100 protein-coding genes, 1 tRNA gene and 1 riboswitch (2 of these 102 only partly in view) are annotated in these 115,343 nt (G+C 35.5%); of the genes, 50 read left to right on the forward strand and 51 right to left on the reverse strand.

Going from position 1 to position 115,343, the window contains the following annotated elements; genetic code table 11:
• The 7 genes from GS03_RS04830 to GS03_RS04860 form a co-directional block, all read right to left on the reverse strand.
• On the reverse strand, nt 1-2,037 hold the 5' portion of the coding sequence (locus tag GS03_RS04830) for a peptidylprolyl isomerase (RefSeq protein WP_136151436.1). It extends 72 nt beyond the left edge of the window; the window shows 2,037 of its 2,109 coding nt (coding positions 1-2,037); the start codon lies at nt 2,035-2,037; its stop codon lies off the left edge, out of view.
• 108 nt (nt 2,038-2,145) lie between these two features.
• Entirely contained in the window at nt 2,146-3,405 is a 1,260-nt protein-coding gene (locus tag GS03_RS04835) for a hemolysin family protein (RefSeq protein ID WP_136151437.1), read from the reverse strand.
• A 3-nt stretch (nt 3,406-3,408) separates the two neighbouring features.
• The gene (locus GS03_RS04840; protein ID WP_136151438.1) at nt 3,409-3,600 is read right to left on the reverse strand and encodes a hypothetical protein; all 192 of its coding nucleotides are present in this window, start codon (nt 3,598-3,600) and stop codon (nt 3,409-3,411) included.
• Nucleotides 3,601-3,605: 5 nt separating this feature from the next.
• On the reverse strand, nt 3,606-4,157 hold the full coding sequence (gene lptC / locus GS03_RS04845; protein ID WP_246034179.1) for an LPS export ABC transporter periplasmic protein LptC: 552 nt from the start codon (nt 4,155-4,157) through the stop codon (nt 3,606-3,608).
• Nucleotides 4,157-5,428, reverse strand: coding sequence for a tetratricopeptide repeat protein (locus GS03_RS04850; RefSeq protein WP_136151439.1), 1,272 nt, complete (start codon nt 5,426-5,428; stop codon nt 4,157-4,159). Before GS03_RS04850 ends, lptC begins: the two co-directional genes overlap by 1 nt.
• Nucleotides 5,429-5,439: 11 nt before the next feature.
• A complete protein-coding gene (locus GS03_RS04855; RefSeq protein ID WP_136151440.1) occupies nt 5,440-6,738 on the reverse strand; it encodes a hypothetical protein in 1,299 nt (432 codons plus the stop codon).
• Nucleotides 6,731-7,462, reverse strand: a complete 732-nt coding sequence (locus tag GS03_RS04860; protein ID WP_136151441.1) for a type III pantothenate kinase — start codon at nt 7,460-7,462, stop codon at nt 6,731-6,733. The genes GS03_RS04855 and GS03_RS04860 overlap by 8 nt, the downstream gene beginning before the upstream one ends.
• 99 nt (nt 7,463-7,561) lie before the next feature.
• Here GS03_RS04860 and GS03_RS04865 point away from each other — a divergent pair.
• The 6 genes from GS03_RS04865 to GS03_RS04890 all read left to right on the forward strand — a co-directional run bounded on the left by GS03_RS04865 (nt 7,562) and on the right by GS03_RS04890 (nt 15,082).
• A tRNA-Phe gene (locus tag GS03_RS04865) sits at nt 7,562-7,634 on the forward strand.
• Nucleotides 7,635-7,819: 185 nt separating this feature from the next.
• Nucleotides 7,820-9,496 (forward strand): peptide MFS transporter, encoded by a 1,677-nt coding sequence (locus tag GS03_RS04870; protein WP_136151442.1) that lies wholly within the window; start codon nt 7,820-7,822, stop codon nt 9,494-9,496.
• A 77-nt stretch (nt 9,497-9,573) separates the two neighbouring features.
• Nucleotides 9,574-11,232 carry a peptide MFS transporter gene (locus GS03_RS04875; RefSeq protein ID WP_136151443.1) on the forward strand — a complete coding sequence of 553 codons (1,659 nt, stop codon included), beginning with the start codon at nt 9,574-9,576 and terminating at the stop codon, nt 11,230-11,232.
• A gap of 2 nt (nt 11,233-11,234) precedes the next feature.
• Entirely contained in the window at nt 11,235-12,746 is a 1,512-nt protein-coding gene (locus GS03_RS04880) for a peptide MFS transporter (RefSeq protein WP_136151444.1), read from the forward strand.
• A 10-nt stretch (nt 12,747-12,756) separates the two neighbouring features.
• A complete protein-coding gene (locus GS03_RS04885) occupies nt 12,757-14,562 on the forward strand; it encodes a peptide MFS transporter (protein ID WP_136151445.1) in 1,806 nt (601 codons plus the stop codon).
• Nucleotides 14,563-14,614: 52 nt separating this feature from the next.
• Nucleotides 14,615-15,082, forward strand: a complete 468-nt coding sequence (locus GS03_RS04890) for a thioredoxin family protein (protein ID WP_136151446.1) — start codon at nt 14,615-14,617, stop codon at nt 15,080-15,082.
• 11 nt (nt 15,083-15,093) lie between these two features.
• Here the strand turns inward: GS03_RS04890 and GS03_RS04895 are convergent, their stop codons facing one another.
• The 4 genes from GS03_RS04895 to surE are packed head-to-tail and all read right to left on the reverse strand — an operon-like array spanning nt 15,094 to nt 19,741.
• Entirely contained in the window at nt 15,094-17,124 is a 2,031-nt protein-coding gene (locus GS03_RS04895; RefSeq protein ID WP_136151447.1) for a ComEC/Rec2 family competence protein, read from the reverse strand.
• Between the two features lie 39 nt (nt 17,125-17,163).
• A complete protein-coding gene (locus GS03_RS04900; protein WP_246034180.1) occupies nt 17,164-17,814 on the reverse strand; it encodes a C40 family peptidase in 651 nt (216 codons plus the stop codon).
• A 47-nt stretch (nt 17,815-17,861) separates the two neighbouring features.
• A complete protein-coding gene (gene lpxB / locus GS03_RS04905; protein WP_136151449.1) occupies nt 17,862-18,974 on the reverse strand; it encodes a lipid-A-disaccharide synthase in 1,113 nt (370 codons plus the stop codon).
• Nucleotides 18,971-19,741 carry a 5'/3'-nucleotidase SurE gene (surE, locus tag GS03_RS04910; RefSeq protein ID WP_136151450.1) on the reverse strand — a complete coding sequence of 257 codons (771 nt, stop codon included), beginning with the start codon at nt 19,739-19,741 and terminating at the stop codon, nt 18,971-18,973. Before surE ends, lpxB begins: the two co-directional genes overlap by 4 nt.
• 202 nt (nt 19,742-19,943) lie before the next feature.
• Between surE and GS03_RS04915 the strand changes: the two genes are divergently transcribed.
• A complete protein-coding gene (locus GS03_RS04915; protein WP_136151451.1) occupies nt 19,944-22,214 on the forward strand; it encodes a carboxy terminal-processing peptidase in 2,271 nt (756 codons plus the stop codon).
• 62 nt (nt 22,215-22,276) lie between these two features.
• On the opposite strand, the gene GS03_RS04920 is transcribed toward GS03_RS04915, so the two are convergent.
• The 7 genes from GS03_RS04920 to purH all read right to left on the reverse strand — a co-directional run bounded on the left by GS03_RS04920 (nt 22,277) and on the right by purH (nt 30,150).
• Entirely contained in the window at nt 22,277-22,822 is a 546-nt protein-coding gene (locus GS03_RS04920; protein WP_136151452.1) for a hypothetical protein, read from the reverse strand.
• Between the two features lie 88 nt (nt 22,823-22,910).
• Nucleotides 22,911-24,170, reverse strand: coding sequence for a rod shape-determining protein RodA (gene rodA / locus GS03_RS04925; protein WP_136151453.1), 1,260 nt, complete (start codon nt 24,168-24,170; stop codon nt 22,911-22,913).
• A 2-nt stretch (nt 24,171-24,172) separates the two neighbouring features.
• On the reverse strand, nt 24,173-26,128 hold the full coding sequence (gene mrdA, locus GS03_RS04930; RefSeq protein ID WP_136151454.1) for a penicillin-binding protein 2: 1,956 nt from the start codon (nt 26,126-26,128) through the stop codon (nt 24,173-24,175).
• Complete coding sequence (locus tag GS03_RS04935) at nt 26,125-26,631, reverse strand: rod shape-determining protein MreD (RefSeq protein ID WP_136151455.1); 507 nt, start codon at nt 26,629-26,631, stop codon at nt 26,125-26,127. Before GS03_RS04935 ends, mrdA begins: the two co-directional genes overlap by 4 nt.
• Nucleotides 26,624-27,451, reverse strand: coding sequence for a rod shape-determining protein MreC (mreC, locus tag GS03_RS04940; RefSeq protein WP_136151456.1), 828 nt, complete (start codon nt 27,449-27,451; stop codon nt 26,624-26,626). The genes GS03_RS04935 and mreC overlap by 8 nt, the downstream gene beginning before the upstream one ends.
• A gap of 57 nt (nt 27,452-27,508) precedes the next feature.
• The gene (locus GS03_RS04945; protein WP_136151457.1) at nt 27,509-28,537 is read right to left on the reverse strand and encodes a rod shape-determining protein; all 1,029 of its coding nucleotides are present in this window, start codon (nt 28,535-28,537) and stop codon (nt 27,509-27,511) included.
• 53 nt (nt 28,538-28,590) lie between these two features.
• Nucleotides 28,591-30,150 carry a bifunctional phosphoribosylaminoimidazolecarboxamide formyltransferase/IMP cyclohydrolase gene (purH, locus tag GS03_RS04950; RefSeq protein ID WP_136151458.1) on the reverse strand — a complete coding sequence of 520 codons (1,560 nt, stop codon included), beginning with the start codon at nt 30,148-30,150 and terminating at the stop codon, nt 28,591-28,593.
• A 162-nt stretch (nt 30,151-30,312) separates the two neighbouring features.
• On the opposite strand from purH, the gene GS03_RS04955 reads away from it, so the two are divergent.
• Complete coding sequence (locus tag GS03_RS04955) at nt 30,313-31,566, forward strand: ABC transporter permease (protein ID WP_136151459.1); 1,254 nt, start codon at nt 30,313-30,315, stop codon at nt 31,564-31,566.
• A 47-nt stretch (nt 31,567-31,613) separates the two neighbouring features.
• On the opposite strand, the gene accD is transcribed toward GS03_RS04955, so the two are convergent.
• The 3 genes from accD to tamL form a co-directional block, all read right to left on the reverse strand.
• Nucleotides 31,614-32,468 carry an acetyl-CoA carboxylase, carboxyltransferase subunit beta gene (accD, locus tag GS03_RS04960; RefSeq protein WP_136151460.1) on the reverse strand — a complete coding sequence of 285 codons (855 nt, stop codon included), beginning with the start codon at nt 32,466-32,468 and terminating at the stop codon, nt 31,614-31,616.
• Between the two features lie 80 nt (nt 32,469-32,548).
• The gene (gene fbaA / locus GS03_RS04965) at nt 32,549-33,616 is read right to left on the reverse strand and encodes a class II fructose-bisphosphate aldolase (RefSeq protein WP_136151461.1); all 1,068 of its coding nucleotides are present in this window, start codon (nt 33,614-33,616) and stop codon (nt 32,549-32,551) included.
• Between the two features lie 49 nt (nt 33,617-33,665).
• The gene (gene tamL / locus GS03_RS04970; protein WP_136151462.1) at nt 33,666-36,203 is read right to left on the reverse strand and encodes a translocation and assembly module lipoprotein TamL; all 2,538 of its coding nucleotides are present in this window, start codon (nt 36,201-36,203) and stop codon (nt 33,666-33,668) included.
• Nucleotides 36,204-36,240: 37 nt separating this feature from the next.
• Here tamL and GS03_RS04975 point away from each other — a divergent pair, with 37 nt between their 5' ends.
• Entirely contained in the window at nt 36,241-36,975 is a 735-nt protein-coding gene (locus GS03_RS04975) for an RNA methyltransferase (protein ID WP_136151463.1), read from the forward strand.
• Here the strand turns inward: GS03_RS04975 and porT are convergent.
• From porT to GS03_RS04995, 4 genes are read right to left on the reverse strand one after another with little or no spacing between them, the layout of a single operon-like run.
• On the reverse strand, nt 36,972-37,682 hold the full coding sequence (gene porT, locus GS03_RS04980; protein WP_136151464.1) for a type IX secretion/gliding motility protein PorT/SprT: 711 nt from the start codon (nt 37,680-37,682) through the stop codon (nt 36,972-36,974). The two genes, GS03_RS04975 and porT, sit on opposite strands and share 4 nt — an antisense overlap.
• Before the next feature lie 22 nt (nt 37,683-37,704).
• Nucleotides 37,705-38,436 carry a bifunctional demethylmenaquinone methyltransferase/2-methoxy-6-polyprenyl-1,4-benzoquinol methylase UbiE gene (ubiE, locus tag GS03_RS04985; RefSeq protein ID WP_136151465.1) on the reverse strand — a complete coding sequence of 244 codons (732 nt, stop codon included), beginning with the start codon at nt 38,434-38,436 and terminating at the stop codon, nt 37,705-37,707.
• A 56-nt stretch (nt 38,437-38,492) separates the two neighbouring features.
• Entirely contained in the window at nt 38,493-38,975 is a 483-nt protein-coding gene (locus GS03_RS04990; protein WP_136151466.1) for a dihydrofolate reductase, read from the reverse strand.
• Nucleotides 38,972-39,310: a 2TM domain-containing protein gene (locus tag GS03_RS04995; RefSeq protein WP_136151467.1), complete on the reverse strand. Its 339-nt coding sequence runs from the start codon at nt 39,308-39,310 to the stop codon at nt 38,972-38,974. Before GS03_RS04995 ends, GS03_RS04990 begins: the two co-directional genes overlap by 4 nt.
• Before the next feature lie 236 nt (nt 39,311-39,546).
• Here GS03_RS04995 and GS03_RS05000 point away from each other — a divergent pair, with 236 nt between their 5' ends.
• A complete protein-coding gene (locus GS03_RS05000) occupies nt 39,547-39,843 on the forward strand; it encodes an isoamylase early set domain-containing protein (protein ID WP_136151468.1) in 297 nt (98 codons plus the stop codon).
• A gap of 59 nt (nt 39,844-39,902) precedes the next feature.
• Here GS03_RS05000 and GS03_RS05005 read toward each other — a convergent pair whose 3' ends face one another.
• The 4 genes from GS03_RS05005 to GS03_RS05020 form a co-directional block, all read right to left on the reverse strand.
• A complete protein-coding gene (locus tag GS03_RS05005; protein ID WP_136151469.1) occupies nt 39,903-40,727 on the reverse strand; it encodes a thymidylate synthase in 825 nt (274 codons plus the stop codon).
• A gap of 139 nt (nt 40,728-40,866) precedes the next feature.
• Complete coding sequence (locus GS03_RS05010) at nt 40,867-41,493, reverse strand: bifunctional nuclease family protein (protein WP_136151470.1); 627 nt, start codon at nt 41,491-41,493, stop codon at nt 40,867-40,869.
• A gap of 183 nt (nt 41,494-41,676) precedes the next feature.
• Nucleotides 41,677-42,645: an electron transfer flavoprotein subunit alpha/FixB family protein gene (locus GS03_RS05015; protein ID WP_136151471.1), complete on the reverse strand. Its 969-nt coding sequence runs from the start codon at nt 42,643-42,645 to the stop codon at nt 41,677-41,679.
• A 16-nt stretch (nt 42,646-42,661) separates the two neighbouring features.
• On the reverse strand, nt 42,662-43,408 hold the full coding sequence (locus tag GS03_RS05020; protein WP_136151472.1) for an electron transfer flavoprotein subunit beta/FixA family protein: 747 nt from the start codon (nt 43,406-43,408) through the stop codon (nt 42,662-42,664).
• A gap of 243 nt (nt 43,409-43,651) precedes the next feature.
• Here GS03_RS05020 and GS03_RS05025 point away from each other — a divergent pair, with 243 nt between their 5' ends.
• From GS03_RS05025 to GS03_RS05035, 3 genes are all read left to right on the forward strand, one after another.
• On the forward strand, nt 43,652-44,629 hold the full coding sequence (locus tag GS03_RS05025; RefSeq protein WP_136151473.1) for a pyruvate dehydrogenase complex E1 component subunit beta: 978 nt from the start codon (nt 43,652-43,654) through the stop codon (nt 44,627-44,629).
• 62 nt (nt 44,630-44,691) lie between these two features.
• The gene (locus GS03_RS05030; RefSeq protein ID WP_136151474.1) at nt 44,692-47,178 is read left to right on the forward strand and encodes a DUF5686 and carboxypeptidase-like regulatory domain-containing protein; all 2,487 of its coding nucleotides are present in this window, start codon (nt 44,692-44,694) and stop codon (nt 47,176-47,178) included.
• A gap of 1 nt (nt 47,179) precedes the next feature.
• The gene (locus GS03_RS05035; RefSeq protein ID WP_136151475.1) at nt 47,180-47,779 is read left to right on the forward strand and encodes a DNA-3-methyladenine glycosylase family protein; all 600 of its coding nucleotides are present in this window, start codon (nt 47,180-47,182) and stop codon (nt 47,777-47,779) included.
• 2 nt (nt 47,780-47,781) lie between these two features.
• Here the strand turns inward: GS03_RS05035 and GS03_RS05040 are convergent, their stop codons facing one another.
• Nucleotides 47,782-48,501 carry a glycosyltransferase family 2 protein gene (locus GS03_RS05040; RefSeq protein ID WP_136151476.1) on the reverse strand — a complete coding sequence of 240 codons (720 nt, stop codon included), beginning with the start codon at nt 48,499-48,501 and terminating at the stop codon, nt 47,782-47,784.
• Between the two features lie 180 nt (nt 48,502-48,681).
• On the opposite strand from GS03_RS05040, the gene GS03_RS05045 reads away from it, so the two are divergent.
• The 6 genes from GS03_RS05045 (at nt 48,682) to GS03_RS05070 (ending at nt 59,201) form a co-directional block, all read left to right on the forward strand.
• Complete coding sequence (locus GS03_RS05045; protein ID WP_136151477.1) at nt 48,682-51,237, forward strand: sodium-translocating pyrophosphatase; 2,556 nt, start codon at nt 48,682-48,684, stop codon at nt 51,235-51,237.
• A gap of 379 nt (nt 51,238-51,616) precedes the next feature.
• Nucleotides 51,617-52,720, forward strand: coding sequence for a T9SS type A sorting domain-containing protein (locus tag GS03_RS05050; protein ID WP_168710267.1), 1,104 nt, complete (start codon nt 51,617-51,619; stop codon nt 52,718-52,720).
• Nucleotides 52,721-52,786: 66 nt separating this feature from the next.
• Entirely contained in the window at nt 52,787-55,054 is a 2,268-nt protein-coding gene (locus GS03_RS05055) for a glycoside hydrolase family 20 protein (RefSeq protein ID WP_136151479.1), read from the forward strand.
• 12 nt (nt 55,055-55,066) lie between these two features.
• The gene (locus GS03_RS05060) at nt 55,067-56,059 is read left to right on the forward strand and encodes an isoaspartyl peptidase/L-asparaginase family protein (protein WP_210726621.1); all 993 of its coding nucleotides are present in this window, start codon (nt 55,067-55,069) and stop codon (nt 56,057-56,059) included.
• Entirely contained in the window at nt 56,059-56,727 is a 669-nt protein-coding gene (locus tag GS03_RS05065; protein ID WP_136151481.1) for a copper homeostasis protein CutC, read from the forward strand. The genes GS03_RS05060 and GS03_RS05065 overlap by 1 nt, the downstream gene beginning before the upstream one ends.
• Nucleotides 56,727-59,201 carry a beta-mannosidase gene (locus tag GS03_RS05070; RefSeq protein WP_246034181.1) on the forward strand — a complete coding sequence of 825 codons (2,475 nt, stop codon included), beginning with the start codon at nt 56,727-56,729 and terminating at the stop codon, nt 59,199-59,201. Before GS03_RS05065 ends, GS03_RS05070 begins: the two co-directional genes overlap by 1 nt.
• Nucleotides 59,202-59,231: 30 nt before the next feature.
• On the opposite strand, the gene GS03_RS05075 is transcribed toward GS03_RS05070, so the two are convergent.
• The 3 genes from GS03_RS05075 to GS03_RS05085 all read right to left on the reverse strand — a co-directional run bounded on the left by GS03_RS05075 (nt 59,232) and on the right by GS03_RS05085 (nt 61,155).
• A complete protein-coding gene (locus GS03_RS05075; RefSeq protein WP_136151482.1) occupies nt 59,232-59,633 on the reverse strand; it encodes a hypothetical protein in 402 nt (133 codons plus the stop codon).
• 116 nt (nt 59,634-59,749) lie between these two features.
• Nucleotides 59,750-60,364, reverse strand: a complete 615-nt coding sequence (locus tag GS03_RS05080; protein WP_136151483.1) for a deoxynucleoside kinase — start codon at nt 60,362-60,364, stop codon at nt 59,750-59,752.
• Nucleotides 60,364-61,155, reverse strand: a complete 792-nt coding sequence (locus GS03_RS05085; protein WP_136151484.1) for a hypothetical protein — start codon at nt 61,153-61,155, stop codon at nt 60,364-60,366. Before GS03_RS05085 ends, GS03_RS05080 begins: the two co-directional genes overlap by 1 nt.
• A gap of 122 nt (nt 61,156-61,277) precedes the next feature.
• Here GS03_RS05085 and GS03_RS05090 point away from each other — a divergent pair, with 122 nt between their 5' ends.
• On the forward strand, nt 61,278-62,174 hold the full coding sequence (locus tag GS03_RS05090) for a GLPGLI family protein (protein ID WP_136151485.1): 897 nt from the start codon (nt 61,278-61,280) through the stop codon (nt 62,172-62,174).
• A gap of 24 nt (nt 62,175-62,198) precedes the next feature.
• The gene (locus GS03_RS05095) at nt 62,199-64,952 is read left to right on the forward strand and encodes a carboxypeptidase-like regulatory domain-containing protein (RefSeq protein ID WP_136151486.1); all 2,754 of its coding nucleotides are present in this window, start codon (nt 62,199-62,201) and stop codon (nt 64,950-64,952) included.
• A 153-nt stretch (nt 64,953-65,105) separates the two neighbouring features.
• Here GS03_RS05095 and GS03_RS05100 read toward each other — a convergent pair whose 3' ends face one another.
• Both GS03_RS05100 and metK read right to left on the reverse strand, forming a co-directional pair.
• Nucleotides 65,106-66,863: a DUF4153 domain-containing protein gene (locus tag GS03_RS05100; RefSeq protein ID WP_136151487.1), complete on the reverse strand. Its 1,758-nt coding sequence runs from the start codon at nt 66,861-66,863 to the stop codon at nt 65,106-65,108.
• A 118-nt stretch (nt 66,864-66,981) separates the two neighbouring features.
• Complete coding sequence (gene metK, locus GS03_RS05105) at nt 66,982-68,232, reverse strand: methionine adenosyltransferase (RefSeq protein ID WP_136151488.1); 1,251 nt, start codon at nt 68,230-68,232, stop codon at nt 66,982-66,984.
• A 675-nt stretch (nt 68,233-68,907) separates the two neighbouring features.
• Between metK and GS03_RS05110 the strand changes: the two genes are divergently transcribed.
• The 10 genes from GS03_RS05110 to GS03_RS05155 all read left to right on the forward strand — a co-directional run bounded on the left by GS03_RS05110 (nt 68,908) and on the right by GS03_RS05155 (nt 82,217).
• Nucleotides 68,908-70,104, forward strand: coding sequence for a trans-sulfuration enzyme family protein (locus GS03_RS05110; protein WP_136151489.1), 1,197 nt, complete (start codon nt 68,908-68,910; stop codon nt 70,102-70,104).
• Nucleotides 70,104-71,603 (forward strand): PLP-dependent transferase, encoded by a 1,500-nt coding sequence (locus GS03_RS05115; protein ID WP_168710268.1) that lies wholly within the window; start codon nt 70,104-70,106, stop codon nt 71,601-71,603. The genes GS03_RS05110 and GS03_RS05115 overlap by 1 nt, the downstream gene beginning before the upstream one ends.
• Nucleotides 71,604-71,716: 113 nt before the next feature.
• Complete coding sequence (locus GS03_RS05120) at nt 71,717-72,604, forward strand: DUF1684 domain-containing protein (protein ID WP_168710269.1); 888 nt, start codon at nt 71,717-71,719, stop codon at nt 72,602-72,604.
• Nucleotides 72,605-73,066: 462 nt separating this feature from the next.
• The gene (locus GS03_RS05125) at nt 73,067-74,068 is read left to right on the forward strand and encodes an alpha/beta fold hydrolase (RefSeq protein ID WP_136151492.1); all 1,002 of its coding nucleotides are present in this window, start codon (nt 73,067-73,069) and stop codon (nt 74,066-74,068) included.
• Complete coding sequence (locus tag GS03_RS05130) at nt 74,055-75,155, forward strand: homoserine dehydrogenase family protein (protein WP_136151493.1); 1,101 nt, start codon at nt 74,055-74,057, stop codon at nt 75,153-75,155. Before GS03_RS05125 ends, GS03_RS05130 begins: the two co-directional genes overlap by 14 nt.
• Before the next feature lie 121 nt (nt 75,156-75,276).
• Nucleotides 75,277-75,398, forward strand: a riboswitch (SAM riboswitch).
• Between the two features lie 228 nt (nt 75,399-75,626).
• The gene (locus GS03_RS05135; protein ID WP_136151494.1) at nt 75,627-76,619 is read left to right on the forward strand and encodes a homocysteine S-methyltransferase family protein; all 993 of its coding nucleotides are present in this window, start codon (nt 75,627-75,629) and stop codon (nt 76,617-76,619) included.
• Nucleotides 76,620-76,693: 74 nt separating this feature from the next.
• The gene (metH, locus tag GS03_RS05140) at nt 76,694-79,351 is read left to right on the forward strand and encodes a methionine synthase (protein WP_136151495.1); all 2,658 of its coding nucleotides are present in this window, start codon (nt 76,694-76,696) and stop codon (nt 79,349-79,351) included.
• A 1-nt stretch (nt 79,352) separates the two neighbouring features.
• Nucleotides 79,353-80,309, forward strand: coding sequence for a methylenetetrahydrofolate reductase [NAD(P)H] (gene metF / locus GS03_RS05145; protein WP_136151496.1), 957 nt, complete (start codon nt 79,353-79,355; stop codon nt 80,307-80,309).
• Nucleotides 80,310-80,369: 60 nt separating this feature from the next.
• Nucleotides 80,370-81,458, forward strand: coding sequence for an acyloxyacyl hydrolase (locus GS03_RS05150; RefSeq protein ID WP_136151497.1), 1,089 nt, complete (start codon nt 80,370-80,372; stop codon nt 81,456-81,458).
• A 9-nt stretch (nt 81,459-81,467) separates the two neighbouring features.
• Nucleotides 81,468-82,217 carry a head GIN domain-containing protein gene (locus GS03_RS05155; RefSeq protein WP_136151498.1) on the forward strand — a complete coding sequence of 250 codons (750 nt, stop codon included), beginning with the start codon at nt 81,468-81,470 and terminating at the stop codon, nt 82,215-82,217.
• 5 nt (nt 82,218-82,222) lie between these two features.
• Here the strand turns inward: GS03_RS05155 and gldA are convergent, their stop codons facing one another.
• Nucleotides 82,223-83,122, reverse strand: a complete 900-nt coding sequence (gene gldA / locus GS03_RS05160; RefSeq protein ID WP_136151499.1) for a gliding motility-associated ABC transporter ATP-binding subunit GldA — start codon at nt 83,120-83,122, stop codon at nt 82,223-82,225.
• 119 nt (nt 83,123-83,241) lie between these two features.
• Here gldA and GS03_RS05165 point away from each other — a divergent pair, with 119 nt between their 5' ends.
• From GS03_RS05165 to GS03_RS05245, 17 genes are all read left to right on the forward strand, one after another.
• Nucleotides 83,242-84,180, forward strand: a complete 939-nt coding sequence (locus GS03_RS05165) for a M20/M25/M40 family metallo-hydrolase (protein WP_136151500.1) — start codon at nt 83,242-83,244, stop codon at nt 84,178-84,180.
• Between the two features lie 233 nt (nt 84,181-84,413).
• Nucleotides 84,414-85,241 (forward strand): prephenate dehydratase, encoded by an 828-nt coding sequence (locus GS03_RS05170; RefSeq protein ID WP_136151501.1) that lies wholly within the window; start codon nt 84,414-84,416, stop codon nt 85,239-85,241.
• Nucleotides 85,238-86,380, forward strand: a complete 1,143-nt coding sequence (locus GS03_RS05175; RefSeq protein WP_136151502.1) for a pyridoxal phosphate-dependent aminotransferase — start codon at nt 85,238-85,240, stop codon at nt 86,378-86,380. Before GS03_RS05170 ends, GS03_RS05175 begins: the two co-directional genes overlap by 4 nt.
• Before the next feature lie 10 nt (nt 86,381-86,390).
• A complete protein-coding gene (locus GS03_RS05180; RefSeq protein WP_136151503.1) occupies nt 86,391-87,236 on the forward strand; it encodes a prephenate dehydrogenase in 846 nt (281 codons plus the stop codon).
• An 8-nt stretch (nt 87,237-87,244) separates the two neighbouring features.
• On the forward strand, nt 87,245-88,327 hold the full coding sequence (locus GS03_RS05185) for a bifunctional 3-deoxy-7-phosphoheptulonate synthase/chorismate mutase type II (RefSeq protein ID WP_136151504.1): 1,083 nt from the start codon (nt 87,245-87,247) through the stop codon (nt 88,325-88,327).
• A gap of 105 nt (nt 88,328-88,432) precedes the next feature.
• On the forward strand, nt 88,433-88,918 hold the full coding sequence (locus tag GS03_RS05190; RefSeq protein ID WP_136151505.1) for a hypothetical protein: 486 nt from the start codon (nt 88,433-88,435) through the stop codon (nt 88,916-88,918).
• 183 nt (nt 88,919-89,101) lie between these two features.
• Nucleotides 89,102-90,754: a hypothetical protein gene (locus tag GS03_RS05195; RefSeq protein WP_136151506.1), complete on the forward strand. Its 1,653-nt coding sequence runs from the start codon at nt 89,102-89,104 to the stop codon at nt 90,752-90,754.
• Between the two features lie 114 nt (nt 90,755-90,868).
• Complete coding sequence (gene rsgA / locus GS03_RS05200) at nt 90,869-91,846, forward strand: ribosome small subunit-dependent GTPase A (protein ID WP_136151507.1); 978 nt, start codon at nt 90,869-90,871, stop codon at nt 91,844-91,846.
• Nucleotides 91,847-91,902: 56 nt separating this feature from the next.
• Nucleotides 91,903-92,355 carry a D-aminoacyl-tRNA deacylase gene (gene dtd / locus GS03_RS05205; RefSeq protein ID WP_136151508.1) on the forward strand — a complete coding sequence of 151 codons (453 nt, stop codon included), beginning with the start codon at nt 91,903-91,905 and terminating at the stop codon, nt 92,353-92,355.
• Nucleotides 92,356-92,404: 49 nt separating this feature from the next.
• A complete protein-coding gene (locus GS03_RS05210) occupies nt 92,405-94,315 on the forward strand; it encodes a DUF3857 domain-containing protein (protein ID WP_136151509.1) in 1,911 nt (636 codons plus the stop codon).
• A gap of 4 nt (nt 94,316-94,319) precedes the next feature.
• Nucleotides 94,320-96,326: a DUF3857 domain-containing protein gene (locus GS03_RS05215; RefSeq protein WP_136151510.1), complete on the forward strand. Its 2,007-nt coding sequence runs from the start codon at nt 94,320-94,322 to the stop codon at nt 96,324-96,326.
• Between the two features lie 56 nt (nt 96,327-96,382).
• The gene (locus GS03_RS05220) at nt 96,383-96,709 is read left to right on the forward strand and encodes a nucleotide pyrophosphohydrolase (RefSeq protein ID WP_136151511.1); all 327 of its coding nucleotides are present in this window, start codon (nt 96,383-96,385) and stop codon (nt 96,707-96,709) included.
• Between the two features lie 2 nt (nt 96,710-96,711).
• Entirely contained in the window at nt 96,712-97,941 is a 1,230-nt protein-coding gene (locus GS03_RS05225; protein ID WP_136151512.1) for a 3-phosphoshikimate 1-carboxyvinyltransferase, read from the forward strand.
• A 172-nt stretch (nt 97,942-98,113) separates the two neighbouring features.
• Complete coding sequence (gene queA, locus GS03_RS05230) at nt 98,114-99,163, forward strand: tRNA preQ1(34) S-adenosylmethionine ribosyltransferase-isomerase QueA (protein ID WP_136151513.1); 1,050 nt, start codon at nt 98,114-98,116, stop codon at nt 99,161-99,163.
• Between the two features lie 199 nt (nt 99,164-99,362).
• Nucleotides 99,363-100,646 (forward strand): kynureninase, encoded by a 1,284-nt coding sequence (kynU, locus tag GS03_RS05235; protein WP_136151514.1) that lies wholly within the window; start codon nt 99,363-99,365, stop codon nt 100,644-100,646.
• Between the two features lie 66 nt (nt 100,647-100,712).
• Nucleotides 100,713-102,764, forward strand: a complete 2,052-nt coding sequence (locus GS03_RS05240) for a T9SS type A sorting domain-containing protein (RefSeq protein WP_136151515.1) — start codon at nt 100,713-100,715, stop codon at nt 102,762-102,764.
• Nucleotides 102,765-102,893: 129 nt separating this feature from the next.
• Nucleotides 102,894-103,982 (forward strand): agmatinase family protein, encoded by a 1,089-nt coding sequence (locus GS03_RS05245; protein ID WP_136151516.1) that lies wholly within the window; start codon nt 102,894-102,896, stop codon nt 103,980-103,982.
• 114 nt (nt 103,983-104,096) lie between these two features.
• On the opposite strand, the gene GS03_RS05250 is transcribed toward GS03_RS05245, so the two are convergent.
• The 13 genes from GS03_RS05250 to GS03_RS05310 all read right to left on the reverse strand — a co-directional run bounded on the left by GS03_RS05250 (nt 104,097) and on the right by GS03_RS05310 (nt 112,800).
• Nucleotides 104,097-104,702, reverse strand: coding sequence for a VOC family protein (locus GS03_RS05250; protein WP_210726622.1), 606 nt, complete (start codon nt 104,700-104,702; stop codon nt 104,097-104,099).
• A gap of 203 nt (nt 104,703-104,905) precedes the next feature.
• On the reverse strand, nt 104,906-105,535 hold the full coding sequence (locus GS03_RS05255; protein WP_136151517.1) for a DUF2306 domain-containing protein: 630 nt from the start codon (nt 105,533-105,535) through the stop codon (nt 104,906-104,908).
• A 227-nt stretch (nt 105,536-105,762) separates the two neighbouring features.
• The gene (locus GS03_RS05260; RefSeq protein ID WP_136151518.1) at nt 105,763-106,386 is read right to left on the reverse strand and encodes a DUF2306 domain-containing protein; all 624 of its coding nucleotides are present in this window, start codon (nt 106,384-106,386) and stop codon (nt 105,763-105,765) included.
• 168 nt (nt 106,387-106,554) lie between these two features.
• Nucleotides 106,555-106,776: a hypothetical protein gene (locus GS03_RS05265; protein WP_136151519.1), complete on the reverse strand. Its 222-nt coding sequence runs from the start codon at nt 106,774-106,776 to the stop codon at nt 106,555-106,557.
• A gap of 25 nt (nt 106,777-106,801) precedes the next feature.
• Nucleotides 106,802-107,248 carry a hypothetical protein gene (locus tag GS03_RS05270; RefSeq protein ID WP_136151520.1) on the reverse strand — a complete coding sequence of 149 codons (447 nt, stop codon included), beginning with the start codon at nt 107,246-107,248 and terminating at the stop codon, nt 106,802-106,804.
• A 153-nt stretch (nt 107,249-107,401) separates the two neighbouring features.
• Nucleotides 107,402-108,052 (reverse strand): hypothetical protein, encoded by a 651-nt coding sequence (locus GS03_RS05275; RefSeq protein ID WP_136151521.1) that lies wholly within the window; start codon nt 108,050-108,052, stop codon nt 107,402-107,404.
• A gap of 166 nt (nt 108,053-108,218) precedes the next feature.
• On the reverse strand, nt 108,219-108,662 hold the full coding sequence (locus GS03_RS05280; protein ID WP_136151522.1) for a hypothetical protein: 444 nt from the start codon (nt 108,660-108,662) through the stop codon (nt 108,219-108,221).
• Between the two features lie 166 nt (nt 108,663-108,828).
• The gene (locus GS03_RS05285; protein ID WP_136151523.1) at nt 108,829-109,290 is read right to left on the reverse strand and encodes a hypothetical protein; all 462 of its coding nucleotides are present in this window, start codon (nt 109,288-109,290) and stop codon (nt 108,829-108,831) included.
• Nucleotides 109,291-109,454: 164 nt separating this feature from the next.
• Nucleotides 109,455-110,159 (reverse strand): hypothetical protein, encoded by a 705-nt coding sequence (locus GS03_RS05290; protein WP_136151524.1) that lies wholly within the window; start codon nt 110,157-110,159, stop codon nt 109,455-109,457.
• A gap of 34 nt (nt 110,160-110,193) precedes the next feature.
• Nucleotides 110,194-110,487 (reverse strand): type II toxin-antitoxin system RelE/ParE family toxin, encoded by a 294-nt coding sequence (locus GS03_RS05295; RefSeq protein ID WP_136151525.1) that lies wholly within the window; start codon nt 110,485-110,487, stop codon nt 110,194-110,196.
• Nucleotides 110,487-110,729, reverse strand: coding sequence for a type II toxin-antitoxin system ParD family antitoxin (locus GS03_RS05300; RefSeq protein WP_136151526.1), 243 nt, complete (start codon nt 110,727-110,729; stop codon nt 110,487-110,489). Before GS03_RS05300 ends, GS03_RS05295 begins: the two co-directional genes overlap by 1 nt.
• Before the next feature lie 219 nt (nt 110,730-110,948).
• Nucleotides 110,949-111,641 carry a hypothetical protein gene (locus GS03_RS05305; protein WP_136151527.1) on the reverse strand — a complete coding sequence of 231 codons (693 nt, stop codon included), beginning with the start codon at nt 111,639-111,641 and terminating at the stop codon, nt 110,949-110,951.
• 115 nt (nt 111,642-111,756) lie between these two features.
• Nucleotides 111,757-112,800 (reverse strand): tyrosine-type recombinase/integrase, encoded by a 1,044-nt coding sequence (locus tag GS03_RS05310; protein ID WP_136151528.1) that lies wholly within the window; start codon nt 112,798-112,800, stop codon nt 111,757-111,759.
• 130 nt (nt 112,801-112,930) lie between these two features.
• On the opposite strand from GS03_RS05310, the gene GS03_RS05315 reads away from it, so the two are divergent.
• Complete coding sequence (locus tag GS03_RS05315; protein WP_136151529.1) at nt 112,931-113,341, forward strand: YMGG-like glycine zipper-containing protein; 411 nt, start codon at nt 112,931-112,933, stop codon at nt 113,339-113,341.
• 47 nt (nt 113,342-113,388) lie between these two features.
• On the opposite strand, the gene GS03_RS05320 is transcribed toward GS03_RS05315, so the two are convergent.
• Nucleotides 113,389-113,808, reverse strand: a complete 420-nt coding sequence (locus GS03_RS05320) for a DUF1801 domain-containing protein (protein WP_136151530.1) — start codon at nt 113,806-113,808, stop codon at nt 113,389-113,391.
• A complete protein-coding gene (locus GS03_RS05325; RefSeq protein ID WP_136151531.1) occupies nt 113,795-114,271 on the reverse strand; it encodes a DinB family protein in 477 nt (158 codons plus the stop codon). Before GS03_RS05325 ends, GS03_RS05320 begins: the two co-directional genes overlap by 14 nt.
• 106 nt (nt 114,272-114,377) lie before the next feature.
• Here GS03_RS05325 and GS03_RS05330 point away from each other — a divergent pair, with 106 nt between their 5' ends.
• On the forward strand, nt 114,378-115,343 hold the beginning of the coding sequence (locus GS03_RS05330) for a penicillin acylase family protein (RefSeq protein ID WP_136151532.1). It continues 1,425 nt past the right edge of the window; only the first 966 of its 2,391 coding nucleotides appear in the window; its start codon is at nt 114,378-114,380; its stop codon lies beyond the right edge, outside the window.

Genomic DNA, 115,343 nt, shown 5'->3' on the forward strand with positions numbered 1-115,343 from the left:
TCCAACAGCTTGTTGTTTTACTTTAGCAGTATAATCGTCATATTTCTTAATTGCAGGTGCTTTGGTAACCACTTTTGTAGCAATTACAAATACTCCTGAATTTCCTTGAATTGGTTTTGAAACTACACCTGCTTTAGATGTAAATGCCATTCCAACTACTTTTGGTTCAAAACCGGCACCTGGAACATTTGGACTTTCAACAGTTAAATCAACTGCGTTCATAGGAGCAACTTTATTAGAAGCCGCAATAGCTGCTAAAGAAGCACCTTTCATTTTAGCTTCGATCTTAGCTGCTTTCTTTTTGTTTTTCAATATTGGCTCAACTTGTGGTCTTGCTTCTTCAACTGACATTAATCCTTTTGGAGCAATGCTTTTTAATTTGGCAATAACATGTCCAACGTTTACGATTTCAAATCGTTTTACGCTACCAATTTTGGTGTCATCTTCAAAAGCCCATTTAACAATTTGTCTTTGATTGCTCATTGAACCAAAATTCTCATCGATTGCTTTTACTCTTACCGCAGGATTTGCAGTTAGTTTTGCTTCTTTAACTAGAGCGGCAAAATCTTTATCTGCAGCATCCATTTCAAATTTGGTTGCCTGAGTGTAGATTTTATCATTTGTAGCTTCTGACGGCTCAATTTTTTGAGCAATAGTTGCCAATTTCACGGCGTCTTGTTTATCAGTCACATTGATAATATGGTAACCGAATTCAGTTTCAGCTAAACCAATTTTTCCAACTGGGTTAGAAAAAACGAAATCTTTATATCCTTTAGCAAAACCAGTATCTCTACTAATGAATCCCATATCTCCACCGTTTTGTTGTACAGATGGATCTTCAGAAGATGTCATTGCCAACATTTGAAACATACCCGGATTTGCCACGGCCTGAGCTAATATACCTTCTGCTTTAGCTTTAGCTTGTTCTTTAGTTCTTTTCTCTTTTGGTTGCGCTCTTTCTGCGCCAACCCAACTGATTAAGATATGGCTTGATTTTACTTTTGCACCAGCTTGTCTTCCTAATGCTTTTGATATACAATAGTAGCCACTACGCATGTATGGCCCGTATATTTCGCCCGTAGGTAAGTTAAATAATTGTTCTGCAACATCAGCTGGTAAATCTTGTTTTGACACATAACTTGAGTCAAACGGAATATCAGAATTTGCATTTACAAAGTCAGCAATATCAGTTGCATATTTAAATCCTTGGATGGTATCATTTTTACCTGTTTCTTTATTGTAACGAACGCTTGGCAATAATAATGCATCAACATTTTTCTTGATTTCAGCTTCGTCAGCAGCAGATGGTTTTTCTGCAATCAAAACATAATCCAACTCACGAGATTCTTCTGATTTGAATTTTTTCTCTTTCGTTTTAATGTATGCAGTGATTTCCTCATCAGTCACTTTTACATCGCTGTCTTTTATTGAAGAAAAAGGAACCATCACAAAATCAAAGCTTACTTTGTTTGATTCTGCTTCGTATTTGAATTTTCCTTCTGTTTGAGTAGCATACATTCCACCTTTTATCAAAGAACTATAGATGTCATACTTTGCTCTTAACTCAGCATTTTTCTCCTGATCTTTCAACATTTGAATTCCGTTTGGAACTTGTTTGAAATAATCCTTAAACTTGTTTAAGTCAAATTTTCCGGCCGCATTTAAAAACATTGGGTTCTGACCAATATTTGGATCCGATTTGAATGCTTCGATAATATGTTTTTCGCCAACGCGGATTCCTAATTTTTCGAATTCAGCGTTAAGCAGCGCCACTTGTACTTCCTGATTCCAAACTTGGTTTGAAGCTTGCATCGAAGTCATATTCTGACCTTGATTTTGAGCATTTTTTTCAGTATTTGCAACCTTTATTTTGAATTCGTCAAAAGAAATATCTTTTCCATTTACACTTCCTACGTCTGTAGACACACTTTTAAAACCTTTTGTAAATACATCCTGTACAACAAAAGCCAATAAAGCAAAACCTATCGCTAATAAAAGTAAGCCCGAACGATTTCTAATTTTTGATAAAACTGCCATTTCTATTTTTGTTAATTTTTAATTCAGTTTGCGAAAATACAATTATATGTGAAATAATAATACTCACACAGTTATAATTTCATCTAATTTTTGATTTTTTTTCGGAAATTAATCCAATACGGTCATTTTTACTAATTCGATTTTCTTATTCGTCGCTTCTTCAATGACAAATAGAAAGTTACCGATAGTAATTTGAGTGCCTTTTAGCGGAATTTCTTTGGAAAAATCAACAATAAATCCACCCAAAGTTTCATACGAATCGCTCTCAGGAATATTCAATTTATAGGTTTCGTTTAAATATTCAACATCCAAACGCGTTGAAAAAACATAGTTTGAATCGTCTACTTTATCTTCAATCAATTCTTCATCAGAATCGTGTTCGTCTTCAATTTCGCCAAACAGTTCCTCGACAATATCTTCTATGGTCACTATGCCCGAAGTTCCGCCGTATTCGTCCAAAATCACTGCAATGCTTCTTCGTTTTTTGGTCAACAAATTCATAGCGTCTTTTATCAAAATTGTCTCTGGAACAAATTCTACCGAAATCATAATCGATTTGATACTTCGTGGTTTTTTGAAAAGTTCAAACGAATGAACATAACCCACAATATCATCAAGTGTGTTAATGTAAACCAGTATTTTGGAATAACCGGTTTCTATAAAAAGTTCTCTCAAATCGGTTATAGAACTGTGCAAATCAACGGCAACGAGTTCGGTTCTCGGCGTCATGATTTCCCGTGCTTTCACACCGGAAAACTCTAAAGCATTTTGAAAAATCTGAATTTCAGAATCAACGGTTTCGTGATCCTGCACGGCATTCATTTGTTCCGAAATATAATTCCCCAGTTCAACTTTGCTAAAAGACAAATTGATTTGGTCGCCTTCGGTTTTGAAAAATTTTCGCAAAACATAATCGGAAATCCAAATCAGAAATGACGAAATATAATAAAACAGTTTGTAGAAAAAATACGCCGGCAAGGCAAAGAATTTGATAAAGCTATTGGCATAGATTTGAAAAAATACTTTTGGCAAAAACTCTGATGTCATTAAAACGATAAGTGTTGAAATAGTTGTCTGCAACAATAAATTCGAAAAATCGGTGAAGTTAAATCCAAGCGTTACAAACCAGCGCATCAATAAATCGCCCATGAAAAACCCGTAAACAACCATAGCTATATTGTTGCCCACAAGCATAGTGGCAATAAATTTGGATGGTTTTTGGGTGAGTTTGGTTAGGATTTTGGAAATGAAATCGTCTTGTTTTTTTTCAATTTCAAGATAAATTTTATTGGAAGAAACAAAAGCGATTTCCATTCCAGAGAAAAAAGCGGAAAGTATCAAGCATAGAATGATTATTCCGATTTCCATGAATTAGGGTTTTTTGTTGTGCTCGTCAAATTTTTTGGCAAACTTTCTTCTAAAGAAAAACAGAAAAATACAAACAGCAGCAAATATCGCACTGATGGTAAAGCTTTCCTGTGCTTTCCATTTTACAAAAGCGTCAATTGCAAAAAGGATTCCAGCAAGTAAATAGGCGTATTGGGTAAATCTTAAATAGTTCATAGTTGTTATTCTGACTGGAGTTCTCCAGATATTTTTTGTGAGTTAACTTTTTTGAAATCTTTACTAAAATCAATTCCTTCGCCATAGGAAACTCCTTTTGGTGAAGTAAATTTAAACTTTTTTTCGGTAAAAAACCATTCGTTTTTTTGGTCGTAATACAATTGCTCTGTTTCGAGCATTTCGCCATTTTGATTGGATATTTTTACAGCATCCTGCAAATCGATGATATTAGTTGCTTTGTGTTGTACGGCATACTTGGCATCAATATAGGTTTCCTTTCCGTTTTTGTCATACAACGTTAAATGAATGCCTTTTGGGAATTCTACAAACGGAAATTCCACTGTGGCATAATCCAACATTTTCGGACTTATCAAATTGGCAGTAATTCTTCCTGAGTCGGTATATTTCAGATTAATGCCTTCTGCATCACCACTTGGTGAAAATTCGGCAAAGCCCATTTTTTGGACTTCCTTAAAATTACTTTCACAACCAATTATAAGAAAACAAAAAAGGAATGCGATAATAAATGGGACACTATTTCTAGTAGAATACATCATTATTTGGCAGGAAAAGTAATGGTTTCATTAATCCAACAACCAATGTTTAGCGATTTTCCATTCATTTTTGCTTTGGAAATTTCGTCAGCAGTTAGCGATTTGGATTCTAAATTTTTGGCTGCCTTATCAGAAGCTGACTTTAATCTTGGCTCTGTAATACCGGCTTTTTGCGCAGTTTGGATTGCTAAATAATTTACCGCTTTCTTTTCGAAATCAGTTTTGCCACAATCGTTAGCGCTGTTAGCATAAAGTTGGGACAAAAACAAATAGGCTTTTCCCATTTTTGGATCAGCAGCCAATGCTTTGTTCAGGCATTCTTTTGATTTTGGTAAATCGTTAGCTAATAAACCAGTGGCAAGCGTATAATATATTTTGGCTTTTTCTGTCGGGTTCGTTTGTAATTCCGCCGATTCGGTATAAAATTTAATTGCTTCCGGAAACTTTCTTTGTTTCATATTTCCTAGCGCCATGAAGTTTGCAGATTGCGCTGTGACTTTAATCGAATACAGTTTTTCGGCCAAAGTATTAAAGATAGGTTTGGTACTGCATTTACCGGAAAGACTAATTAACGCAGATGTAATCCAGTCGGTATTTTCCTGATTGTCAGCATAACCTTTGGTGTAAAAAGCTTCCAGGTTTTCACAGGTTGCCACGTCTTTTATCAGATTGCCAATGGCTCTTTGCGCCGTTTTATATTCTTTGCTCTCTGGTTTGGAGGCTTGTAATTGATTAATTAAGGAAGAGACCAGCGTGTATTTTTCTAAAACAGCATTGGCGGTTATTTTTTTGTCGCCGCTGTTAAATCTTTCGCAGTAGATACTGAAGTAAGTATAGATTGTGTTAGCATCCGTTACATTTTTTGATGCTTTGGCAAAACCGCTTTCTAATAAATTGAAAATTTCTTCCTTGGCTTCAATTTTATTGGTAACCAAAACCATGGCTTTATTTACTTCAAAATCCGGAGTTGAAAGAGGATAATTTTTATTGTATTGGTCGTACAATTTCAGCACCTCGCGAACCAGCTTTTCTTTTTCTTCAGCTGAAGGTGCATTGTCAATTTTGTATTGAAGAATTTGGATTCCGTCAGTATAAATGACTTCGCTTTCTTTCGGGCAATTTTTGAAAACACTGTACCAAACATCGTAGGATTCAGCAATTTTATTTGCTTTAAAAAGTTCTTGATATTCCGAAGTTTTCGAAGTACAATCAAATTTTTGAGCACTGCTGTTTGTAATAAACAAAACGCTAAGTATAAAAATAATCGCCTTCATAACTATTCGTTTTAGTCAAATTTACGTTTCACAAACCATTTATCGCTTAGTGATAAACCAACACTTATGTTGATGTAATTTTCTTCTACTAAATTATAATACTTTGTTCCTCTTTTACCTATTTCAAGTCCAATGTTTATATTAGTAAAGGTACCACTTAATGGCATTCCTAAACCAATATTTGCAGCAAAATCATTCATCGATTTATTTTGAATAACTAAACCGGTATTTTCATAACGCAATCCACCACGATACACAATTCTCTTATAATAATTAGAGTATGAATTGTAGTTTGGTATAAAAAATCCACCTAAAGTATAGCGAACAGAGTTTTCAAAAGTTGCACCTTGAATATCAGTAAAACGATTAGACATTACGCTGTTGTTTAGTAAAGTAATTTCTGCTCCAACTAACCATTTTTTCACTTCACCAAAACCTGACCCAAAAGTAAGTTTTGCCGGGAGTTTTATTTTGGTGTCTTCAACCGCTATATTTTCTCTTTCGATTACGGATACAGAACTGCTAACTTGAACAATATCTATGTTTCGGGTGTTGCCCAACGTTAATTCGGCTTCGGGTGTGTAAGCTAAACTGCTAAAGAAGGAATATTTAGCATTAACTTTTGTTTGATAGGTTATTCCTAAATCAACGTTAACACCTCGCACTTCAGAAACATTCGTTTCTCTTGAACCATATTGGAGAAGTGGTAATGTCTGGTATCGTAGATTAGAGGTTTCAATAGTTCCAAAGTTATATTGGATATCAGCTCCAATATTTATTTTCTTGGTAAGACGGTATCCAAAACCTAGAAAGACCTTATTAACACCGCCTTTACCTGTGTATTTTGAAAACTTAGCTCCTATAGTATCAATATGAGTAATACCATTAATGTCAGTAGTGCTTTTAATATCATAAATGTTTTTTTGGATTTTATATCCAATAGAAGAATAAGGAATAAGTCCAAATCCGATTCCAACTTTACTGCTAACAGGAACTCCGATAGCCAAATAATCTAAAGTCGTTCTTCGTGCTTTTGCTTCCTGAGTTTCTGTTTTGGATTTTGTATTGCCGTAAGTTCCGCCAAGAGCAAGTCCCGTTAGCTTTAAACTCGCGAAATGTGCAGGGTTTTGAATATTTATGTGAATACTGTCCGGAAAAACTGAAAGACTTCCCATGGAACGATTTTCAATAGTTCCTTTAAATTTTATATCGCCGATTCCGTAAAAAGAATAAGGGGATGATGTTCCTTCCTGTGCAAAAAGTGCGAATGAAAAAAGTAAACAGATGCTTACTATAATTTTTTTAATCATTTTGATTGTATTGAAATGTTTGGTTCAAACTTTCCAACAGGAAATTTGAATTGGCAAATATGGTATTTTTTAATCGTATAGCCAAAAATTCTGCATCACCGCCCGTTAAAATTATGATAAATTTAGCGTATTGGGTTTTGTAAAGTTCAATAAATCCATCAATTTCGGATGCAACGCCATTAATTACACCGGAATGAATAGATTCTTGAGTAGAATTTCCAATAAAACTTTCAGGATAGTTTTTAGTTAACAAAGGTAATTTAGCGGTATGTTGATGCAATGATTCATAGCGTAAACGAATTCCCGGAGAAATGGCACCACCAAGATAATTGTCATTTTCATCAATAAAATCATAGGTTATACAAGTTCCCATGTCGATCACCAAACGATTTTGATTGGGAAATTGCATAACCGCACCCGAAGCCAAAACCATACGGTCAATTCCAAGCGTAGTTGGAGTACTATATAAATTGGTAAAAGGGAATCTACTTTCGCGAGTTATAAAATGAATTTCAGCTTTGTTTTTTAAAGACAAAAACAATTCTTTTTCAACATTTCCTACCGAAGCAACGACTAATTTTTCGATTTTCGGGAACTTATTTAGGATAAAATTTGTTTCTGTCAGAAACGCCTCTTTGGTAAAAACAGAAAGTTCAACAAGTCTATTTTGTTCAAAGACAGCAGCTTTGATTCGGGTATTTCCAACATCAATGGTTAAAAGCATAACACTATTTTTGGTGCCCAAAGTTACGAATAGTTTTTTTTTAGTATTTGTTTTGGATAAATTAAAAATCGTACTATATTTGCACCCGCTACAACGCAAGGTACCTTAGCTCAGTTGGTAGAGCAATGGACTGAAAATCCATGTGTCCCTGGTTCGATTCCTGGAGGTACCACAACAAAGCCCTGATAAGAAATTATCAGGGCTTTTTGTTTTATAAAAATCTAATTTCTAAACCTATAAATTTCCAAAAATTGCATTTAACACAAAAAAGTGCTGTTAATTGTAATTTTTTCACTAAAATTGACAGTTTTTATAAAGAAAATTAAACTATTCAAAACCAATCTAAAACAATAAAAAATGAGTGAAACAGCGGTAAAAACTGGACATCCAAAAGGACTTTGGGTATTATTCGGAACAGAAATGTGGGAAAGGTTCAATTTCTATGGAATGAGAGCTATCTTAACCTTATTCCTTGTAAATTCTTTAATGATGAAAGAAGAAGATGCTTCTTTGATTTACGGAGGTTTCCTAGGACTTTGTTACTTAACACCAATGTTGGGAGGATTTATTTCTGACCGCTTCTTTGGAAATAGAAATTGTATCTTGCTTGGAGGATTAATGATGGCTGTCGGACAATTTTTATTGTTTTTTAGTGCTAGCGTTTTTGGTTCAAATATTGGTTTGGCAAATATCTTAATGTGGTCAGCATTGGGAATTATCATTTTTGGGAATGGATTTTTTAAGCCAAATATTTCTTCAATGGTGGGGAGCTTGTATCCAAAACAAGAAAAATCAAAACTGGATACTGCCTTTACCATTTTCTATATGGGAATTAATTTGGGTGCTTTCTTAGGTCAATTGATTTGTCCAATAGTTGGAGATGTTAAAGATGCTAACGGAATTAGAGATATTCACGCATTCAAATGGGGATTTTTAGCAGCATCAACGGCAATGTTAATCGGAACTGCTGTTTTCTATTTTCTTAAAAATAAATATGTAGTTACACCAGAAGGAAGGCCTCTTGGTGGTTTGCCAAAACACAATGTATCAGATGATTATGAAGAAGGAGAATCGCAAAAAGCTGTTTTTTCTCAAAAAGCGTTGATTGGAGCTGTTATTTCGTTCTTCGTTTTAGGAGCTATTTTTCACTATGTAGTTGATCAAAACTGGATATACACCGTTATCTATTCGAGTGGTATCACTTTAGCCGGATTAATTGTATCGGATAGTTCTTTGACAAAAGTAGAAAGAGATAGAATCTTTGTTATTTATATAGTAGCTTTCTTTATCATTTTCTTCTGGGCTGCCTTTGAACAAGCGGGTTCGTCTTTAACGTTTATTGCTGATAATCAAACCGACAGAAACTTCTTTGGTTACAACATGCCACCATCGATGGTACAAATCTTCAACGGTTTATTTGTTGTAGCTTTTGCAGTTCCGTTTAGTATGCTTTGGGATTATCTAAGAAGTAAAGGCAGAGAGCCAATTTCGCCGGTAAAACAAGCCGTTGGTTTGGCATTAATTGCTTTGAGTTATTTTATCATTGCATACAATGTAAAAGATTTAGGGAACAGCGGACTTTTAGCTATCAAATGGTTAATCCTTTTATATTTAATTCAAACAGCAGCAGAATTGTGTTTGTCTCCAATTGGTTTATCATTAGTTGGTAAATTATCTCCAAAACGTTTCTCTTCTTTATTATATGGAGTATTCTTTTTATCGAATGCTTCCGGATATGCATTAGCCGGAACTTTGGGTTCTATTCTTCCTGCAACCGGAGATAAATTTGTAAAAGCACAAGAATTAGGCATTGACTTACAAGCTGTTTTGGATAGAAAAGTAACACTTACTCCGGAGCAAACCCAGTTGCTTGCAGACAATCAGATTTCTGACCACAATCCTGTTTTTGCTGGTTTTGAAATTCATAACCTGTTTGAATTCTTTATGGTGTTTGTAATCCTAACCGGATTGGCAGCTGTTATTTTAATGGCATTGACTCCAAAATTGAAAAAAATGATGCATGGCGTTCGCTAGTTATCTTTAAAAATATTTTTTATATCTTTCAAACCTCCAAGGATTTCCTGGAGGTTTATTTTTTTAAATAAAAAATTATGTGGAAAACCCATCCTAAAGCGCTGCCTTATTTGTTTTTATCTGAGATGTGGGAACGCTTCGGTTACTATTTAATGATTGGAATTTTTACACTTTATCTTAAAGACGTAGAAGCCGGATTTGCAATGACCGAAAAAGAAGCTTCCGATTTGTACGGAACTTTCATCGCTTTGGTATTCTTAACGCCGTTCGTTGGTGGACTCGTCGCCGACCGTTATTTGGGTTACCGAAATTCTATTGTTTTAGGTGGAATCATGATGGGCGTTGGTTATTTTATGATGGGAATTCATAACCTCACTATGCTGTATGTCGCTATGACATTAGTGATTGTTGGTAACGGTTTTTTTAAGCCCAATATTTCAACACTTTTGGGAAATTTTTATAACGAGGAACAGTACAAAGACAAAAAAGATGAAGGCTATAACATCTTCTATATGGGAATCAATGTTGGCGCTTTTATCTGCAATTTCTTTGGAGCCGCATTGCAAATTCTTCTGGGATGGCACTTTGCGTTTATGGCAGCCGGTGTCGGAATGTTCATCGGGGTAATTGTATTCTTGTTGGGCACCAAGCATTACGGAGATAAAACAGCCAAAAAAGGAGTACAGGAAGGCGATATGCCATTTTATAAAATTGTACTTTATATTTTGGTTCCGTCGGTCATCTTCGGGATTATTGGCTGGCTGCTTAAAGGAGTGACATCTGATGCCAATCCAAATGGTTATGTTTTTGGTTCGGATAGTACAGACGCTTTTATCTTTGCCTGTATACCGATAATCTTCTTTTATGGAAGCCTGTATTTTAAAGCCAAGACAGAAGATAAAAGACCAATCGGAGCATTGCTGGCCATTTTTGCAGTAGTAATATTGTTTTGGGCGGTATTCAAATTGAACGGTTCGGCACTAACAACCTGGGCAGACCGCTATACTGACAGGGAAGTAACAGGAACTTCACAAACTGTTTTCAGCGGATTGAAATTGGCCAAGGAAGTTGAGTTTAAAAAAGATTCCATTGAACTTTATGACGATAATTTCCGTCTACAGAAAGAGAATGGAATTGTCAAAAAAGAAGTAAATTATCCTTTGTATTTTAGGAATGTTGAGCCAACTGAGAAGCCGGCTGAAGGTTCCAAAGTCTCGCTTTGGGCAACCAATTTAAGTCAATCCATCAATCCGGGTTGGGTAATCATTCTTACGCCATTAGTTGTTGCTTTTTTTACTTTTTTACGAAGCAGAAAAAAAGAACCTTCAACACCAACAAAAATTGCCTTTGGGTTATTAATTTCAGCATTATCGGTTTTGGTTATGGTAGCCGCAGTACATATTGGAAACAATGGTACAGAAAAAGTTTCGGTGTGGTGGCTGGTTGCCAATTATGGAATCATAACTATCGGGGAATTGTTCTTAAGTCCAATGGGATTGTCAGTTGTGTCTAAATTATCTCCAAAAAATATAACAGCATTAATGATGGGCGGATGGTTTTTGTCAACTTCTATCGGAAATAAATTAAGCGGCGTTTTAGCCAGTATGTGGGATACTTATGATGATAAAGCCAACTTCTTTTGGGTGAATTTTGGTTTGCTGATGTTTGCCACTTTGCTGATGTTTGCTTTGGTAAAAAATTTAAATAAAGTAATGAAAGAAAAAGGAATAAACTAAATATGGAAACAAATCAAACTTTAGAACAAATTCAGGACTTTAAAGGAAAATATCCAAAGCAACTTTGGTATTTGTTTTTCTCAGAAATGTGGGAACGTTTTTGTTTTTATGGTATGCGTGGTATGCTGGCCGTTTTTATGGTCAACGTATTGGTAATGGATGAGAAAACAGCTAATCTTCAATATGGTGCAACGCAGGCATGGGTGTATGCCTTCACATTCATCGGTGGATTATTTGCAGACAAGATTTTGGGATTGCGAAAATCACTTTTTTGGGGCGGAATACTAATGATTGTTGGTAGCGTTATATTAGCAATTGACCCTAAGAATTTCTTCTTTATTGGTATTGGTTTTACAATTGTTGGAACAGGTTTTTTTAAACCTAATATTTCTTCAATGGTTGGACAATTATATAATGATAATGACCCAAGAAGAGATGCCGGTTTTTCTTTCTTCTATATGGGAGTGAATCTTGGAGCACTTATCGGTGGATATATTTGTATTGCTGTGGCAGAAGGCTCTTTATGGCAATCGTTGGTTCCTGAAAATCTTCGTTGGAATGTTGGATTCGGATTTGCAGCAGTAGTGATGATTATAAGTTTGCTGACTTTTACACAAACACAAAAAAGTTTAGGCCCAATTGGACTTTCACCTTTAGTTAATGTTGAAAATTCTAAGAAAAAAGGTTTAGAAATTGCAACCTATATAGGTTCGCTTTTAATCATTCCGGTGATTATTATAATGGTTGCCAATACTGTTTATACCGATTATTTTATGATGATAATTGGTCCTGCATCTATACTGTATTTGTTTTATGAAATGAAGAATTTCTCGACTGTAGAAAATAAAAAGTTGTTAGCAGCATTGGTTTTTATAATTTTCTCAATTTTCTTTTGGGCATTCTTCGAACAAAGCGGCGGTTCATTAAGTTTATTCGCAGCAAATAATTTAAATAACGAAATTTTAGGGATTCAGTTGAGTCCAAATGGCGTTAATAATTCTGCCAATTCATTCTTTGTAATTGGTTTTGCTGCTTTGGTTGGATTAGTTTGGTTATGGATGGCAAAAAGAAAGATTGAGCCAAATACCGTTATCAAATTTGGATTAGCATTTATATTCCTTGCCGGTGGTTTTTGGATATTCTATTATACAAAGTTCTTTGCCGACTTAAATGGAAAAACTTCATTAGGAATTTTTACATTCGGTTGGTTTATTATCACTTTTGGAGAGTTATGTTTATCGCCAATTGGAATGAGCGCCATGACCAAATTATCACCTCAAAAAACGCAGGCAGTAATCATGGGAATGTGGTTTTTGGCTAGTGCTTACGGGCAATATTTTGCGGGATTATTAGGTGCTAATATCGCTGAGGCTTCCGAAAATTCTTCAAATCTTGAAAAACTAAATACTTATGCCGATGGTTATCAGCAACTAGCCATTTATGCTTTAATCGCCGGAGTGGTGTTATTACTAATTTCCCCGTTGGTTAAAAAACTAATGCAAGGCGTTAAATAAATCAATTTATATGAGTCAAAATTCAACAGACCAGTTTTTTAAAAGCAACGTTTTAGGGCATCCTTCAGGCTTATTCGTTTTATTTTTTACAGAAATGTGGGAGCGTTTTTCATTCTACGGAATGCGTTCTTTGCTCATTATGTTTTTTACCGCTTCATTAGCAGATGGAGGCTGGGAATGGTCAAGAGAAACTGCTTCAGCTTTGTTTGGATCTTATGTTGGTTTGGTTTATCTGTCAACCATGCTTGGAGGTTATTTTGCTGATAAAGTTATTGGTTTCCGATGGGCAGTAATACTCGGAGCGTTTCTAATGACTTTGGGTCATGCCGCAATGGCAGTTGAAACGCATTTTTCTATTTATTTAGGATTGGTATTATTGGTTTTTGGAAATGGTTTTTTCAAGCCAAATATGGTTTCCATAATTTCCGAAATGTACAAAGACAGACCTGAAAAAAAAGATGGAGCCTACACCTTATTCTATATGGGCGTTAACGCTGGAGCTTTTTTCGGAATATTATTGTGTGGTTATTTAGGTGAAAAAGTGGGCTGGGGTTATGGTTTTGGTTTGGCCGGAATCTTTATGTTTTTCGGAATGATACAGTTTTGGTTGTCTCAAAGAATCTTTGGCGATATCGGGCTAAAGCCAAATAAAGAGAGCAAAGCAAAAATTGCGGCTTCAGATGACGACAAGAGAAATCCTTTTTCTTCCTGGCAGCTGGTTGTTATTGCAGTTTCAGTTGTTTTAGGATTGCTTTGGGTAATAAACGCACCGGTTTCAAAAATATCAGGAGGTAAAATTGATGTCTTCGGATTTTTGGGAAGTAACGGAAATTCAACCGCTATTTTAACCGCTTTAGGTTTGTTTATTATTTTATTGATTTATCGTTTTACACAGTATTCTAAAATCACTCGTGAAAAGTTGATGGCCGTTACCTTTTTTGCGTTTATTGTAATTTTCTTTTGGGCCATATTTGAACAATCACCAAACAGTTTAACCATATTCGCAAAGGATTATACTAATAGGGTTTTGGAGGGAAGTTGGAGCACCACTTATTTAGTTGTCAATTCTCTTATGACAATTTTGCCTTTAGCTATAATTACCTGGTTGATGTTGAAGATGTTCAGACAAACGTTTAATAGCTATGCTGTGGCGAATATCATTTTAAGCTTAAGCTTTGTCATTATCTGGAGTATTGCCATTTGGATTTTGATTAAGGATTATTACACAGCAGGAGTTTTATCACTTTCTGACAGCACACTTGATTTATTAAAAATAGATAAAGTTGCGACGCCACTTACCGAAGTTCCGGCGACCTGGTTTTCGACTTTAAATTCACTCTTTATTATTTCCTTAGCACCATTATTTTCAAAATGGTGGGAAAGTAAATACAATCCAAGAGCTACTGTAAAATACGGAATCGGAATGTTATTTCTTGGGCTGGGAATGGCATGTGTTGCAATTGGCGCAAGCGGAATTGAACCCGGAGCAAAAACAGCATCTGTTAGTATGATTTGGTTGATTTTAGTGTATCTTTTTCATACCATGGGAGAATTGTGTATTTCACCGGTTGGGTTGTCATACGTCAGTAAATTGGTGCCTGCCAGAATGATTGCCTTTATGTTTGGCGTATGGTATTTGGCAGTTGCAATCGGAATGAAAAGCGCAGGAATTTTTGGTGAAAACATAGATAAAATTGCCGACGAACACGGATTGAGTTATTTCTTTTGGCTCTTGACAATAATTTCTGTCAGTATGGCGTTATTTTCAATATTAATGTCCCCAATTATTAAAAAATTGATGCATGGCGTCAGATAGATAACATTTATTTGGCATTCTTTTTGTTATATTTGGAAAAAAATTTTAAACAATGAAAAAAATAGCAATCACTTTATTTCTAGTCTTGGGTTCGTTAACAATACAGGCGCAAGAGGTTAAATGGCAAACTGATATGAACGAGGCGGTGAAGATTTCTAAAAAATCTAAAAAACCATTGTTTTTGTTTTTCACAGGAAGCGATTGGTGCGGATGGTGTATTCGTTTACAAAAAGAAGTTTTCAAAACACCGGAATTTGAAAAATGGGCTAAAAAGAATGTAGTACTTGTTGAGTTAGACTTTCCAAGAAAAACGGCACAAGATCCGACAATTCAAAGACAAAACGCTGAACTACAACAAACTTTTGCAGTTCAGGGTTATCCAACAGTTTGGATTGTAAAGGCAAGCAAAAAAGACGGAAAAATTAATCTTGAAAAATTAGGAAGTACCGGTTATCTTGCTGGTGGACCAACTACTTGGTTAGCTAATGCAGATCAAATCCTGGGCAACAAGAAATCATAATTCCAATTGGATTAAATCTTATAGAATCCCTTTTCATTAGTAATATGAAAAGGGATTTTTTCTTTTCTGCATGTTGCTTCCCAAAGCCTGATATAGCTTTTAAAGTTTGACCCGTCAACAACAATTTCTTTGGGTTTACATGTTTTAAGCAAGCGTTGCATATTCAGTTTTGGAGATTGAATAATAACAAGAACATCTGGATAAATTCCTTTTGTATAAACACACGAACTGTCAATGATTAGCATTTTCTGCTGTTTGAAATACAGTAAATTTTGAAGTGGTTTTTTTGCTTTAGCTTCACAAAAATTCCCAACCAAATACGATTGAATAATCCAATTAGAACTCAGGTTTTCCCGAATGCTATCATTACTGTATATTGTAACAGCATTGCCAATTCTCTCAGTTATGATTGTGTTCTTTTTGCAGTTAAAAATGATTAGCTCTTCATTATTATAAGTTTCCTTTTTTTGAATAATAAAAATAATTTGCAATAGAAGAATGCTTGCAATAGCTACTGTAAGTCGTTTGAAATTAGGTCTTTTAATCCAAAGAATGATTAGAATAATTACCAAATACGAACTCCATAACATTGCTGTTGAAAACGAAATATTTTTGAAAACAAAAGCATCAAAAGAGGCAACCCAGTGAATAATACTATTAAGAAAAGCAATCAGGAACTCAATTGGTTTTGCAATAAATTCGGGAACTGTATGAAATGTAGCAATCAGAACAGCCAAAACACCAACCGCCATAATAAGACCGAGTAAAGGCAGAATAAGCAAATTGGTTACAAAAAACAATCCCGGAAATTGATGAAAATAATAAATGCTTAATGGCATAGCGCCAATTTGTGCGGCAAAAGAAACGGTGATAATGTCCCAAAAATAGTTAATGATTTTGTTTTTTGGTTCCCAAATGCTTGACAAAATTGGTTGCAACCAAAGAATAAAAAACAAAGCAAGATAACTCAGTTGAAATCCAACATCAAATAAAAACGAAGGTTTGAAAAGTAAAATCAGCAGCATTGAAACCAACAGCGTATGGTAAATGTTTACCGTTCTTCTTAAATGAATTCCAATCGCAAGAAAAGAAAACATCGTAACCGAACGGACGATTGATGGCGATAAACCAGCCAAAATGGCAAATGACCAAAGTGACAAAACAATGATAAGTAATTTCAATAATGAGCCTTTTCTCGAATTGCTAATTGGTTTCAGTAAAAAGTTAATGAACAGCAAAATAAAACCAACATGCAAACCGGAAACTGACAAAACATGAACTGCTCCGGCATATTGATAATCTTTTAAAACTTCTGGAGAAATGTCTTGCTGTTGTCCAAGAATCAATGCGTTTAGCACATTTAATTCTTCTTTTGCAATAGCGGAATGTTCTAAATTTGAAATGATGGTTTCCCTGAAATTTGAAAAACCTGCCCACAAACCCGACTCGTAATTTCCAATTTTTATTTGATTCGGTTTTGTATAAACCTGAGCATATATTTCCTGATTTTCTAGATAGTTGCCATAATCAAACAGGTTTGGATTTAATGGATTTTTGTTTTTAAAAACAAGACCGATTACCGTCAAATGACTGCCAATTTTCAGGTTCTTAGCGTCATCTTCTTTAGCAATATTGAGAATGACTTTTCCATAACTTCTATTACCGTCAAGTTCTTTAACTAAGCTTACATAGCGATTGTTTTTTTGAGTACTCTTTAGCTTATCAACCAATAGTAAATCCAGCTTGTGAGCTTTTTCATAATCGGCAATTTGATTGGTATAATGATATGGACTAGAATTTTCTTTATGGATTAGTGTTGTTAAAATTCCGACAAGAAGCGATAGCAGAAAAACAAAACTTCCGAAAAGGATTTTGTAAAAAGGTTTTTTTTGACTGTAAAGAGAAGAAATAAATAATCCAACAATGCCTAAGGTCAAACTAGCAAACACAAAATCCGTATTCAGACTTACTATCCGGCACAAAAGTATTCCAAATAGAAATCCGATAAAAATTCTCGACAAAGGGAATTGTAAGATTTTCACATCATAAATGTACGTAAAAATCTAATTCTTGCAAGAAAATTATTCTATAATTCTGTTGATTTGTTTAAAAGTTCTTTCGTAATACGATTCTTTTAAAGACGAAATAATCACACCGCTTTGGGTTGAGGAATGAATAAATTTAATTTCGTCGCCGTTTATTTCGACTATCATTCCGACATGATTTATACGTCGCTGACCGCGATTGATAAAGAAAATAAGGTCACCTTTTTTGGCTTTTTCCGGGTTAATCTGTACTCCAACTTCAGCCATTTCGTGTGAAGAGCGTGGAAGCGTAATGTCATATTTTTTGAATGTGGAATACATTAAACCGGAACAATCAAAACCCGCTGGAGTTGTTCCGCCAGCACGATAATTCACGCCTAAATTATCAGAAGCACTATTGATTAGTTGCTCTACCAAATAGTTTGAATCTTCATTTTTAATAATAATATCCGATTCGTTTTGGTCATTTATTTTTGAAGCCTGCTTTTGATTTGGAGTCGGAGTAACGTGTTTCGCTACCAATTCTCTTTTGTTTCTTTTATTTATGAGCGTATTATTTTTTGCTAAAACAGGTTCAGTATAAATCCCTTTTTTTACAGCAGCATCTTTTGAAGTTATAATGCTTGATGTTGGTTTACATGCCGTAAACAATAAAAGAATCGCTGCTATTAATAGATAATATTTCAAGAAAATAATTTTTTGCGAAGATAAAACTTTGAAGCCGATTTAAAAAACTACTTCAAATCATTTAGGATTAATTTAGCAGTTTTTTCACTAGCGCCAATGCCTCCAAGTTTAGATTCTAAATCGTCATATTTTTTCAATAACGCTTTTCTGTGGTTTTCTTCCAATAATTTAGAAAGCTCCTGCTTTAAATTTTTAGAGTTGAATTTATCCTGAATAAGCTCTGTCACCACTTCTTCATCCATTATTAAATTCACTAACGAAATATACTTTAAAGTAATAATCCTTTTGGCAATTTGATACGAAGCCCAACTTCCTTTATAGCAAACAACTTCAGGAACTTTGAATAAGGCAGTTTCCAAAGTTGCTGTTCCCGATGTTACCAAAGCAGCCTTTGCAAAACTTAGTAAATCATAGGTTTTATTCGAAATAAATTTCACATTTTTAGTTGTCAAAAATTGTTCATAGAAATGATATTCCTGACTTGGTGCACCTGCTATTACAAATTGATAATCCGGAAAATCAGTTACAATGCTCAACATAACGCTAAGCATTTTCGAGATTTCCTGTTTCCGGCTTCCGGGAAGAATGGCGATAATTGGTTTTTCGTCCAGATTGTTTTCTTTTCGAAAAGTAGCTTCATCTGTTTTAACTCGGTTATGAATGGCATCAATCAACGGATGACCAACAAACACAACCGGAAAATGATGTTTTACTTCAAAAAAATCTTTTTCAAAAGGAAGAATGACAAACAGTTTATCAAAATCTCTTTTTACGGCTTTGATTCGATTTTCTTTCCATGCCCAAATTTGAGGCGCAATATAATAATGCGTTTTGATACCTTTCAATTTTGCCCATTTGGCAATACGCATATTAAAACCCGGATAATCAATAAAAATAATCACATCAGGATTGAATTTTTCAATATCGGCTTTACAGATTTTGATGTTATTCAGAATGGTTTTCAGATTCATCACTACTTCTGCAAAACCCATAAACGCTAGTTCGCGGTAATGTTTTACTATAGTACCGCCAACATTTTGCATCAAATCGCCACCCCAAAATCTAATATCGGCAGAAGCGTCTTCTTTATAAAGTGCTTTCATTAAATTGGAACCGTGTAAATCTCCCGAAGCTTCGCCGGCAATTATATAGTACTTCATAAATTCCAAGTGTTAAGTTGGGCAATAGCATGATGTGCTGTTAAATCAAACTGCACCGGAACTATAGAAATGTAACCGTGCGCCAAAGCCCATTCATCAGTATCTTCGCCTTTATCCTGATTGACAAACTCTCCGGTTAACCAATAATAATCTTTGCCATAAGGTGTTTGTCGCTTATCAAACTTTTCCATCCAAATGGCTTTCGCCTGACGGCAAATTTTAATTCCTTTAATTTCGTTGGTTTTTAGTTTGGGGAAATTTACATTCAAAACAGTTCCTTCCGTTAGTTTTTTAGCCAAAACTTCTAAAGCAATTTTTTTGATGTAAGGTTTTATTTGTTCAAAATCGGCATTCCAATCATAATCCAATAAAGAGAAACCAATAGCGGGAATTCCTTCAATTCCGGCTTCAACAGCAGCACTCATCGTTCCGGAATAAATAACATTAATCGAAGAATTTGAACCATGATTAACACCTGACACGCATAAATCGGGTTTCTTTTTCAGGATTTCATTGACTGCCAATTTTACACAATCTACCGGTGTTCCCGAACAGCTGTATTCTGTAATAGCGGTATTTTCGCCTGAAATTTTATTCAAATATATAGTGCTGTTGATGGTAATGGCGTGTCCCATGGCGCTTTGCGGACTATCCGGAGCCACGACTATCACTTCGCCGATTTCTGCCATAACTGAAATTAAGGCCCGAATTCCAGGAGCATTTATGCCGTCATCGTTGGTAACTAAAATCGTAGGTTTGATGCTCATTTTTGAAATTATGTAACTAGCACAGTTTTTGTGCGTCTTATGTTCAGCAAAATTAAACTATTTTTAAGATTTGTATAGCTGCATTTTCATAACTTTGAACCAGTATGCTATGTAAATCAATGAGAATAACGATTTTTAACAAAAAATTATCTCGATAAGAAATTCTTGGCATTGTTTTTTGTTTACTTTAGACTAATAATTAATGATTAAAATAATTCAATTTATGAAAAGAAACTATAAAGTGCTTCTGGTAATTACGTTATTATCAGTGGCGTTATGGAGTTTTATGCCAAAAGAGAAATCTTCTGATCCTGAGAAAGATAAAATGTTGATAGAATTATTGACGTTCGTTATCGAAAAAGGACATTACCATCCGGCAGCTATAGACGATACTTTTTCAAAAGGTGTTTATAAAGATTATCTGAATGCATTAGATCCATCTAAAAGGTTCTTCATGCAATCGGATATTGATGAGTTTGCCAAATATGAAACTCAAATCGACGACCAAATCAAAAACAAAGATTTGACCTTTTTTGATTTGACTTACACGCGACTAATGCAAAGAATGGAGGAAAGTAAAGCCTATTATAAATTGGCTTTAGAAAAACCATTTGATTACAAAAAATTGGAATCAATAAATACAGATTACGAGAAATTACCATTTTGTAAAAATGCCCAGGAACTGAAAGAAAGATGGCGTTTGCAAGTGAAATTATCTACTTTGTCTTCGTTAGTTGAGAAACAAAAATTAGAAGAGGATTTAGCCAAAGATAAAAACAAAACATTAGAAGAAAAATTAAAGGATTTTAGAGCTAATCAAGGTGACAAACTTACACCAGAATCAGAAAAGAAATTCATTGCTGATTTTGAGAAAAGAAAAAATCAAGCGCCAAAAGGGTATGAGCAACTTGAAAAAGAGACAAGAGAAAGCACATTAAATTCTTTGAATGACAACTTCAGTTTTATCAAGGATTTGGATAGAGAAGATTGGTTTTCTATTTATGTAAATGCGATTTCTTCTCGTTTTGACCCGCACACATCTTATTTCGGGCCAAGTGAAAAAGAGAAATTTGATGTTAGCATGAGCGGAAAATTAGAAGGAATTGGCGCTCGTTTGCAAAAGAAAAATGATTTCACAGAAATTACAGAGTTGATTTCCGGTGGTCCGGCATGGAGAGGAAAAGAACTTGAAGCCGGAGATATCGTTCTGAAAGTAGCCCAAGCTGATGCCGAACCGGTTGATGTTGTAGGTATGCGTTTAGACGACGTTGTCAAAAAAATAAAAGGGCCAAAAGGAACTGAAGTGCGTCTAACTGTGAAAAAAACAGATGGTTCTATAAAAGTGATTACTATTATTCGTGATCAGGTTGAAATTGAAGAAACCTATGTGAAATCAAGTGTTGTAGAGAAAGATGGTTTCAAATATGGAATAATTTATTTGCCAAAGTTCTATATCGATTTTGAAGACCAAAACAGTCGTGATGCAGGAAAAGATGTTGCAATAGAAGTAGAGCGATTGAAAAAAGAAGGCGTTCAGGGAATAGTGATGGATGTTAGAGATAATGGAGGTGGTTCTTTGAAAACTGTCGTTGATATTGCAGGATTGTTTATTGAGCAAGGACCAATAGTTCAAATTCAATCAGCATCTGGGAAAAAGGAAGTGTTGTTTGACAGAGATTCGAAAGTACAGTGGGATGGTCCATTGGTGGTTATGATTAATGAATTCTCGGCTTCGGCTTCAGAGATTTTAGCAGCGGCTATTCAAGACTACAAAAGAGGCGTAATCATTGGAAGCAAGCAGTCTTATGGAAAAGGAACGGTTCAAAATGTAATTGATTTAAATCAGTTTGTTCGTGGAAGTACTTATGGAGATTTGGGCGCATTAAAAACAACTACTCAAAAATTCTACAGAATAAATGGTGGTTCTACTCAATTAGAAGGAGTGAAGAGTGATATCGCTATTCCGGACAGATATTCTTATCTGAAAATGGGAGAAAGAGATATTGACAATGCGATGCCATGGGATAAAATTGATCCGGCTGATTATAAAATTTGGGACAAACAGAACAACTTTGATTTAGCTATTGCAAAAAGCAGAGAAAGAATGAGTAACAACGCTCAAATGAAACTGATTGATGATAATGCTAAATGGTTGGATGAAAGAAATAAAGAAAACGTTTATAGTTTGAACATTGATAAATTCAAGGCTGAACAAAAAGCATTAGACGAAAAAAATAAAAAATACAAACCAATTGTTGATTACAAAAACGCGTTTGATTTTAACTCACTTCCTTATGAAGTTGAAGAAATGAATAAAGATTCTGTCCTTAAAGAGAAAAGAGACAGATGGCATGAAAGCTTGTCAAAAGATATCTATATAGAAGAAGCGATTCATATTCTAAATGATTTGCAATCTGAGAATAATAAAGGATTGACAACAAAAATTAAAAAAGATAAACTAGTAAAATCGTAAATTGATTTTATTGTTCTAAAGAAAAAGCCATCTCGTTGAAAAATGAGATGGCTTTTTTATCATTAACCTCTTAATTTGTTGAGCTCCTTTTCAGTTTTATCAAGATCTTGCTGCAATTCTTTTATTTCTATTTCCTGTTTGCTGATTTTAATGTTTTGCTTTTCGATTTCAATATCTGTTAGCTTTCCTTTTCGCTTATCTTTTGCTAATCTGGATTTCATTTTTTCAAGTCGTTCTTTTTCTTTGGTAATCTTTTCTTTTGTCTTGATGACATCCTTTTCAGCATCAGCAATTCTGTCTTGTTCTTTTTCGAAACGTCTTTGCTCTTTTTCTAATTTTCTTTGTCCTTTTTCTACAGCTTTAGCCTCTTTTTCGGCTTGTGCTTTAATTCTTTCGGCTTCTTTTTGTGTTTCTAATGTAGCTTTTTGGATTTCTAAAATTTGCTGATCCGTGAGAACCGGAGTTGTTTTTTCTTTAACAGCAGCATCAACCTGTACTTGTTTTAAAGCAATGGTATCTACGGGTTTTACAGTTGTATTAGGAGCTTCCTGAGCCATTGCCGGAACAATTTTCACAAGAAATAATAATGTAATTAGTTTTAGCTTCATAATTATAAATTTAAATGAATACTAAAGGTATGAAGAAACTATCCCTTATAAAAATGAGTTGAAATTTTTAAGCAAAACTTTAACGTAGTTACCACTCATTCACCTTATTGGCATCCATTTTTAGGAAGATAAAAAGCAAAATGGTAAAACCCCAAAGTCCGGAACCACCATAGGAAAAGAATGGAAGCGGAACTCCGATTGTTGGGAATATACCTGCCACCATAGCAATATTTACAAAAAAGTGAATAAACAATATTCCGGCAACACAATAGCCATAGACTCTACTAAACTTGGTTTTTTGCCTTTCGGCTAAATAGATAATCCGCATGATTAAACAAAGGAAAAGACCAATTACAAAAAGACAGCCCAAAAATCCCCATTCCTCACCAACTGTTGTGAAAATATAATCGGTGTGTTGTTCCGGTACGAAACCACCTTTTGTCTGAGTTCCTTCAAGATATCCTTTGCCAAACCAACCACCGGAACCAATAGCAATTTCAGATTGATTGGTATTATAACCAATACCTTTCATGTCGACTTCTTTTCCCAAAAGAATATTAAATCGGTCTCTGTGATGTTGTTTAAAAACATTGGTAAAAACATAATCCACCGAAAAAACAAAACCACTAACCATCAGAAATATCAGGGAACTCAATATCCAGTTTCTGTTTATGATTCGGCTTCTGTAGTATATAAAAAGGATTACGAATAAGGCGATTCCGATTAGTACTAAAGGTTTTAATATCAAGGCTAATACAAATAAAACTATTGCAATAAATCCGGTCCAAACATACCAGGAAGGCAATCCTTCTCTATATAAAACCAATATAAAAACACTATAAATTAAAGCACTTCCGGGATCATGTGGGACAATTAATAATATGGGTAAAAATAGAATCCCAAGTACTTGTATCTGCCGGTTCAAATCTTTTAAATTTACCTGAACATCACTTAAATACTTTGCCAAAGCCAATGCAGTTGCGGTTTTCACAAACTCAGAAGGTTGTATACCAAACGATCCAAATGAGTACCAGTTGGCCTGACCTTTTATGGTTTTTCCAAAAACAAATAGACCCGCTAATGACAATAAACCAATAACATAAATCACACTGGAAAATTTTTCATAAAACTTTCCGTCAACGGATAACACGACAAATATTAATGGAATCGTAAGGATGATAAACATAAATTGCTTACCATATATTTGAGTAAAGTCAAAAATCGAAGCTTCCTGTTCTATAGAAGACAATGAAGACGAATAGATATTCAGCCAACCCATTAACACTAAAACAATGTAGATGACAACACTTATCCAGTCCAGATTATTTGTTACACTTTGATTTTTCATTTTTAATTTCCTGATGTATCCCTTACTTTAATTTGTGGTTTTACAACTTTAACTTCCGGTTTTATTTCGAGTGGTTTTGCAGGACCATCAATTTTTGATTTAATCAAAGTATCTACAATAGGATTTGCATAATATTTATTGTATTCGCTTTGAAGACTTCCTTCTAGCATTCGTTTTTCTAAATCGGTTCTGGTAATTTTTCTTTTGATATATTTTTCAATCATCAAACTCGTAATTGGACCAGCCCAACGTGCTCCCCAATACCCATTTTCTACAAAAACAGCAATGGCAATTTTTGGATTATCCTTAGGTGCAAAAGCCACAAAAATAGAGTGATCCTGAAGTTTTACCCTTTTTCCATTAATTTTTGCAAAATTTTCAGCTGTTCCTGTTTTTCCGCAAATGTCTATTCCTTCAACATTTAAACCATGTGCTGTTCCCATATTATAAACATCAAACAATCCGCTAATCATAGGTTCGAAATATTTTCTGTCAACGGTGGTTACATGTTTCGTTGTGAATTTTTTATCAATAGCATGGCCTTTGATCTTTTTGATGATATGAGGCGTATAATAATAACCACGATTTGCAACAGTTGCAATCATATTGGCCAATTGAATAGGAGTCATTAAAACTTCCCCCTGACCGATAGCATTAGAAACAATCGTCCTACTTGACCAACCCCAACCCGGATACATTTTTTTATATGTCTTGGATGTAGGTAGATTACCTTTCTTCCCTGTTGGTAAATCATAACCCATAAATTGTCCTAAACCAAAACTCTTTAAGTGATTACTCCACACATCAACCCCTTTTGGTGGATTGTTATATTTGTCAATGGTTCTCATATATGAAGTAGAGAAGAATGTGTTGCAGGATTCATAAATTCCACGATGTAATTGTAAAGCACCACCGTGACAATGGCATTTCATAAAACGACCTGGAGCATAACTAAATCCGTGATGGCAGTTAACCGAAAAATTCTCATCAATCGCGCCTTCCTGCAAAGCAACTAATCCGGTTAGGATTTTGAATGGCGAACCGGGCGTGTATTCTGCCAACAAACCTCTATCGTATAATGGTTTTGCAATAGAGTCTTTATATAAAGTAGTATAATTTTTAGATCGCTGTCTTCCCACAAGAATTGCAGGATCATAAGACGGAGCAGTTACCAAAGCTAAAATTTCACCGGTTTTTGGTTCGATTGCTACAATTCCACCTCGTTTGTTAACCATTAATTCTTCACCATACTTTTGAAGTTCGGCATCAATACTCAAATTAATATCGCTTCCCTGAACGGCAATGGTATCAAATCTTCCTTCTTTATAGGAACCAATATCTCGGTTGTATTTATCCTTTTGAATGTATTTTACGCCTTTTACACCACGTAAAAAATCTTCGTAACTTTCTTCAACACCTTGTCTTCCAATTAAATCGCCGCTATTGTAATACTTATTTTTTTGGATGATTTTATCATTCACCTGAGTAATAAATCCAAAAACATTCGCGCCAAAAGCGACTTGATAATCTCTTAAAGCACGTTTTTGAATATAAAATCCTGTAAAATTACGCTGTACTTCTTGAAAAGCAGCATATTCTTTTTTATTCAGCTGAGATAAAAAAACTGAGGGAAGTCGTGGACTGTAAACTTTTGCTTTGGCAATTTTCTTGTCGTAGTCTTCTTTAGTGATTTTTAATAAAGAACAAAATTCATCAACGTCAATATCTTTAACGTCTTTTGGTATAACCATGATATCATACGAAGGCTGATTGGCAACTAAAAGTTTGCCATTTCTATCATAAATATAACCGCGTTCAGGATAATCATATGCTATTTTAATAGCGTTATTATCCGATTTTAATTTCAGTGTATCATCGATTACTTGTAAATAAAAAAGACGTAAGACAAGTAAAATCGTAGCAATAAAAATAATGGTGGGTAACAAAACCTTTCTCATCGCTTACTTGGCTTAATGATATAGATGATAATAATACAAGTGATAATCGTAAAAACGGTACTCAATACGGTACGGACTAAAATATCCCAAAGGAAACTTACTTTGAAAACTTCGAGAACAAACAATACAAAGTGATGCAGTACGATGGCAATAAGTAAAAATGAAAACCGTTCAGGAGTTAAAACATCATTGAGTTTAACGGTTTGATATTCGTAACTCAAACCAAATGAAAATTTAAAAATTGCGGGTCTGTAATAGGCAAGCACTAAACATGCTGCGGCATGAACGCCACCCGAATTCCAAAACATATCCATTAGTAATCCCAAGAAAAAACTAGCGACTAATAAACCGCTTTTGTTTCCGTTTACAGGATATAAAATAATGAAAAGGACATAAGGAAACGGATTGATAAAGCCAAAAAGATCAATTCTGTTGAATATCAAAATCTGTGCTGCAAGCAACAAGACAAATCGGGCAATATTTGCTAATAAGGCACTATTCATCTTTCTTGCTTTGATTTTCTAAATTGGTAATTTCTTCTGTGTCTTTATTTTTAATAATATACACATGTCCCAAATTGGTCATGTCATTGAATAGCCTGATGTCCAAAGTGTAATAGTTGGTTTCGTCGTCAATGTATACTTTGTCGATAGTTCCAATACCAATATTTTCCGGGAATATGATTGATTGGCCACCGGTTACTATGGTGTCGCCTTTACGAACTCCTGCCAATCTTGGGACATCTATCAACTGAACAAAACCTGTGCTTTTACCATTCCACACCAAAGAACCAAAGTGATTTGATTTTTTAATCTTGGCATTGATTTGAGATTTCACATTTAAAACACTGATGATAGTAGCGTAATTTTTCGAAGTCTTATCTACGATTCCAACAATTCCGGCACTGTTAATTACACCCATATTAGGTTTGATTCCCGAAGCCGCACCATTGTTAATCGTGATATAATTTTCCAGAATGCTATACGAATTGTGAATCACTTTGGAAACAACAATATCCATTTTCTTAACTCCTTTAATGGAGTCTAGCTGAGGTAATTTAGTGGTGTCTTTTTGATTGAATAGCAGCGATTTCAAACGGGCGTTTTCTTTAGCCAGTTCTTCATTTTGCTCTCTTAAGCCAAAATACTCATCAACGTTGTTTATCTTTTCGTAAATCCCGCCGGTAAAGAAATTGGCAGAGCTTATGATTTTACTTTTATGATAAGAATGCGACTGAATAGTCAACGTAAACGATAATACCAAAAGCAGCAAAAACAGTAAGCGATTACTGTTTTTAAGTACAAAATTAAATATTTGCTGCATGGTTTAGCTGTATAAATGTATAATGTAAACTGTATACTGAAAACTGAGTACTGAATACTATTTTATAAGTATGCTTCTGAATTTCGGAATGTTTTTAAGAGCCATTCCGGTTCCGCGAACAACCGCTCTTAATGGATCTTCCGCAATATATACCGGTAAATCTGTTTTTTGAGAAATACGTTTGTCTAATCCTCTTAACATCGAACCTCCACCCGCAAGATAAATACCGGTGTTGTAAATATCGGCTGCTAATTCCGGAGGTGTTTGCGATAAGGTTTCCATGATGGCATCTTCAATACGTTGTATTGATTTGTCCAATGCTTTTGAGATTTCTCTATACGATACTTCAACCTGTTTTGGTTTACCAGTCAATAAATCTCTTCCTTGAACTGACATATCTTCTGGTGGCGTTTCTAAATCATCAGTAGCCGCACCAATGGTAATTTTGATTTTCTCTGCAGTGCTTTCACCCACAAATAAATTGTGTTGCGTTCTCATGTAATACACTATATCATTCGTGAAAACGTCACCAGCAATCTTAACCGATTTATCACAAACAATTCCGCCTAAAGCGATAACTGCAATTTCAGTTGTTCCACCACCGATATCTACAATCATGTTTCCTTTTGGTTGCATAATATCGATACCAATACCAATTGCCGCTGCCATTGGTTCGTGAATAAGATAAACTTCTTTTCCGTTTACACGTTCGCAACTTTCTTTTACCGCACGCATTTCTACTTCAGTAATACCGGAAGGAATACAAACCACCATTCTAAGTGCCGGAGTAAACATTTTTTTCTTTAACGCCGGTATACTTTTGATGAACATGCTGATCATTTTTTCAGACGCATCAAAATCGGCGATAACCCCATCTTTCAACGGACGTATGGTTTTTATGTTCTCATGTGTTTTTCCCTGCATCATGTTGGCTTCTTTTCCAACAGCGATAATTTTTCCCGATATTCGGTCTCTGGCAACAATTGAGGGGCTGTCAATTACAACTTTGTCGTTGTGTATTATCAGAGTGTTTGCGGTACCAAGGTCAATTGCAATATCCTCGGTCATGAAATCAAAAAATCCCATATATTTTATTAGGGTTAATGTTTATAAAAATTTAACGCACAAAGTTAAACAAATTAATGTTTAAAATGACGTGTTCCGGTAAATACCATTGCAACTTTATTTTCGTTACAAAAATTAATACTAAGCTCGTCTTTTATCGAACCACCAGGTTGAATAACAGCAGTAATTCCAGCGTTATGAGCGATTTCAACACAATCCGGGAAAGGGAAAAAAGCATCACTTGCCATTACTGCACCATTCAAATCAAAGCCAAAAGTTGTCGCCTTTTCAATCGCTTGTTTCAACGCATCTACTCTCGAAGTCTGACCTGTTCCTGATGCTACTAATGTACTGTTTTTTGCAAATACAATCGTGTTTGATTTGGTATTTTTACAAATTTTTGATGCAAATAATAAATCGTCAATTTCCTGCTCGGTTGGAGTCGTGTTTGTAACGACTTTTAAGTCTGATTTTGCGTCAGTAATGTTGTTTCTGTCTTGTATCAATAATCCATTTAAAGCAGTTCGTACCTGACGACTTGGAAGTTCAACATCATGCTGAATTAAAATGATTCTGTTTTTCTTTTCAGATAAAACCGCAATCGCTTCGTCATCATAACTTGGCGCAATTACCACTTCACAAAAAAGTGAATTTATTTCATTAGCTGTGGCCAAATCAATTTTACCATTCGCAATCAAAACGCCACCAAAAGCCGAAGTTGGATCACCAGCCAAAGCCGCCAGATATGCATCCTTCATATTATTTCTAGTCGCCAATCCACATGCATTATTGTGTTTTAAAATGGCAAATGTTGGTTCGTTATTTTTGAATTCCAAAATCAAATTTACAGCAGCATCAACGTCTAACAGATTGTTATACGACAATTCTTTGCCATGGACTTTGGTAAACATTTTATCAAAATCGCCAAAGAAAAAACCTTTTTGATGTGGGTTTTCACCATATCTCAAAATCTGACCGTTATCAATACTGGCTTTGAAAATAGTTTCGTCTGTATTGAAATAGTTGAAAATAGCGGTATCGTAATTGGAAGAAACATGAAAGGCTTTGGTTGCCAACAATTTTCTTTGTTCCAAAGTGGTTGCTCCGTTTTGAGTTGAAATCAAATCAAATAAAATCGAATATTCATTTACTGAAGCCACGATGACAGTATCATTAAAATTCTTAGCCGCAGCACGAATCAGGGAAATACCACCAATGTCAATCTTCTCGATAATATCTTGTTCACTTGCTCCGGAAGCTACTGTTTTTTCAAACGGATATAAATCCACAATCACCAAATCAATTTGTGGTATTTCAAAATCTTTCATTTGGGCAATATCCGTTTCGTTGTCCTGACGGTTTAATATTCCACCAAAGATTTTTGGATGCAATGTTTTTACTCTTCCGCCAAGAATCTCCGGAAAAGAAGTAACTTCTTCAACAGGAACAACCGGAATTCCTAAATTGTTAATGAATTCTTCTGTTCCACCAGTGGAATAAATCGTTACGTTTTGTTCATGTAGTTTGCGAACGATCGGCTCTAATCCGTCTTTTGAAAAAACTGAAATCAGTGCCGATTGGATTAGCTTCGTTCCGTTCGGCCTTTGGCCTTGGGTGTTTTTTGTAGTGCTCATTGTGTAGTTGTGTTTAAGCCAACAAAAGTAGTTTTTTTACGGGCAAAATTCAAGCATGAAGTGTAACAATATTTTATTTTTTGACACCAATACAGCAATCTAAAAAATAGTGCGGATTTTCATTATTTTTATCGAAATTTACAACACCATAAACCAAGCTGAATGTTACTTTACTTAAGACTGCTCAAAGAAAGTTTTGCTTTTGCCATGAATGCGCTGCGCAACAATAAGCTGAGAACCATGCTTTCTTTATTGGGTGTGACGATTGGAATATTTTCTATCATTGCGGTCTTGGCTGCCGTTGATTCCTTAGACAGAAAAATCAAAGCAGACTTAAGCACTTTAGATAAAAACACGATTTATTTAACGAGTCAGTCTTTTGGTCCAACCGATGTTCCGCGTTGGAAAAGAGAGCAGTTTCCTGCTGTGAAATATGAAGAGTATCAATACCTGAAAACAGCTTTAAACGATGTTGAAAATTCTTGTTTTCAATATTTTACGGGTAGTCAGAATATTAAGTTTGAATCAAAAACCGTTTCTAATGTAAATATGGTTCCGGTTACGCATGAATTTGTGGATATCCAAAGAATGGAGTTTAAAGAAGGGCGCTTTTTTAATGAATTGGAATCTAATTCGGGAAAACAAGTAGTGGTTTTAGGGCATGATATTGCGGAACAGCTTTTTGAGAATGCTGACCCCATTGGGAAAACGGTGCGCATATACGGTAATCGCTTCACAGTTATCGGAGTTACAAAAAAGAAAGGTTCGGGAATGGATATTGGCGGTGGGGATGATACTTCGGCTTTTATTCCTTCAAATTTTCTTAGAGGTCTATACGGTGATAATAATGATAATGTATTGTGTGTTGTTGTTATAAAACCTGAGAAAGGTGCTGATATAGAAGGGTTAAAAGGAGAAATTTCACAGAAACTTCGCAGTTACAGAGGTGTAAAACAAGGAGAAATCGACAATTTCTTTATCAATATACTTTCAGGCTTTACCGATATGATTGACAGTCTTATAGGAAGTCTAAAAATAGGAGGTTGGATTATTTCCGGGTTTTCGCTTTTGGTTGGTGGTTTTGGGATTGCCAATATCATGTTTGTTTCGGTGAAAGAAAGAACCAATTTAATCGGAATTCAAAAATCATTGGGAGCCAAAAATAAATTTATACTTTTTCAGTTTCTTTTCGAAGCGATTATCCTTTGTGTTATAGGTGGAATGGTAGGCTTACTTCTGGTCTGGATAATCGCCATGATTTTAACCAAGGTATTGGATTTTGAATTTGTGCTTAGTATGGGCAATATTATTCTTGGAACAAGTTTGGCTGCCATTATTGGACTAATTGCCGGAATTCTACCTGCCGTTTCTGCTTCACGATTAGATCCTGTGGAAGCAATTAGAAGTGGGATGTAGTAATTAAAAACAATAAAAAAACCCTGAGTTAAAGCTCAGGGTTTTTATTATCTAATATTCTGATTTAAAATCAAATCGAGATATAAATTAATCTTGTCTTTCAATTCTTTTCTTGGTGTAATAAAATCAAGGAAGCCATGATCTAATACAAACTCAGCCGTTTGGAAACCATCCGGTAAATCTTTTCCGGTGGTATCACGAACAACTCTCGGTCCGGCAAAACCAATCAAAGCACCAGGCTCAGAAATGTTTACATCGCCAAGCATCGCATAAGATGCAGTTGTTCCACCTGTTGTTGGGTCAGTACATAAAGAGATGTACGGAATTTTAGCTTCGGCTAATTGTGCCAATTTTGCAGACGTTTTTGCCAATTGCATCAATGAATACGCAGCTTCCATCATACGCGCACCACCCGATTTTGAAATCATCACAAAAGGCACTTTGTTTTTGATCGAATAATCAATTCCACGGGCAATTTTTTCACCCACAACAGCACCCATTGAACCACCAATAAAGGCAAAATCCATACAGCAAACTACCAAATCTTTTCCTTTTGATTTTCCAACAGCAGTTCGAACAGCATCTTTCAATCCTGTTTTGTCGATAGCGTCTTTCAGTCGGTCTGAATATTTTTTGGTATCCACGAAATTTAGAGGATCTTTAGAGGTCATCTTAGCATCCAATTCCTTGAATTTGTTGTCATCAAATAAGATTTCAAAGTATTCTTTACTTCCAATTCTAACATGGAAATCATCTTCCGGACTTACCCAAAGATTTCTAGCCAATTCGTCCTGGTCAATAATTTTTCCCGTAGGCGATTTATACCAAAGTCCTTTTGGAACGTCTTTTTTATCTTCGGTTGCAGTGGTAATCCCTTTTTCTGTTCTTTTAAACCAAGCCATAATTTTATAGTTATGAGTTAAAAGTTATAAGTTATGAGTTAAAAGCATCAACTTATAACTCATAATTCATAACTCATAATTTACAATGTGTTAACGTTGTTCAAGTCAGCAAACGCTTCTTCTAATCTTTTGTTGAAAGTCAGTTCGCCTTCGCGTATCCATTTTCTTGGATCGTAGTGTTTTTTGTTTGGAGAATCTGCTCCGTCAGGACTTCCGATTTGTGTTTTCAAATAGTCAATATTCTTAATCATATAATCACGGATTCCTTCAGTGAAAGCAAATTGTAAATCGGTATCAATATTCATTTTGATTACACCATATGAAATTCCTTCTCTGATTTCTTCAAGCGTAGAACCTGAACCACCATGGAAAACAAAATCAACCGGATTGTGACCTGTGTTGAATTTATTTTGGACATAATCCTGAGAATTTTTCAAAATCTTCGGAGTAAGTTTTACGTTTCCTGGTTTGTAAACGCCATGAACATTTCCGAAAGCTGCCGCGATAGTAAATCTAGGCGAAACTTTCATCAACTCTTCATAAGCATAAGCTACTTCTTCAGGTTGCGTGTATAATTTTGAGCTGTCAACATCTGAATTGTCAACACCATCTTCTTCACCACCTGTTATTCCAAGTTCGATTTCCAACGTCATTCCCATTTTGCTCATTCTTGCCAAATAGGTTTTACAGATTTCGATATTTTCTTCGATAGGTTCTTCCGACAAATCAATCATGTGGGAAGAATATAATGGTTTTCCGGTTTCGGCAAAATGCTTTTCAGAAGCATCTAACAAACCATCAATCCAAGGCAATAATTTTTTAGCGCAATGATCTGTATGAAGAATCACCGTAGCACCATAAGCTTCTGCCAAAGTATGAATGTGTTTTGCCCCTGCAATTCCACCTGCAATGGCTGCTTTTTCGCCTACATTTGAAAGCCCTTTCCCTGCATTATAAGCGGCACCACCATTAGAAAATTGAATAATAACCGGAGCATTTAATTTTGCAGCAGTTTCCAAAACACCGTTAATTGTACTTGAACCAATTACGTTTACTGCCGGAAGTGCAAATCCTTTTTCTTTTGCGTAAGCAAAAATTGCCTGAACTTCATCTCCTGTTGCTACTCCTGGTTTTATATTGTGAGCCATTGTTTGTGTCGTTTTTAAGTTAAGTCTACAAAAATAATAATTTCTAATTTTAGAAAGGATAATTTATTCCAATATTTAAAACGGATTTGTCAAAACGCATTTCTTTCAACCATTTTTCACCTTCCGGATTAGCTGGATTGTAAGTTTTGAAACCCAAATCTATTCGCACTATAAAGAAATTGAAGTCATATCTAAATCCGAAACCGGAACCAACCGCAATGTTTTCCAAAGATTCTAAACCTGAAAAAATAGCGTCCGGATTAGTGGCAATATCACTTATATTCCAAATATTTCCGGAATCAACAAACAAAGCGCCATTTAACTTTTGGAAAATATTGAAACGAAATTCTGTACTAAACAGTAGTTTCATGTTGGCTTCATTAAAATCATTAATCGAACCCGTTTTCCCCGGACCTAAACCATACGACTGCCAGGCACGAATATCATTAGTTCCGCCGGCAAAATAACTTCGCGAGAAAGGAACGCTGTTTGAGTTGCCATACGGAATCGCAATTCCACCAAAAGCTTTGACAGCCAATACTTTTTTACGGGTTAAATCCCAATGCTTGATATACTCAAACTCGGTTTTAATGTATTGCGAAAATGCTACACCAAAAGAAGTTTTTGAATTGGTTTCTGTTTGATTAGAAGCTCCGGCTATCAGAGACATTAAATTTCCGGCCGATTCTACCTTCGCTTTGATAGCATAAAAACTGTTGTCGGATAAATCTTTTTGAGATGTTTTTGAAAAGGCAATACTCGATGCAACAATCAAATTGTCTTCTGTCAATCTTCCTCTTTGTTCAACGATGCTATTGATGGCTTTAGTGTCATTGCCTGAAGGTACAATTACACCATTGTTGACATCGCTCAGGAAACTATTGACACCTTCATTAATTATTAAATTCCCATTCGTGTCAAAATAACTTGGGTCAGCACCATAAGTAGTTGCGAATTGATTTAAAGCTTTATAAGAAGAACGATAAACATTAAAATAGTTGCCCGGATTTATGTTTTTCACAAATTGAACGTTGAACAAATCAAAACGGAACGAAGTGCCTTTCCTTGGTGTCCAGTTATAAACCAATGAACTGGTAAAATTTTGTTTGTCTAATCCGATGTTGGTTTGCTTTGAATAACCTACACTAATTGTAGTGTACGGAATCATCGTTTTAGGGATGATTTTGTCTGTTTTGAATGGTAAAAACAAACGCGGAAAATTTAATTTGGCATCAGTTCCAATTTCCGAAATGTTGAAAAAATTATTGTTCGGATTGGCAAAATCTTTTGAAGCACCGATACTTCCTCTAGCCCCAATTTCAAAGGTTTCAGCACCATTGAATACATTTCGGATACTCAAAAATGTATTTCCGGATATACCAAAATCCTGTATGTTAGAATGGATGAAATCGGTAGAAAAACCAAACGTATATTTTTTTCTTGGCGACAAATAAATATTAGCAATCAAGCCATTCTTTTGATTTTTATCTTCAATATATTGAATCAACGGATAATTGAAAACCTTAAGATTACTCAAATATTTTGAAGTCAGTGTCGTTTTGTTGTCCGAAAAATAATTGCCTTTGGTTACAAAAATACCATCTGTAATTGCTTTTGGACGGTACTTCAATTTGTTAACGCTATACAAAGTGAAATCTTTATAAACCGTGCTGTCTTTAATCGGAAGATTTTGATTGGCCGGACTATGGTCGGTATAAATGTTAACCTTACTGATTTTATACAATTCAAAAGGAACGCTGTACAAACTATCTTCAACTCGTATAGATTCGTTTTCAATATTCAAATCTACATTAGCAAGATGCTTACTTTTTATGGAATCAATTACATAGGTTACATAGTTTTGTTGAAAACGGAAGGCGCCATTGTTTCTGAAATCTTCTGTAATTCTAGCTTTTTCGGCATCGAAATTAGAATATTCAACTCGTTTCCCCGGTTTTATAAACGAATTTCTTTTTCTTAATTGATAAATAGAATCTAATGGTTTGCTCGAAATATTGCTGTTAATACTATCAATTATATAAGGATTTCCTTTTACGATGTCGTAGCGGAGTTTTACTTTTTTTGGACCAATGCTGTCAATTTTATAGCTACCGGTAACATCAAAATAACCGCGTGTATAATAATAATACTTCAAACGTCTAAGCGATTTTTTTGTACTGACAGTATCTAAAATTACAGGTGCTTCACCCGTTTTTCTGAGGAAATTATGAACGCCCGAATACCAAAAAGATTCGCCTAGTCTTTTGACTTGCTTTTTGGAAAGCCATTTTACTTTTCGCTTGTATTTTTTTGGATTTTTGGCAAACTTGGCTCTGTAAATAGAGTCCGTTTTTTGTTTGGCCAAATTGTAAATATTCAGTCTTAGACGATAACCAAGAATAGAAGTGTTTTGTTTTTGGTACAACTGATTGAAAACATCTTCAACGTTGTTTTTTTTACCGTCGACAATAATATTGTTTTTGGTTAGGAGGCTTTTACCATCAGGAACTCTTTTTGTAGTGTTGCAGCCAAAGATAATTAGCCCAATTAGAATAAATAATGATATTTTTGTGATATTCTTTTTCAAGTGCTGCGAAATATTTAATTCAAAAATACATTATTTTATGGTTAGTAAAAACCAAATAAAATTAATTACAAGTCTTCAACATAAAAAATTTAGAACCGAGCACCAATTGTTTATAGCTGAAGGTGTAAAGGTAATACAGGAATTGTTAGCATCAAATTTTGTGCTGGAACATTTATTCGAAACTGAAGCTATTTTTGAACAAGTATCCATTTCTCAAAAAACAGTAATAAAAGAAGCTGACATGAAGCGAATTACAGCTTTGAGTTCGGCAAGTTCCTGTTTGGCTATTTTCAAAATTCCATCGCCAACCAAAATAGATACTAAAGGATTGATTGTCGCTTTGGATGATATTCGTGATCCGGGAAATTTAGGGACAATCATTCGACTTTGCGATTGGTTTGGCGTTACCCAATTGTTGTGTTCTTATGAAACTGTAGATGTGTATAATCCAAAAGTAATTCAGGCAACCATGGGTTCTATCAGTCGGGTAAAGATAAATTATGTTGATTTGAATGATTATGTTTTGCAAAGTTCACTTCCGGTTTTTGGTACTTTTATGGATGGAAAAAATCTTTATAAAGAAACCTTACCTAAAGAAGCCATTTTAATTCTCGGAAACGAAGCCAACGGAATTTCGGCAAGTTTAGAAAAAAGTATAAAAAACAGAATTGCTATTCCAAGATTTGGCGACATCCAAAAAACGGAAAGCTTAAATGTGGCCACCGCAGCTGCAATTTTCCTGAGTGAGTTCAGAAGAGAATCTGAATCTTAGTGGAATGTAAAATTGATAAGCACCGCACGGGTTTTCATCGATTGAATATTTCCTGTCCAAGGACTATTTGGATCAACATCACGGATTAATTCATCTTTCAATCCAAAAACACCACGAATAGAAGGTGAGAATTTGAAATACTCAAAATACAAATCAACACCAAAACCCACAGTATAATTCTGCGTCCACGGTTTAACTCTAAATTTTTGCTCTAAATTATCATCTTTGGATTTAGAATTGCTCGAAAGATTTAAGGTTGATGACAATCCGCCAAGAAGGTAAGGTCTAACGTTTCCGGTTCTCAAGGAAGAAAATTTCAGGATAAGCGGGAAATCAATATAAGTAGCTTTTACTTCTCTTACAGCATCTCTTTCGTTTGTGAATTCCGAATAAGTTAGTGTTCTGCTGGCGTAATATAATCCCGGTTCAAATCGTAACTCTATATATTCATGCAGACGAAGCACACCAACCAATCCGACGTTAAATCCCGAATGACCTTTAACATCTATAAGTTTGTTCGGTGCAGGATTTGTTTTAAAATCGGTTTTAAAATCAAAAGTGCTAAACCCCAAAAAGTAACCCCAATACACACGTTGTTTATCAAAATTTTCCAAATTGATTATCGGATCTTTTGTAAACATACTTTTGCCCAATTGTGCGTTGGCGTATATTGAAAGTAGAAGAAATAGAACTACTATTTTTTTCATATTGTTACTAGAAAAGTCAATTTCATTTTTTGGTTGCTGTATAAATGGTAGCAACACCAAACGTTTGTGGCATAGCTTTACATTCTATAAACGAAATTTTACGCAATATATTGTTTAAATTTTCTCCAAAAGGAAAATTTGCCGCAGATTCGGATAAGTAGCCATAAGCATTATTGTCTTTCGAGAAAATTTTTCCAATAATAGGTAAAATAAATTTGGTGTAAAATGTATATCCTTGTTTGAATGGAAATTTAGTCGGAACTGAAGTTTCTAAAATCACAAAAATGCCATTAGGTTTTAAAACCCTATAGATTTCAGCTAAGCCTTTTTCCAGTGTTTCAAAATTTCTGATGCCAAATGAAACCGTAATCGCATCAAAATAATTATCAGGATAAGGCATGTTTTCGCTGTCTCCCAAAACCATTTCTATTTTATCCGATAGTTTTTTGGCTTCAATTTTTTGCTTCCCAACTTCAAGCATTCCGGCTGATATGTCAAGACCAATAATCTTTTTGGCAGAAGTATTCGACATCATAATCACCAAATCACCGGTTCCGGTTGCAATGTCAAGAATGGTTTCCGGATTTTTTTCGGCTACTAATGCAACTACTTTTTTTCTCCATTTCATATCAATACCAAGCGATATAACCCGGTTCAGGCCATCATAGTTCCCGGAAATGTTATCAAACATTTGGGCAACCTGTTCTTTTTTGCCCAAGGATGAATCTTTATATGGCGTGATAATCTTTGACATGCGTGATTTTTTTGGCAAATATAAGCCAATATTTTAATTAGAAGAGTTCTCTAAATTTACTTTCTTAAATAGGTTTGAAACGTAAAATCGAATTGATGTTTTTCGTCTTTTGGATGGAATTCGGAAGCAGTTAATTCCCATTTACTCAAATCGATTTCAGGGAAAAAAGTATCAGCATCAAAAGTGTGATGCACTCTTGTGATGTCTAGTTTATCACCTATTTCAATAGCTTGAGTGTAAATTTCGCCACCGCCAATGATGAATGTTTCTTCCTCTTTTGGACAAATGGCAATCGCTTTTTGCAACGAATCCACCACGATGCAGTTTTCAGCAGTATACTTTTTTTGACGGGTAATAATAACGTGCGTTCTGTTGGGTAATGGTTTTGGGAAACTTTCAAAAGTTTTTCGTCCCATAATAATATAATGACCTGAAGTTACATTTTTGAATCGTTTGAAATCATCAGGCAAATGCCAAAGCAATTGGTTGTCTTTGCCAAGCGCATTGTTTTCGGCAACAGCAGCAATAAGTGTAATCATTCGGCCGCTGGTTTTGAATTTTCCAAATCGTTTTTTAGTTTTTCTATTTTGTTGGCTTGTCTTAGCATTAACTTATCAATTTGCTCTCTTTCCCAATGCTTATTCATAAAGTTACTCACCACAAAAACCCTTATAACATGAAGAATAAATAGAAAAATCCAAACCGTAACCGCCCATGTCCACCAGGTTTTATCAGAATATAATCCTAACCATTTATTGGCTATAATTAAAAAAAGACTGCCTAAGCAAAGCACTATAAAATGATAAAACAAGCCTTTTTTTTGCTTGATTCTATCTCTGGCATATTCATATAATTCGTGTTGTTCTGCTTCCATAAGGCGAAATTGTGGCTTAAAGGTAAAATTTATTTTTAAAATGACGAAATATGATTTTATGATATTGTATTAAGAAAACGTTTTCTTAATCAGAGATGCAAAATTAAAAGCACTTTAAATTATACATCTTCTTCTAAATTAGCTTAGTTTTTAGCAAATTCTTAAAAATGATTTGACGTGTAAAACATATTAAACTAATGCTTTACTTTGCCCAGTAATCTATAAATGAATTAGTTATGGCTATTAAAAAACAAGTTATAAAAACAAAACCGGTTGTTAAAGTTACCTTTTCAATCGAGGCAAAAGAAGCAAATACAGCTTCAGTAGTTGGTGATTTCAATAATTGGAACCCGGCTGAAGGTGAATTATCAAAACTAAAAACAGGAACTTTCAAAGCGACTTTTGATTTACCAAAAGACAATTCTTTTGAGTTCAAATATTTAGTTGATGGTACTTATTTGAACGATCCGGAAGCAGATAGTTATGCTTATAACGAGTTTGCTGGTGCAGAAAATAGTGTGTTAGCACTATAATTTGGTTTAGGTTTATTGGTTAAAAATCCGTTTCGATTTATCGGGACGGATTTTTTGTTTTAAACTGCCACAACACCTTTGATGTGCGGATGCGGATCGTAATCCACTAAGGTGAAATCTTCAAAAGTGAAGTCAAAGATGTTTTTCACATTCGGATTTAAAATCATTTTCGGCAGTGGTTTTGGTTCGCGTGATAATTGTAATTCCACTTGTTCAAAATGATTGTTGTAAATGTGTGCATCACCAAAAGTGTGAATGAATTCCCCAACCTGCAAGTCGCAAACCTGTGCAATCATCATCGTAAATAATGCATAAGAAGCAATGTTAAAAGGAACACCAAGAAAAATATCAGCACTTCGTTGGTACAATTGACAGGACAATTTTCCGTCGGCAACATAAAACTGAAAGAACGCGTGACACGGAGGTAAAGCGGCTTTCCCGTTGGCAACATTTTCGGCAAATGATTTTGAAGTATCAGGAAGTACAGAAGGATTCCATGCTGAAACTAACATTCTTCTACTGTTTGGATTCTTTTTCAGCGTATCAATTAATTCTGTGATTTGGTCAATTTCTTCACTGTTCCAGTTGCGCCATTGATGACCGTAGACCGGACCTAAATCGCCATTTTCGTTTGCCCATTCATCCCAGATTTTAACTCCGTTTTCCTGAAGATAACCAATGTTGGTGTCACCTTTAAGGAACCAAAGCAATTCATAGATAATCGATTTCAAATGCAGTTTTTTGGTTGTTACCATTGGGAAACCTTCATTCAAATCAAAACGCATTTGGTAACCAAAAACACTTTTGGTTCCTGTTCCTGTTCTGTCTCCTTTTTGGCAACCGTTTTCCAAAACGTGTCGCACTAAATCGTGGTATTGTTTCATTGCTGTGGATTTGGTTATTTGGTGATTCGGTTATTTGTGTTTATAAATTTACCGATTACCAAGTTATCAAATTGTATAAAAAATTCATTTTCTTTTTGATTTATTCGAATAACCAAATTACCGAATAACCAAATTAACTTTAAGACTCACGTTTCGATATCTCATCGCGAATCTTCGCTGCTTTCTCGTAATCTTCGTTTTGAACTGCTTTTTCTAAAGATTCGTGCAATTCAGAAAGACTCATGCTTTTATAAACATCGGTTGAGGCATTGCCTTCGCTGTCTAATCCAAACGTTTCCGGAGTAGAAAGTACACCTTCATCATCCGGATTCTGATTTTCTAATTCTGTTGGATTGTTCAGATAGATTCCGGCTTTGTCCAATATGTTTTTATAGGTAAAAATTGGCGCCGAAAAACGCAACGCTAAAGCAATAGCATCCGAAGTTCGGGCATCAATAATTTCTTCAATTTTATCTCTTTCGCAAATAATGCTGGAGTAGAAAACGCCATCAACCAGTTTGTGAATAATCACTTGCTTTACCACTATATCAAATCGGTCTGCAAAACTTTTGAACAAATCATGCGTCAAAGGACGCGGAGGTTTGATTTCTTTTTCAAGCGCAATTGCAATTGATTGTGCTTCGAAAGCTCCAATAACTATAGGCAATTTTCGTTCACCATCTACTTCATTTAAAATCAAGGCATACGCACCGTTTTGCGTTTGACTATAGGAAATTCCCTTTATAGTTAGTTTTACTAAACTCATTATTCTTAAGTATAAAGCCGTGAAGGAATTGTATCCCGACTTTTAATTTATTGTAAATTAAGTCCCGAGGGTTCGGGATGCAAAGTAACAAAAACTTTTCGCTTCTAAAAACGAAAGTATAAAAAAAGAGCCGTCGAATTTTTAATTTTTCGGCAGCTCTGATTTGAATTAATAAATTGTGAATTATGCGTTTTGAGTTTTAAACTCCTTTAGTTTTTGTGTTAATCTTGGAAGAATTTCCAATGCATCACCAACGATTCCGTAATCGGCAACTTTAAAAAATGGTGCGTCAGCATCAGTGTTGATAACCACTTTTACTTTTGATGAGTTGATTCCGGCTATGTGCTGAATAGCACCTGAAATTCCAACAGCAACATATAAATTGGCCGCTACGGGTTTTCCTGTTTGCCCAACGTGTTCGCTATGAGGTCTCCATCCTAAATCAGAAACCGGTTTAGAGCAAGCGGTTGCTGCTCCAAGAACTCCAGCTAAATCTTCTAAAATTCCCCAGTTTTCTGGGCCTTTTAAACCACGGCCACCGGAAACTACCACATCAGCATCGGCAATAGTTACTTTTCCGGTTGTTTTTTCTACTGATTCTACTTTTACGTTGAAATCGGCATCATTTAAACTTGGCGCAAAATCTTCTTCCACTGCTGCGGCATTGCTTTCTACCAATCCGTATGAGTTTTTGGCTAAGCTTAATACTTTAACATCAGTATTGATTTCAGTGATATTAAAAGCTTTGTTTGAAAAAGCATTTCTTTTCACCTGGAATGGCGAAGTGCTCAAAGGCAATCCAACCACGTTAGAAGCAAATCCGGCATCTAAACCTACGGCAACTAATGGCGCCATATATAAACTGTCGGTTGTAGAAGACAATAAAATTACTTTTGCTCCTTCTTTTTGTGCTGCCTGCTCAACAACATCAGCGAAAGCTTTTGCGTTGAAATTGTTCAATTTGTCGTTAGAAACTTTCAATACTTTGTCTACTCCGTATTTTGATAATTCAGAAACATTTCCTGCGTTTACTGTTACTGCAGTTACTGTTGTTCCTAAAGATTCGGCTACTTTTTTGGCATAAGAAGCCAATTCAAAAGCTACTTTTTTAAATTTTCCGTCTGCTGATTCAGCATATATTAATAATGACATATTGTGTGTTTTTAAATTAGATAACTTTTGCTTCGTTGTGTAATGCATTGATTAATCCGTCCAAATCATCTGCTGCAAATAATTTCACCGCTGATTTTGGAGCCGGTTTTTCAAATTTCACCGCTTTCGTATTGATGTTAGCAGCTACAGGCTCAAGAACGGTTAGCACTTTTGTTCTTGCCGTCATGATTCCTCTCATATTTGGAATACGCAAATCTTTTTCTTCTACCAAACCTTTTTGTCCGCCAATTACTAATGGCAATGCAGCAGAGATTGTTTCTTTTCCACCGTCAATTTCTCTGGCAGCTTTTGCTGAAGTTCCGTTGATAGTTATTTCTGCGCAAGAATTCACAAAGTTGTAATCTAATAGTGAAGCTAACATTCCGGGAACCATTCCGCCATTATAATCTAATGATTCTCTTCCGCAGATAATTAAATCATATCCACCCGATTTTGCTACTTCGGCTAATTGTTTGGCAACAAAAAAACCGTCAGTAGGCGTTGCGTTTACTCTGATTGCTTCGTTAGCACCAATGGCTAAAGCCTTTCTCAAAGTGGCTTCGGCATCAGCACCACCAACATTGACAACGGTAACATTAGCACCTTGTTGTTCTTGAAACCAAATGGCTCTTGTTAGACCAAATTCGTCATTCGGGTTGATTACATATTGAACACCATTGGTGTCAAATTCGGTGTCTCCATTTACAAAATTAATTTTTGAAGTAGTATCAGGAACATGACTGATGCAAACTAATATTTTCATAAGTATTGTGTGTTTGTTGAAATTTCGAAGCACAAAATTAGAATAATATTTTGAATAATGTACTATGCGCGCATAATATTTTACCTCTATTATATCGATTTCGTAAAAGATAAATATTGAGATTCCTTTCCCTTTCAATTATTTGCACTACTTAGCAAGATGATTTATAACTTAAATATCTTTTTTAATCGTTTTTAATTTTTATTTTTGCCATTCAAATTAATTGAAAGAAATAGAAATTCTATGAGAACAATACAATTTAGAGAAGCGATTGCCGAAGCGATGAGCGAAGAAATGCGTCGTGATGAATCAGTATATTTAATGGGTGAAGAAGTTGCCGAATATAACGGTGCTTACAAAGCTTCAAAAGGAATGCTCGACGAATTTGGACCAAAAAGAGTAATCGATACGCCAATTGCCGAACTTGGTTTTGCCGGAATTGCAGTTGGTTCAGCAATGAACGGTTGTCGCCCGATTGTAGAATACATGACTTTCAATTTCTCGTTAGTTGGTATTGACCAAATTATTAACAATGCTGCCAAAATGCGTCAAATGTCGGCCGGACAGTTTCCGATGCCAATGGTTTTTCGTGGACCAACAGCTTCTGCCGGACAATTAGGAGCAACGCACTCACAAGCTTTTGAAAACTGGTTTGCAAACACACCAGGTTTAAAAGTAGTTGTTCCATCAACTGTTTATGATGCAAAAGGTTTGTTGAAAGCAGCCATTCGTGATAACGATCCTGTGATTTTCATGGAATCGGAGCAAATGTATGGTGACAAAGGCGAAGTGCCGGAAGGAGAATACACTATTCCACTTGGCGTTGCCGATATAAAAAGAGAAGGAACTGATGTAACAATTGTTTCTTTTGGTAAAATCATCAAAGAAGCTTTCATCGCTGCTGACGAATTAGCCAAAGAAGGTATCTCTTGTGAGATTATCGATTTGAGAACGGTTCGCCCAATGGATTATGACGCGATTATCACTTCGGTTAAAAAAACAAACAGGTTAGTAGTTCTTGAAGAAGCATGGCCATTTGCCAGTGTGGCTTCTGAAATTACCTATATGGTTCAGGATCGCGCTTTTGATTATTTGGATGCGCCTGTTCAAAGAATCACAACGGCTGACACACCTGCACCATATTCACCAACTTTATTAAAAGAATGGTTGCCAAATGCAGAAGATGTTATTAAAGCTGTGAAAAAAGTAACTTACAAATAATATTAATTTACCTATATTTGAAACTTCATCAGACATCGATTTGGTGAAGTTTTTTTATGCCTATGAAAAAGATTTATTTTAGTTTATTTTTAATTGTTTTCAATACAGTTTTAGTGGCTCAAACCAAAGTGAGCGGTATCATACTTGATAGTTCTAAGCAGCCTATTCCTTATGCGAATGTTGTTTTTAAAGGCTCTAACACCGGAGTTGTTTCTAATGAAGATGGTCGGTTTTATATAGAATCACCGGATAATTACACCGAATTGATAGTATCATTTGTTGGCTTTCCGGATAAAACAGTAAAGTTACCCGAAAAAGTGAATTACGATTTTAAAGTTATTCTGACTGAAGGTAATGCTTTGAAAGAAGTTAAAATTTACGCCGGAAAAACTTCCAAAAAAAATAATCCTGCATTAGACATTCTTAGAAAAATTTGGGAGCGAAGAAGAAAGAATGGACTAAAAATGTTCAAGCAATACGAATATGAAAAGTATGAAAAGGTAGAATTTGACATGAACACTATTGATAGTGCTTTTATGAAAAAGAAACTTTTCAAAGGCATGGAATTCGTTTTCAAAAACATCGATACTTCTAAAGTTACGGGGAAGACATATCTGCCAATTTTCATCAACGAATCGTTGTCTGATTTCTATGGAGATAACGAAAACAAAAGAACCAGAGAAATCCTCAAAGCCAACAAAAATTCGGGCTTAGGAACAGGTGATGGCGTGAACATGTTTATCAAGGATTTGTATAATGACTATGATATTTACGACAACTATTTGCAGTTGTTTGATAAGAGTTTTACGAGTCCGTTATCCCGAACAGGAATTGACGTTTATAACTACGTTTTGGCCGATACAGCAGTTATTGATAACAAATTGTGCTACAACATTGTCTTTTATCCAAGACGTAAAAACGAATTGACTTTTAAAGGAGATTTTTGGGTTAACGATACGACATTTGCCATCAAGAAAATAAATATGGCAATTACCAAAAGCGCCAATATCAACTGGGTAAAAGATATTTATCTGGAGCAGGAATACGAAGTGTTGAACGATTCGGTTTTTCTGCCAACAAGAGATTATATGATGTCTGACTTTGCTTTGAGAAAGAAAGAAGAGTCCAAAGGGGTTTATGGAAAACGCACCACCTTATATAGAAATTTCAAGTTTAACGAAAAGAAATCAGACAAATTCTATAAGGAAGAAGTTAACTATATAAACAATGAGGTTTACGCCAGATCTAATGAGTATTGGGACGAAAATCGATTTGAAAAACTCAACAAAGACGAGAAGAAAATCTACGCCATGATTGACACGCTCAAAACGGTCAAGAGATTCAAACAACTTTATAGTCTAGTTTCAATTTTAGGAAGTGGTTATATCGAAATTCCGAAATATCATTTGGATTATGGTCCAATATTCTCAACCATTGGAAACAATGAAGTAGAAGGTTGGAGAGTCAGAGCCGGAGTGAGAACCTATTTTGGGCCAAATGATTTATGGAGATTACAAGGATATACAGCTTATGGTTTTAGAGACAATAAAGTAAAGTATGGAGCTTCCGGAAAATGGATGATTGACAAGAAAAACAGAGTCATTATTTCGGGAGGAAATAGGCGCGATGTGGAGCAAATTGGCGCCAGCTTAACAACAACCAACGATGTTTTGGGTAGAAGTTATGCTTCTTCAGGATTGTTTACGACAGGCTCTAACGGTAAATTAACCAACATTAATCTTAGTACTTTGGCAGTAGAGATTGAGCCAATCAAAAATATAACCTTTCAACTTGGTTTTTCATACCGAACTTTAGAGTCAGCATCAGATACATTTGCGCTTGATTATTATACAGATGCAACTCAAACCACTACCAAAAGCAGCGTAACGCAATCGGAAGTAAACGCTCAGATTGAAGTTACGCCAAAGAAGAAGACAATTGGATATGGTGTGGAGAGGCGTGATATTGATTCACCGTATAGTCGGATTTTTGTGAATTACAGTCAAGGATTTAAAGGATTTATCAATAGCGATTTTAGTTATCAAAAGCTTCAGCTATATTACAAACAACCAATTATTATTGGTGCGGTAGGACGTTCTAATCTTACGGTGGAACTGGGAAAAACTTTTGGTGAGGTTCCACTGGGCTTAATGAGTGTTGTTCCGGGTAACCAGACACTTTTTATAATTGACAATACTTTTAGTAATCTTAATTTCTACGAATTTGTTACCGATCAGTATGCAACATTAAAATGGGAACACAATTTTCAGGGAAAAATATTTGCCAGAATTCCTGGTTTAAGAAAACTGAATTTGAGAGAAATTGTAGGTGTAAAAGGGGTTTACGGAACAGTTAGCGATGAAAACAGATTAATCAATGCTTCGGGTTTAATTTACCAAGCTCCGGAAAAACCGTATTGGGAATACAATGCCGGAATTGGAAATATCTTCAAAGTATTCCGCTTGGATTTTGCATGGAGAGGTAACTATAGAGATATTCCCGGCACCAATAACTTTACTATAAAAGGTTCCTTCGGATTCTATTTTTAAAATGCAGGAAGCCATTTCATTTTTGGTTGCCAAAGAACCTGTTTTCAAAAGTCTGCAGCAGCAATACACCACTTTTTTTATTCCGTCAAGACCATCCGGATTTGTTACGCTTTGCAAATTAATACTGGAACAGCAGGTTTCTATCGATTCGGCGAAAGCCTGTTTCTCAAAAATAGAAAACCTTTTAGGAACCGTTTCTCCCGAAACAATCATACCGTGTTCTGATGAAGATTTGAAAAGTTGTGGGGTTAGCCGACAAAAAATAAGTTATCTGAAAATACTATCGGAAGCGGTTTCTTCCGAATTAGATTTGGATAGCTTTCCTTCAAAATCAGCTGATGAAGTTAGAAACGAACTCATTAAAATAAAAGGAATTGGTCATTGGACCATCGATGTGTATCTGATGTTTGCCTTGCAATCACCCGATATTATTCCGCTTGGCGACATTGCTGTTGTCAATACAATCAAAGAATTGTTTGATGTTCATACGAAGGAGGAAATGGAAAAGCTTTCACAAAGCTGGAAACCCTATAGAACCATGGCGACTTTTATGCTTTGGCATCATTATTTAGAGAAACGAAACCGCAAGCCTTTTGTATAGATTTACCTGAAAATCCCGTATCTCAGTATACAATAAATCGCGTGAAAACCATCTTTCCAGTTGATTTTTTTACCTTCTTCAAAGGTTCTGCCATAATAACTTATACCAACTTCATAAATCCTGATTTTTGGAATTCGGGCAACCTTTTGGGTTACTTCAGGTTCAAAGCCAAAACGCTTTTCTTTTAGTTTTATCGATTTTAAAATTTCGGAACGGAACATTTTGTAGCAGGTTTCCATATCTGTCAAATTCAGATTGGAAAACATATTGCTCAGAAATGTCAGGAATTTGTTTCCGATACTGTGCCAGAAGAACAAGATGCGATGCGGATTTCCACCCATGAATCGACTTCCATAAACGACATCGGCAACGTCATCAATCATTGGCTTTAAAAGTATGTTATATTCCTGCGGGTCGTATTCTAAATCAGCATCCTGAATAACGATGATATCTCCGGTAGAAATAGTTATTCCGGTATGAAGTGCCGCGCCTTTTCCTTTGTTTTTGTCATGTTCTAGAAAAACAATATTGAGAGAAGAATTGGTTGAAATGTAATTTTTTATACTTTCCGTAGTAGTATCTGTACTGCAATCATTCACGATGATTATTTCCTTTTCGATATTATTCAGAAGTGAAACCGCTTTAATTTTGTCCAATATTTTATGAATAGTAGGACCTTCATTGAAGCACGGAATGATGACAGATAGTTTTTTAATTTCCATTTAAAGATAAAATTATTTCAAAAATAGTTTTTTTGAATCAGTACACAAGGGTTTTCAATTTAAATAAAAACAATGCAATCGATTGCCCTACAACTATTGAAACATTCCCAAATTATATTGTTTCTATTTATTAAAGTTTTGCTACTTTTGCACCCGATAAAATTTATAATAAGAATATTTATGGAATCATTTATGATTTACGTGCCGATAGTTATGGCACTGATAGGATTGGCTTTTATGGCAATCAAAAGAAGTTGGGTTTTAAAACAAGATGCTGGTGATGGAAAGATGAAAGAGATTTCAGATTACATCTACGAAGGAGCTTTAGCTTTCCTAAAAGCAGAATACAGATTATTAGCAATTTTCGTAGTTGTTGCAAGTATTGTTTTAGCCGGTATTACTTTTTTACCTGGAGTTAAAACACATTTATTAATTGTTATTGCATTTATTTTCGGTGCTTTCTTTTCAGCTTTAGCCGGAAATATGGGAATGAAAATCGCAACAAAAACTAACGTAAGAACTACACAAGCAGCTCGTACAAGTTTACCACAAGCACTAAAAGTATCTTTTGGTGGTGGAACTGTAATGGGTCTTGGAGTTGCAGGTTTAGCCGTTTTAGGTTTGACTGGGTTCTTCATTATATTATTTCAAAATTTTATGGGCGGTGTTTGGACGAACACTGAAGATATGACCGTTGTTCTTGAAACATTAGCTGGTTTCTCTCTTGGAGCTGAATCTATTGCATTATTTGCTCGTGTTGGTGGTGGTATTTATACTAAAGCTGCTGACGTTGGTGCTGACTTAGTAGGTAAAGTTGAAGCGGGAATCCCGGAAGATGATCCACGTAATCCTGCTACAATTGCAGATAACGTTGGTGATAACGTTGGTGACGTTGCCGGAATGGGAGCTGACTTATTTGGTTCTTATGTGGCTACAGTTTTGGCAGCTATGGTTCTTGGTAATTATGTTATCAAAGATATGGGTGGTAAAATCGAAGACGCTTTTGGTGGAATTGGTCCAATCTTATTGCCAATGGCAATCGCCGGTTTCGGAATCATATTTTCAATCGTAGGAACTATGTTGGTGAAAATCACAAGTGATGACGCAAAAGAAAAACAAGTACAAGGTGCTTTAAACGTTGGAAACTGGGTTTCAATCGTTTTAACTGCGGTATCATGTTTCTTCCTAGTACAATATTTATTGCCTGCTACTATGACCATGGAATTCTATGGTGAAGGTGCACAGCAAATCTCATCAATGAGAGTATTCTACGCTACTATCGTTGGATTGGTAGTTGGTGGAGTTATCTCTTCTGTAACCGAATATTACACAGGATTAGGTACAAAACCAGTATTGGCAATTGTACAAAAATCGTCAACTGGTGCAGGAACAAACGTGATCGCTGGTTTAGCTACCGGTATGATTTCTACGTTCCCAACCGTATTATTATTCGCTGGTGCAATCTGGGCTTCTTATGCTTTTGCTGGTTTCTATGGAGTTGCTCTTGCTGCTTCTGCAATGATGGCTACAACAGCTATGCAGTTAGCAATCGACGCTTTCGGACCAATCTCTGATAATGCTGGTGGAATTGCTGAAATGAGTGAATTGCCAAAAGAAGTTCGTACTCGTACAGATATTTTGGATTCAGTTGGTAACACAACGGCTGCAACAGGAAAAGGTTTTGCAATCGCTTCTGCTGCATTAACATCTTTAGCTTTATTTGCAGCTTATGTAACGTTTACAGGAATTGACGGAATCAACATCTTCAAAGCGCCGGTATTGGCAATGTTATTTGTTGGTGGAATGATACCAGTTGTTTTCTCTGCATTAGCAATGAACTCTGTTGGAAAAGCTGCAATGGACATGGTGTACGAAGTACGTCGTCAGTTCAAAGAAATCCCGGGAATCATGGAAGGGACAGGAAAACCTGAATATGGTAAATGTGTTGAGATTTCTACAAAAGCCGCTTTACGCGAAATGATGTTACCTGGAGTTTTAACTATCGGTTTCCCAATTGCAATCGTATTGTTAGGAAAATTAGTTTACGGAGACAACAACCAATTAATTGCTGAAATGTTAGGTGGTTATATGGCTGGAGTTACCGTATCTGGAGTTCTTTGGGCTGTGTTCCAAAACAACGCAGGTGGTGCTTGGGATAACGCTAAAAAATCTTTCGAAGCTGGAGTTGAAATCAACGGAGAAATGACATACAAAGGTTCTGATGCGCACAAAGCTGCCGTAACAGGAGATACTGTTGGAGATCCATTTAAAGATACTTCTGGGCCATCAATGAACATCTTAATCAAATTAACTTGTTTGATTGGTTTAGTAATCGCCCCAATCCTAGGTGCTGGTCACGAAGGTGGAACTGAAGAGAAATGCATCGAAATGAAAATGGAGTGCAAAGAAGTTGTAGGCAAATGCGATATGAGCAAATGCAAAGACATGACTAAAGAAGAATGTGCTGCAATGTGCGATTCATTAAAATGTTCTCCTGAAGAAAAAGAAGCTTGCCTTTCTCACTATGATGCCGATGGAAAATTCATCGCTAAAAAAGACGACTGTTGTGCAGGAAAAGAAGGCGCTAAAGTTGAGAAAAACGTAAAAGTTGAAATTACTAATACTAACGGAAAAGCAAAAGCTACTGTTACTACAACCGAAAAAGGAAATGTAAATACACAAACTTTTGAAGGTTCGTTAGAAGAAGTAAAAGCTCAAGTTGAAGCATTGAAATAATCGAAAGCTTATAAATATTTAAAGATGCCTCACGAAAGTGAGGCATTTTTTATATCTTTGATTGTCAAAGCACTACTCAATGAAGAAGCACTATGTCCTCTTGTTTTTCTGTTTTATCATTACAGCCGGCAAGGCTCAGATAATCAATATCCCGGATGCTAATTTTAAATCCCAGTTGCTTTTTGCAAATACGGGATCTATTACAGCTTCTGACGCCAATGGTAACCACATCAGGATTGACACTAATAATGACGGACAGATAGAAGTTAGTGAGGCCTTAACCGTTTACTCTCTTGATGTAAGCAGCTCGAACATTGCCACCCTGACCGGGATTGAGGCCTTTACCAATTTGACCAACTTACGTTGTTTTTCAAATTCTTTGACAAGTTTAGACGTTACCAATTTGGTCAATCTTAGTACTTTATGGTGCGAGGACAATGCCATTACGGCCTTAAATACAGGTGTGCTTACTCAATTAACAGGGCTTTATTGCTGGGACAATGCGATAGGAAGTTTGGATTTAAGCAATTCCCCTGGGCTTATCCAATTGGATTGTTATAATAACCAATTGACAAACCTTAATTTGACGGGTCTCACAGGGTTAACCCTATTAAGATGCCAGGGAAATATGATTCCCACATTAGATATTTCGGGTTCGACCAACCTGCATACCTTTTATTGTAATAATAATGTACTCACAAACCTGGATGTAACCAATTTCACAAACCTGCAGGATCTCAGGTGTGAAAACAATGCACTGACGGAATTAAATTTAACCGGAGCAAACAATTTATACTACCTCACCTGCCATCACAATCAACTTACCAGTTTGAGTTTTACCGGCCTTGTTAACCTTGGATTGATTAACTGTTCCTATAACAACCTGACTACAGTTGATATTAGCGATATGGGGCATGAAATTTCGCTGCCGCCTTGGGTAGTTATCAATTGCTCGTATAACCCGAATCTGGCCACAATCAATACTAAAGATTCCTGTCGAATGGTAACAGATTATGATTTCAAGCATGCAAATACTCATAATCCGGAGATACCGCCACCGCCGCCCACTACCTCCATCAATTTTATGGGAACACCCAACTTGCAATATTTTTGTGCCGATGCCAATGAATTGACGTATGTGCAAAATAAAATCGATACCGTAGGTTATACCAATCCAAACTGTCTGCTCAGTTCCACTTGCGAATTTTTACTCACTACAGAGAATCCCGCAACCGTTTTGGACTTTGCCAGGGTCTATCCAAATCCTTTCAGCAGCGCCTTTAGTTTGGATGTTAACCCTTTTGGTAACGAAGTCATCAGGGTATCTGTTTATGATATGACGGGGAAACTGATTGAAAAGACGGAGGGCAATCCGACAGAAATGCAATTGGTTCGTTTTGGACAAAAGTATGCCTCGGGCTTATACAATGTAGTCGTTTCGCAGGGCGAAGCAATACATACCCTTCGAATAATTAAAAGATAAACAAAACCCGCAATCATCATAGCGGTTTTTTTTATGTATTTTTAGCCTGCATCAAACAACACTTTAATGACTACTAAACTAACCGCTTTTTTGCTCCTTTTTTTTGCGATTGGTTTTTCGCAAAATCCATTGCCGTTAATTCCACAACCTCATTCCGTCCATCTTAAAAACGGACATTTCGAATTAAACAAGGAAACTGTCATTCAGGCAGATGGGAAAATGTTTGAAGCGCAATATCTGAAAAAAGCCATCAGGCAACAAACAGGTTTGGATTTGAAAATAATGCCTGTCGCAGCCAATGTTCCGAAAATAAGTTTGAGTTTCGATCTGAGTGCGGTAGATGCGAGCGAAAAAAAAGAGTCTTATGAACTTAGTATTTCAGATAAAACGATTGTTGTTAAAGCGGAATACGAACAGGGATTTTTCTACGGAATCCAAACACTTTTGCAAATGATTCCTTCCGAAGAAAAGCAAAAAATCAAACTGTCGTGTCTTCAAATTAATGACAGCCCAATATATTCATGGCGCGGTATGCATCTCGATTGCGCACGACATTTCTTTTCGGTTGATTTTGTCAAAAAGTATATCGACTATTTGGCAATGTACAAATTCAATACCTTTCATTGGCACTTGACGGATGACCAGGGTTGGCGAATCGAAATCAAACAATATCCAAAGTTAACCGAAGTTGGTGCCTGGCGCAACGGTTCGATGATTGGCCATTATAGCGACCAAAGGTATGATGACAAACCCTATGGCGGATTTTATACTCAAGACCAAATTAAAGAAGTCGTCGCCTATGCTGCGCAACGACATATTACAGTCGTTCCTGAAATCGAAATGCCCGGACATGCAGTAGCTGCTTTGGCCGCTTATCCCGAATATTCCTGCACTGGCGGACCATTTGAAGTCGCCAAACAATGGGGTGTTTTGGACGATGTGTTTTGCCCCAAGGAAGAAACATTCACTTTTTTGCAAAATGTTTTAACCGAAGTTATGGCTTTGTTTCCGTCACAATATATTCATATCGGCGGCGATGAATGCCCGAAAACACGTTGGAAAAACTGTCCGCATTGTCAAGCGTTGATGAAGGAGAAAGGTTTAAAGGATGAACACGAACTCCAAAGTTATTTCATCCAAAGAATCGAAAAGTTTGTTAATGTTAAAGGGCGAAAAATCATCGGTTGGGATGAAATTCTTGAAGGAGGTTTAGCGCCTAACGCGGCCGTAATGAGTTGGCGTGGCACCGAAGGCGGTATTGCTGCTGCAAAGCAAAAACACTATGTTGTCATGACGCCGGGTTCGCATTGCTATTTCGACTATTATCAAGGCGATTCCAAAAATGAACCGTTAGCCATTGGTGGTTTTATTCCGGTCGAAAAAGTATATTCATTTAACCCAACACCAAACGAATTAACTGCAGAAGAATCACAATACATTTTAGGAGCGCAGGCCAACGTTTGGACAGAATACATGGAAGATGCCCAAAAAGTGGAATACATGATTTTCCCCAGAATGATGGCCTTGTCGGAAGTGCTTTGGGGAACATCTAATCCTGATAAATATGCTGATTTTCAAAACCGAATGATACAACAGTTTTCTGTTTTGGATAAAAAGGGAATCAATTACAGCAAAGCCATTTTTGAAGTAACATCTAGAATTCTTCCTGCTAAAAATGCAATTTTACTCGAATTGAACTCAGCTAATGATTCCAAAAAAATCAGATATACAACAGATGGGAGTATGCCAAATAGCAGTTCCAATTCGTATGTCAATCCAATAGAAATTAATAAAAGTCAAACTGTCAAAGCGGCTTATTTTGAGAATGACAAACAACAAAGCGCTACGATTGAGGAAGCTTTCTCATTAAACAAAGCCACTGGAAAGAAAGTTACTTTAGTCAATCAACCACATGAGAATTACAGCAACGGTGGCGCATTCACTTTAGTAAATGGCATTTCAGCCAATCGCGGTAAGTTAGGCAAAGATTGGCTGGGATTTTCAGGGAAAGATATGAATGCGACCATTGATTTGGGTAAACCAGAAATGATAAATAAAATATCGATTAGTGTTTTGGAAAGCCAAGGTAGTTGGATTTATTACCCAAAAGGAATTGAAATATTGGTTTCTAATGATGGTCAAAATTTCCAAAGCTTGAAGCAAATTTCCTTAACCGAAATCAAAGCGGTAAAAGGAGAAGTTGTTGTAAATTTAAAAACTCAAAACGCTCAATATGTCAAAGTAGTCGCCTCCAATCTGGGTAAAATCTCAGAAGGCAATCCTGGAGCCGGAGCAGATGCCTGGTTGTTTGTAGACGAAATCGGAGTAGAATAAAAGAAATAAATTATGTCAAATCGCAGAAATTTTATCAAAACAGCAGCTGTCGGTTCGATAGCTTTAGCGTTAAATTCTTTTACTTCCAAAGAAGAAAATTTGGCGAAGCCAAAAAGTAAAATCAATAAGCCAATTGTTCTGTCAACATGGAACTTTGGTGTTCAAGCCAATGGCGCTGCCTGGGAAATTTTGAAAAACAACGGTCGCGCACTCGATGCGGTAGAAGCCGGAGTAAAAATTCCCGAAGCTGATCCAACCGAAAGAAGTGTTGGTTATGGAGGTCGTCCTGATAGAGATGGTAGAGTAACGCTCGACGCCTGTATCATGGATGAATTTTCAAATATAGGTTCGGTAGCCTGTTTGGAACACATTAAACATCCGATATCAGTAGCAAGAATGGTGATGGAAAAAACGCCTCATGTGATGTTGGTTGGAGATGGTGCTTTGCAATTTGCCTTGTCACAAGGATTCAAAAAAGAAAATCTCCTGGTAGACGCTTCCAAAAAGGAATGGAAAGAATGGCTCAAAACGAGTCAGTATAAACCGATAGCGAATATTGAAAACCACGATACCATTGGCATGATTGCTTTGGATGCTCACGGAAATCTATCCGGCGCTTGCACAACCAGTGGAATGGCATTCAAAATGCACGGTCGCGTAGGGGATTCACCAATCATCGGTGCAGGTTTGTATGTCGATAACGAAATAGGCGCTGCTACAGCCACAGGTCATGGTGAAGAAGTAATTCGAATAGCTGGTTGTCATTTGGTAGTCGAATTGATGCGACAAGGGAAATCAGCACAACAAGCTTGTGAAGAAGCGGTTTCGCGCATTGTAAAACTGACCCAAAACCGAAACAAAAATCTAAAAGATATTCAGGTTGGTTTTATAGCATTGGACAAAGAAGGAAATTATGGTGCGTATTGCATTCAGGGCGGATTCAATTATGCTGTCAATGATAACTCCGGAAATAAATTAATTGATTCCGATTACTTTTTGAAATAATGAATCAACTCGAAATAGCTTGTTTTAACCTAAATTCAGCACTCATCGCTCAGGAAAACCGAGCAGATAGAGTCGAACTTTGTGATGGTTTTGAAGTTGGTGGCACAACACCCAGTATCGAAATCGTAAAGCAAGCCCGGGAAAATTTAACCATCGATTTGTATATCATGATTCGACCTCGAGGAGGAAATTTTATTTATTCTGAAGCCGAGTTTGAACAAATGCAGTCCGATATTTTGACATTAAAAGCATTGAAAGTTGATGGTTTTGTATTCGGAATTTTAAAGAAAAACAATGCTGTTAATCTGGAACAAAATAAAATTTTAGTCGACTTGGCAAAGCCATTTCCGTGTACGTTTCACCGTGCGTTTGACGAAGTCCAAAATCCTTTTGAGGCTTTGGAACAAGTCATAAATTGCGGATTTAAAACTATTTTAACTTCGGGTCAGGCCAAAAATGTAAAAGAAGGAATGGATCGTTTAACCGAATTGGTTGCCAAAGCGAATAGCCGAATTACCATAATGCCCGGCGGTGGTTTGCGTTCATCAAATATTGGAATGATTCAGGAAAATACAAAAGCGACTTTCTATCATTCTTCTGCTATTACAGCTGGAAGTCAAACTGCTTCAGCCGATGAAATTATTGCTTTAAAATCAAAACTGAAGTGATGACATCAGGGCTTAAATTTCTAGTGGTTTTTTTGTTTCCAATGCTTATTTGGTCACAAAACAGTGAACGCAATTTAAGTTCTGAGCAATGGAGTTTCAAAAAAAGTAATGATTCCAGTTGGCTTCCCGCAAAGGTTCCCGGAACCGTTCACACCGATTTGTTTGCTAATAGACTAATTCCCGATCCTTTTTTTGGTGCCAATGAAAAACAATTGCAGTGGATTGAAAATGAAGATTGGCAATACCAAACGAATTTCACCATTGCAAAAGATGAACTCAGCAATCAAAACTGTGAGTTACAATTCGACGGCTTAGACACTTTTGCCGAAGTCTTTTTAAACGGAACCAAAATCCTTTCCGCCAATAACATGTTCCGAACTTGGAAAGTTGATGTGAAAAAGTTGTTGAAAGTTGGGCAAAACAAGCTCGAAATAACCTTTGCTTCAGCAGTCAAAAAAGGTAAGGCCGAAGCCAAAAAACTATCATATACTTTACCCGGTGACGAAAAAATATTCACTCGAAAAGCACAATATCATTTTGGTTGGGATTGGGGGCCAAGATTTGTTACGGCTGGAATTTACAAAAAAGTAGCCCTTCGTTTTTGGAACAATGCCACAATAATCAACGTTAAAACCAATCAGGACTTGACCAATAAAGATTTGGCAAAAGTTACTTTTACTATAGAGTTGAATAGTACAAATGCTATGCTATGCCAATTGAAAGTCAATGATAAGTTTAAAGATATTTCGCTTAAAAAAGGCAAAAATAATTTGTCACTAACCTATGAAATCAGGAACCCAAAACTGTGGTGGCCAAATGGTTTAGGCGAAGCGAATTTATATCCTTTTGAAATTAGTTTAACCCAAGAAAAGCAAGTCATTGACAATAAAAAACTAAACATTGGTTTACGAACGATTGAATTGGTTCAGGAAAAAGATAAAATAGGAAAGAGTTTTTATTTCAATGTTAATGGGAAACTTGTTTTCATGAAAGGAGCAAATTATATTCCACCGGATAGTTTTTTGCCACGGGCAACCGATTCTGTTTATAAATCGATAGTCAAAAATGCGGTCGATGCCAATATGAATATGCTCCGCGTTTGGGGCGGTGGTGTGTATGCCGAAGATGCTTTTTATAATGAATGTGATAAAAACGGAATTTTGGTCTGGCAGGATTTTATGTTTGCCTGCGCGATGTATCCGGGAGATGAAGCATTTTTGGAAAACGTAAAACAAGAAGTCATTGACAATGTAAATCGATTGCAAAATCATCCAAGCATCGCACTTTGGTGTGGCAATAATGAAAATGACGAAGGCTGGCATAATTGGGGCTGGCAAAAGCAGTTTAACTATTCCGCGAATGATTCAACCAAAATTTGGAACGATTACAAAAAACTTTTTCATAAGCTGATTTCGCAAACATTGGACAGTCTGTTGCCAAAGAATGAAAGCCGTTATTGGCCGTCTTCGCCATCTATCGGTTGGGGGCGACAAGAAAGTTTGCTCAGCGGTGATTCTCATTATTGGGGCGTTTGGTGGGGCAACGAACCTTTTGAAATGTACCAAAAGAAAGTTGGGCGATTCATGAGTGAATATGGTTTTCAGGGCATGCCGGATGTGAAAACTTTTCAGGCTTTCGCCAAAAGTGACGAACTCAATTTCGATTCGGAAGCGGTTAAAAACCACCAGAAACATCCAACAGGTTATAAAACAATCAATGATTATATGGCTCGTGATTATAGAGTTCCGTCTAGTTTTGAGGATTATGTTTATGTGTCACAATTGCTCCAGGCAGAAGGAATGAAAATAGCTATTGAAGCCCATCGAGCCGCCAAACCAAATTGCATGGGAACCTTGTTTTGGCAACTCAATGATTGTTGGCCGGTGACTTCATGGAGTTCAGTAGATTATTATGGTCGTTGGAAAGCTTTTCAATATCAGGCAAAGCGCAGTTTTGAGAATCTTTTGATTTCTGTGAAAGAAAGTCATGATGCATATGATTTCATGATTTGTAATGATGATTTAAAAAGTTATTATGGCATCTTAGAAGCAACATTGCTCGATTTCAATGGTAAGTTGATATGGAATGAAAGCGATTCCAAAGCTATTACTGCGAATTCCTGTTTTAGCTATAACGAAATTCCTAAGAGTGAACTTCCGGAATTCAATTTGAAGCAAACTGTATTTTTGGTTAAGTTCAAAACTGACGAAAAAATAGCCAGCTCACTCTTCTATTTCGCCAAGCCCAAAGATTTGCAACTCACAAAACCGAATATCCAAATTATAAAAATTGATGAGCTGACTTATGAAATCAGTTCCGATGTTTTGGCCAAAAATGTGTATTTGTCTTCTGAGCAGGAAACTTTTTTTAGTGACAATTACTTTGATATTTTACCAAATCAAAAGGTAATCTTAAAGCTTTCCAAACCGGTTGAAAGTATAAATTCGAAGTCGTTATTTGACACTTTCAAATAAAAAGCCTCACAATCGGAAGGCTTTTTAATATTAATTTTCCTCACCTAAACCACCAAGGTTAGGGGCAAAATCCATGTTTGAAATAGCGATAACAATTGCAAAAACAATAGGTATAGCTATCAATACCAAAGTTGCTGTCGTTGATTTTGATTTGTCATAAGGACGAATAGATACTATCTCAGTTTCTTTTAAAGCGATGCGAGTCTCGTTTCCTCTAACTGCCTTTACGCCATAATAAATACTATCTGTTTTTTCAATTCTAGTAAATTTCAACTTACTGTTTGTAGTTGTTGTGACCAATACTTTTTTACTGATTTGTGAGGCTTGTGAAATTGAGATAGGAGTGGTTTTGTAAACAGTACAACTTTGAAACATCATAAGTACAGCCAGAAACAAACAAGCGAATTTTGCTTTGTGAAGTTTTGATTTCATGATTATTTGAATTGGTTATTATTCAGTGATTCATGGCAAAAGTGTCATGCAGACTCGGGTGTTTTTCAAAAGCGTAAAGTAAAGATATAAAAAAAGCTCCCAAAGGAGCTTCATATTTAAAACAATCCGTTTATTTCAGCATTAATTTTATTAATTACAAATCCTAAATCTTCCGGATTATTAACAAAATCAATATTGTCAACGTCTATAATTAGTAGCTTACCTTTGTCATACGTGTGAATCCAGGCTTCATAACGTTCGTTCAAACGACTCAGATAATCAATTGAAATAGTGTTTTCATAATCACGTCCACGTTTGTGAATCTGAGCAACCAAATTTGGAATGGAACTACGCAAATAAATCAACAAATCTGGCGCGCCAACCAATCCTTCCATCAATTCAAAAAGATCAGAGTAATTCTCAAAATCGCGATTCGTCATCAAACCCATGGCATGTAAGTTGGGAGCAAAAATGTGCGCATCTTCATAGATGGTTCTGTCCTGAATTATATTTTTACCACTTTCACGAATTTGCAATACCTGACGAAAACGACTATTTAGGAAGTAAATCTGAAGGTTAAAACTCCAACGTTCCATTTGGTGGTAGAAATCATCCAAATACGGATTGTCAACTACGTCTTCAAAATGAGGTTCCCATTTGAATTGCTTTGCCAAAAACCGTGTTAACGTTGTCTTTCCTGCTCCGATGTTTCCTGCTACTGCTATGTGCATTATGGTAATTTTATTTTATAATTCTTAATTTGTTGGTTGGTAAAAATAGCCAAAATTTGGTCTTTGTAATAATAATTTTGAAACGATTTCTCAACAATTTCTATTTCGTGAACAACTTTCGTTTGATTATTCAAACTATACAGAATATTGTCTCTCGAAAACAGTAGCTTTTCGTTATCAATTATCTGAATTTTTTCAAAAGGAGGAATATTAGCCAACAAAGTTACTTTGCCAAAAATATCGATAGCATACCAATTATTAATGTCATCTATCCAATAAAAATTATTGAAATCGGATTGAGTGTATTTTATGTTTTCCTGAATGGGATTTCCAATGGCTTTGGAGGTGTTTTTCAAATAATCAAACAGCATAATTTGTTGTGTCAACGCATTATAAATCCAGAATTGATTTTGTGATGCCATGCCAATTTTAGAAGCAAAAATGGTATTGTCAATGTCAAAAAGATTGAGTTTCTGAATTTCGTTAAGCTGATTGTCAAGTGTAATTATGGTATTAAAATCTTCATAGAAAATCACTATTTTCAACGGATTGACATAATCTACAGAAGTTATTTTTCCCAAAGCCACGTTTTTATATTCCCAAGTCTGGCTTTCGTTTTGCTTGCTGAAAACATTATCTTTGATGTAATAATTGTTGCCCAAACCATCAAATCCAATATAGGTTTTGTTCTCAAGTTCTTTTGTGTCCAATACAGTGGTTTTCAGCTTTTGGCCTTGACAAAAACTAATCGAACAACAGAAAAATAAAAATAAATAAATGGTGTTTTTCATGATAGTGCTAATTTACAGTAAACCAAATTAATTCCAACAAGTCCAAAAAGATATTTTAACAAAAGATTGGTAACAGAATTCACGACTAATCGTCATATTTGTTCTTTTAAAAATAAAAAAAAATGAGAAACTTACTTTATACGTCATTATTCCTTTTAGCATGTATTACTTCAAATGCACAAAAAGACTTTCAGGGAATGGCAGTTTACGAATCAAAAACAAGCACTTCCGATTTCAAATCCCGTTTTGAAGGCAACAAAGATATTTCTCCCGAAATGCAAAAAATGATTGAAGAACGAATGAAAAAAATGTTCGAAAAAACATTCATTCTTAATTTTGATAAATCGGCTTCTATTTATAAAGAAGAAGAAAAACTAGACGCTCCGGGCGGACAACAAGGTGGTTTCAGAATGATGAGCTCTATGATGGGCGGTGGCGGAACCTATTATAAAAATGTAAAAGACAAAAGCTACACCGTTGACAAAGAATTTATGGGGAAAGAATTTTTGGTAAAAGATTCATTGCCAAAACTAAATTGGAAAATGGAAAGTGAAACCCGAATGATTGGCGGTTACAATTGTTTTAAAGCCACAGCAGTTCGTCCAGTAAGCAAATCAGATTTTAGAAATTTCAGACCTAAAAAACAGGAAGAAGCAAAAGAAGGTGAAGCTAAAAAAGACGATAAAGAAAAGAAAACCAACTTTATGGATGATTTTGATATGCCAAAAGAAATTATCATCACAGCTTGGTACACGCCGGAAATTCCGGTGAATCAAGGACCGGAAAGTTATTGGGGTTTACCTGGTTTAATCCTTGAAGTAAACGATGGGAAAACGGTTATTTTGTGTTCTAAAATTGTATTGAATTCTAAAGATAAAGTAGAAATAAAAGCACCAACCAACGGTAAAGTAATTTCTCAAAAAGAGTATGATGAAACCGTTATTAAAAAAATGGATGAATTAAAAGAAATGAATCAGGGACAGGGAAGAGGTGGAATGCAAATCAGAATGGGTAACTAAATCATCATTCCATCAATTAGATTTATGAAAAAACTATACGCATTACTTATTCTTTTTATATCAGCCGTTTCTTTTTCTCAAAACATCCGTTTTGAAGGAATAATTCAGGATACTAATAAAGCGCCACTCGAAATGGCAAATATCATGGCGATGAATCAGGCAACCAAAACCATGGATGCTTACGCGATTACAAACGACAAAGGGAAGTTTGTGCTGAACCTAAAACCAAATTCATCCTACACTATTAAAATGAGTTACCTTGGAATGCAAAACAAGGAAATTACGATTACGACTCAAACTCAAAACATCAGCCAAAACATTACGATGGAAAGCGGCGGAATTGAACTCGAAGGAGTTGAAATTGTCCGCGAAATGCCGGTTTCTATAAAAGGTGATACGATAGTTTATAACGCCGATTCTTTTAAAACCGGAACCGAAAGAAAACTGGAAGATGTCTTAAAAAAATTGCCCGGAGTTGAAGTCAATGCCGATGGAGAAGTAGAAGTTGAGGGCAAAAAAGTTTCTAAATTAATGGTAGAAGGCAAAGATTTTTTCGATGGCGATACGAAACTTGGTGTAAAAAATATTCCGGCAGATGCTATTGATAAAGTACAGGTGTTACGGAACTACAACGAAAATTCGATACTAAAAGGTGTTGAAAATAATCAGGACAATGTTGCGATGAATATCAAACTGAAATCAGGGAAGAAAAATTTCTGGTTTGGTGATATTACGGCAGCGGGCGGTTTTCGTCCCGAAGATAAATTCGACCGCTATAATGTAAACCCAAAACTGTTTTATTACAGCCCGAAATACAGTGTCAATATCATTACAAATTTTAATAATATAGGCGAATTACCGCTGACGATTCAGGATTATTTCAAATTTACCGGCGGTTTCAGAAGCATGATGGCCAAAGGAGGTTCGAGTTTTAATGTATCCTCAAATGACCTTGGAATTTCATTGTTGCGAAACAACCGCGCCAAAGAAATTGAAACCGATTTCGGAGCAACTAATTTTTCTTATAATCCAACCAAATCATGGTCATTGAGTGGCTTTGGCATTTTGTCTTCATCGATTACGGATTTAGAAACTGTGTCAACGACAAACTTTTTAGATCCAACATCAACCGAAGTTGCATCAACCGAAAATCGTGAAGAAATTGCGCATCAGAAAAGTAATTTAGGTTTGTTTAAATTAAGTTCAAGCTATAAACCGAATGTCAATTTCCAGTTTGATTATGATATTTTGACTAAGTTTTCTAAACAGGACGAAAACAATTCGCTTTTGAGAGAAACTATCGATGAGAGCAGTAACTCAACAACAGAAAATATTTTTACGGCCAAAAAACAAGATCCAGTTACCGTAAATCAGAACCTGAGTTTCTATTATACGGCTGCCGAAAAGCACGTTTTTGCATTTGAAAGCCAACATTTATACCAAGACGAAAATCCGTTTTATAATGCCGATTTGGCTTCCGATCCTTTTACATCAACGTCACCGGCGATTAATATTTTAGGTTATGACACCTCGCAAAACAGAACCAATCTGAACCAAAATCGTTTTGTTAAAACAAATAAATTGGATGCGAAGTTGGATTATTACTATATGGTTACGCCAAAAAGCAACATCAACATTACCTTAGGGAATACAAATTCAAATCAGAGTTTCAACTCATCGATGTATCAAATTTTGGATAATGGAAATGTCAATCAATTGGATAATACAACCAATACCAACGATGTGAATTATCGTTTTAATGATGCCTTTTTAGGATTGCATTACAAAGTGTTGACCGGCAAATTTACCTTTACACCTGGAGTTAGTCTTCATACTTACTCCTTGAACAATGAACAATTGGGAACGAGCTACAAGCAGAATTTCACCAGAATATTACCCGATTTCTTAGCATTGTACCAAATCAAAAAAGCAGAAACGCTGACGTATAATTTTTCGTTTACCAATAATTTCACAGATATTAACCGTCAGGCGGAAGGTTTTGTCTTAAATAGTTACAGTAGTTTGTCAACCGGAAACAGAACGTTGGAGAATTCCATTCAGCAGTCACATACATTGCGTTATTTCAAATACAATATGTTCAATTTTGAAAACATAGCCGGAGCAATTAGTTATAACCGAACCGTTGATGCAGTTAAAACAAGAGCTTTTTTTAATAATGTAAACCAAGTTTCATCACCTTATAACTCTGAATTTGCTGATGAAACCCTGACATTTTTTGGAAATTATGGCCGTTCTTTTCTCAAATATTATAAAGCTTCTTTGAACGCTACTTTGAATTGGTCTAAGTACAATAACATTCAGATTGATAGAAATACACTGCTGGATGTGCCGGTAACGAATGAAAGTTTCATGCAGACTTATACAATTAAAGCTTCGACTAATTTCAAAGATTTGCCAAATATAGAATTGGGGTACAGTTATACAATTAATGACTATCCGACCGATACCTTTTTTACAGATAAACCAACGGTTAGACTGGATTATTTCTTCCTGAAAAGTTTCTCATTTGTTAGTGAATATGAGTTTTATCACTATTACAACAGTGATAAATCGGTTGAAAACGAGTATGATTTTCTTTCGGCTAGTTTGATTTACCAAAAAACTAAAGACAGCAAATGGGAATACAAAATCTCGGCTACCAATTTGCTAAACACAACTTCGCTCAACGATGATAATTTTTCGCAATTCTCTACACGAACTTCACAATACAGAGTGCAGCCGCGTTATGTAATGTTGAGTTTGAAGTATAATTTGTAGCTGTTCCTGCTATCCGCTATATCTTTTTATAAATTGCAAAGGGTTTAAACCCTTGGCAATTTATAAAAAGGATGCCGCTCCTATCAGGGGTAAAAAACCCTGACTTTCATTAGAGAGTCAGGGTTTTTAGTTGTTACTAGTATCAAACTTATATCATGGCTTTATTTTTAATAATACATCAACTGTATAATTGTTAATTTTCTTTTGGTTATCTACTTTTTCGCCAGAAGCAGAACGATAGGTAAGTAAAACAGAGTATTTAGGAAATTCAATTTTTTGAATAATTTTTTCATTTCTATCTTTGTCAAAAGCTTTGTTTTTATTGATGAAATCAATTATTTTTAACGGTAACACCTCTTGATTTATTTTTAAATCTGTGCCATAATCTTTTTCAATTGATTGTATTGAATAGGAAACACCGTTAATTTTTATGCAATCTTCACAATTTAGTTCAATGTTTTTTGATAAAGAAAAAGACATATCATAGCCATGAATGTTCTCGATGTTTTGAGATTCATTTTTGTAATACTCATAGTAAAAATTACCATCATTTGTTATAGAAAGGTCATATTGTGAGCGATACTCAAATCCTAATGCTTCCATGATTTCACTAGATTTAGCAGATTTTTCACTTTTTAAAAGAGTGTCAAGTTTGTTATTAGCATAGGGTTTCATCACTGCAGCGCCATAGTTTTCTTCTAAAAAATCAACAATACTGCTTAAATCTTGTTCTTGTTTAGGTGTTAGTTTTTCTTTTATTTTCATATAATTTTCAAAACGGGAAAGCTGACTGTACTTAGAAACTGAATCTGCACTTTGTGGGCCAATAATCGTCAATAACCCTATGATACACATACTTATCGGTATAAATTTTATTTTTGGTTCTTTTTTAACCAAAAAATAAAACACTACAATCGTTAGCCAAATCGATAACAATAACACATAGTATCTATCATAAGTGAATCCGTAAAGAGAAATTCTTTGTAAAATAGCCCAAAACAATAAACCCAGCAGCGGAATTAAAAGATAATAAAACCAACGATTAAACGTTTTCATCCAAAGATTCCCATCGTCTTTTGCAATTGGATAAATCAATAAAAAAGATAAAATTCCAAAAATAGAAAACACCAAAACTAAATAGGAAACCCATCCGATAGGTAAGGTAAAAGTTGCTAAAATTTTGGCTTCATAACTAATTAAAATCACCAAATAAATGCTGATTAATGGCATTAAAACAAACTGTGTAAAATTTTTGAGCCCTTTTGGATAATTAAGTTCTAATGATTTTGGAGTATTCAAATCCGGAATTCCTGTTAAAAAGAAGAGCGTATTAAATATTCCGGCGATTATACAAAATAAATAACCAAAAACATGATCGTTAATCTCAATATCAAATAAATTTTTAACCGCTGTAATTGCCAAAGCCAAACCACCATATAAAAAGCCACTATATAAACCCGAAGTTAAAATCCGAAGAAAAAGTTGCTTGTTAAATTCCCAAAATTCATTTTGATTATACGATTTGGGAATAAATCCACTAAAAGAAACTAATAGGTGTAAGGCTAAATTAAGAACAAAATATTGCAGTGCTTCAACTTCCGTGATTTTGTCACCAAAACTAAAAACCAATGCAATTCCGATACTTCCTAAAACTAAACTGGATGCATATCGCACCCACGCTTTTTTTTGAGTTACTGAAAAATACAAACTCACCGAAAGGAATAGAACCAAGCATAGTGAACAACACATGATTATTTTTACATACAACTCTTCAGTAGAATCTGTTTTTTCATCAATAAGTAAAATAGCAATGATTGTTCCTAAAAAGGCAGTAATTGTTTCTAATGGAAATCTCAAACTAGTTTTTTGGGTTGCCGTAATAATACTTTGAATAGAAGGAAATTTGGCCATAAATTAAAGGTTAATGGATTTTTATGTTACTAAGGAATGAAAATTACGAAAGATATCCTAATAAAAAAACCCTGACAAATTAATGTCAGGGTTTATTTAAATTCTTTATGAGATAAAATTAAATCCCAAAAGCCGTTTTTACTTTATCTACGAAGTCTAACTTCTCCCAGGTAAATAACTCTACAGTTACCGTTTTTGGCGAACCATTTGGCAATTGGAAAGTTTTAGTTACCGTTTCAGGTTTTCTTCCCATGTGTCCATAAGCAGCCGTTTCACTATAAATAGGATTTCTCAATTTCAAACGTTGCTCAATAAAGTACGGACGCATATCAAAAACGTTCTCCACCACTTTACTGATTTCTCCATCAGTCAAATTAACTTTTGACGTTCCATAAGTTACTACGTTAATAGAAGTTGGTTTTGCCACTCCAATCGCATACGAAACCTGAACTAAAACTTCGTCACATAATCCTGCCGCAACTAAGTTTTTAGCAATATGTCTTGTAGCATAAGCTGCTGAACGGTCTACTTTACTTGGGTCTTTTCCAGAGAAAGCACCACCACCGTGAGCTCCTTTTCCACCGTATGTATCAACGATGATTTTTCTTCCTGTCAAACCTGTATCTCCATGTGGTCCACCGATTACAAATTTACCGGTTGGGTTAATGTGATAGGTGATTTGGTCATTGAATAAATGAGCATATTGAGGATATTTTGCCTTAATTCTCGGAATCAAAATCGAAATCAAATCGCTTTTGATTTTAGCCAACATTTCAGCTTCAGGAGCAAAATCATCATGTTGAGTAGAAATAACGATAGCGTCAATTCTTTGTGGTTTGTTGTCATCAGAATACTCTAAAGTTACCTGAGATTTCGCATCCGGACGAAGGTATTTAATTTCGTTATTTTCTCTTCTTAGATTAGCTAATTCAATTAACAAAGCATGAGATAAATCTAAAGCCAATGGCATATAATTTTCAGTCTCATTAGTAGCATAACCAAACATCATTCCCTGATCACCTGCACCTTGCTCTTCTTTGCTTGCTCTGTCTACACCTTGATTAATATCGGCAGATTGCTCGTGAATGGCTGATAAGATTCCACATGAATCCGCATCAAACATATATTCACTTTTAGTATATCCAATTTTTTTGATTACTTCTCTTGCAATTTGTTGAACATCAAGATAAGTGCTTGATTTTACTTCTCCGGCAAGAATCACCTGACCAGTAGTAACCAATGTTTCGCAAGCCACTTTTGATTCAGCATCAAATGCCAAAAAGTTGTCAATTAACGCATCAGAAATTTGGTCTGCAACTTTGTCTGGATGTCCTTCACTCACTGACTCCGATGTAAATAAATAAGCCATAACTATATTTTAGTTTAATATTATTTGTAATGAAGAAAAAAGTGGACTGCTGTGAACGCTAAAGAAGAGTTTCTGCTTTAGCATTTTTTAACGAGGTTGCAATCAGTTCAAATTTTTCCTCTTATTTTTTCGAGTGCAAATGTATAAAGACTATTTAGAATACGAAAAACTATTTTTGCTTTTTTTATTTTTTTATGATTTTGAGAAATTCTAAACACGTAGTATTTAAATATATAATAAGTTACTTTCGGAAAGATTGCACCAAGTAAAGAAGCTAGATTTGATGCGTGCATGAATTTTCAAAAAGCTTTGCGTCTTGGTGACTTTGCGAGATTTAATTTGCTCGCAAAGTCACTAAGACGCAATAAAAATTTACTAACCTCTCAGAAAGAAACTTTGATATAAATTTCTCGATAGTCATTGTATGATAACTAAAGACTACTAATTTTTTTTGGATTTTATTTTTTTTTCTCAATTTTTGTTTTCACATTTGTCAAATCAAAATACAACAAAAAGAAATGAATTTTACAATGTACAATATGTCAATGATGATGTGGAAATTTTCCGCAGGGGACACTATTGTATAATTTTAAATCTTAAAATATACCAATTGAACCTCTGCAATCGCAGGGGTTTTTTTATATCCATAACACAACACACTAAAATTTAAATCACATGCAACTAGAAACTTTATTAGCCAACATCACACAACATTCTCAAATCAAGGATGCTTATGGAGCAACTCACTTGCCAATTTACAATACGGCAACATTTGATTTAAAAAGACAATCACCAGACGAACAGGTTTATGATTATTCCCGTTCGGATAATCCAACGCGAAATGCTTTAGAAACTATTTTTGCCAAAGCAGAAAACGGTTTTGGTTGTGTTTGTACCAATACAGGAATTTCGGCCATTGCACTACTTTTTGAAACAGTTTTGAAAACCAACGACCATGTTTTAATCGAAAAGGATTGTTATGGCGGAACGTATCGATTATTAAATATTTTGTTTGAAAAGAACAACATTACGGCACACTACGCCGATTTCACGGACTTAGCAGAAGTCGAAAAAATAGTAGAATCCAATACAATCAAATTGGTAGTCTGTGAATCACCAACCAATCCAAGTTTAAAAATTGTCGATATCCAAGAACTTGCCATTGTAGCAAAAAAGCACAATGCATTATTCGCCGTTGACAACAGCATGGCAACGTTTGCGTCACAAAAACCATTGGAATTAGGAGCTGATTTTTCTGTTTTTTCGAGCACCAAATTCATTTCAGGACACGGTAGCGTTACTGCCGGAGCGATAGTTTCCAAAGATGCCTTTTGGGACGAAAAATTCAAATACATTGCCAATGCACAAGGCAGAGCACAAAGTCCGTTTGATGTTTTTTTAGTTTCACTGGGATTGCCAACTTTGACATACCGAATGAAAGCACAAGAAGCCAGTGCTTTAAAATTAGCTGAATTCCTCGAAACACATCCGGAAGTTTTAGACGTGAAATATCCGGGTTTGCTATCGCATCCGCAGTATGAATTGGCCAAAAGACAATTAAAAATCATTCCGGCGGTTTTAACCATCGAATTAAAATCAGCTGAAAAAGCAGAAGAGTTTATCAAAAAATGCCAACTCTTTGGCGAAAAAGTATCTTTTGGTTGTGCCGATTCACGCTTGGAAATTCCATCCAGAATGAGTCACGCAACCAACACTGAAGAAGATTTAGCCGCAAAAGGATTAAGCCACGCAACAGTCAGAATATCGATTGGTTTGGAAGACACAGCTGATTTGATTCAGGATATTGCACAGGCATTAGATTACACTGAAAATTTTACCGAACAGCTTGTCGATGTTTTAAATGCGAAATGATGAGTAATTATTTCAACACTATTCAGTTTGGATGTTCGTTGCCGTTGCAAAATCCGCACGCGGTTTCGGTTAGCATGCCTTTGCTGCAAAATGTAATTGATTATGAAGAAGGCGACAAAACGGCTATAGCCCAAATGCAATCGGGTTATCCAAGGTTTTTTCAGAATAAATTGGTTGAAAAGTTAGTTGGTTTTGTAAAAAAAAGACACAATATTTCATCAGAAAAAATTATTTTGCCAATAGCGTCTTTAAAAGCCAAAAGCATTTTAGAATATCTTGTCAATGCTGAATTTGAGTACGTTCAGGAAGAAGATTGTGTGTTTCTGATTTTAGACAATAATCCACAATTCGCAAAGATATGCCGGGATTATATTCGGAATGTAGGTTTGTTAATCAGTTCCCGAAAAGCGGAAGCTGTTTTATATCAATTAGGCCAAATAACGTCTATCTTTTCTGAATCAAAAGCAACTATTACTGAAGCTGAAAAAATAATCAAAAAGGTTTTATCCAAAGGCTATTCTAATGTTGCTGAAGATACTATTTTACTAACCAATTGTGGTATGAATGCATTGTTTGCAGCCTATGAAACCATTGTAAATCACAGAAAACCTGAAGGAAGAAATACCGTAATTCAACTTGGCTGGCTTTATGTGGATACGATGGAAATCATCGAAAGAAGAAGCACAATCTCTCATCTGCAAATCAACATTCACCACAAACAGCAACTCGAAAATTGGTTGGCAAATAATCATACCAAAGTCGCCACGATAATCACAGAAGTAACTACCAATCCACTGATTCAATGCGTCGATTTGCCTTGGCTTTATGCACTTTGCCAAAAGTATAATATTATCTTGTTGGTCGATTCAACTATCGCTACACCTTTCAATGTTGATGTTTTGCCTTATTGTGATATTGCTGTTGAAAGTTTGACCAAATTCGCTTGTGGAAACGGTGATTTGTTGATGGGTGCGATTGTTTTAAATGATAAAAATGACATTGTAAAAGAAGTAAAAAATCAATTCAAACAATTCATTATTCCTGCCTTTGAAGGGGAATTGCAGCGATTGGCATTCCAAATAGAAGACTATGAAACCCGGGTGAATAAAGCTTCTGAAAACACTATAATTTTATACAATTATCTTAAAGAGCAATCTTTTGTCAAAGAAATATATTCAGTTTTTCATTCGGATTCTATTACCAATTACAACAAAATAAAAAAATCGGATGCAGCTTTTCCGGGATTGCTTTCGGTTGTTTTTGATAAAGAGTTGGCCTTTTATTACGATAAATTGGAATTGGCGAAAGGACCAAGTTTGGGAACGGAATTTACTATTGCCATGCCATACGTATATCTGGCTCATTACGATTGTTTAAAATCAGAAGAAGGAAAACAGAAGTTATTTAATCTGGGAATTAATCCCGAATTACTCAGATTATCAATAGGAATTGAACCCGTCGAATTGATTATTAATGCTTTTGAAAAGTTACTGGAGTAAGACACAATCAAATTACTATGAACAAAAAGTACAATTCATAGCATATAATTTGAACAAATTCAATAAATAGTTTTTAACTTTAAAACATCAAATAATTTAAAATTGCAATGAAAATGAAAATTTTACAGCCATTATTGCTTATTGCGATTATGGTTACAGCTACAAGTAGTTATTCGCAAAAAACAGACTATAAAAAAGAAATTGACACTTGGCACAAAAAAAGAGAAGAAAAACTAAAAGCTGAAAATGGTTGGCTGAATTTAGCGGGTTTGTATTGGTTAAAAGAAGGGAAGAATACTTTTGGCAGCAGCGACAAAAATCAAATACAATTTCCCGAAGGTACTATCGACGATTTTGCAGGCTATTTTGAGCGAATAGGTACAACGGTAAAAATTGTCGTCAATAAAGAAGTTTTAATCAATTTAAATGGGAAACCCATTGATGAAGCTATTGTTTTCCATCCTGACTCCATAAAGCCACTTGCGCTGTCTCATAAAGATTTGCGTTGGACGATTATCAAAAGGGAAGATAGAATCGGGATACGATTGCGAAATTTGAAGAGTCCATTACTGGAAAGTTTTCATGGAGTTGAGAGATTTCCGGTGGATGCCAATTGGAAAATTGAAGCAACATTAGTAAAAACAGATCAGCCCATAGAAATTCCAATTACTAATGTATTGGGACAAACTACCAAAGAAAAATCATCCGGAAAGTTGGTTTTTACTGTAAATAATGAAAAGTGTTCTTTGGATGTATTGGATGAAGAGGATGGTTTTTTTATTCTTTTTGGGGATGAAACCAATGGCGATCAAACCTATCCTGCTGGGCGATTCTTATCTGCTTCAAAGCCCGATAAAAATGGCAAAGTCATATTGGATTTTAATAAGGCAACCAATCCACCATGCGCTTTTACAGCCTATGCAACATGTCCGTTGCCGCCTATACAAAATCGTTTGCCAGTTGCCATAAAGGCTGGAGAAAAAGTTTTTGGAGAACATTAATTTTTTTAAAACATTTAAAATCAGTGCTTTAAACCAATTGAATATTAAATTTTAAAAAAAAATCAAAAAAAATTTTGTCAATTGAAAATTAGTCCGCAAGTTTGTTAAATCAAAAAAGCAACAAAATGAAATTTACAATGTGCAATATGTGTCGTATGATGTGGAAAAATCCGCAGAGATAACTATTGCATAATTTTAAATTTTTAAAATATATCAATCGAACCTCTGCAAACCGCAGAGGTTTTTTTATTTAAAGCAAATTAAAACAATGAAAGTAACAGTAAAAAATATGATGATGACCCGCACAATGATGCACATGATGTGTTGTATCGCCATACCCTGTTACCAGATGTGGAAGACCTAATATAGTTTTTATAACTATCCTAAAAGTCCCTTTGGTAAGCCATCCAAAGGGATTTTTTTATTTCAAAAAAATGCATAAAAAAATAACAATAAACAAAAATGAAGAATTTAGAAAAAATTGACCTTTTTAATTTTGATTTAGAAAATGGAAAGCAACGACCTTACATTCCGTTGTTCTATCAAACTTTCGGTCAGCCAATAGGATCAGCTCCGGTTGTGGTTGTCAATCACGCTTTGACCGGGAATTCAACAGTGACCGGAGAAAACGGCTGGTGGAATGATTTGATTGGCGAGGGCAAAATTATTGACACAAATTACTTCACGGTAATTGCATTCAACATTCCTGGAAATGGATATGATGACAATTTTGGAAATCTGATTTCAAATTACCAGGATTATACCGTTCGTGATATAGCCCGTGTTTTTTGGGAAGGTTTATTTTTCCTAAAAATTGAAACGCTTTTTACGGTTATTGGTGGAAGTCTTGGCGGTGCTTTAGCTTGGGAAATGACAGTGCTTTTTCCTGATAAAGTCGAAAATTTGATTCCAATTGCTTCTGATTGGAAAGCCAGCGATTGGGTAATTGCCAATGTGTTAATTCAGGATCAGATTTTGAATAATTCAGACAATCCAATTGTTGATGCAAGATTGCACGCCATGCTTTTGTACAGAACGCCACAATCTATCAACCAAAGATTTCAAAGAAATAAATTGGAAAATCTTTCGGTTTATCAAATAGAGAATTGGTTGATTAATCACGGTTTCAAACTCAAAAACCGCTTCCGCTTGTCGGCTTATAAACTAATGAATCATTTGTTGAAAACGAACGACATTACACGTGAGAGAAAAGATTTCTTGACTATACTGAAGGATATCAAAACCAATATTCACATCGTTGCAGTCGATACCGATTATTTCTTTATTCCGGATGAAAATCGGGAAACATATCACGAATTAAAATCCATTAGAGAAAATGTCTTTTACAACGAAATAAAATCCATTCATGGTCATGACGCTTTCTTGATTGAATTCGACCAATTGGCCCAAATCTTAGAACCAATTTTTAACAAACAAAAACAACAAACTTATGTCAACGCTTAGAATAAACATCGTCCTTTTTGGTATCGGAAATGTGGGAAGCACATTGGTAAACCAAGTCATTGAAAGCCAAAAATTCTTTCTCGAAAAAAGAAACATCGATTTGCGATTTCCAATCATTACGAACTCAACTCTGGCTTTCTTTGAAAAAGACGGAATCAAAAATCAGTGGGAAGCCAACTTCGCTCAATCGGCAATTCCGTTCAGAGTTGAAGACATAATTGAATACGCTCAGGAACAGGAATTAGAAAACCTAATCGCAGTTGATGCCACAGCAAGTTCAGACATCGTCAAAAATTATATTCCGTTAATCCAAAACGGATTTGATATTGTAGCTGCCAATAAAAAAGCAAATACACTTCACTTTGATTTCTACAAAGAACTAAGAAGAAATTTAAAAAAGTACGACAAGACTTTTCTCTACGAAACCAATGTTGGTGCCGGATTGCCAGTTGTGCAAACCATAAACGATTTGCACTTTTCGGGTGAAGAAATTACCAAAATCAGAGGTGTGTTTTCAGGTTCGTTGAGTTATATTTTTAATAGATTCTCTGCTGAAGAAATTCCGTTTTCCAACATTCTCTTAGAAGCCGAAAAATATGGCTACACTGAACCCGATTCCCGTGAAGATTTATCCGGAAATGACGTAGCTCGGAAATTATTAATTCTGGCTCGTGAAATCGAAAAGGAATATGAATTTTCAAACATCAAAATTTCATCCCTTTTGCTCCCAGATTTGAATGAAACGAATTCTAAAGCTGAATATTCGGTCAACAAACAGCTTTTTGACAAACCATTTCATATTGCCAAAATAACTCAGGCAGACAGTCATGTTCTGCGTTATGTAGGTGAATTTGATGTGGTCAAGAAGGAGTTGGAAGTCAAACTAATTTCAGTTCCACAGAGTTCGGCATTAGGCCAACTCAAAGGTGCCGACAATCTGATTGAAATTTACACAAAGTCGTATGGCGAAATTCCAATAGTTATTCAGGGCGCAGGCGCAGGAAAAGAAGTAACAGCTCGCGGCGTTTTGACCGATATTCTCAAAATCGCCGAAAAAACAAAAATCAAAGAAGCTGTTTGGTTATAAAAATTTACTAACTCAACCCCGAAAACCTACAGCACGAAAACGTTGTAGGTTTTTATTTTTTCAAAACCCTTGCAAATAACAATTCTATGCCTTTACTTTGCGGTGTTCATAAACTTATTGTTCGTTATCACGAAAGCTGGAGGGAATAGACCCGTTGAAAGCTTAGCAACCCTTTGCCAAAAGAAGGTGCTACATTCTAGTCTTTATGCTGAATTTATTTCAGCATCTCGACAAAGATAACCCGAGAATTCTTCTCAACTTTCTGATAACATATTATAATTTTTTAGGAGCGAAAGGCTTGCGCTTTTTTGCAATCCATATTCCTGCTGTACGTTGCAATCTTTTTGTTTTGTCATGCTGAGCTTGTCGAAGCACAAAACAAAAAGGATTTTCACTTCCATCAGGGCTAATTAATAAATCATAGTACAAATTAAGCTTTGCGCTTTAGCGTCTCTGCGAGAAATACAAAATATGTCAAAAATTCAACAAGCAATACAAGAAAGAATCCTTGTCCTCGACGGAGCCATGGGAACCATGCTGCAACGCAACAATTTCTCCGAAGAAGATTTCCGAGGAGAACGTTTCAAAGACTTTCCACATCCATTAAAAGGAAACAACGATTTACTTTCTATCACCCAACCCGAAGCGGTAAAACAAGTGCATCGCTTGTATTTTCAAGCCGGAGCAGATATTGTAGAAACGAATACTTTTTCAGGAACGACTATCGGTATGGCCGATTACCATTTAGAAGATTTGGTTTACGAATTAAACTACGAATCAGCCAAAATTGCCCGTGAAGTTGCTGATGAATTTACCGACAGACCACGTTTTGTTGCAGGTTCCATTGGACCAACAAACCGTACAGCATCCATGTCGCCTGACGTAAACGATCCGGGTTTTAGAGCCGTAACGTTTGACGATTTACGCATTGCCTACAAACAACAGGTAGAAGCTTTAATTGACGGTGGTTGTGATGTACTTTTGGTAGAAACAATTTTCGATACACTAAACGCCAAAGCGGCTTTATTCGCTATCGAAGAAGTAAAAGAAGAACGCAATCTTGATATACCGGTTATGGTTTCAGGAACAATTACCGATGCTTCAGGAAGAACACTTTCCGGACAAACCGTAGAAGCATTCCTGATTTCAATTGCCCACATCGATTTATTAAGTATCGGATTCAACTGCGCACTTGGTGCTGACCAATTGAAACCGTATTTGAAACGTTTGGCTCACAATACACAACTCAATATTTCAGCGCATCCAAATGCCGGTTTGCCAAATGCTTTCGGGCAATACGACCAAACTCCGCAAGAAATGCAAGCCTTAATCAAGGAATATTTACAGGATAATTTAATCAACATTATTGGCGGATGCTGTGGCACAACTCCGGAGCATATCAAAGCAATTGCTGAGGTTGCGAAAGAATTTAAACCACGAAATGTTCTCATTCATGCAAATTAAAATCTGTAAAAATCTGTGTAATCCGTGGCTAAAAACCTTTGTGTCTTTGTGCCTTAGCGAGAAAACAAAATAAAATGTCAGAAACAAAATATTTAAAATTATCAGGTCTTGAACCTTTAATCGTAACTCCGGAATCTAACTTTATAAACGTCGGCGAACGAACCAATGTAACTGGTTCGCGTAAATTTTTGCGTTTAATCAAAGAAGAGAAATACGAAGAAGCACTCGATATTGCTCGTAACCAAGTAGAAGGTGGCGCGCAAATCATCGACATTAATATGGATGAAGGAATGTTGGACGGCGTTTATGCGATGACCAAATTTCTGAACCTAATCGCAGCCGAGCCCGATATTGCAAGAGTTCCGGTTATGGTCGACAGTTCCAAATGGGAAATCATTGAAGCAGGTTTGAAAGTAATCCAAGGAAAAGGTGTTGTAAATTCTATTTCACTTAAAGAAGGAAAAGAAGCTTTTATTCATCATGCCAAATTGATAAAAAGATACGGAGCAGCGGTTATTGTTATGGCTTTCGACGAAGATGGTCAAGCCGATAATTACGAGAGACGTATCGAAATCTGCAAAAGAAGTTATGATATTTTGGTAAATGAAGTCCATTTCCCTGCTGAAGATATCATTTTCGATCCCAATATTTTCCCGGTTGCAACCGGAATGGAAGAACACAAATTAAACGCCTTGGATTTTTTCAGAGCTACAAAATGGATTCGCGAAAATCTCCCTTATGCCGGAGTTTCAGGTGGCGTAAGTAACGTTTCGTTTTCGTTCCGTGGAAATGACAAAGTGCGTGAAGCCATGCATTCGGCATTCCTATATCACGCTATTAAAAACGGGATGACGATGGGAATCGTAAATCCGGAAATGCTTGAGATTTATGATGAAATCGATCCAATTTTATTGGAACATGTTGAAGATGTTTTGCTAAACAGAAGAGAAGATGCAACCGAAAGATTACTGGATTTAGCAGAAAGTTTTAAAGGCGATTTTAAAGTAAATGAAAAAGCAATCCAGGAATGGAGAAACGGTTCAGTTCAGGATAGATTGACACATTCACTCGTGAAAGGAATTGACGAATTTATCGAAATTGATGTAGAAGAAGCAAGACTTTCAGCCGATAAAGCAATCGAAGTTATCGAAGTCAATTTGATGGCTGGAATGAATGTCGTTGGCGATTTGTTTGGAAGCGGAAAAATGTTCCTGCCACAAGTAGTAAAATCGGCTCGTGTAATGAAGAAAGCAGTCGCTTATTTATTGCCATTCATCGAAGCACAAAAAGACGGAAAATCATCATCGGCAGGAAAAGTGTTAATGGCAACCGTGAAAGGTGACGTACACGATATCGGTAAAAATATTGTAGCCGTAGTTCTCGGTTGCAACAATTTTGAAATTATCGATTTGGGCGTTATGGTTCCGCCAGAAAAAATTATTCAGGCAGCAGTCGAGCACAACGTAGATATCATTGGATTGAGCGGATTGATTACACCTTCGCTTGACGAAATGGTTTATCTGGCCAAAGAAATGGATAAACTCAATATCAAAATTCCGATTATGATTGGTGGCGCAACCACTTCGCGTGCGCATACTGCAGTGAAAATTGCACCGGAATATAAGGAAACTGTTGTCCATGTAAATGATGCTTCGCGTGCCGTAACTGTGGCGAGTAATCTTTTGCAAACGGAAACTAAAGTCGATTATGCGAAAACCGTTCGTGCCGAATACGATAAATTACGTGATGGTTATCTGAATAGAAGTCGGGATAAAAATTATTTGTCGATTGAAGATGCCAGAAAGAATAAACTGAAATTAGATTGGGATAATTTCCAACCCGTAAAACCAAATTTTATCGGAACAAAAACGGTTGCCGTTGAGCTTTCTGAACTAGTTGATTTCATTGACTGGACACCATTCTTTAGTTCGTGGGAATTATACGGAAAATATCCAGCGATTTTGACTGATGAGGTTGTTGGTGAGCAAGCCACAGCTTTATTTGCCGATGCTCAAAAAATGCTAAGCCAAATCGTTTCCGAAAAGTGGTTAACTGCTAAAGGAATTCTTGGAATTTTCCCTGCGAATACGGTCAATGATGACGATATTGAAATTGCAGGAACCTTTCATAAATTTTTAACCTTACGTCAGCAATCTCAAAAAACAGCTGGCGCACCAAACATCGCGTTAGCCGATTTTGTAGCTCCAAAAGAAGCCAAGCAGGATTACATTGGATGCTTTTGTGTTACGACTGGTTTTGGTGTAGATGAAAAAGCAGCCGAATTTGAAAAGCAATTAGACGATTACAACTCGATTTTAGTAAAAGCCTTAGGCGATAGATTGGCTGAAGCTTTTGCAGAATATTTACATTTAAAAGTCCGTAAAGAAATTTGGGGTTATGCCTCGGATGAGAGTTTGTCGAATCAAGATTTGATTGACGAAGAATATAAAGGAATTCGTCCCGCGCCAGGTTATCCAGCCTGTCCTGACCATTTGGAAAAACCAACGATTTGGAAACTTTTAAATGTAGAACAGAAAATCGGAGTGACACTAACCGAAAGTATGGCAATGTGGCCGGCATCATCAGTATCAGGATATTATTTTGGAAATCCGGAAAGCAAGTATTTCGGACTCGGAAAAATAAAAGAAGACCAGGTAATAGATTACGCCAAAAGAAGAGGAATAGCAACAGAAGTAGCCACGAAATGGCTCAACCCAAACATAGCAGATTAGTATGAAAGTAACCCAACATATCCAAAACGCCAATGGAAAACCATTGTTTTCGTTTGAAATTTTACCGCCATTAAAAGGACAAAACATCCAATCTATTTTTGACAGCATCGATCCGTTAATGGAGTTTAATCCGCCATTTATTGATGTGACGTATCACCGTGAGGAATACGAGTTCAAGGAATTACCTAGCGGACTTTTGCAAAAGAAGATTGTAAAGAAACGTCCGGGAACGGTTGGTATTTGTGCGGGAGTTCAAAATAAATACAATGTTGATGCGATTCCGCATATTTTGTGTGGCGGGTTTACAAAGGAAGATACCGAAAACCTGTTGATTGATTTGGATTTCCTTGGCATTGACAATGTGGTGGCACTTCGCGGTGATGCCTTGAAAACGGAAACCTATTTTCATCCTGAAAAGGAAGGCAATGAATATGCTACCGATTTGGTGTTACAAATCAGCAATTTGAACAACGGAATTTATTTGGATGAGGATTTGAAGAATTCGGCGCAGACCAATTTTTGTATCGGAGTTGCAGGCTATCCTGAAAAACACATGGAAGCACCAAGTTTGGACAGTGATATTCATTTTTTAAAGCAAAAGATAAAAAACGGCGCGGAGTATATCATTACGCAAATGTTTTTTGACAATAAAAAATTCTTCGATTTTGTAGATAAATGCAGGGCTTCCGGAATTACCATTCCGATTATTCCGGGTTTAAAACCTATTGCTACTAAAAAACAATTGAATTTAATTCCACACCGATTTAGTGTTGAAATGCCCGATGATTTGATCATGGCCGTAGTAAAAGCTAAAGATAATGACGCCGTAAAACAAATCGGAATCGAATGGTGTACGCAACAAAGTAAAGAATTAGTTGCTGCCGGAATTCCTGTTTTGCATTATTATTCGATGGGAAGAGCTGAGAATATTAAGGCGATTGCGAAGGAAGTTTTTTAAAATCAGTGAAAATTTCGATGCTGAATATAATCTGTTATATTTGTGCGAATTAAATTTTAGATGAGGAAAATTTACCTACTGCTTTTACTGTTTCCATTTTCTTTTTTTGCTCAAAAGGCCAGTCCTTTTGTGATTGAAGCTTCATTATTAAGAGGCAATGCCTTACCTCATACTGAAGATATGTACCATTTAGTCAATGGACATCCTGAAGGTTTTATGCTGAGTATACTCAACAAAACAGATGGTTCTAAAGAGTGGCATCATGCCTATAATTATCCGGATTATGGAGCTTACTTTTTGTATCAGGATTTTAAAAGCCAGCCTTTAGGTCAAAACTATTCTGTTGGGGCTTTGTATAATTTTTATTTCTGGAAGAGGCATTTACAATTCAAACTCGCGCAGGGAATTGCCTATACAACCAATCCTTATGACAAAGTAGATAACAGTAAAAACAAAGCATTTGGAAGTCGCTTAATGGGAAATACCAATATAGGATTGGCTTATGACAATCAGTCCCTTTTTAAAAATATTGGTTTTCATGCCGGAATTTTATTTACACATTATTCCAATGGAAGAATGAAATCGCCCAATAGCGGTATCAATACGTATCTGTTGAATTTGGGTTTGAATTATAATTTGTCTGAAGAATTTAAGCGCCAGCCAGATACTACTTTAGTCAAGAAATCATACAGGGAACCAATTCACTATAACGTTGTTTTACGAACGGGGATTAATGAAAATCCGATTATTAACAGCGGCCAATATCCTTTTTACCATATTGGTTTTTATGCGGATAAGCGAATCAATAGAAAATCGACATTACAATTGGGAACCGAATTGTTTTTGACAAAATCCATTCAGGAATATATTAAATATTACTCGGTTGCCTATCCGGAACAAAATATCAGTCCAAATACTGATTACAAGAGAGTCGGAATTTTTATTGGACACGAATTAATGATTAATCGTATTTCGCTCGAAACCCAAGTCGGATATTATGCTTATGAGCCTTTTAAAAAGGACATTCCGGTTTATGACAGAGTCGGAATTAAATACTATTTCACCGATAAGCTTTTTGGTGGATTTACGATAAAAACGCATTTGTTTTTAGCAGAAGCGTTGGAATTTGGAATTGGATACAGATTTTAAAAAACAGCTATGAAGAAATTTTCATTATTGATGGTTTTATTTTTGGTACTCATTGCTTGTGAAAAACCAAGTGATTGTGTCGAAAGTTCAGGTCCGACAATTACTAAGGAAGTTGTTGTTCAGCCATTCAAAAAAATAAAAGTATATCGCGGTATTGAAGTTGTCATTACTCAGGGAAGCGAATACAAAGTCGAGATTGTTGCCGGTTCCAATTTTATTGGTAATGTGGAAGTGACACAAAATGGAGACCAGCTAATATTTAAGGATGACGTAAGCTGTAATTGGGTTCGTGCTTATGGAAACACAAAGATTTTAGTTACTACACCAACCTTAGAGGAAATCTATTCCAAAACCGACAGGAACATTAGTTCTAACGGTGTATGGACATTTCCTAACCTGACCATAACCGCTTTTGATAAAGATGCCGATGGTGAAAGTGGTGCAGGAACCGGTGACTTTATTATTAATTTGGATAATGATGCTTTTACAATCAACAATAATAATGTTTCTAGGTTTTATCTTTCCGGACAAACCAATTCAGCCAATTTTAGTTTCTATTTTGGAGACGGAAGAATAGAGGCTCAGAATTTAATTGTTCAAAATTTATATGTTTACCATCGTGGTTCGAATGATATTATTGTTAAACCTATTCAAAGTATTACCGGAACCATGAATAGTACGGGAAATATCATCTTAAAAAATGTGCCGCCAATTGTAGATGTGAATCGGTTATATCAGGGAAGAGTTATTTATCCTTAAATAAATTATTTCTTTGTTTTCTCCCTGAAAATTTGCTCCAGGTTTTTGCTTTTCAAACTAAGCTGCAATGTTTTTAGTCCGTTATCGTGAGCAAAATCAAAAACTTTTGGACGCATGTCTTCTTCGGTGTTGAAAGTTAATGTCCAAAGATTTTCACTAGTATTTTTATAGGATTTTATATTGGGTAAGCTTGCCAGTAATGTTTCTGCTATCGTTTTGTCAAATTCAACTTCGATGATTTGTTCTTTTTCATCCGAAACTAATTTGTCCAGTTTTTTATCGGTTACGATTTTTCCGTTGTCAATGATGATTACTCTGTCGCAAATCGCTTCTACTTCCTGCATGATATGCGTTGATAGAAAAACAGTTTTGTCTTTCCCAACGTTTTTAATTACGTTTCTGATTTCCACCAATTGATTTGGATCCAATCCGGTTGTTGGTTCATCCAAAATCAAGACATCAGGATTATGAAGCAAAGCAGTTGCCAAACCCACACGTTGACGATAGCCTTTCGATAGTTGACTGATTTTTTTATGGCTTTCAGGCGATAAACCCGTTAGCTCAATGACTTCTTCAATGCGAGATTTCGAAACGTTATATACATCAGCATTGAATGCCAAATATTCACGAACATACAAATCCAAATACAACGGATTGTGTTCCGGCAAATAACCAATTGAAAGCTGCACTGCTTTTTGATTTTCGGTTACATCATTTCCGTTAACAGTTGCCACGCCTTCATCTGCATTGAGGAATGTGGTCAAAATTTTCATCAAGGTAGATTTTCCGGCACCATTTGGACCAAGGAAACCAACGATTTCTCCTTTTTTGATGGAGAAAGAAACTCTGTCCAAAGCCTTTTGAGCTCCGTAACTTTTGGAAATATTCTGAACTTCTATTGACATAACTGAAATATTTACCGCAAATGTAAACAGAAAAAATCTTGGTTCATTGTTTTTTAGATTTACTGTAACTTTTTTTTAAAATAGAACTCTTACATTTACAATTAATCAAAACGTATACAATGAAAAAAATTGCACTGCTATTCTTATTATCCTGCTTCGCGGTTCAGGCGCAGGTAAAACCAATAATTCAAAAATCAGAAATAGTCCGAATTGAAACAGAACTGGCTTCCGATAAAATGCAGGGAAGACAGGTTTTCACTCCCGGAATTGATTCCGCTTCCGCTTTTATTGAAAAAGAATTCGCCAAAATCGGGCTGGCTTATTTTAAGGATTTAAAAAACTACCGACAGGAATTTACCAGAAAAGATAAAAATGCAAACAACGTAATCGGAGTATTACCCGGAAAATCAAAACCAAATGAATATGTGATTTTTTCGGCGCATTATGACCATTTAGGAACAGTAAGTGATGGAGAAGACAAGGTGTATAACGGTGCCAATGACGATGCTTCGGGCACAACAGCCGTTATCGCTTTGGCAAAATATTTCAAGGAATTAAACAACAATGAACGCACCATTATTTTCGTAGCATTTACAGCTGAAGAAATCGGAATTGTAGGTTCAAGATATTTCGCGAAAAATATAAATGCGGATGAAGTGGTTGCTATGTTCAATATAGAAATGATTGGCACGGAAAGTAAATGGAATAAAAATTCAGCCTACATCACAGGTTTTGAAAGATCCGATTTTGGAACCATCCTTCAAAAGAATTTAAAAGGAAGTAACTTCCAATTTTATCCAGATCCTTATACTGAAATGCAATTATTTTACCGTTCAGACAATGCGACTTTAGCAGCACTTGGTGTTCCGGCGCACACGATTTCAACTTCCAAAATGGATATGGAAGCGAATTACCACCAATTAAGTGATGAGGTTTCGACTTTGGATTTAGACAATATGACCGAAATTATCAAAGCGATAGCCATCAGTTCGGAAAGCATCATCAGCGGAAAAGACACGCCAAGTCGAGTTGAGAAGTTGCAACCAAAAAAATTTTAACGAAAACGTTAGCGTAAATTTTTTTGTCAAGTCTTGTAAAACCTAAACTTTATTTTTTTACATTAGCCAAATAGAAAGCAACAAATGAAAACATTTAACACCTTTTATAGCTATTTCTTTTATTTCTTCTTCGGACAGAAAAAGGGATTAGTATTGTGTTATGTAAAAAAATAAAAAGTAAAACATACGATATATAAATCCCAACGAGAGTTGGGATTTTTTTTTTGAAAAATATGGAAACAAAAATTGCAATACAGGGAATTAAAGGCTCGTTTCATCATCAGGTGGCACAGGAATATTTTCATCAAAATGTTGCCGTAAACGAATGCCTTTCATTTGAAGCGTTGGTCGATAATTTGCTACACGACAAATCCCAGCTGGCAGTGATGGCGATCGAAAATTCCATCGCGGGTTCCATTATTCCGAATTATGCATTGATTGACAAGAATGAGTTGCACATTACAGGCGAATACTATTTGGATATTATTCAGAATTTAATGGTACTGAACGGACAAAAATTGAGCGAAATTCAAGAAGTGCATTCGCATCCGATGGCGTTATTGCAGTGTATGGATTTTTTGAAAAAACATCCAAAAATCAAATTGGTGGAAGACAAGGACACTGCCGAAACCGCCAGAAGAATTCATCAAAAACAAATAAAAGGCATTGCCGCCATTGCCAGTAAAGCAGCAGCAGCACTGTATGATTTAACCATTATCGCACCTGAAATCCAAACAGTAAACAATAATATGACACGCTTTTTTATCATCAGCAAAGACGCCGGTGATTTGCCGAAAGAGGAAATCAACAAAGCATCATTAAAATTTGAGTTGGATGACACGCCGGGAAGTTTGGCCACCGTTTTAAACGTGATGACAAACTGCAAACTGAACCTGACCAAAATCCAGTCAATGCCGATTATTGAAACACCTTTTCAGTATTCTTTTTTTGTGGATGTGGTTTTTGAGAAATACAAACATTATGAAAAAGCAATGAAAGTTTTAGCGATAATGACCAACCATTTCAAAGTGTTGGGCGAATATAAAAACGGAAAATTATGATTGTCACCGCCGATAGATTACAAAGCGTACAGGAATATTACTTCTCCCGAAAATTGAGAGAAGTACGCCAACTCATTTCCGAAGGAAAACCGGTTATCAATATGGGAATTGGCAGCCCTGATTTGGCTCCGGATATAACCGTTATCGAAGCCATGCAAAAAGCCATGTTTGATGACAAAGTACACGAATACCAAAGTTATCAAGGCTTGCCTGAATTGCGAAAAGGCATGGCCGATTTCTATAAAAATCACTTTAATGTCGACTTGGATTTCAATACTGAAATTCTTCCATTGATGGGTTCCAAAGAAGGAATTATGCATATTTCACTGGCGTTTTTAAACGAAGGTGATGAAGTGTTGATTCCGAATCCGGGTTATCCAACCTATGCTTCGGTAACCGAATTGGTTCAGGCAAAAGCTGTGAATTATGATTTGACAGCAGCAACCAATTGGCAGCCTGATTTTGACGCTTTGGAAAAATTGGATTTATCAAAAGTAAAACTGGTGTGGGTTTCGTATCCACACATGCCAACTGGAGCGAATGGAACTTTGGAGTTGTTTGAAAAGCTGATTGCCTTTGGTAAAAAGCATAACATTTTGATAGTAAATGACAATCCGTATAGTTTTGTTTTGAACGGAAATCCGTTGTCAATATTACAGGTTGAAGGTTCAAAGGATATTGCATTAGAATTAAATTCGCTATCCAAAACCTATAATATGGCTGGTTGGCGCGTTGGAATGGTGATGGGAAATTCAACATTGATTGACGCCATTCTAAAAGTAAAAAGCAATATGGACAGCGGGATGTTTTACGGAATTCAGAAAGGAGCTGTCGAAGCCTTAAAACTAAGAAACGATTGGTTTGAAAAGCAGAATGAAATTTATACCAAAAGAAGAAATCTGATTTTTAAATTGGCCGAAAAACTGAATTGTGTTTTTGATAAAAATAGTGTTGGTTTGTTTGTATGGGCAAAGCTTCCGGCTGGTATTTTGTCTGAAGAATTTATAGATAAAGTATTAATTGAAAAGCATATTTTCATCACGCCGGGAACTATTTTTGGGAGCAATGGTGAAGGTTATATTCGGTTTTCGCTTTGCGTTACCGAAGAAAAAATCCAACAGGCAATAGAACGATTTTAAAAGAGCAATAATGAAAGTATACGTAATAGGAATTGGTTTAATTGGTGGTTCAATGGCGTTGGATATTCAGGCATTGGATAAAGATGCGGTCATTATTGGAGTCGATGCGAATGAGAATCATTTGGGACAGGCAATAGAACTTGGAATTATTCATCAAAAAGCCGAATTAAATGAGGTTGTCGATGCCGATTTTGTAATTCTGGCAGTTCCTGTAGATATTGCTTTGGGGCTTTTGCCAAAAATTTTGGATTTGGTTACTGATGAAACGTTGGTTTTTGAAGTAGGTTCAACCAAAAGTCCAATATGCGAAGCGGTAGTGAATCATCCAAAAAGAAGAAACTTTTTAGCAACACATCCAATTGCCGGAACAGAATTTTCAGGACCAACGGCTGCCATTCGAAATTTATTTGTGGACAAAACCAACATCATTTGCGAAGTAGAAAAAACTACCTTTAAATTACAGGAAAAGGGACTGAAATTGTTTAAAGATTTGGGAATGAGAATCCGTTATATGGAACCAAAATCGCATGACAAACACATCGCTTATGTCTCGCATTTGTCACATATCAGTTCGTTTATGCTCGGAAAAACAGTTATTGAAAAAGAAAAGGATGAAAAGGATATTTTTGATATGGCGGGTAGCGGATTTGAAAGTACGGTCAGATTAGCCAAAAGTTCTCCGGCTATGTGGACGCCAATTTTCAAACAAAATAAAAAGCAAGTCGTAAAATCATTAGAAGAATATATTGCCAATTTATCGCAATTCAAAAATTTATTGGAAAGCGGGAATTACGAACAGATTTTCCACGAAATGGAAAACACAAACAGAATAAAAGAAATATTAAACGGAAAATAATTAGAGCTATGAATATTACAACAGAAAACAAAAAATGGTTAGAAGATTTTAATCTGTCACATCCATTAGTAATTGCTGGACCATGCAGCGCAGAAACCGAAGACCAAGTGTTGAAAATCGCACATGAATTAAAAGATTCTGATGTTAGTGTTTTCCGTGCCGGAATCTGGAAACCAAGAACACGACCAGGCGGATTTGAAGGCGTTGGTGCCATTGGTTTAAAATGGTTGCAAAAAGCAAAAGCCGAAACAGGTTTGTTAATGGCAACCGAAGTAGCAAATGCCGCTCACGTAAAATTAGCGTTGGAACACGATATTGATGTGCTTTGGATTGGCGCAAGAACTACGGTAAATCCGTTTGCGGTTCAGGAAATTGCCGATGCTTTGGTTGGAACAGATAAAATAGTGTTGGTAAAAAACCCTGTAAATCCTGATTTGGCTTTGTGGATTGGAGGCGTAGAACGTTTATACAATGCCGGAATTAAAAAACTCGGCGTAATTCACAGAGGATTTTCAACTTACGAAAAGACAAAATACAGAAATATTCCGGAATGGCAGATAGCCATCGAGTTGCAAAGCCGTTTCCCTGATTTGCCTCTGATTTGTGATCCATCACATATTACTGGGCAACGCAATATGATTCAGGAAGTGTCGCAACAAGCATTGGATTTGAATTACGACGGATTGATTATTGAAACGCATATCGATCCGGACAATGCCTGGAGTGACGCGGCACAACAGGTTACGCCAACGGTCTTGAAACAAATTTTCGAAGATTTGAAAGTTAAAAAAGTATCTACCGAAGATGATGATTTCAATACCAAAATGATAAAGCTTAGAGCCAACATTGATATTGCCGACAGTAAATTATTGGAATTGCTTGGCAATAGAATGAAAGTCGCGGAACAAATTGGTGCCTTGAAAAAAGAAAAAAATGTGGCCGTTTTGCAAAACAAACGCTGGAATGAAATCTTAGGGAAAATGATATTAGATGGTGAAGAAAAAGGATTGAGCGAAGAGTTTATTCTAAGAATTTTCAAAGCCATTCACCAGGAAAGTATCAGCCATCAGGAGAAGATAATTAACGGATAAACGGATAAATTGTGAGAATATCGGTTAAATGTGGTGGCAATAATTGTTTTTTTTATATTTGTTGATGTCTTAAATAAATGTCTATTAATGCTAAAAATAAAGAATATGAAAAAAATTATTTTACTATTTACATTGGTTTTTGGTCTTAACATAGCCAGCGCCCAGGTCGATGTAATCAAGAAACAGATTGGAGAAACACTTAAAGGAAGAATTATAAGTGTTGATGATAATGTTATCGTATTTACTTACGAAGGTCAAAATGTACCGTACACTATTGCTAAGAATGCCGTTGAAAAAATTACATACGGAAGAACAGGTCAGGTAGTACAAACTTCCAACAAAATTGCGATTAATGATCAGGCAGATTGGGAAAAAGTTGTTATCCTTGATAACTTGGACAAAACTTTAGGTTTAGAAGTAGGGCAACACATTGGAAGCAGTGCTGATTTGGCAAATTATCAATCGGGAAGTAGAGGAAGTTTAGCGGTAGAAAGAAGATTAAAAACTGAGGCAGCGAGATTAGGTTATCAGTTTGTTTTAGTAACAACAGATGCTTCATCCAACACAACTGCGGTTGTTTATAAATATTAATTCTTTTAAAAAAGAATACTAAAGTTGCCCGAAATGGCAACTTTTTTTATGCCCAAATCGAAAATCTGGGTTCGAAATAGCATTTCATTTATTAAATATTAAAACCTACTGACATTTTGGTAGGTTTTTTTTGTATCATTGCCACAACAATAAAAAAAATCTATTAATTTTAAAACAACCAAAATGAAAAAATTCTTTTTGGGTTTTATCTTTTTTGTTTGCAGTGGTATAAGCTTGAATGCCCAAAACAAAATCGATAAAATCAACATGACTTACGGTGAAGAATTACTGGAAGACAAACAAAAAATCGTTAAAATTATTGGCGAAAGCAACAATAAGATTTATTCCCTTGGGCTCAACAAAGATGATTATTTCATTAAGATATTTGAGTCAAAAACTATGAAATTGATTTCTTCCAATCCCATTGTTATTCCACAAATCAGTGACAAGGAAGTTGATTTTGAAGACATCTTTTTATTAAACGGAAAGCTTTATGCAATCGGTAGTGTTTACAACAAAAAGGATAAAATTTTCAATTTGATTGGCTCTGAAATTTCTGAAAAAGGAATTTTGAGTAAAACTACAGTGACTTTATTCAATTCGGAAGTGGCTAAAAAGTCAGAACGTGGCGGGTTTTATTTCAAACAGTCACAGGATGAAGGAGCTTTATTGATTATGCACACTTCGCGTTTCCCAAAAGAAGATGCAATCAAATATGAAGTTAAATTGTTTGACGACAAGTTGACCACGCTTTTCACCAGTGAAGAGAAAGTAACTTTTGATGACAGTAAAAAAGATTATGAGTTTACCATTTCTGATTTTGAATTGAATTTTCAGGATGACGTTTTCTTAGTAATCAATGAAAGCTACCGCGATTCTAAAAAGAAAGAGCAAATTGAAAAATTCCAGATCCATGCTTTCAAAAGAGCCAATAACTATAAGAAAGAAGTAGTTGACATCAATATCAAAGGAAAAGAAATTATCAACTGTAAGATGATGTCAACGAATAAAAATACGCTTCAATTGGTTGGTTTTTACTCAAGTGTTCGCGATAATGGTAAGGCAAACAAAGAATTAAAAGGTATTTACAATGCGACGGTTAATTTGGCGACCAATACTAATGATAACTTGAAGTTCAACGAGTTTGATTATGCAACCAAAGTTAAATTGTTGGGTGAAAGAAGAGCTAAAAAAGGAAAAGATGTAAAACCTTTATATAGTATTACAACTTTGATTGAGAAAAACGATGGTGGTATTATTGTATTGTCTGAATTGCAATTTGTTTATGTAGGGCAAAGTTCAGGATTCGGACCTTTAGCGTTTACTCCTGTTACATATACAAAAAACGAAATCATCATTACCTGTTTGAAACCGGATGGTTCGCTTGATTGGAGTAATGTACTGCCAAAAGAACAATCGGCAGCTGTAACAACAATGTCATTTTCTATGGGAGCAGTGGCCGGCAGTGGTAACTTTAATGTTGGCGTAGCCATGAACATTCCATTGGCGCAAATGGGTAAAGGTCCTGAGTATTTAGGAGCTATTCCAATTTACAAAGACGGTATTTTGAATATCCTTTTCAATGACAATGTAAAAAACAAAGGAATTACCGATATTGAGGAAATCAAAGCATTAGGAAATTATAACAATGCTGTCCCTGCACTTTTCATCTTTGATTCCAAAGGTCAAATTACAAGAAAAGATCCGGAAGAAGCCATTAAGAACGAATTGGTAATTCGTCCCGGAGTTTACTACAGAAAAAATCAAAATGAATTTATCATTTATTCATCGAGAAAGAAAATGGATAAACTAGGACGTATGATTTTGGAAGACTAAAAATCTAAAGGCTGTGAAATTTTCACAGCCTTTTTTATTTGAAACAACTTTAAACGCAATAACGGTTTCATTTTTTTACCTTTGTCATTCGTAATTCGTAATCCATAATTAATTTTGACTGGACTTGTTTATAAATCTACCGGAAGTTGGTACACCGTAAAAACGGAAGACAACCAAGTGTTTGAATGCCGCATCAAAGGAAAATTCCGAATGCAGGGAATCAAAAGCACGAACCCAATAGCCGTTGGTGATGTGGTAGATTTTGAGTTGGATGAAAGTTCAGATGCAGTAACAGGAAGCATCCATAACATTCACGACAGAAAGAATTATATCGTGAGAAAATCGGTGAATTTATCCAAGCAAACCCATATTATAGCTTCCAATATTGATGTTGTTTTTCTTTTAATTACGATTAATAATCCGCCAACAACGACCAGTTTTATCGATCGGTTTTTGGTTACCGCTGAAGCGTATGGCATTGAAGCCGTTTTGGTTTTTAATAAAATTGATACGTTTGATGAAGCCATGAAGGATGAACAATTGTATCTGCAATACATCTATTCTGAAATTGGTTATAAAATTCTGAAAGTTTCAGCTATTGAAAAGAAAGGTTTGGATGAGCTCAAACAAATGATGATTGGAAACGTAAGTATGTTCTCTGGGCATTCAGGTGTTGGGAAATCAACCTTGGTCAATGCTTTAGAACCAAATCTAAATTTGAAAACCAAAAACATTTCAGAACAAAGCAAGCAAGGACAGCACACAACGACTTTCGCCGAAATGTACGACTTGTCATTTGATGCTAAAATCATCGACACGCCGGGAATTAAAGGTTTCGGAATTGTTGATATGGAACCTTCAGAAGTAAGTGGTTATTTCCCTGAATTCTTTAAGTTGCAGGACGAATGTAAATTCAATAATTGCTTGCATAAAGAAGAACCTCATTGCGCTGTAAAAAAAGCTTTAGAAGAAAATAAAATAGCCTGGTCACGTTATAATAGTTACCTCAAAATTTTGGAAGGCGATGATGAACATTACCGACAAGATGTGTTTAACGATGACCGAATTGCCAGTGATGAAACGAGGAAATAGTGTTAAGTAATTTATTGTCACCCTGAGCGCAGTCGAAGGGACAATCTTTAATAAAAATGAAAGCAGTAATCCAAAGAGTTTCTTCTTGTTCAGTTACTATAGAGAATAAAGTTGTTGCCGATATCCAAAAAGGATTGTTGGTTTTAGTTGGTTTTGAAGATGAAGATAACAAAGAAGACATAAACTGGCTGACAGCAAAAATTGCCAACCTCAGAATTTTTGGAGATGAAAACGATGTGATGAATTTATCACTCAAAGAAGTTGGTGGCGACATGATAGTCGTGAGTCAGTTTACCCTGCATGCTTCAACAAAAAAAGGAAATCGTCCCTCTTATTTAAAAGCATCAAAACCCGAAATTGCTATTCCGTTATACGAATCTTTTGTACGGCAAATGGAAACAGAATTGGGCAAAAAAGTCCAAACCGGACAATTCGGTGCTGATATGAAAGTAGCACTTTTAAACGATGGGCCGGTTACGATAATTATTGACACAAAAAATAAAGATTAAGATTGTTAATTATAAGTTAATTTTTTATATTTGGTAAAACTTAGTCCAGATGAAACTAAATATTTTACCATTCTTTCTTCTTTTATTTTCCGTTTTCAGTTTTGGTCAAAAATTAGAATATTCCACTTCAACTATTCCCGATAGTTTAAAGTTAAATGCGAATGCCGTAGTGCGTTTGAGTGAAATTAATATTGATATAATTTCCCAAAAGTCAATGGTTATCAAAGCTGTTCAGATAACCACAGTCCTGAATGAATTAGGATTGAGAAGCCTCGATTTATCAGAAAGTTATGATAAGAACAGAAAGATAAATAAAATAGAGGCAACAACTTATAATGCTTCTGGACAAGAATTAAAAGTATATAAAAGAAAGGATTTTAAAGACACTAGTGTTGCTGATGGCTTTTCTGTATTTAATGACAACAGGGCTCTTTATCTTGATTATACTCCAATTGCTTATCCATTTACAATCGTTTTTGTAACAGAAGTTTCCACTTCAAATACAGCTTTTATTCCGCCTTGGAGTCCTGTAGATGATTATCTGGTCAGTACAGAAAAGACTTCGTTAACGATATATTTTAAACCAGAATTAAAGCTTAAAAAAAAGGAAGCCAATTTTTCAGATAAATATGCTCTGGAAAAAAAAGAAACCGATTCATCCATAAGCTATTCATCCAAAAATTTAGTTGCCAAAAAAAGGGAAGAGTTGAGCCCGAGTTTTGTCGAATCATTTCCATTTGTATATTTTGCACTCGAAAATTTTGCACTCGAAAATGTAGAAGGTAAGGCCAGCAATTGGGCTGATTTTGGTAAATGGTACTATCAATCACTTTTAGTCGATACTGAAGGAATTTCGGAAGAAACACAGGCAAAATTAAAGCAATTGGTTGGCGATGAAAAAAAACCAATTGAAATTGCCAAAATCGTCTACAAATATGTTCAGGAAAAAACCCGATATGTGAGTGTTCAGGTTGGAATTGGTGGTTGGAAACCTATGTTGGCCAATGATGTTGATCGATTAGGTTACGGAGACTGTAAAGCATTAACCAATTATACGCGTTGTTTACTCAAGTCGGTTGGCGTTCCATCATATTATACAGTGGTTTATGCAGGTACAGATGAAACAAAAGACTTGCAGAATGATTTTGCTTCTCTTCAGGGAAATCATGTAATCCTAACATTACCCATTGACAATAAACTGGTTTGGTTAGAATGTACGAGTCAATTACAGCCATTCGGCTTTCAGGGAGATTTTACTGATGACAGAAATGTTTTGCTGGTAAAACCAGAAGGAGGAGAAATAGTTAAAACACGAGTTTTTGCAGAAACAGATAATCTGAAATATACAAAAGCTTCTTATGAAATAAACCAGGATGGTAATTTTATAGGTAAAGCGAAGATTACTTCAAAAGGGTTGCAATACGACAATGAATTCGGTAAAGAAAGGATGAGCAGGGAAGACCAAATCAAGAATTACAAAGAAGAATTTGACAACATTAATAACTTAAAAATTAACAAAATCACCTTAAACAACAATAAAGACAAAATTGAATTTACAGAAGATTTAGAATTAGAAGCAGAAGGTTATGCTCAAAACTCGGGAGTAAAATTAATGTTTGCCTTAAATGCTTTTGACCAAAGTTCTTATGTGCCAAAAAAATACAGAACCCGCGAATTCCCATTTGAAATGGATAGAGGTTATACCAATGAGGATGAAATAGAAATCACAATTCCGGAAGGATACATCGTAGAAGCAAAGCCTAACGGAATAGAGCAAGAAACAGAGTTTGGTTATTATAAAATCGAATTCAATACGCTTAGTTCCAGTAAGATTTTATGCAAGCGAAAACTAGTAATAAAAAAAGGGTTTTACGACAAGTCTAAATACGAAAGCTATAGAAAATTCAGAGAAACCATTGCCAAAACAGATAACTCAAAAATAGTCATTACAAAAGCCTAACATTATGAAGAGCGTATTATTACTAACAGTTTTATTTTTAAGCACATTTTGCTATTCCCAAAAACACGAATTAGGGAATGTAACTATTGATGAACTCAAAGAAAAAGTGTGTCCATCAGATACTTCTGCTGTAGCAGCAGTTTTGTTTAACGTGGGTAAAACCTATTTTAGTTATGCTGCGAATGAAGGTTTTCAGTTAAAAACAGAAGTAATCGCTAAAATAAAAATTTATAAAAAAGAGGGCTATGATTATGCAAATCAATCAATAAGTTACTACAGTTATGGTGGCGACGTTGAAAAGGTTGATGTTTCAAAAGCAGTAACCTATAATTTGGTTAATGAAAAAATTGAGAAAACTAAACTCAATAGTGAAGGAGAATTTAACGAAAAAGTCAATAAGTTTTACTCCCGAAAAAAAATCACTATGCCTAAAGTAAAAGAGGGCTCTGTTATCGAATATAAATTCGAAATAACTTCTCCTTTTTTTTCCACTTTTCCTGAATGGCAATTTCAAAAACAAATCCCGGTTAATTATACAGAATTCACAACGTATATTCCGGAATATTTCACCTATAATATAAGCTTTAAAGGGTTTCTGACCCCAGTTATAGAAAAAAATGGGCAAAGAAAATCGTTCGACATTAACTCAAAGGAAAGAACCAGTAGAGCTAGAATAACAAGTACTCAATTTTCTACTGAAACCACAGAGTATGGAGAATCAATATCAAAATATACTTTAAGCAATGTTCCGGCTTTAAAGGAGGAATCATTTGTCAACAATATTGAAAATTATACAGCAACAATTGAGCATGAATTATCTGCGATTCAATATCCAGGAGGCTTGTTTAATTCATATGCGACTACATGGGAATCTGTAACAAAAAGTATTTATGAAAATGAAAATTTTGGTGATGAATTAAATAAAGATTCTTATTTTGAAGAGGATCTAAAAGCTTTAAATGTTGGTGCAGTTTCGGATAATGAAACAATAGCAAAAGTTTTCGATTTTGTTAAATCAAGAATGAATTGGAATGAGTATAACAGCGTTTATTGTGATGTTGGTGTAAGAACAGCTTATAAAAACAAGACTGGAAATACAGCTGAAATCAATTTGATACTTGTAGCAATGCTTAGGAAAGCAGGAGTAAATGCCAATCCAATTTTAGTAAGCACACGCGCTAATGGAATTTCATTATTCCCAAGCAGAACATCTTATAATTGCGTTATTGCGGGAGTAGAATCTAATGGGAAAATGACACTATTGGACGCAACAAATAAAAATGCCCAACCCAATATTTTACCAATTAGAGATTTAAACTGGTTTGGAAGATTAATTAAGAAAGATGGAACTTCTGTTAATGTCGATTTGATGCCAAAATCAAATTCAAAAGATGTCGTTAGTATAATTGCAAGTGTCAATGAAAAAGGCGAAGTGACAGGAAAAATTCGAGATCAATATTTTGATTATAATGCTTTTCTTTTTCGACAAACCAATAATAGCATTTCTAAAGATAGTTACATCGAAAAATTGGAAAAAAGACACCAAGGACTGGAAATAGGAGAATATAGCGTTCAAAACAGTAATGATTTGAGCTTGCCAGTAGTTGAGAATTATGATTTTACTTCAACTAATTCTGTTGAGATTATTGGCGATAAGATGTATGTTTCACCATTTTTGTTTTTTGCAATAACTGAAAATCCATTCAAGCAGGAAAAACGTGAATATCCAGTCGATTTTGTATTTCCAGATCAGGATAAATTCAATATAAGTTTGACCATTCCACCAGGATATGTTGTTGAGACATTACCACAGCCTAAAGCAATGACAATGCCTGAAAATATAGGGAGTTTTAAATACATTATTTCAAATACCGGAAACCAAATTCAGTTACTTTATACTCATGATACCAACCAAGCCATAATAGGTTCTGAATATTATGAGGCATTGAAAAATTTCTATAAAGAAATTGTGAATAAACAAACCGAAAAAATAGTGCTTAAAAAAGCATAGCGTTTTATTTTTATTTGAGTTGTATATTTGGCTAATGGAATTAACTCTCAACTAAAATGGATTTAAAAAACTCCCAACTAGAAGTAGACAATTGGATAAAAACTCATGGCGTTCGTTATTTCAATGAGCTGACAAATATGGCGCAACTTACCGAAGAAGTAGGCGAAGTTGCCCGAATCATTGCCCGCCGTTACGGAGAACAATCCGAGAAAGAAAGCGATAAAAATAAAGACCTTGGCGAAGAATTAGCCGATGTGGTTTTTGTGGTTTTGTGTTTGGCCAACCAAACCGGAATTGATTTGCAAGCCGCTTTTGAAAAAAAAATGAATTTAAAATCCAACCGTGACCATGATCGCCACCACAATAACGATAAATTGAAATAATAGTGAACTTGCATCTAAAATCTTCAATCGTTACTCTTCAATCGGCAATCTCAATAACAGGAAGCAAATCTGAAACCAATAGATTGTTGTTGCTTCAGGCTCTGTATCCAAATTTGGTTTTAGAGAACACATCAAACTCGGATGATTCAGAAGTCATGACAAAAGCATTGCAAAGCAGTGATACTAGTATCGACATTCATCACGCCGGAACAGCCATGCGTTTCCTAACCGCTTTTTTTTCAATTCAGGAAAATAGGGAAGTTGTCCTTACCGGTTCAACCCGAATGAAAGAAAGGCCAATAAAAATTTTAGTTGACGCCTTACGCCAACTCGGAGCCGAAATCAGCTATGAAGAAAATGAAGGTTTTCCACCAATTCGAATCAAAGGCAAAAAAATAACGCAGAACAAAGTTTCGCTTTCGGCTAATGTCAGCAGTCAATATATTTCGGCTTTATTATTAATTGCTCCAAAACTCGAAAACGGTTTGGAACTTACACTGGAAGGCGAAATTACTTCTGTTCCGTACATCAAAATGACCTTGAGTTTATTAAACGAAATTGGAGTAGAAACGTCTTTCGCTGGAAATGTGATTTCAGTAAAGCCTAAACTCATAACTCATAACTCACAACTCATAACTGTTGAATCCGACTGGTCTTCCGCTTCCTATTTCTATTCGATTATAGCTTTGTCAGCAATCGGGACAAAAATCACATTGTCGAGCTACAAACAAAACAGCCTGCAAGGGGATTCTATCTTAGCTGAAATCTATAAAAACTTCGGAGTGGAAACCACATTTCAGAATAATACTATTCTTTTAAAGAAAACTCATAACTCACAACTCATAACTCATAACTTAGAGCTCAACAACTCTCCCGACATCGCCCAAACCATAGCAGTTACCTGCTTCGGATTGGGAATTGGCTGTCATTTAACAGGTTTGCATACATTAAAAATAAAAGAAACAGATAGACTTTTGGCGCTGAAAAACGAATTAGAAAAACTCGGTGCAGCAGTTGCGATTTCTGATGATAGTCTGACTTTAGAGCCGTCAAGAGTGATTCATCCAAACATAAAAATAAAAACCTATCAGGACCACCGAATGGCAATGGCTTTCTCACCTTTAGCATTGAAAACCGACATCATTATTGAAGAAGCCGAAGTAGTTTCAAAATCCTATCCCGCTTTTTGGAACGATTTGAAAAGCATTGGATTCGCCATTTCTGAATTTTAGTGAAACCTTAGAACCTTTGAATCTTAGAGCCTCAGAACCTTTTCTAAAAATAAACACCAAAACACTTGACATTCGCTATCTCACAATAGTATATTTGCAGCCTATTATAATTTGTCACCCTGAGCACAGTCGAAGGGCATAACTTATAACTCATAACTTATAACTCCTTTAGATGAAATTATCTCATTTCCAGTTCAATCTTCCAGCCGAATTATTAGCTGAATTTCCAGCAGAAAACAGAGACGAAGCCAGATTAATGGTTGTCAACAGAAAAACAAAAACCATCGAACACAAACTATTCAAAGACATTATCGATTATTTTGATGATGGCGATGTGATGATTTTGAATAACACCAAAGTATTTCCGGCTCGTATGTACGGAAACAAAGAAAAAACAGGTGCGCGTATTGAAGTTTTCTTGTTAAGAGAATTAAATGCAGAGCAACGTCTTTGGGATGTTTTAGTTGATCCGGCTCGTAAAATCAGAATTGGTAACAAACTTTATTTTGGTGATGACGATTCATTAGTAGCTGAGGTAATTGACAACACCACGTCTCGTGGAAGAACATTGCGTTTTTTATATGATGGTTCGTATGAGGAATTCAGAAGAAAACTGACTGAGCTTGGTGAAACGCCAATTCCAAAATACATCAATCGTGAAGTAACCGAAGAAGATGCGGAACGTTACCAAACGATTTATGCTAAAGAAGAAGGTGCCGTTGCCGCGCCAACCGCTGGCTTGCACTTTTCTAAACATCTTTTGAAAAGATTGGAAATCAAAGGAATCAACTTTGCCGAAGTAACACTACATGTTGGTTTGGGAACATTCAACCCGGTAGAAGTTGAAGATTTGTCAAAACACAAAATGGATTCGGAAGAGTTAATCATTACTCAGGAAGCCTGCGATATTGTTAATGAAGCAAAGGCGAGAAAGAGCAAAATATGTTGTGTAGGAACGACTTCAATGCGTGCTATTGAAAGTTCAGTTTCATCGCAAAGAACCTTAAACCCGTTTACAGGCTGGACGAATAAATTCATTTTTCCACCGCACGATTTCAGCATCGCCGATTGTATGGTGACTAATTTCCACACACCAAAATCGACTTTATTGATGATGATTTCTGCGTTTTGTGGTCATGATTTAATGAAAAAAGCCTACGAAGAAGCAATCAAAGAAAAATACCGTTTCTATTCTTATGGAGACGCGATGCTTATAATATAATTTTCAGGAGAGAAAGGTTAGGGCATTCTTGCCATCCATTTTCCTGCTCTTCGATACAATAAAAAAAGTCCCGAAACCATCGGGACTTTTTTTATTTCCACTACGATCAGGGCTAAAGACAATCTTCGGTTTTTTCTTTGTTCTTTATTCTTTATTCTTTTCTCTTTTTTCTACTTTTACACCTCAAACAACCACAACAATGACTTTCCAAAACACACGCGAATTTGCGCAACAACTCGACAAGCAGGACGAATTAAATCACTATCGTAACGAATTTTTATTTCCGCAACACAATGGTAAAAACGTTATATATTTTACCGGTAATTCTTTGGGATTGCAGCCTAAACGCACCAAACAATATGTTGATGAGGTAATGAATGATTGGTCAAGTCTGGCAGTCGAAGGACATTTCTATGCCGAAAAACCTTGGTGGGATTATCACGAGCGATTTGCCAATCCGTTGAGTAAATTGGTAGGAGCAAAACCTTCCGAAGTTACGGTGATGAATACGCTGACGGTGAATTTACACTTGCTTATGGTATCGTTTTATCGTCCAACAAAAACGCGTTACAAAATCATTTGCGAAGAAAAAGCATTTCCTTCTGACCAATATATGTTTCAGAGTCAAGTCCATTTTCATGGTTATAAACCCGAAGATGCGATAGTAGAAATCAAAAGAAGAGAAGGCGAACACAACATTCGATTAGAAGATGTTTTGGCCAAAATTAATGAAGTTGGTGATGAATTGGCTTTAGTATTAATTGGTGGCGTTAACTATTACACGGGACAAGTGTTTGACATGAAAACCATCACGGAAGCCGGGCATAAAGCCGGAGCAATCGTTGGTTTCGACTTGGCACATGCAGCCGGAAATATAAAATTAGAATTGCACGAATGGAATATCGATTTTGCTGCCTGGTGTTCGTATAAATACATGAATTCCGGACCGGGAAATGCGTCGGGTTGCTTCATTCACGAAAAACATCATGCCAATAAAGACTTGTCTCGATTTGGTGGTTGGTGGGCACAAAACAAAGAAAGACGCTTTTTGATGGAACCAAAATTTGACCCAATTGTAGGCGCTAATGGTTGGCAAGTGAGTAATTTACCAATACTTTCTTTGGCACCTTATCTTGCTTCTGTAGAAATGTTCGCCGAAGTGGGTATGGAAAAACTTATCAGAAAAAGAAATCAAATTACGAGTTATTTAGAATTTATCCTGCATGAAATCGATAAGGATATTGAAGGAACCGAATTTGAAATCATTACACCGACTAATCAAGAAGAAAGAGCCTGCCAACTATCGGTTTTTCTTCACGGACAAGGCAGGAGTTTGTTTGATTATTTAATGAAAAACGGTGTAATTACTGATTGGCGTGAACCCAATGTAATCCGCTTGGCACCTGTTCCTTTCTACTGTTCTTATGAAGATATGTATGATTTCGGACAAATACTAAAACAAGGAATTTTAACTGTAAAATAATTTGTTTTTTGAAAAACAATTCGTTGATTTGCAATTCTTTATTAACAAATACCACTAAATTAAAAAATGAAACTAAAATTACATTTCGCAACTTTAGCATTAACTCTAATCTCATTTTCCGGCTTTGCTCAGTTTTCTGAAAACGAAGGCGCAGCAAGACAATGGATACAATTGCATGCCAGTGATTTAAAAATTAAACCATCAGATACTTTTAAATTGTCATTCGTTACAAAAAGCTTAGCTGGTGAAACACTTCGCTTTCAACAAGTGATGAATGATGTACCGGTTTATCACTCTGAAATTGTGGTTAATTTTAATCCGAGTAACGAATTGGCTTTTACTTCAGATTCGTATGACAGCACCATAGAAAATATTAGCACAACACCAAGTATTTCTAAAGAGGCTGCTTTGAACATATCAAAAGAAAGTTTGAAAATTAACGGTGAATATACAGTTACCGAAAACAATTTATTGGTTACTAAAGTTAATGACCAAACCAAATTAGTTTATAAAGTAGTTACTAATCCAAAAACCGGTAGAGCTAGTTGGGCAGTCTTAGTTGATGCACAAACAGGAACTGTTTTGAGTACTTATGATGAGGCAATGTATCATCATAAAAAAGAAGCTGTAAGCAAAAAACCAAATCCAGAGACTACAATGTCACCTTTAGCTTTTGTTTCAGGAACAGCAATGGTTTATTTATCTGATCCATTGTCTTATGCGCATGTAGCCTATGGAGCTACAGGTTATACTGACGGGAGTGATGCCAATACAACACAATTAGCAGCTGCAAGAACATCGGTAACCTTACCTGAAATTGATTTAACAGCCGGAGTTTATACATTAAAAAGTTCTTATGTACAGATTCAGGATTTCGAAACACCATCTTATGGTTTGTTTACTCAGTCAACCAATGCGTTTAATTTTACCAGAGATAACAATGCTTTTGAAGCGGCTAATGTTTTTTATCATCTTGATTTAAGTTTGAGATATATCAATGAAACATTAGGAATTACTTGTAGACCAGCTTTGAATGGAGGTGTGTTAAGATTTGATTCAGCTGGATTAGACGGTGATGATAACTCCTATTATCTTCCTTCTACAGATCAAATAGCTTTTGGTGAAGGTTGTGTGGATGATGCTGAAGATGCGGATGTTATTTGGCATGAATTAGGACACGGTATTCACGATTGGATAACCAATGGAAATACTTCTAATTATATTGGTGAAGGAAATGGAGATTATTGGGCACAGTCGTACAGTAGAAGCTTAGGTCAATGGACATCAGCTGATGCGGCTTCTCAATACATGTTTAGTTGGGATGGTCATAACACTTGTTGGAGCGGAAGAACAACAAACTATAGTGGCACTTATCCGGGTTCTATAACTGGTTCAGCACATACTGACGGTCAAATATGGGCAACAGCTTTAATGCAAATATGGGACGTACTTGGAAGAGCAAAAACCGACAAAGCATTCTTACAAGGTTTAATACTAACGAATACGGCATCAAATCAACAAACTGCAGCAATAGCTGTAAGACAAGCTGCTATTAATATGAATTATGCTTGTGCAGACATTCAGGTGATGACTCAAAAATTTACTGGTAAAGGATATACTCTGCCGGCTTTAGGACTAACTATGGCTACGATAGCTAATCAGACTGTTACTGCCGACGCTACTAATACCTATACATTGCCAAGCTACGCAACTTTGGCAAACCCAATCACAGCTAATTGTAATGCAGGTTTGACACAATCACCGGTTATAGGTACTGTTTTAGCACCTGGAACTTATACGATTACTATGGTCGCTACAAGTGGTGCTTCAACTGTTACCAGAACATTCCAACTTACAATTACACCATTCTTAGGAGTTGAAGACGTTGTGAAAAATCACTTCGTTTTGTATCCAAATCCGGCTTCTAATGTATTAAATATTAAAGGAGATTTTGATACTAACGAAAGCATTACTATCTACAATATGTTAGGGCAAACAATTATGACAAAAGGAGTAACTTCTAACGACGAAAGTATTGATATTGCTTCTTTAGCTAAAGGTATTTACAATGTGTATTTCAATAACGCCAAAGTAGCTTATAAATTCATAAAAGAATAAATCAAAGTTATACAAGTAAAGAAAGCCATAATGCGAAAGTATTGTGGCTTTCTTTTTTACATCCATGCCAAAAATACTTTGCAATCCCGAAGTTTCGGGATAACTTTGCTGCTTTATAACTTATACCTAATGACCAAACAACAAATCATAGCTACTTTCGACCCAAGCCAGCCGGGCTTAGCAGATGCAACTATCTTTGGATTGCCATTTTCGGCAGAACAATCAGAAATCATTATTATTCCGGTGCCATGGGAAGTAACCGTAAGTTATGGTGCCGGAGCATCAGACGGTCCTGAAGCAGTTTTGGATGCTTCTTTTCAGGTAGATTTAAACCATCAGGATTTCCCTGAACTATGGAAACTCGGAATATATTATGATGAAGCGCCGGAACATTGGAAAATAAATTCTAATAGTTACAAAGCGTTAGCACAACCTATAATTCACGCACTCGAAAAAGGGGAAGATTTAAATAATCATCCTAGCTTACTTTCAGACTTGGAGACGATCAATAAAGTGTGTCGCGATTTGCATACCGAAGTCAAAGAAAAAGTATTGTTTTGGACAAAGCAAGGCAAAAAAGTAGTGCTGCTTGGAGGCGACCATTCAACACCATTAGGTTATTATGAAGCTTTGGCAAGCATACATGACAACTTCGGAATTTTGCATTTAGATGCACATATGGATTTGAGAATTGCCTATGAAGGATTTACCTTTTCGCACGCATCAATAATGTACAATGCTTTACAACTTCCTCAGATTTCAAAAATAGTTCAGGTTGGTATTCGCGATTTCTGTGAGCAGGAAGTTGAAGTGGTGCAAAAGTCAAACGGAAGAGTTTTGGTTAACACCGATGCCGATTTGAAAGCTGAAACCTTTGCTGGCATAACTTGGGCTGAACAATGCGATGCTATCATTGCAACCTTGCCACAAAAAGTTTGCGTCTCTTTTGATATTGATGGTATGTATCCTTGGTATTGTCCAAATACAGGAACTCCGGTTCCGGGTGGGTTTTCATTCGAGCAGGCAACATATTTGTTTAACAAATTAGCAGCAAGCGGGAAAGATATTATTGGGTTTGATTTGGTAGAAGTTGCTCCGGGTGAAAATGATGATTGGGATGGTAATGTTGGTGCCCGAATGTTATTTCACATGTGCGGCATGTTGGCCAAAAACAGCGGCATGAACGTTGGTCAGAAAATCAGCTTTCAGAGAAAATAGTTTTTGATTATACTCAAAAAATGGCGAGTAGCCATAAACGACTTTTTTATTAGCGGTTTTTATTCTTAACATATTTAAATTCTAACCTGTCCTTCTAAGTCAAGATTATTTATCTTATTTAAGTTCTGAAAGAATTAACTTTTTCTGTTTTAATGTATTCGTCATTGCCTTTTCTCTAACTTTAGGGTCATCACTGTTAATAAGGTCAAAATATTCAACCGGAACAACCTGCCACGATAAACCATATTTGTCTTTACACCAACCACAAGATGATTCTTGGCCACCGTTTGAGGTCAAGGCATCCCAATAATAATCTACTTCTGCCTGGTCTTTGCAATTAATAACAAAGGAAACAGATTCATTAAACTTGAAGTATGGACCAGCAGCTAAAATGCTAAATTCCATACCATTAATTTCCATAACCGCAGTTTCAAAGTATTCCTGACCACCTTGCTCTTTTGCCTCTGGGGGATTCTTATATTGGTGGTATTCTTTCAGTTTACCATCTTTGAAAATAGAAAGGTAATAATTTACTACTGCTTTTGCATCTTTATCAACCCAAAGACAAGGTGTTATTTTTTGCGTAATCATATCAGGTTTTTTTGTTTGAGTTTGATTGGAGTTTGTGTCATTTTTATGAGAGTTCTCTTTAGAATTTTTACAGCCCATTATACTCACTACTAATAATGCTGTCAAAAATTTAAGTATGCACTTTTTCATATTGTTACTTATTTAAAGTTGATAATAAATTTTCTATGTAGAGTGTCGCTAAAATTGTCTACCACCTTCTGCGGCTTGTCATCAGTGGCGGCAGGCTAAGCGGTTAGTTGTAAAGGTATGAAAATTTCCGGCTTGAGATTTTCCGCGAAGTGGAAAATCGGAAAAGCCATTGCGGTAAACCGCTGTTAGCAACTGGCTTTAATTCAACTTTTTTTTCTTTTAATATTTTTTAATGTTGGAATCCAAATCATAAATATCTCACCACAAATTATTGGTACAAATGAAAAGAAATACTCATTTACAGTTCTGCTAAATGTTGCGTCTTCAATTTTTCCAAATAAAAAGTCCAGTGGAATAATCCCACCTATTCTTACAGCTACAAATGAAAGTATGCATATGTAACTTCTAACCATGAATTGTTGATGCACTTTTATATTTCTATTTTTTACGGACCACCAAGCCGAAAAAGTGGTAAAGAGAACCAAAACAGCTAAAATGAATAGAGAAACTCTACAGCTTACACAAGAACTTATCAGTGAAAGTCGGATAGCAGATAAACCTGCGATAAATGCTCCAAGGATATAAATCTTCCCTGTCAGTTTATGAAAGTTTAAATATTTATTTCTAATCCATTTAGAAAATTGTATAGGTCCAGTTAGTAACGCTAATGTTCCGCCTATTAAATGAGAACTTACCCAAATTGGATTGTTAATGTAACTGTCACTTCTATATCCAGTAAAAAAAACAACGACATTTTCCAGAAAAAAATAAGCTGACAAGCCTATAATTATGCTCCAAGAAAGGAAAAATAGCAATCGTTCAATTATTTTCATTTAGTTTCCATGTTTTTTCATAAGCTTGTTGCAAACGTTTTGCTGCTTGTCATCAGTTGCGACTGATGGAAAGCCAGTTTTTCCGCTAAGGAAAAACTAAGATAGAAAGAAATTGCTTCCAATCTGCAGGATTGAAGCAATTGTGACACACGAGCAAAGCGACTGCAAAAGGAAACTGCTGTTAGCAGCCTTTTTTATGTGCCATTTCAATTATGTCGGATACGAATTTATCGCGGGTTACGTTGAAGTAACAACAACCAGTAACACCAACAAATAATTAATGGGAATGCCCACACAAACACATCGGAAATAAGTAGTGAAGTGACTTCATCCTTAAAGATAGATTTAAATATTCCCATAAAAAATCGGTCAATTATCCTCACCGTTACAAAATAAGCAGCACATATAAATCCGCTTATCATAAATCTACGATGCCAAACTATCCTTTTTTGACGTGCAAAATATACACCAAGTAAAATGAATATAAGCCAAAGTGTTGTTGCTGCATATTGTGACGGCCAAAAAGGTAATCCTACATTTTTTCCAAGATAAATTATATAGTAGAGGGATATAATACAAATTAAAGCAACCGTTATGTGTATTTTACCCAACTTTCTATGTAGTCTAATGTTTTTGTTACGGATAAATGGTGCAAACTGAAAAAATGCTGTGATGTATACAATTATACCGCTAAGAATATGAGTGATAAAGAATGCTTTTTTAACAGTCGTATTTAAAGACATAAATTCAGGAAATCCATTAGAAATATAACTAAGTGTAGGAAAGAAAAACACAAGGAATGATCCAATAAATAATGTCCAGAAAATGATAAATGTAATTTTGTTTGTCATTGTTTATATATTGACTGGTCTAGATTTCTAAAATGACTGCTAACGTTTCGCAGCTTGTCGTCAGTAGCGGCAAGTTAAGAATAAATGTAATAAGAAATTTTGATGTTCAGCGTATTCTCCAAGAAAGATAAAACCAGCTATAGCGCAAAACCGCTGTTGGCAGTAGTCTTATTCCTTGTAAATAATCTTTATTCCGTTTTCAGAATCTTCTTTTTTAAACGTTCTGGCATTTTTGTCGTAATCAATTATTAAGGTTTCATTATTTAACCATCGTGGATTTACATAAACCATTCCATCCTTCATTTTGGCTTCACCATGATTATAGTCAGCGATGAAGATATTTCCAGTCTCGTTATTTTCTAGCATTTCGTCAGAATCGATACCAGCCATTGCGACAAACGGCTGTTAGCACCAGTTATTGTTTTGATTTAAAAAGTTTATCAAGCTTGGCAACCTTTTCATCACACATTTCTTTCCATTCAATTCCTTCAGTTACTTTCATTGTTAAACATTCCAAACAAACTTCAATTATTCCAATCGTATCATTTTGCTTTGTAAAAACTAATGCATGACGGGGTAAATAACAGGCTGCGGCTGAATTGAATGAACATTCTTCTTTATATAAAATTTCAAAAAGCTCTTGTTTTTCGGCATCATTCAGTTTGACTTTCTTCTTGATTGGAACTTGGCTAAATTTTTTCAAATTTGCGCCTTCTTCTTGTACTTCTTTATAAAAAACTAGCTCTACATTGTCTGCTTTGGAAAAAGGAAAAGTGTTTTCAACTGTCGCACTAAAAAATATTCGATAGCCAATATAACTGATAGCTATTAATAGAATTCCAATAAGAAGTTTTTTTCGCATAAGTTCTGAATAATTGGTGCTAACGTTCCGCGGCTTAGCACAGCGGCGAGTTTTTTAATTTATAGTTGTAAATATAATCAAATTTTGAACTTCGTAAATTCCGGCTAAGTAAAACTGTACCAGCCGTTGCGCTAAACCGCTGTTACCTGCAGGTTATTTTCTAAACTCGTTAACTTGTTCCAATCCAGCTATTTTCATTGACGTTTTTTTTGCTTTTTCTATTTCTTCCATGCTCATTTTCTGCGCCTCTTCCAATACTAATTTTGTCTTTAGCTCAATTTCACGTTTAACATACAGTAACGACGCTTCAACAAGATTCAGAAATGTTTCTTGGTTTGTATGATTGAGTAAAAATATATTAATATTAGCTACAGAGACAACATGATTTTCTTTTAATAATCCAATAGTTTGATGCTGTTCAAAAGGATTTATGGAATGAGCAAAGTGTTTACTTCTTAAATCAGTAAAATGTTTGTGGGCTTTTTTTGCACCTTCACTGTCTTTAAAATAATTGAAAATCTCAGAAGTTAAACCAAGTCGAGCACCTTTGTTAAAACACCTTGTATAGCTTATTAATGCAGATGTGTATAACGCACGATTTATAACTACGTTTTCTGAAAGTTCAATGTTTACAGTATTAATTTCATTGTCACTTTTTGTTTCCGCAGGACGTTGACTTAATAATTTTAAAGTCGCTTTAGTAAATTCTAAGTCACTTTCTAATGAAACCAAATCACTCAAGAGTTTTCCTTCTTTTGTGTTGATTTTAATTGTCTCTAATTCCGTGGTTTTTGGTTCAGTCATAAAGCAGAATCGTGTTAATAACTTGCAGGTAACGTTTTGCGGCTTGTCGTCAGTTGCGACTGACGAAAGCCAGTTTTTCCGCTAAGGAAAAACTAAGATAGGAAATAATTGCGTCCAATCCGCAGGATTGGAGCAATTGTGACAAACCGCTGTTATACACAGGCAATTATTTATGTTTATTATATTCTTTCCACCAACTTTTTAATTCTTCAGCTTCTTTTTCGTTGACTTTCGGACAATAGTACAATCCCAAATCTAGTTTTCTATTTTCTTTAAATGCTTTTAGAAATTCAATAGCAAAACCGCCAACTTCTGCACTATCTTTTGGAATGTATGATGATAAAGGATTTAAATAACAATTGCATTTTTCTTTAGAATCAACCAAAGAAATAAGAGAATTTAAGTCTTTACTTTTAACCCAGTTTTTCGAGAAATTGCTTTCTATTGTAGAAACATTAAGTTCATTTTTCTTTTTCAGTTCTCGGATAAAGCTTACTGGAGAATATTCTTTTGCGGATTTTCTATGAATTTCGATTTCATTTTTCGGTTTAGTTTTTCCACAACCAATAAATATTAAAATAATTGTAGAAAATAAAAGTTGTATTTTCATGAGAGTTTTCTATTGCTTGTGTATAACGTGCCGCAGCTTGTCGTCAGTGGCGACAAGCTTAACGGTTGAGTGTAAAGATAAGTAAATTTCCGGCGCTCGATTTTCCGTTTACGGAAAATCGGTACCAGCCATTGCGACAAACGGCTGTTAGCTGCAGTACCGTTATCTATTTTAGTGAAAATTGAATAAAGGTAAATTCTGGATTTTCAATTTTGGTTTCACTTTCATTTTCAAAAAAACTTTCACCGAGTTGATTTAACTTTCCGGAAGTTCGAGTACTGATTATTTCAATATCTTGATTTTTACTTCTAAATGCAAAAGCTGTTGTTTCACTATAATACTCATAATGGATTATTGGTTCTCCAAAGTAATCTTTCAAATCTTTATATGTAATATTTAAATCCCAAACAATTGCTTTTACTTTTTGGTCCTCATCGTATACCAATTCGATTTGCTTAAACCGACTATCATTTGGAATCAGTTTCCTTCGATAAAGGTATGGTTTAGTTTCTACAAAATCTGACTTTGTAAATAATTGGGTAAGCAAATCCAGGTTGAGTTTGCTAAAATCTTGATTTCCCCAAATATGAAAGTATTCCTTCAAATTTATTATTTCGTCTTTATTCATTAGGTGTTCTTTAGGTATTGCAGCTAACGTGCCGCAGCTTGTAGCAGCTGCGATAAATTTAGCACTAATTATTCCAAGTACAAAACTCCTTTTGAAAATCCGCAGGATTTTCCAAGAAAGCCCAAACCAAGCAGTTGCTACAAACTGCTGTTAGCAGCCGTAATTTAAAATTCTTCTCCTCCTTCATCGATTGTAAATCTCGATAGCATTGGATAGTTTATCTTCTTGTACTCTTCACTGTACTTTTCTTTTCCAAAATTATCATCAAAATACCTGAGAACATTTCCTTCCATGTATGAGTAATGTTTTTTATCATTAATATCTTTATAAGTTGCGCCCAATTGTTGACTTTCTGTCGTCCATTCAAGTTCAATTTTTTCTCCAGGTGGTAAAGTATAATATTGTTTTTCGTGCTGCCACTTATTATCTTTAATATTTTTTCTAATCTTTAAGTCGATTGCAGCACGCAAACCAATATTTTCAAGTGTATAGAATTTACTGTTTGCTCGCTTGAAAAAACTAATAATTGGTTTTACGCTTTCTTGGTCTTTCTGTTTATTATATTTATGAATTTCTGTAGTCAGCCAAATGAAGACAAATAGATTTCCTAAACTCAATGATATATTACAAAACGTTGAAAAGTGACTCCAATCTTCAGGATTTTTTGAAAAGTCATTTAATCTAAATTTATAAACATAGGCTATTAATGGCAATAGCGTTATTAGGATTGTTATTATAAAATATTTGCGTCTATTCATAAGGTGAGTGATTATGGCTGCTAACGTTTTGCGGCTTGTCATCAGTTGCGACTGATGGAAAGCCAGTTTTTCCGCTAAGGAAAAACGAAGATAGAAAACAATTGCGTCCAATCCGCAGGATTGAAGCAATTGTGACAAACCGCTGTTATAGGTGGTTTTTCATATCCATCATTCCATGCAAAATTCTAACAACTTCAATTTCTTCTAGAGAAACTATTTGGTAGAAAATAATATGTTCGCCTGTTTTAAAGCCTAACACATTTTTTTCGACAACATCATAAGATTTACCTTGATTTGGTTTATTTGCCAATTCCTGACACGAATCCATAAGTAACAAGTAATAAATCTCTGCTTGATTTTCAGACCAAGTCTTTACTGTATAATCCCAAATGTCATTTAAGTCATCAACGGCTTTGTTGTTTAAATAAAACTTTGCCATTATTTTTTTCTAGACTTAAGAGTTTCCAAATGCTTTTTGGGATCAAAGTCAACAGCTCGACCACTTTCAATTCCTTCACGAATTGCATTTCGTAAAACAATTATCCGACTTTCTTCTTCTTCCAAAAGTCTAAGCCCAGCACGTATCACTTCACTTGCGTTGCTGAAACGTCCTTTCGAAACAGTTGATTCTATAAAACTCTCGAAATGATTACCCAATGATATTGATGTGTTTCTTCCCATGATTTCTTTATTTTAGGTAAAGTTACCAAATTTTGGTAACCAAACAAATACTTTCTTAGAAATTTTGGAAAAATCACCTATAACGTTCCGCGGCTTGTCGTCAGTTGCGACTGATGGAAAGCCAGTTTTTCCGCTAAGGAAAAACGAAGATAGAAAACAATTGCGTCCAATCCGCAGGATTGAAGCAATTGTGACAAACCGCTGTTAGCAACCGTATTATTAAGAAATCCAAGTTCCTTCAACTTTGTCTATTTGCCATTTGTTTTTGTCTTTTCTAATGTAAATCCTAAAACCTTGCCCACATTTATTTCCACACCAAAAACCTCCATTTAGAATTCCGAATTTTTTATCCTTGTCAAACTGTATTTTTGAAAAATATACAACTCCTGAAAAATTGAAATTATATTTGGTATCCCAAATTTTGTCTGTTTTGGGGAATTCTGAAATGTCTTTCAATTTAAACTTGCTTTCAAGTTTTATTTTTTGAAAATCTAAAATATATTCTGGATTCTCTTCGGGTTTAGTTTTGTAAATTTTAGCACCTTTGAAATGACTTTCGAAATAACTTTCGACATCTTCTTTTTCGAACTCTATTTTTGATTTAAAAGCAACAATAATTTTTGAAGTATCTTTTTCGATTTCTAAATTTTTCTTTTCCCATTTTAGCAAATTTTCTTTCTCTTCTTGTGTTGCTTTTGTTGAATCAACGCCAATATAATGACCTTCTTTGTCGTAAATAGATTCTCCATATTTTGGAGGGAAGTTTAGCATTATTCTTCTATCAATACAGGTTGAATCTATCAAACTTGGCAAAATCTCTGTCATAACATTCTTCTCAAACTCTAAATCACTAATCTTCCTTTCGCAACTTGCAAAAAGGATAATGAGTAATGTCAATTTAAGCAGTTTCATAATATGGTTGCTAACTTGTATATATCCGAAACAAACATTCGTTAAGCCAACCAAAAACGGCTGTATATACGAAGGTTTGTTTCGCTTTTTCTTTCTCAAATATAAGAATTAATTCCTACAAATCATCGAATGGGCTTTTTATTTGTTGGATACTTTTAGTACTAACATGAGTATAAATTTCAGTAGTCTTACTGCTGTTATGACCCAATAATTCCTGTATATATCTTAAATCAGTTCCGCTTTCTAATAAATGGGTAGCATAACTATGACGTAACCAATGTAAAGTTACAGGTTTACCGATTTGTGCTTTTACTAAAGCTTGCTTTAAAACCATTTGTAAACTTCGGGAATCATATGGTTTTCCTTCAACTTGCCCTTCAAATAAATAAACCTTTGGCTTGTAAGCAATAAAATATTCCCTAAGCATATTCAATATTTTTGGACTTAATGGAGCAATTCTGTCTTTCTTTCCTTTCGAATTTTTTAACAAAACGATGTTTCGTTTCGAATCAATATGGACAGGCTGCAAAGCCAACAATTCACCACACCGTAATCCACAACTATAAATCAGGCTCAACATCGTTTTATGTTTCAAATTACTGTGAGCCTCCAGTATTTTCTTCACTTCCTCTTTACTCAATACATTTGGCAATACCTTTGCACGCTTCGGACGATGAATTTTTTCAATATCAATAAGCCGGTTTTGTGTAATTTTAAAAAATAACTTAATCGCGTTAACTATCTGATTCTGGTACGACGATGATAATCGGTTCTTTAGTATATAATCATTGTTGTAACGAATAACATCATCATTGTCAATTTCACTTAAATCTTTTAACCTGTAGAAAACTAAAAAAGATTTTAATGCCTCACTATAAGTCTTGATTGTACTTTCACTATATCGTTTAGATTGTAAATACCTTTTAAATTTTAGAATGCCTTCAGCACCTTCAGTCGATGGCATACTTTCCTCACGCAACGCCAACCCAAATTGTTTTCTGTAAACTTCAGTATCCGGCAAATGCCAGACCCGCAATTGTTGACTCCATTTTGAACCATCCAGTTTTTTTATTCGGGCAATCAACGCCGCATCTTTCTCAAAAGAAACCGCTATTCTGTCTTCTCCATTATGTTTAATAAGTTTGGCACTCCAATTCATGGGACGAAATTTATAAGGATAAATCTACAAAAATAAAAAATTAAAATTCTATAAACTTTAATTTAAATCTTATAATTAGTTTAATTACCTTTAGTTATTACTTTGTAGCATAACCTTAAATTTTTATATTATGAAAAATATAGTAATGATTTTAGCAACCGTAGGAGTTTTAAGTTTAAGCTCTTGCAAAAACACAGACAAGCAAGGAGTAATTGTTGACGATGCGAAACAAGCAACTATCGATTCAATGAAACAAGTCGCCGAAAAACAACGTATCATCGATTCGATGCAAATGGTAAATGCAAATGCTCAAAAAGAGAAAGAAGTAGTGGTTGTTCACGATCAGGCGCCGGCAGCAGCAACTCCGCAAAGAAAAAAATGGAGTGGCGCAGCTAAAGGAGCCGTAATCGGAGCCGGAGTTGGAGCGGTAACAGGAGCAGTTGTCAGCAAGAAAAAAGCGGAAGGTGCCATAATCGGTGGTTTGGCCGGAGCTGCAGTTGGAGCAGGAACTGGTGCCGTTATAGACGATAAGAAAAAATAATTTGCACCAAATATATGTTTAGGAAAGTCCGGTTTTAACCGGACTTTTTATTTATCAGGATATTTCAACCTAGTATAATTTATGGAAGCTCTAGTCAACTCTTCCAAAACAGACAGATTGATGTCTTCAAGTTTCTTTACATAAACACAGGCTTTCCCCGATTTGTTTCTGCCTAGTTTTTCTAATAGTTGCGCTCTGTTTTCGAATTCTGCAAAATACAATACGATAGCCTCTTTTCGGGGAGAAAATGCTGCTACAGGCATATCGCCTTCGTGTCCGCTTTCGTATTTGTAATGATAGTTACCAAAACCAATAATTGTTGGTCCCCACATTTTTGGGTCACAACCGGTAATGGCTTTAAATATTTCGACCAATTGAAAACTATCTTTTCGCTTTACTTCATTAGCCACTTTTTGGATAAATTCGGTAACATTTACTTCGGTTACTGTAGTTTTAATTTTTGCCATTGCAGTTTAATTTTTTTAGTAGTACAATCTGCCCTAAGTGGTAATAGCTGTGTTCAATCATCGCATCAATATTCCGGCGATAGGTTCCGTATTTCGCATCAACAAATACAGCATCTAGTTTTTCGTCCGGCAGCTGCTCAATCAAAGAAGCAAATTCTTCAGAGTCATTCCAAAATCTGGACAAAAAAGCTTCCCAATCCTTTTGAGACTGAATGGCGGGAAAATCAAAACTGTACTTATCGCGGATATCCAAACTTCCACCTTTAAAAACATTATTTATACCATTGATGTAATAATGAATATGCTGCGCTAACACAGCAATCGTATTTAAAGAACCGACTTGCTTTGTGGCAGTTTCCCAATCCAAATCCGCTAACTGATGTTTGTAATTGGTGTTGGCAACCCAGGTTCCGTTAAATATAATTTCCCTGAACCGACTTGAGATTTCTTCTGTGCTTTTCATTTAGTATTAAAATTGTTTTAGCTAAAATACAAATTTCTATTGTTTGGGAATTATATCAAATAACGAATAACCAAATCATTATATTTGTTTACCAAAAATTCCCGCCATGAAATTACTAAAGAAAATAGTTCTAGTTCTTGTAAGCCTAATTATCCTTATTGCTCTTGCCTTATTTATCTATCTCCAAACCACAAAACCTAAATACGAAGGCGAAGAAAACCTGGCGAATATATCCAAACCAACAACCGTTTACTTTGACGAATATGGTGTTCCGCATATTTATGCCGAAACACAAAAAGATGCCATGACAACCTTGGGTTATGTGCATGCGCAAGACCGATTATGGCAAATGGAACTGATGCGCCGAATTGCTCCGGGCAGACTTTCGGAAATCTTTGGAACACCGGTTTTAAAAACGGATAAATTCTTTGCTGGAATTGGTATCGATGAAAACTCAAAACAAGCGGTTGCAAATCTTGATAAGAATTCCCAAACCTATATTTTGGCAAACGCTTATCTCGACGGAATTAACCAATATATCGAACAGGGGAAAACTCCGGTTGAAATTCGATTACTCGGAATAAAACAGGAAAAGTTTACGTTGAAAGATGTCTATAACATCTTCGGTTTTATGTCTTTTAGTTTTGCGATGGCTCAAAAGACGGATCCTTTATTAACTGATATTCGTGACCGTTTCGGAATGGATTATTTAAAGGATTTTGGCATTCAAGGCGAATTCGGAACCAAGCAACTTAAATCCTATAAAGGCGATTATAAAGAATATGCTGAAATATCAAAATCGGTTGCCGATTTATTGGAAACATCACCGGTTCCGGCTTTTATCGGTAGTAACAGTTGGGTAATTGGCGGAGCGAAAACCAAAAACGGAAAAGTAATTTTGGCAAACGATCCACATATCATGCATTCGCAACCCGGAACTTGGTATGAAGCGCATATTGTCTGTCCGGATTATGAAATTTATGGTTACTATATTGCAGGAACGCCGTTTCCGCTTTTGGGTCATAATCATAATTACGCTTACGGTTTAACCATGTTTGAAAACGATGATGTC

Source organism: Flavobacterium sangjuense (genome assembly GCF_004797125.1).
GTDB classification, from domain to species: Bacteria; Bacteroidota; Bacteroidia; order Flavobacteriales; family Flavobacteriaceae; genus Flavobacterium; species Flavobacterium sangjuense.

Coding starts and splice junctions, on each gene's coding strand:
- GS03_RS04835 (WP_136151437.1), bottom strand. CDS start 3,405: ATGGAAATCGGAATAATCATTCTATGCTTGATACTTTCCGCTTTTTTC.
- GS03_RS04840 (WP_136151438.1), bottom strand. CDS start 3,600: ATGAACTATTTAAGATTTACCCAATACGCCTATTTACTTGCTGGAATC.
- lptC (WP_246034179.1), bottom strand. CDS start 4,157: ATGATGTATTCTACTAGAAATAGTGTCCCATTTATTATCGCATTCCTT.
- GS03_RS04850 (WP_136151439.1), bottom strand. CDS start 5,428: ATGAAGGCGATTATTTTTATACTTAGCGTTTTGTTTATTACAAACAGC.
- GS03_RS04855 (WP_136151440.1), bottom strand. CDS start 6,738: ATGATTAAAAAAATTATAGTAAGCATCTGTTTACTTTTTTCATTCGCA.
- GS03_RS04860 (WP_136151441.1), bottom strand. CDS start 7,462: ATGCTTTTAACCATTGATGTTGGAAATACCCGAATCAAAGCTGCTGTC.
- GS03_RS04870 (WP_136151442.1), top strand. CDS start 7,820: ATGAGTGAAACAGCGGTAAAAACTGGACATCCAAAAGGACTTTGGGTA.
- GS03_RS04875 (WP_136151443.1), top strand. CDS start 9,574: ATGTGGAAAACCCATCCTAAAGCGCTGCCTTATTTGTTTTTATCTGAG.
- GS03_RS04880 (WP_136151444.1), top strand. CDS start 11,235: ATGGAAACAAATCAAACTTTAGAACAAATTCAGGACTTTAAAGGAAAA.
- GS03_RS04885 (WP_136151445.1), top strand. CDS start 12,757: ATGAGTCAAAATTCAACAGACCAGTTTTTTAAAAGCAACGTTTTAGGG.
- GS03_RS04890 (WP_136151446.1), top strand. CDS start 14,615: ATGAAAAAAATAGCAATCACTTTATTTCTAGTCTTGGGTTCGTTAACA.
- lpxB (WP_136151449.1), bottom strand. CDS start 18,974: ATGAAGTACTATATAATTGCCGGCGAAGCTTCGGGAGATTTACACGGT.
- surE (WP_136151450.1), bottom strand. CDS start 19,741: ATGAGCATCAAACCTACGATTTTAGTTACCAACGATGACGGCATAAAT.
- GS03_RS04915 (WP_136151451.1), top strand. CDS start 19,944: ATGATTAAAATAATTCAATTTATGAAAAGAAACTATAAAGTGCTTCTG.
- GS03_RS04920 (WP_136151452.1), bottom strand. CDS start 22,822: ATGAAGCTAAAACTAATTACATTATTATTTCTTGTGAAAATTGTTCCG.
- rodA (WP_136151453.1), bottom strand. CDS start 24,170: ATGAAAAATCAAAGTGTAACAAATAATCTGGACTGGATAAGTGTTGTC.
- mrdA (WP_136151454.1), bottom strand. CDS start 26,128: ATGAGAAAGGTTTTGTTACCCACCATTATTTTTATTGCTACGATTTTA.
- GS03_RS04935 (WP_136151455.1), bottom strand. CDS start 26,631: ATGAATAGTGCCTTATTAGCAAATATTGCCCGATTTGTCTTGTTGCTT.
- mreC (WP_136151456.1), bottom strand. CDS start 27,451: ATGCAGCAAATATTTAATTTTGTACTTAAAAACAGTAATCGCTTACTG.
- GS03_RS04945 (WP_136151457.1), bottom strand. CDS start 28,537: ATGGGATTTTTTGATTTCATGACCGAGGATATTGCAATTGACCTTGGT.
- purH (WP_136151458.1), bottom strand. CDS start 30,150: ATGAGCACTACAAAAAACACCCAAGGCCAAAGGCCGAACGGAACGAAG.
- GS03_RS04955 (WP_136151459.1), top strand. CDS start 30,313: ATGTTACTTTACTTAAGACTGCTCAAAGAAAGTTTTGCTTTTGCCATG.
- accD (WP_136151460.1), bottom strand. CDS start 32,468: ATGGCTTGGTTTAAAAGAACAGAAAAAGGGATTACCACTGCAACCGAA.
- fbaA (WP_136151461.1), bottom strand. CDS start 33,616: ATGGCTCACAATATAAAACCAGGAGTAGCAACAGGAGATGAAGTTCAG.
- GS03_RS04975 (WP_136151463.1), top strand. CDS start 36,241: ATGGTTAGTAAAAACCAAATAAAATTAATTACAAGTCTTCAACATAAA.
- porT (WP_136151464.1), bottom strand. CDS start 37,682: ATGAAAAAAATAGTAGTTCTATTTCTTCTACTTTCAATATACGCCAAC.
- ubiE (WP_136151465.1), bottom strand. CDS start 38,436: ATGTCAAAGATTATCACGCCATATAAAGATTCATCCTTGGGCAAAAAA.
- GS03_RS04990 (WP_136151466.1), bottom strand. CDS start 38,975: ATGATTACACTTATTGCTGCTGTTGCCGAAAACAATGCGCTTGGCAAA.
- GS03_RS04995 (WP_136151467.1), bottom strand. CDS start 39,310: ATGGAAGCAGAACAACACGAATTATATGAATATGCCAGAGATAGAATC.
- GS03_RS05000 (WP_136151468.1), top strand. CDS start 39,547: ATGGCTATTAAAAAACAAGTTATAAAAACAAAACCGGTTGTTAAAGTT.
- GS03_RS05005 (WP_136151469.1), bottom strand. CDS start 40,727: ATGAAACAATACCACGATTTAGTGCGACACGTTTTGGAAAACGGTTGC.
- GS03_RS05010 (WP_136151470.1), bottom strand. CDS start 41,493: ATGAGTTTAGTAAAACTAACTATAAAGGGAATTTCCTATAGTCAAACG.
- GS03_RS05015 (WP_136151471.1), bottom strand. CDS start 42,645: ATGTCATTATTAATATATGCTGAATCAGCAGACGGAAAATTTAAAAAA.
- GS03_RS05020 (WP_136151472.1), bottom strand. CDS start 43,408: ATGAAAATATTAGTTTGCATCAGTCATGTTCCTGATACTACTTCAAAA.
- GS03_RS05025 (WP_136151473.1), top strand. CDS start 43,652: ATGAGAACAATACAATTTAGAGAAGCGATTGCCGAAGCGATGAGCGAA.
- GS03_RS05030 (WP_136151474.1), top strand. CDS start 44,692: ATGAAAAAGATTTATTTTAGTTTATTTTTAATTGTTTTCAATACAGTT.
- GS03_RS05035 (WP_136151475.1), top strand. CDS start 47,180: ATGCAGGAAGCCATTTCATTTTTGGTTGCCAAAGAACCTGTTTTCAAA.
- GS03_RS05040 (WP_136151476.1), bottom strand. CDS start 48,501: ATGGAAATTAAAAAACTATCTGTCATCATTCCGTGCTTCAATGAAGGT.
- GS03_RS05045 (WP_136151477.1), top strand. CDS start 48,682: ATGGAATCATTTATGATTTACGTGCCGATAGTTATGGCACTGATAGGA.
- GS03_RS05055 (WP_136151479.1), top strand. CDS start 52,787: ATGACTACTAAACTAACCGCTTTTTTGCTCCTTTTTTTTGCGATTGGT.
- GS03_RS05060 (WP_210726621.1), top strand. CDS start 55,067: ATGTCAAATCGCAGAAATTTTATCAAAACAGCAGCTGTCGGTTCGATA.
- GS03_RS05065 (WP_136151481.1), top strand. CDS start 56,059: ATGAATCAACTCGAAATAGCTTGTTTTAACCTAAATTCAGCACTCATC.
- GS03_RS05070 (WP_246034181.1), top strand. CDS start 56,727: ATGACATCAGGGCTTAAATTTCTAGTGGTTTTTTTGTTTCCAATGCTT.
- GS03_RS05075 (WP_136151482.1), bottom strand. CDS start 59,633: ATGAAATCAAAACTTCACAAAGCAAAATTCGCTTGTTTGTTTCTGGCT.
- GS03_RS05080 (WP_136151483.1), bottom strand. CDS start 60,364: ATGCACATAGCAGTAGCAGGAAACATCGGAGCAGGAAAGACAACGTTA.
- GS03_RS05085 (WP_136151484.1), bottom strand. CDS start 61,155: ATGAAAAACACCATTTATTTATTTTTATTTTTCTGTTGTTCGATTAGT.
- GS03_RS05090 (WP_136151485.1), top strand. CDS start 61,278: ATGAGAAACTTACTTTATACGTCATTATTCCTTTTAGCATGTATTACT.
- GS03_RS05095 (WP_136151486.1), top strand. CDS start 62,199: ATGAAAAAACTATACGCATTACTTATTCTTTTTATATCAGCCGTTTCT.
- GS03_RS05100 (WP_136151487.1), bottom strand. CDS start 66,863: ATGGCCAAATTTCCTTCTATTCAAAGTATTATTACGGCAACCCAAAAA.
- metK (WP_136151488.1), bottom strand. CDS start 68,232: ATGGCTTATTTATTTACATCGGAGTCAGTGAGTGAAGGACATCCAGAC.
- GS03_RS05110 (WP_136151489.1), top strand. CDS start 68,908: ATGCAACTAGAAACTTTATTAGCCAACATCACACAACATTCTCAAATC.
- GS03_RS05115 (WP_168710268.1), top strand. CDS start 70,104: ATGAGTAATTATTTCAACACTATTCAGTTTGGATGTTCGTTGCCGTTG.
- GS03_RS05120 (WP_168710269.1), top strand. CDS start 71,717: ATGAAAATTTTACAGCCATTATTGCTTATTGCGATTATGGTTACAGCT.
- GS03_RS05125 (WP_136151492.1), top strand. CDS start 73,067: ATGAAGAATTTAGAAAAAATTGACCTTTTTAATTTTGATTTAGAAAAT.
- GS03_RS05130 (WP_136151493.1), top strand. CDS start 74,055: ATGTCAACGCTTAGAATAAACATCGTCCTTTTTGGTATCGGAAATGTG.
- GS03_RS05135 (WP_136151494.1), top strand. CDS start 75,627: ATGTCAAAAATTCAACAAGCAATACAAGAAAGAATCCTTGTCCTCGAC.
- metH (WP_136151495.1), top strand. CDS start 76,694: ATGTCAGAAACAAAATATTTAAAATTATCAGGTCTTGAACCTTTAATC.
- metF (WP_136151496.1), top strand. CDS start 79,353: ATGAAAGTAACCCAACATATCCAAAACGCCAATGGAAAACCATTGTTT.
- GS03_RS05150 (WP_136151497.1), top strand. CDS start 80,370: ATGAGGAAAATTTACCTACTGCTTTTACTGTTTCCATTTTCTTTTTTT.
- GS03_RS05155 (WP_136151498.1), top strand. CDS start 81,468: ATGAAGAAATTTTCATTATTGATGGTTTTATTTTTGGTACTCATTGCT.
- gldA (WP_136151499.1), bottom strand. CDS start 83,122: ATGTCAATAGAAGTTCAGAATATTTCCAAAAGTTACGGAGCTCAAAAG.
- GS03_RS05165 (WP_136151500.1), top strand. CDS start 83,242: ATGAAAAAAATTGCACTGCTATTCTTATTATCCTGCTTCGCGGTTCAG.
- GS03_RS05170 (WP_136151501.1), top strand. CDS start 84,414: ATGGAAACAAAAATTGCAATACAGGGAATTAAAGGCTCGTTTCATCAT.
- GS03_RS05175 (WP_136151502.1), top strand. CDS start 85,238: ATGATTGTCACCGCCGATAGATTACAAAGCGTACAGGAATATTACTTC.
- GS03_RS05180 (WP_136151503.1), top strand. CDS start 86,391: ATGAAAGTATACGTAATAGGAATTGGTTTAATTGGTGGTTCAATGGCG.
- GS03_RS05185 (WP_136151504.1), top strand. CDS start 87,245: ATGAATATTACAACAGAAAACAAAAAATGGTTAGAAGATTTTAATCTG.
- GS03_RS05190 (WP_136151505.1), top strand. CDS start 88,433: ATGAAAAAAATTATTTTACTATTTACATTGGTTTTTGGTCTTAACATA.
- GS03_RS05195 (WP_136151506.1), top strand. CDS start 89,102: ATGAAAAAATTCTTTTTGGGTTTTATCTTTTTTGTTTGCAGTGGTATA.
- dtd (WP_136151508.1), top strand. CDS start 91,903: ATGAAAGCAGTAATCCAAAGAGTTTCTTCTTGTTCAGTTACTATAGAG.
- GS03_RS05210 (WP_136151509.1), top strand. CDS start 92,405: ATGAAACTAAATATTTTACCATTCTTTCTTCTTTTATTTTCCGTTTTC.
- GS03_RS05215 (WP_136151510.1), top strand. CDS start 94,320: ATGAAGAGCGTATTATTACTAACAGTTTTATTTTTAAGCACATTTTGC.
- GS03_RS05220 (WP_136151511.1), top strand. CDS start 96,383: ATGGATTTAAAAAACTCCCAACTAGAAGTAGACAATTGGATAAAAACT.
- queA (WP_136151513.1), top strand. CDS start 98,114: ATGAAATTATCTCATTTCCAGTTCAATCTTCCAGCCGAATTATTAGCT.
- kynU (WP_136151514.1), top strand. CDS start 99,363: ATGACTTTCCAAAACACACGCGAATTTGCGCAACAACTCGACAAGCAG.
- GS03_RS05240 (WP_136151515.1), top strand. CDS start 100,713: ATGAAACTAAAATTACATTTCGCAACTTTAGCATTAACTCTAATCTCA.
- GS03_RS05245 (WP_136151516.1), top strand. CDS start 102,894: ATGACCAAACAACAAATCATAGCTACTTTCGACCCAAGCCAGCCGGGC.
- GS03_RS05250 (WP_210726622.1), bottom strand. CDS start 104,702: ATGAAAAAGTGCATACTTAAATTTTTGACAGCATTATTAGTAGTGAGT.
- GS03_RS05255 (WP_136151517.1), bottom strand. CDS start 105,535: ATGAAAATAATTGAACGATTGCTATTTTTCCTTTCTTGGAGCATAATT.
- GS03_RS05260 (WP_136151518.1), bottom strand. CDS start 106,386: ATGACAAACAAAATTACATTTATCATTTTCTGGACATTATTTATTGGA.
- GS03_RS05265 (WP_136151519.1), bottom strand. CDS start 106,776: ATGGCTGGTATCGATTCTGACGAAATGCTAGAAAATAACGAGACTGGA.
- GS03_RS05270 (WP_136151520.1), bottom strand. CDS start 107,248: ATGCGAAAAAAACTTCTTATTGGAATTCTATTAATAGCTATCAGTTAT.
- GS03_RS05275 (WP_136151521.1), bottom strand. CDS start 108,052: ATGACTGAACCAAAAACCACGGAATTAGAGACAATTAAAATCAACACA.
- GS03_RS05280 (WP_136151522.1), bottom strand. CDS start 108,662: ATGAAAATACAACTTTTATTTTCTACAATTATTTTAATATTTATTGGT.
- GS03_RS05285 (WP_136151523.1), bottom strand. CDS start 109,290: ATGAATAAAGACGAAATAATAAATTTGAAGGAATACTTTCATATTTGG.
- GS03_RS05295 (WP_136151525.1), bottom strand. CDS start 110,487: ATGGCAAAGTTTTATTTAAACAACAAAGCCGTTGATGACTTAAATGAC.
- GS03_RS05300 (WP_136151526.1), bottom strand. CDS start 110,729: ATGGGAAGAAACACATCAATATCATTGGGTAATCATTTCGAGAGTTTT.
- GS03_RS05305 (WP_136151527.1), bottom strand. CDS start 111,641: ATGAAACTGCTTAAATTGACATTACTCATTATCCTTTTTGCAAGTTGC.
- GS03_RS05310 (WP_136151528.1), bottom strand. CDS start 112,800: ATGAATTGGAGTGCCAAACTTATTAAACATAATGGAGAAGACAGAATA.
- GS03_RS05315 (WP_136151529.1), top strand. CDS start 112,931: ATGAAAAATATAGTAATGATTTTAGCAACCGTAGGAGTTTTAAGTTTA.
- GS03_RS05320 (WP_136151530.1), bottom strand. CDS start 113,808: ATGGCAAAAATTAAAACTACAGTAACCGAAGTAAATGTTACCGAATTT.
- GS03_RS05325 (WP_136151531.1), bottom strand. CDS start 114,271: ATGAAAAGCACAGAAGAAATCTCAAGTCGGTTCAGGGAAATTATATTT.